Origin of the sequence: Pseudomonas sp. SMV7, from assembly GCF_052041995.1 — a bacterium.
GTDB lineage: Bacteria > Pseudomonadota > Gammaproteobacteria > Pseudomonadales > Pseudomonadaceae > Aquipseudomonas.
On the sequence record NZ_JBKGGT010000014.1, the window covers coordinates 1 to 114,151 of the forward strand.

Annotated in this window: 107 protein-coding genes and 5 tRNA genes (1 of these 112 cut by a window edge); 13 read left to right on the forward strand and 99 right to left on the reverse strand. The window is 63.3% G+C overall.

The features are described 5' to 3' along the window. Positions 1–62: 62 nt before the first annotated feature. Genes ACLEJP_RS17390 through ccmA form a run of 10 tightly spaced genes read right to left on the reverse strand, consistent with a single transcriptional unit; the run spans position 63 to position 7,408 of the window. Positions 63–479 carry a hypothetical protein gene (locus ACLEJP_RS17390; protein ID WP_440808336.1) on the reverse strand — a complete coding sequence of 139 codons (417 nt, stop codon included), beginning with the start codon at positions 477–479 and terminating at the stop codon, positions 63–65. A 12-nt stretch (positions 480–491) separates the two neighbouring features. After that, on the reverse strand, positions 492–1,688 hold the full coding sequence (gene ccmI / locus ACLEJP_RS17395) for a c-type cytochrome biogenesis protein CcmI (protein ID WP_440808339.1): 1,197 nt from the start codon (positions 1,686–1,688) through the stop codon (positions 492–494). Then, entirely contained in the window at positions 1,681–2,157 is a 477-nt protein-coding gene (locus ACLEJP_RS17400; RefSeq protein WP_440808341.1) for a cytochrome c-type biogenesis protein, read from the reverse strand. The genes ccmI and ACLEJP_RS17400 overlap by 8 nt, the downstream gene beginning before the upstream one ends. Next, positions 2,154–2,690 carry a DsbE family thiol:disulfide interchange protein gene (locus tag ACLEJP_RS17405; protein ID WP_440808343.1) on the reverse strand — a complete coding sequence of 179 codons (537 nt, stop codon included), beginning with the start codon at positions 2,688–2,690 and terminating at the stop codon, positions 2,154–2,156. Before ACLEJP_RS17405 ends, ACLEJP_RS17400 begins: the two co-directional genes overlap by 4 nt. Further along, positions 2,687–4,660 carry a heme lyase CcmF/NrfE family subunit gene (locus ACLEJP_RS17410; protein ID WP_440808491.1) on the reverse strand — a complete coding sequence of 658 codons (1,974 nt, stop codon included), beginning with the start codon at positions 4,658–4,660 and terminating at the stop codon, positions 2,687–2,689. The genes ACLEJP_RS17405 and ACLEJP_RS17410 overlap by 4 nt, the downstream gene beginning before the upstream one ends. Before the next feature lie 11 nt (positions 4,661–4,671). Further along, positions 4,672–5,127, reverse strand: coding sequence for a cytochrome c maturation protein CcmE (ccmE, locus tag ACLEJP_RS17415; RefSeq protein ID WP_225778652.1), 456 nt, complete (start codon positions 5,125–5,127; stop codon positions 4,672–4,674). Then, complete coding sequence (ccmD, locus tag ACLEJP_RS17420; protein ID WP_440808345.1) at positions 5,124–5,300, reverse strand: heme exporter protein CcmD; 177 nt, start codon at positions 5,298–5,300, stop codon at positions 5,124–5,126. Before ccmD ends, ccmE begins: the two co-directional genes overlap by 4 nt. Then, positions 5,297–6,064, reverse strand: coding sequence for a heme ABC transporter permease (locus tag ACLEJP_RS17425; RefSeq protein WP_440808347.1), 768 nt, complete (start codon positions 6,062–6,064; stop codon positions 5,297–5,299). The genes ccmD and ACLEJP_RS17425 overlap by 4 nt, the downstream gene beginning before the upstream one ends. Before the next feature lie 46 nt (positions 6,065–6,110). Then, the gene (gene ccmB, locus ACLEJP_RS17430) at positions 6,111–6,788 is read right to left on the reverse strand and encodes a heme exporter protein CcmB (RefSeq protein ID WP_419199167.1); all 678 of its coding nucleotides are present in this window, start codon (positions 6,786–6,788) and stop codon (positions 6,111–6,113) included. Then, on the reverse strand, positions 6,776–7,408 hold the full coding sequence (gene ccmA / locus ACLEJP_RS17435; protein WP_440808350.1) for a cytochrome c biogenesis heme-transporting ATPase CcmA: 633 nt from the start codon (positions 7,406–7,408) through the stop codon (positions 6,776–6,778). The genes ccmB and ccmA overlap by 13 nt, the downstream gene beginning before the upstream one ends. A gap of 132 nt (positions 7,409–7,540) precedes the next feature. Here ccmA and fliK point away from each other — a divergent pair, with 132 nt between their 5' ends. The 3 genes from fliK (at position 7,541) to ACLEJP_RS17450 (ending at position 12,215) form a co-directional block, all read left to right on the forward strand. Continuing rightward, positions 7,541–9,100: a flagellar hook-length control protein FliK gene (gene fliK / locus ACLEJP_RS17440; RefSeq protein WP_440808352.1), complete on the forward strand. Its 1,560-nt coding sequence runs from the start codon at positions 7,541–7,543 to the stop codon at positions 9,098–9,100. Then, the gene (locus ACLEJP_RS17445) at positions 9,097–9,438 is read left to right on the forward strand and encodes an EscU/YscU/HrcU family type III secretion system export apparatus switch protein (protein ID WP_440808355.1); all 342 of its coding nucleotides are present in this window, start codon (positions 9,097–9,099) and stop codon (positions 9,436–9,438) included. The genes fliK and ACLEJP_RS17445 overlap by 4 nt, the downstream gene beginning before the upstream one ends. A 68-nt stretch (positions 9,439–9,506) precedes the next feature. Then, the gene (locus ACLEJP_RS17450; protein ID WP_440808357.1) at positions 9,507–12,215 is read left to right on the forward strand and encodes a dermonecrotic toxin domain-containing protein; all 2,709 of its coding nucleotides are present in this window, start codon (positions 9,507–9,509) and stop codon (positions 12,213–12,215) included. Between the two features lie 37 nt (positions 12,216–12,252). Here ACLEJP_RS17450 and ACLEJP_RS17455 read toward each other — a convergent pair whose 3' ends face one another. From ACLEJP_RS17455 to ACLEJP_RS17765, 63 genes are all read right to left on the reverse strand, one after another. Next, entirely contained in the window at positions 12,253–12,648 is a 396-nt protein-coding gene (locus tag ACLEJP_RS17455; protein WP_440808358.1) for a DUF2802 domain-containing protein, read from the reverse strand. A gap of 1 nt (position 12,649) precedes the next feature. Continuing rightward, the gene (locus ACLEJP_RS17460) at positions 12,650–13,129 is read right to left on the reverse strand and encodes a chemotaxis protein CheW (RefSeq protein ID WP_003254393.1); all 480 of its coding nucleotides are present in this window, start codon (positions 13,127–13,129) and stop codon (positions 12,650–12,652) included. 41 nt (positions 13,130–13,170) lie between these two features. Next, on the reverse strand, positions 13,171–14,061 hold the full coding sequence (locus tag ACLEJP_RS17465; RefSeq protein WP_440808361.1) for a CheW domain-containing protein: 891 nt from the start codon (positions 14,059–14,061) through the stop codon (positions 13,171–13,173). Then, complete coding sequence (locus ACLEJP_RS17470; RefSeq protein ID WP_440808362.1) at positions 14,061–14,849, reverse strand: ParA family protein; 789 nt, start codon at positions 14,847–14,849, stop codon at positions 14,061–14,063. The genes ACLEJP_RS17465 and ACLEJP_RS17470 overlap by 1 nt, the downstream gene beginning before the upstream one ends. 90 nt (positions 14,850–14,939) lie before the next feature. Then, on the reverse strand, positions 14,940–15,797 hold the full coding sequence (gene motD, locus ACLEJP_RS17475) for a flagellar motor protein MotD (protein WP_225778661.1): 858 nt from the start codon (positions 15,795–15,797) through the stop codon (positions 14,940–14,942). Positions 15,798–15,800: 3 nt separating this feature from the next. Further along, entirely contained in the window at positions 15,801–16,541 is a 741-nt protein-coding gene (locus ACLEJP_RS17480; RefSeq protein WP_225778662.1) for a flagellar motor protein, read from the reverse strand. Next, on the reverse strand, positions 16,541–17,653 hold the full coding sequence (locus ACLEJP_RS17485) for a protein-glutamate methylesterase/protein-glutamine glutaminase (protein ID WP_440808364.1): 1,113 nt from the start codon (positions 17,651–17,653) through the stop codon (positions 16,541–16,543). The genes ACLEJP_RS17480 and ACLEJP_RS17485 overlap by 1 nt, the downstream gene beginning before the upstream one ends. A gap of 46 nt (positions 17,654–17,699) precedes the next feature. Then, a complete protein-coding gene (locus ACLEJP_RS17490) occupies positions 17,700–19,943 on the reverse strand; it encodes a chemotaxis protein CheA (RefSeq protein WP_440808365.1) in 2,244 nt (747 codons plus the stop codon). A gap of 12 nt (positions 19,944–19,955) precedes the next feature. After that, positions 19,956–20,744 (reverse strand): protein phosphatase CheZ, encoded by a 789-nt coding sequence (locus ACLEJP_RS17495; protein ID WP_440808368.1) that lies wholly within the window; start codon positions 20,742–20,744, stop codon positions 19,956–19,958. Positions 20,745–20,763: 19 nt separating this feature from the next. Beyond that, positions 20,764–21,138, reverse strand: a complete 375-nt coding sequence (locus tag ACLEJP_RS17500) for a chemotaxis response regulator CheY (protein WP_225778666.1) — start codon at positions 21,136–21,138, stop codon at positions 20,764–20,766. Positions 21,139–21,256: 118 nt separating this feature from the next. Next, complete coding sequence (fliA, locus tag ACLEJP_RS17505) at positions 21,257–21,997, reverse strand: RNA polymerase sigma factor FliA (protein ID WP_225778667.1); 741 nt, start codon at positions 21,995–21,997, stop codon at positions 21,257–21,259. Further along, complete coding sequence (gene fleN, locus ACLEJP_RS17510; RefSeq protein WP_170034241.1) at positions 21,994–22,836, reverse strand: flagellar synthesis regulator FleN; 843 nt, start codon at positions 22,834–22,836, stop codon at positions 21,994–21,996. The genes fliA and fleN overlap by 4 nt, the downstream gene beginning before the upstream one ends. An 84-nt stretch (positions 22,837–22,920) precedes the next feature. Beyond that, entirely contained in the window at positions 22,921–24,231 is a 1,311-nt protein-coding gene (gene flhF, locus ACLEJP_RS17515) for a flagellar biosynthesis protein FlhF (protein WP_440808372.1), read from the reverse strand. A gap of 11 nt (positions 24,232–24,242) precedes the next feature. Further along, entirely contained in the window at positions 24,243–26,372 is a 2,130-nt protein-coding gene (gene flhA, locus ACLEJP_RS17520) for a flagellar biosynthesis protein FlhA (RefSeq protein ID WP_440808373.1), read from the reverse strand. Between the two features lie 159 nt (positions 26,373–26,531). Further along, positions 26,532–27,674, reverse strand: coding sequence for a flagellar biosynthesis protein FlhB (flhB, locus tag ACLEJP_RS17525; RefSeq protein ID WP_289130923.1), 1,143 nt, complete (start codon positions 27,672–27,674; stop codon positions 26,532–26,534). 2 nt (positions 27,675–27,676) lie between these two features. Then, positions 27,677–28,453 carry a flagellar biosynthetic protein FliR gene (gene fliR / locus ACLEJP_RS17530; RefSeq protein WP_289130924.1) on the reverse strand — a complete coding sequence of 259 codons (777 nt, stop codon included), beginning with the start codon at positions 28,451–28,453 and terminating at the stop codon, positions 27,677–27,679. Positions 28,454–28,460: 7 nt separating this feature from the next. Beyond that, positions 28,461–28,730, reverse strand: coding sequence for a flagellar biosynthesis protein FliQ (fliQ, locus tag ACLEJP_RS17535; RefSeq protein ID WP_289130925.1), 270 nt, complete (start codon positions 28,728–28,730; stop codon positions 28,461–28,463). 21 nt (positions 28,731–28,751) lie between these two features. After that, positions 28,752–29,507 carry a flagellar type III secretion system pore protein FliP gene (gene fliP, locus ACLEJP_RS17540; RefSeq protein WP_170031094.1) on the reverse strand — a complete coding sequence of 252 codons (756 nt, stop codon included), beginning with the start codon at positions 29,505–29,507 and terminating at the stop codon, positions 28,752–28,754. Next, positions 29,507–29,953, reverse strand: a complete 447-nt coding sequence (gene fliO, locus ACLEJP_RS17545; protein ID WP_440808376.1) for a flagellar biosynthetic protein FliO — start codon at positions 29,951–29,953, stop codon at positions 29,507–29,509. The genes fliP and fliO overlap by 1 nt, the downstream gene beginning before the upstream one ends. Further along, complete coding sequence (fliN, locus tag ACLEJP_RS17550) at positions 29,954–30,424, reverse strand: flagellar motor switch protein FliN (RefSeq protein WP_289130926.1); 471 nt, start codon at positions 30,422–30,424, stop codon at positions 29,954–29,956. A 47-nt stretch (positions 30,425–30,471) separates the two neighbouring features. Then, a complete protein-coding gene (fliM, locus tag ACLEJP_RS17555) occupies positions 30,472–31,440 on the reverse strand; it encodes a flagellar motor switch protein FliM (protein WP_225778674.1) in 969 nt (322 codons plus the stop codon). A 9-nt stretch (positions 31,441–31,449) separates the two neighbouring features. Next, positions 31,450–31,947: a flagellar basal body-associated protein FliL gene (fliL, locus tag ACLEJP_RS17560; RefSeq protein WP_225778675.1), complete on the reverse strand. Its 498-nt coding sequence runs from the start codon at positions 31,945–31,947 to the stop codon at positions 31,450–31,452. A 288-nt stretch (positions 31,948–32,235) separates the two neighbouring features. Then, positions 32,236–33,540, reverse strand: coding sequence for a flagellar hook-length control protein FliK (locus tag ACLEJP_RS17565; protein ID WP_440808378.1), 1,305 nt, complete (start codon positions 33,538–33,540; stop codon positions 32,236–32,238). A 71-nt stretch (positions 33,541–33,611) separates the two neighbouring features. After that, the gene (locus ACLEJP_RS17570) at positions 33,612–33,959 is read right to left on the reverse strand and encodes an Hpt domain-containing protein (RefSeq protein WP_440808380.1); all 348 of its coding nucleotides are present in this window, start codon (positions 33,957–33,959) and stop codon (positions 33,612–33,614) included. 49 nt (positions 33,960–34,008) lie between these two features. After that, positions 34,009–35,700 (reverse strand): SpoIIE family protein phosphatase, encoded by a 1,692-nt coding sequence (locus ACLEJP_RS17575; RefSeq protein WP_440808381.1) that lies wholly within the window; start codon positions 35,698–35,700, stop codon positions 34,009–34,011. An 8-nt stretch (positions 35,701–35,708) separates the two neighbouring features. Further along, positions 35,709–36,014, reverse strand: coding sequence for an STAS domain-containing protein (locus ACLEJP_RS17580; RefSeq protein ID WP_440808383.1), 306 nt, complete (start codon positions 36,012–36,014; stop codon positions 35,709–35,711). A 107-nt stretch (positions 36,015–36,121) separates the two neighbouring features. After that, positions 36,122–36,574, reverse strand: coding sequence for a flagellar export protein FliJ (gene fliJ, locus ACLEJP_RS17585; RefSeq protein WP_440808385.1), 453 nt, complete (start codon positions 36,572–36,574; stop codon positions 36,122–36,124). Between the two features lie 6 nt (positions 36,575–36,580). Continuing rightward, the gene (fliI, locus tag ACLEJP_RS17590; RefSeq protein ID WP_289130930.1) at positions 36,581–37,936 is read right to left on the reverse strand and encodes a flagellar protein export ATPase FliI; all 1,356 of its coding nucleotides are present in this window, start codon (positions 37,934–37,936) and stop codon (positions 36,581–36,583) included. Beyond that, positions 37,926–38,690 (reverse strand): flagellar assembly protein FliH, encoded by a 765-nt coding sequence (fliH, locus tag ACLEJP_RS17595; protein WP_440808388.1) that lies wholly within the window; start codon positions 38,688–38,690, stop codon positions 37,926–37,928. Before fliH ends, fliI begins: the two co-directional genes overlap by 11 nt. Positions 38,691–38,850: 160 nt before the next feature. Further along, positions 38,851–39,870: a flagellar motor switch protein FliG gene (fliG, locus tag ACLEJP_RS17600; RefSeq protein WP_013973604.1), complete on the reverse strand. Its 1,020-nt coding sequence runs from the start codon at positions 39,868–39,870 to the stop codon at positions 38,851–38,853. Beyond that, positions 39,863–41,641: a flagellar basal-body MS-ring/collar protein FliF gene (gene fliF, locus ACLEJP_RS17605; RefSeq protein WP_440808390.1), complete on the reverse strand. Its 1,779-nt coding sequence runs from the start codon at positions 41,639–41,641 to the stop codon at positions 39,863–39,865. The genes fliG and fliF overlap by 8 nt, the downstream gene beginning before the upstream one ends. A 15-nt stretch (positions 41,642–41,656) precedes the next feature. Continuing rightward, entirely contained in the window at positions 41,657–41,989 is a 333-nt protein-coding gene (gene fliE / locus ACLEJP_RS17610) for a flagellar hook-basal body complex protein FliE (protein ID WP_013973606.1), read from the reverse strand. Between the two features lie 144 nt (positions 41,990–42,133). Continuing rightward, entirely contained in the window at positions 42,134–43,495 is a 1,362-nt protein-coding gene (locus tag ACLEJP_RS17615) for a sigma-54-dependent transcriptional regulator (RefSeq protein WP_440808393.1), read from the reverse strand. Beyond that, the gene (locus ACLEJP_RS17620) at positions 43,495–44,712 is read right to left on the reverse strand and encodes a sensor histidine kinase (RefSeq protein WP_440808395.1); all 1,218 of its coding nucleotides are present in this window, start codon (positions 44,710–44,712) and stop codon (positions 43,495–43,497) included. The genes ACLEJP_RS17615 and ACLEJP_RS17620 overlap by 1 nt, the downstream gene beginning before the upstream one ends. A gap of 129 nt (positions 44,713–44,841) precedes the next feature. Continuing rightward, positions 44,842–46,317 (reverse strand): transcriptional regulator FleQ, encoded by a 1,476-nt coding sequence (fleQ, locus tag ACLEJP_RS17625; protein WP_440808397.1) that lies wholly within the window; start codon positions 46,315–46,317, stop codon positions 44,842–44,844. Between the two features lie 169 nt (positions 46,318–46,486). Then, positions 46,487–46,783, reverse strand: a complete 297-nt coding sequence (gene fliT, locus ACLEJP_RS17630; RefSeq protein WP_440808400.1) for a flagellar protein FliT — start codon at positions 46,781–46,783, stop codon at positions 46,487–46,489. An 11-nt stretch (positions 46,784–46,794) separates the two neighbouring features. Further along, complete coding sequence (fliS, locus tag ACLEJP_RS17635) at positions 46,795–47,190, reverse strand: flagellar export chaperone FliS (RefSeq protein ID WP_440808403.1); 396 nt, start codon at positions 47,188–47,190, stop codon at positions 46,795–46,797. Between the two features lie 134 nt (positions 47,191–47,324). Continuing rightward, on the reverse strand, positions 47,325–48,743 hold the full coding sequence (fliD, locus tag ACLEJP_RS17640; RefSeq protein WP_289130939.1) for a flagellar filament capping protein FliD: 1,419 nt from the start codon (positions 48,741–48,743) through the stop codon (positions 47,325–47,327). A gap of 78 nt (positions 48,744–48,821) precedes the next feature. Continuing rightward, on the reverse strand, positions 48,822–49,190 hold the full coding sequence (locus tag ACLEJP_RS17645; protein ID WP_440808406.1) for a flagellar protein FlaG: 369 nt from the start codon (positions 49,188–49,190) through the stop codon (positions 48,822–48,824). Between the two features lie 66 nt (positions 49,191–49,256). Beyond that, entirely contained in the window at positions 49,257–50,105 is an 849-nt protein-coding gene (locus tag ACLEJP_RS17650; RefSeq protein WP_289130941.1) for a flagellin domain-containing protein, read from the reverse strand. Between the two features lie 246 nt (positions 50,106–50,351). Next, positions 50,352–51,287 carry a ketoacyl-ACP synthase III gene (locus ACLEJP_RS17655; RefSeq protein WP_440808409.1) on the reverse strand — a complete coding sequence of 312 codons (936 nt, stop codon included), beginning with the start codon at positions 51,285–51,287 and terminating at the stop codon, positions 50,352–50,354. Between the two features lie 249 nt (positions 51,288–51,536). Then, positions 51,537–55,082 carry a glycosyltransferase gene (locus tag ACLEJP_RS17660; protein ID WP_440808411.1) on the reverse strand — a complete coding sequence of 1,182 codons (3,546 nt, stop codon included), beginning with the start codon at positions 55,080–55,082 and terminating at the stop codon, positions 51,537–51,539. Between the two features lie 43 nt (positions 55,083–55,125). Next, positions 55,126–56,280, reverse strand: a complete 1,155-nt coding sequence (gene rffA / locus ACLEJP_RS17665; RefSeq protein WP_440808414.1) for a dTDP-4-amino-4,6-dideoxygalactose transaminase — start codon at positions 56,278–56,280, stop codon at positions 55,126–55,128. 23 nt (positions 56,281–56,303) lie between these two features. Continuing rightward, a complete protein-coding gene (locus ACLEJP_RS17670) occupies positions 56,304–57,683 on the reverse strand; it encodes an NAD(P)/FAD-dependent oxidoreductase (protein ID WP_440808416.1) in 1,380 nt (459 codons plus the stop codon). Between the two features lie 12 nt (positions 57,684–57,695). Further along, entirely contained in the window at positions 57,696–58,463 is a 768-nt protein-coding gene (locus ACLEJP_RS17675) for a dTDP-6-deoxy-L-hexose 3-O-methyltransferase (RefSeq protein WP_440808419.1), read from the reverse strand. Positions 58,464–58,499: 36 nt separating this feature from the next. After that, positions 58,500–59,135: a class I SAM-dependent methyltransferase gene (locus ACLEJP_RS17680; protein WP_440808421.1), complete on the reverse strand. Its 636-nt coding sequence runs from the start codon at positions 59,133–59,135 to the stop codon at positions 58,500–58,502. Beyond that, a complete protein-coding gene (locus tag ACLEJP_RS17685) occupies positions 59,132–59,830 on the reverse strand; it encodes a WbqC family protein (protein WP_440808423.1) in 699 nt (232 codons plus the stop codon). Before ACLEJP_RS17685 ends, ACLEJP_RS17680 begins: the two co-directional genes overlap by 4 nt. Positions 59,831–59,938: 108 nt before the next feature. Then, positions 59,939–62,683: a glycosyltransferase gene (locus ACLEJP_RS17690; protein ID WP_440808425.1), complete on the reverse strand. Its 2,745-nt coding sequence runs from the start codon at positions 62,681–62,683 to the stop codon at positions 59,939–59,941. A 53-nt stretch (positions 62,684–62,736) separates the two neighbouring features. Further along, a complete protein-coding gene (locus ACLEJP_RS17695) occupies positions 62,737–66,309 on the reverse strand; it encodes a glycosyltransferase (protein WP_440808428.1) in 3,573 nt (1,190 codons plus the stop codon). 70 nt (positions 66,310–66,379) lie between these two features. Next, positions 66,380–67,963 carry a flagellar hook-associated protein 3 gene (locus ACLEJP_RS17700; protein ID WP_440808429.1) on the reverse strand — a complete coding sequence of 528 codons (1,584 nt, stop codon included), beginning with the start codon at positions 67,961–67,963 and terminating at the stop codon, positions 66,380–66,382. 13 nt (positions 67,964–67,976) lie between these two features. After that, entirely contained in the window at positions 67,977–70,007 is a 2,031-nt protein-coding gene (gene flgK / locus ACLEJP_RS17705; protein WP_440808432.1) for a flagellar hook-associated protein FlgK, read from the reverse strand. Positions 70,008–70,019: 12 nt separating this feature from the next. Further along, entirely contained in the window at positions 70,020–71,174 is a 1,155-nt protein-coding gene (gene flgJ, locus ACLEJP_RS17710; RefSeq protein ID WP_440808433.1) for a flagellar assembly peptidoglycan hydrolase FlgJ, read from the reverse strand. An 11-nt stretch (positions 71,175–71,185) separates the two neighbouring features. Then, positions 71,186–72,295 (reverse strand): flagellar basal body P-ring protein FlgI, encoded by a 1,110-nt coding sequence (locus ACLEJP_RS17715; RefSeq protein WP_015271237.1) that lies wholly within the window; start codon positions 72,293–72,295, stop codon positions 71,186–71,188. Positions 72,296–72,307: 12 nt separating this feature from the next. After that, on the reverse strand, positions 72,308–73,003 hold the full coding sequence (gene flgH / locus ACLEJP_RS17720; RefSeq protein ID WP_289130956.1) for a flagellar basal body L-ring protein FlgH: 696 nt from the start codon (positions 73,001–73,003) through the stop codon (positions 72,308–72,310). A 45-nt stretch (positions 73,004–73,048) separates the two neighbouring features. After that, on the reverse strand, positions 73,049–73,834 hold the full coding sequence (gene flgG, locus ACLEJP_RS17725) for a flagellar basal-body rod protein FlgG (protein ID WP_170031158.1): 786 nt from the start codon (positions 73,832–73,834) through the stop codon (positions 73,049–73,051). A gap of 47 nt (positions 73,835–73,881) precedes the next feature. After that, entirely contained in the window at positions 73,882–74,622 is a 741-nt protein-coding gene (locus ACLEJP_RS17730; protein WP_225778703.1) for a flagellar basal body rod protein FlgF, read from the reverse strand. Positions 74,623–74,826: 204 nt separating this feature from the next. After that, positions 74,827–75,012 (reverse strand): hypothetical protein, encoded by a 186-nt coding sequence (locus ACLEJP_RS17735; RefSeq protein WP_289130957.1) that lies wholly within the window; start codon positions 75,010–75,012, stop codon positions 74,827–74,829. A 72-nt stretch (positions 75,013–75,084) separates the two neighbouring features. Then, positions 75,085–76,440, reverse strand: a complete 1,356-nt coding sequence (gene flgE, locus ACLEJP_RS17740) for a flagellar hook protein FlgE (protein ID WP_440808438.1) — start codon at positions 76,438–76,440, stop codon at positions 75,085–75,087. Positions 76,441–76,471: 31 nt separating this feature from the next. Continuing rightward, positions 76,472–77,176, reverse strand: a complete 705-nt coding sequence (flgD, locus tag ACLEJP_RS17745; protein WP_440808440.1) for a flagellar hook assembly protein FlgD — start codon at positions 77,174–77,176, stop codon at positions 76,472–76,474. 15 nt (positions 77,177–77,191) lie between these two features. Next, positions 77,192–77,635, reverse strand: coding sequence for a flagellar basal body rod protein FlgC (gene flgC / locus ACLEJP_RS17750; protein WP_085623112.1), 444 nt, complete (start codon positions 77,633–77,635; stop codon positions 77,192–77,194). Positions 77,636–77,637: 2 nt separating this feature from the next. Next, the gene (flgB, locus tag ACLEJP_RS17755; protein ID WP_225778706.1) at positions 77,638–78,045 is read right to left on the reverse strand and encodes a flagellar basal body rod protein FlgB; all 408 of its coding nucleotides are present in this window, start codon (positions 78,043–78,045) and stop codon (positions 77,638–77,640) included. A 303-nt stretch (positions 78,046–78,348) separates the two neighbouring features. Then, positions 78,349–79,176 carry a protein-glutamate O-methyltransferase CheR gene (gene cheR, locus ACLEJP_RS17760; RefSeq protein ID WP_289130960.1) on the reverse strand — a complete coding sequence of 276 codons (828 nt, stop codon included), beginning with the start codon at positions 79,174–79,176 and terminating at the stop codon, positions 78,349–78,351. A 51-nt stretch (positions 79,177–79,227) separates the two neighbouring features. Next, positions 79,228–80,157 carry a chemotaxis protein CheV gene (locus ACLEJP_RS17765; RefSeq protein ID WP_013973629.1) on the reverse strand — a complete coding sequence of 310 codons (930 nt, stop codon included), beginning with the start codon at positions 80,155–80,157 and terminating at the stop codon, positions 79,228–79,230. A gap of 77 nt (positions 80,158–80,234) precedes the next feature. Between ACLEJP_RS17765 and flgA the strand changes: the two genes are divergently transcribed. The 4 genes from flgA (at position 80,235) to ACLEJP_RS17785 (ending at position 82,799) form a co-directional block, all read left to right on the forward strand. After that, positions 80,235–80,987: a flagellar basal body P-ring formation chaperone FlgA gene (gene flgA, locus ACLEJP_RS17770; RefSeq protein WP_440808443.1), complete on the forward strand. Its 753-nt coding sequence runs from the start codon at positions 80,235–80,237 to the stop codon at positions 80,985–80,987. A 161-nt stretch (positions 80,988–81,148) separates the two neighbouring features. Next, a complete protein-coding gene (gene flgM / locus ACLEJP_RS17775) occupies positions 81,149–81,457 on the forward strand; it encodes a flagellar biosynthesis anti-sigma factor FlgM (RefSeq protein ID WP_440808445.1) in 309 nt (102 codons plus the stop codon). A gap of 49 nt (positions 81,458–81,506) precedes the next feature. Next, complete coding sequence (locus ACLEJP_RS17780; RefSeq protein ID WP_289130962.1) at positions 81,507–81,974, forward strand: flagella synthesis protein FlgN; 468 nt, start codon at positions 81,507–81,509, stop codon at positions 81,972–81,974. Between the two features lie 81 nt (positions 81,975–82,055). After that, complete coding sequence (locus ACLEJP_RS17785; protein WP_440808447.1) at positions 82,056–82,799, forward strand: flagellar brake protein; 744 nt, start codon at positions 82,056–82,058, stop codon at positions 82,797–82,799. A gap of 169 nt (positions 82,800–82,968) precedes the next feature. Here ACLEJP_RS17785 and ACLEJP_RS17790 read toward each other — a convergent pair whose 3' ends face one another. Together ACLEJP_RS17790 and ACLEJP_RS17795 are read right to left on the reverse strand one after the other, a co-directional pair. Further along, positions 82,969–84,309: an MFS transporter gene (locus tag ACLEJP_RS17790; RefSeq protein WP_440808449.1), complete on the reverse strand. Its 1,341-nt coding sequence runs from the start codon at positions 84,307–84,309 to the stop codon at positions 82,969–82,971. Between the two features lie 128 nt (positions 84,310–84,437). Further along, positions 84,438–85,679: a glutamine synthetase family protein gene (locus tag ACLEJP_RS17795; protein ID WP_440808492.1), complete on the reverse strand. Its 1,242-nt coding sequence runs from the start codon at positions 85,677–85,679 to the stop codon at positions 84,438–84,440. Positions 85,680–86,001: 322 nt separating this feature from the next. Between ACLEJP_RS17795 and ACLEJP_RS17800 the strand changes: the two genes are divergently transcribed. Beyond that, positions 86,002–86,571, forward strand: coding sequence for a hypothetical protein (locus ACLEJP_RS17800; RefSeq protein ID WP_440808450.1), 570 nt, complete (start codon positions 86,002–86,004; stop codon positions 86,569–86,571). A gap of 78 nt (positions 86,572–86,649) precedes the next feature. Here the strand turns inward: ACLEJP_RS17800 and bkdR are convergent, their stop codons facing one another. Continuing rightward, the gene (bkdR, locus tag ACLEJP_RS17805; RefSeq protein ID WP_225778715.1) at positions 86,650–87,135 is read right to left on the reverse strand and encodes a Bkd operon transcriptional regulator BkdR; all 486 of its coding nucleotides are present in this window, start codon (positions 87,133–87,135) and stop codon (positions 86,650–86,652) included. Positions 87,136–87,333: 198 nt separating this feature from the next. Between bkdR and ACLEJP_RS17810 the strand changes: the two genes are divergently transcribed. From ACLEJP_RS17810 to lpdA, 4 genes are read left to right on the forward strand one after another with little or no spacing between them, the layout of a single operon-like run. Beyond that, positions 87,334–88,566, forward strand: coding sequence for a 3-methyl-2-oxobutanoate dehydrogenase (2-methylpropanoyl-transferring) subunit alpha (locus tag ACLEJP_RS17810; RefSeq protein ID WP_440808452.1), 1,233 nt, complete (start codon positions 87,334–87,336; stop codon positions 88,564–88,566). A gap of 1 nt (position 88,567) precedes the next feature. Then, on the forward strand, positions 88,568–89,626 hold the full coding sequence (locus tag ACLEJP_RS17815) for an alpha-ketoacid dehydrogenase subunit beta (RefSeq protein WP_170031188.1): 1,059 nt from the start codon (positions 88,568–88,570) through the stop codon (positions 89,624–89,626). Further along, positions 89,627–90,898: a dihydrolipoamide acetyltransferase family protein gene (locus tag ACLEJP_RS17820; RefSeq protein WP_440808455.1), complete on the forward strand. Its 1,272-nt coding sequence runs from the start codon at positions 89,627–89,629 to the stop codon at positions 90,896–90,898. A gap of 2 nt (positions 90,899–90,900) precedes the next feature. After that, the gene (gene lpdA / locus ACLEJP_RS17825) at positions 90,901–92,280 is read left to right on the forward strand and encodes a dihydrolipoyl dehydrogenase (RefSeq protein WP_440808456.1); all 1,380 of its coding nucleotides are present in this window, start codon (positions 90,901–90,903) and stop codon (positions 92,278–92,280) included. 109 nt (positions 92,281–92,389) lie between these two features. Here the strand turns inward: lpdA and ACLEJP_RS17830 are convergent, their stop codons facing one another. The 3 genes from ACLEJP_RS17830 to phnN form a co-directional block, all read right to left on the reverse strand. Beyond that, a complete protein-coding gene (locus ACLEJP_RS17830; RefSeq protein ID WP_440808459.1) occupies positions 92,390–93,388 on the reverse strand; it encodes a sensor domain-containing diguanylate cyclase in 999 nt (332 codons plus the stop codon). A 216-nt stretch (positions 93,389–93,604) separates the two neighbouring features. After that, a tRNA-Arg gene (locus ACLEJP_RS17835) sits at positions 93,605–93,681 on the reverse strand. 111 nt (positions 93,682–93,792) lie between these two features. Further along, positions 93,793–94,386: a phosphonate metabolism protein/1,5-bisphosphokinase (PRPP-forming) PhnN gene (phnN, locus tag ACLEJP_RS17840; RefSeq protein ID WP_440808461.1), complete on the reverse strand. Its 594-nt coding sequence runs from the start codon at positions 94,384–94,386 to the stop codon at positions 93,793–93,795. A gap of 345 nt (positions 94,387–94,731) precedes the next feature. Between phnN and ACLEJP_RS17845 the strand changes: the two genes are divergently transcribed. Further along, positions 94,732–95,058 (forward strand): Arc family DNA-binding protein, encoded by a 327-nt coding sequence (locus ACLEJP_RS17845; protein ID WP_060480503.1) that lies wholly within the window; start codon positions 94,732–94,734, stop codon positions 95,056–95,058. Between the two features lie 108 nt (positions 95,059–95,166). Here ACLEJP_RS17845 and mgtE read toward each other — a convergent pair whose 3' ends face one another. The 20 genes from mgtE to ACLEJP_RS17945 all read right to left on the reverse strand — a co-directional run. Then, positions 95,167–96,609 (reverse strand): magnesium transporter, encoded by a 1,443-nt coding sequence (gene mgtE, locus ACLEJP_RS17850; RefSeq protein WP_170031207.1) that lies wholly within the window; start codon positions 96,607–96,609, stop codon positions 95,167–95,169. Between the two features lie 424 nt (positions 96,610–97,033). Next, positions 97,034–97,110: transfer RNA gene (locus ACLEJP_RS17855), tRNA-Arg, on the reverse strand. 70 nt (positions 97,111–97,180) lie between these two features. Then, positions 97,181–97,257, reverse strand: a tRNA-Arg gene (locus tag ACLEJP_RS17860). Positions 97,258–97,329: 72 nt separating this feature from the next. Further along, positions 97,330–97,406: transfer RNA gene (locus tag ACLEJP_RS17865), tRNA-Arg, on the reverse strand. Positions 97,407–97,512: 106 nt separating this feature from the next. Then, positions 97,513–97,603: transfer RNA gene (locus ACLEJP_RS17870), tRNA-Ser, on the reverse strand. A 72-nt stretch (positions 97,604–97,675) separates the two neighbouring features. Further along, positions 97,676–97,864 carry a carbon storage regulator CsrA gene (gene csrA, locus ACLEJP_RS17875; RefSeq protein WP_003254503.1) on the reverse strand — a complete coding sequence of 63 codons (189 nt, stop codon included), beginning with the start codon at positions 97,862–97,864 and terminating at the stop codon, positions 97,676–97,678. 166 nt (positions 97,865–98,030) lie between these two features. After that, a complete protein-coding gene (locus ACLEJP_RS17880) occupies positions 98,031–99,266 on the reverse strand; it encodes an aspartate kinase (RefSeq protein ID WP_170031209.1) in 1,236 nt (411 codons plus the stop codon). A gap of 84 nt (positions 99,267–99,350) precedes the next feature. Beyond that, positions 99,351–101,975 (reverse strand): alanine--tRNA ligase, encoded by a 2,625-nt coding sequence (gene alaS / locus ACLEJP_RS17885; RefSeq protein ID WP_440808463.1) that lies wholly within the window; start codon positions 101,973–101,975, stop codon positions 99,351–99,353. Between the two features lie 317 nt (positions 101,976–102,292). Further along, entirely contained in the window at positions 102,293–103,300 is a 1,008-nt protein-coding gene (astE, locus tag ACLEJP_RS17890) for a succinylglutamate desuccinylase (RefSeq protein WP_440808466.1), read from the reverse strand. A 10-nt stretch (positions 103,301–103,310) separates the two neighbouring features. Beyond that, positions 103,311–103,601 (reverse strand): topoisomerase II, encoded by a 291-nt coding sequence (locus ACLEJP_RS17895; RefSeq protein WP_440808469.1) that lies wholly within the window; start codon positions 103,599–103,601, stop codon positions 103,311–103,313. A gap of 14 nt (positions 103,602–103,615) precedes the next feature. Next, positions 103,616–104,965, reverse strand: a complete 1,350-nt coding sequence (gene astB, locus ACLEJP_RS17900) for an N-succinylarginine dihydrolase (protein ID WP_440808470.1) — start codon at positions 104,963–104,965, stop codon at positions 103,616–103,618. Positions 104,966–104,988: 23 nt separating this feature from the next. Next, positions 104,989–106,452 carry a succinylglutamate-semialdehyde dehydrogenase gene (gene astD / locus ACLEJP_RS17905; protein ID WP_289130973.1) on the reverse strand — a complete coding sequence of 488 codons (1,464 nt, stop codon included), beginning with the start codon at positions 106,450–106,452 and terminating at the stop codon, positions 104,989–104,991. After that, entirely contained in the window at positions 106,453–107,481 is a 1,029-nt protein-coding gene (astA, locus tag ACLEJP_RS17910) for an arginine N-succinyltransferase (RefSeq protein ID WP_063912885.1), read from the reverse strand. A gap of 78 nt (positions 107,482–107,559) precedes the next feature. After that, a complete protein-coding gene (aruF, locus tag ACLEJP_RS17915; RefSeq protein WP_225778726.1) occupies positions 107,560–108,579 on the reverse strand; it encodes an arginine/ornithine succinyltransferase subunit alpha in 1,020 nt (339 codons plus the stop codon). Between the two features lie 132 nt (positions 108,580–108,711). Then, entirely contained in the window at positions 108,712–109,932 is a 1,221-nt protein-coding gene (locus tag ACLEJP_RS17920) for an aspartate aminotransferase family protein (RefSeq protein WP_225778727.1), read from the reverse strand. Between the two features lie 309 nt (positions 109,933–110,241). Beyond that, complete coding sequence (gene argR, locus ACLEJP_RS17925) at positions 110,242–111,222, reverse strand: transcriptional regulator ArgR (RefSeq protein ID WP_440808474.1); 981 nt, start codon at positions 111,220–111,222, stop codon at positions 110,242–110,244. 98 nt (positions 111,223–111,320) lie between these two features. After that, positions 111,321–112,085, reverse strand: coding sequence for an ABC transporter ATP-binding protein (locus ACLEJP_RS17930; RefSeq protein WP_225778729.1), 765 nt, complete (start codon positions 112,083–112,085; stop codon positions 111,321–111,323). Between the two features lie 22 nt (positions 112,086–112,107). After that, positions 112,108–112,806 carry an ABC transporter permease gene (locus tag ACLEJP_RS17935; RefSeq protein WP_225778730.1) on the reverse strand — a complete coding sequence of 233 codons (699 nt, stop codon included), beginning with the start codon at positions 112,804–112,806 and terminating at the stop codon, positions 112,108–112,110. Continuing rightward, positions 112,803–113,492 (reverse strand): ABC transporter permease, encoded by a 690-nt coding sequence (locus tag ACLEJP_RS17940; protein ID WP_012273568.1) that lies wholly within the window; start codon positions 113,490–113,492, stop codon positions 112,803–112,805. The genes ACLEJP_RS17935 and ACLEJP_RS17940 overlap by 4 nt, the downstream gene beginning before the upstream one ends. 88 nt (positions 113,493–113,580) lie before the next feature. Next, positions 113,581–114,151 carry the 3' portion of an ABC transporter substrate-binding protein gene (locus ACLEJP_RS17945; protein ID WP_170031228.1) on the reverse strand. 215 nt of this gene lie beyond the right edge of the window, so 571 of the gene's 786 nt are visible here — the last part of the coding sequence; its start codon lies beyond the right edge, outside the window; it ends in the stop codon at positions 113,581–113,583.

Genomic DNA, 114,151 nt, shown 5'->3' on the forward strand with positions numbered 1-114,151 from the left:
CGCGCACTTAGAAGCAAGAGCAAAAAGCAAAAGCAAAAGCAAAAACAACGTTAACGCTGCAACTACTGGGCGAATGCGCGCCCCAAGCCACCCGGTACGCCACTGCTGTCGGTTTCCTGCCAAGGCCCATTCGGGCTCAGCGACCAGCTCCAGCCGTTATCGAACCGGTAGTAGGTACGCTGGCGGTAGAAGGTATTGGGTTGCTTCTCAAGCACGTATACACCCAGTTTCGGGTCCCAGTGGCTCGCCCCACCAGGCGGTGGCGCAAAGCTGGCGGAAGTGCGCGGCATCGGTTTGGGGATGGCCGCCGGCTTGCTCGGCGCCGTGGACGGTTGCCCGCCCGGCGCCGGCTTGATCACCGGGCCCTGCTGCGGCAAGCGCTCGATCGGCGGCTCCGGCTGTTCGTACGGCTCATGCACCGTACACGCAGACAAACCCAGGGCCAGGGTGATCAGGGTCAGGCGGACGGTGCTGTGCATGGCATTGCTCTCTTACGGGTCGGGGCTGTCGATGGTCAGGTGTTGAGTGGCTTGCGTGGCGCTGGGCAGTGGCGCGCCCTGGCCAATCCACTCGCCATGGGTAGGCTGGCCAGCGCGCGAGACACGTGCAACCAGTTGGACTTCGGCAAAGTCGGACAGTTTCATCTGCGGCAGCATCGCGTCAGCATCGGACAATTCCACCTCGATCGGCAACTGCGCCACCGTCACCCGCTTGGCCGCCAACGGCATCGGCGGCCCGTTGCTGGCGCGGGCAAAGATGAACACCGTGTCGTCCGCCCTGACCTTGTCTTTCAGCGCCGCCGCCAGCTCCACCCGCACCTTCAGACGCGCCGCCACCGGCACGGGTTGCGCAGCCTGGCCCGACGAGCCGCCCAGGCGCTCGGCAGCGCGATTGATACCGCCCTGCAGCGCCTCACGCGATGCGTCACCTTCCGGCAACTGGGCCAGCAAACGCTTCCAGTAATCGATGGCCTCCTGGTAGCGCTCGCCCTCGAAAGCGGCGATGCCACGCAGCCCCAGGCTGGTCACTTCGTTGGGGTCGGTTTTCAGTGCCTCGTCAGTCAGCGCTTGCAACTGCGGGTTCCATTGCTTGCCTGCAGCGAAGTATAGCGCCTGGGCCCACTGCCCCAGCAGGTCGGGCTGACGCCCGGCCAGGGCCACGGCGCGCTCGAAGGTGCGCGCAGCATCGGCCGGACGCTGTTCGGCCATGTAGGAACGCCCCAGGTAATACACCGCCTCGGCCGAGTCCGGCTGGGCTTGCACCACCCGTTCCAGGCGGGCCGTCATCTCTTCCATCGACTTGGGCGCCTGGGCGAACTCCTGGGTCAGCTCCACCCTGTCCGCCGCACCAAAATGCAGGTACAGGCCCAGCGCCATCAGTGGTACCAACACCGCCGTCAATACGGGCAGGGCTTTGCCCAGATGGCCCTGGCGCGCAACGTCGGCACCTTCAGTATCCGCCAGCAGCTCGCGCGCAGCTTCGTCGCGGCCCTTGGCCATTTGCGCCTCGTCAAGCACGCCAGCAGCCTGCTGCGCGGCCAGTTCGTCGATACGCTCCTGGTACAGCGCCACGTTCAGGGCGGTGCGGTCTTCTTCCTGCTGCTGGCGCCGGCCACGCAGGATCGGGATCAGCAGGAAACCAAGGGCAGCGAGCAGCAGCAGGCCCGCACTCAGCCAGAATTCAGTCATGGGTCTGTTCTTTTTCCAGCAGTTTGGCGAGACGCTCGCGTTCTTCGTTGGACAGCTCCTGGGTAGCCTGGGTGGCCGAACCACGGCGACGGCGCACGATCACCGCCAGCACCACGAAACCACCGACCAGCAGAATCCCCGGGCCGAACCAGAGCAACCAGGTGCGGCCACTGAGTGCCGGCTTGTAGCGCACGAAGTCGCCATAGCGGTCGACCATGAAGTCGACGATCTGCTGGTTGCTCTTGCCCTCACCAAGCATGCGGTAGATTTCGCGGCGCAGGTCGGCGGCGATCGGTGCGTTGGAGTCGGCGATGTCCTGGTTCTGGCACTTGGGGCAACGTAGCTCCTTGGTCAGTTGCTGATAACGCTCACGCTCGGCGTCATCGCGGAACTGGTAGGTATCGATGGCCGCCTTGGCCACACCGGCGAGGCTGATGCCCAGCACGGCGGCTGCCAACCAGCGCTTCATGGCCTGGCCTCGTCGACCAGCCCCTGGTACAGCGGCGCCAGCTGCTCACGCCAGACAGTGGCGTCGACGATGCCGACGTGCTTGTAACGGATGATGCCCTTGGCGTCGATCAGGAAGGTTTCCGGCGCGCCGTACACGCCCAGGTCCAGGCCCAGGCTGCCCTGTTGGTCACGGATATCCAGCTGGTACGGGTTGTGGAATTCGGCCAGCCACTTCTGCGCCGCAGCGTTGTCGTCCTTGTAGTTGATGCCGTGGATCACCACGCCCTGCTCGGCCAACTGGTTGAGGTACGGGTGCTCGACCTTGCACGACGGGCACCAGGTCGCCCACACGTTGACCAGCGCCGGGCGGCCCTGCAAGTCGGCCTGGGTCAGGGTGCGGTCGCCCTGGGTCGAGGCCAGGGAAAACGCCGGGAACGGCTTGCCGATCATTGCTGACGGCAGCTCGTCGGGCTTGAGGAACAGACCCTTGTAGAGGACAACTGCCATCAGCAGGAACACCACCAATGGCACCACCATGATCCAACGCTTCATGCAGCTGCTCCAGACACGCCCAGGGCTTCACGCACCCGGGTCTTGACCTTGACGCGGTAACGTCGGTCGAGGGCCGCCAGCAACCCGCCCAGGCCGGTCAGCAGACCGCCCAGCCAGATCCAGCGGACATAAGGCTTGATATGCACCCGTACTGCCCAGGCGCCGTTTTCCAGTGGCTCGCCGAGGGCGACGTACAGGTCGCGGGTAAAGCCGGCATCGATGCCGGCTTCGGTCATCATCGACTGCTGCACGGTGTACAGGCGCTTTTCCGGGTGCAGGGTGGTCACTTCACGGCCATCGCGGCTGACCACGATGGTGCCTTTGTCGGAGATGAAGTTCGGCCCTTCGAAGTGCCTGGCGCCTTCGAACAGGAAGTGATAACCGCCCAGCTCGACGCTTTCGCCTGGGGCCATGCGCAGGTCACGTTCGGCGCTGTTGTTGCTCGACAGCACCACGCCCAGTGCGCACACCGCCAGGCCCAGGTGCGCCAGCTGCATGCCCCAGTAGCTGCGCGAGAGGCCCAGCACGCCTATGACCAGGCCTTTGTGGCGGGTCTTGTCGAAGATGTCACGCAACCCGCCGAGCACCACCCAGGCAGCCAGGGCGAAGGCGCTCAGCGCTGGCCAGTCGAAATCATCGACGAGCAAGCCGGCGACCGGCGCCAGTACCGCGCTGCCGATCAGCACCGGGGTCAGCATGCCCGCCAGCCACTTGCCGGGGGTGTCTTTCCAGCGCACCACCACGCCCACGCCCAGCACCACCATCAGCAGCGCCATCAGCGGCAGGAACAAGGCATCGAAATACGGCGGGCCGACCGACAGCTTGGCCCCGGTCAAGGCGTCGAGCACCAACGGATACAAGGTCCCGAGCAGGATCATCGATGCCGCCACGACCAGGATCAGATTGTTGGCCAACAGCAGTGTTTCCCGCGACCACAGGGCAAAGCCGACCTGGCTCTTGACCACCGGCGCACGAACAGCGAACAACGTCAGCGAACCGCCGACCACGAACAGCAGGAAGATCAGGATGAACACACCACGCGCCGGGTCGGCGGCGAACGCATGCACCGAGGTCAGCACGCCGGAGCGGACCAGGAAGGTGCCCAGCAGGCTCAGCGAGAACGCGGCAATTGCCAGCAGCACCGTCCAGCTCTTGAACACCCCGCGTTTTTCCGTCACCGCCAGCGAGTGGATCAGCGCGGTGCCCACCAGCCAGGGCATGAACGAGGCGTTCTCCACCGGGTCCCAGAACCACCAGCCGCCCCAACCGAGTTCGTAATAGGCCCACCACGAGCCCAGGGTGATACCGACACCGAGGAACGCCCAGGCGACGATGGTCCACGGCCGCGACCAGCGCGCCCAGGCGGCGTCCAGGCGCCCGCCGAGCAGTGCGGCGATGGCAAAGGCAAAGGCCACCGAGAAACCGACGTAGCCCATGTACAGCATCGGCGGGTGGACGATCAGGCCGAAGTCCTGCAGCAGCGGGTTGAGGTCGCGACCATCGCTCGGCACCTGCGGCAACAGGCGCTGGAACGGGTTGGAGGTGATGATCAGGAAGCTCAGGAAGCCGACGCTGATCATGCCCATTACCGCCAGCACGCGGGCCAGCATCAGCTGTGGCAGCTGGCGCGAGAAGATCGACACGGCGAAGGTCCAGCCGCCGAGGATCAACGCCCAGAGCAACAAGGAGCCTTCGTGGGCGCCCCACACGGCGCTGAACTTGTAGTACCAAGGCAAGGCGCTGTTGGAGTTGCTGGCCACGTAGGCGACCGAGAAGTTGTCGGTCATGAAGGCGTGGGTCAGGCAGGCGAAGGCAAAGGCCAGGAAGGCGAACTGGCCCCAGGCCGCCGGGCGCGCCAGGCTCATCCACAGGCTGTCGTTACGCCAGGCGCCGAGCAGCGGCAAGGTAGCCTGCACGGCAGCAAAGCAGATCGCCAGGATCATGGCCAGCTGGCCGAGTTCGGGTATCATCAACGCCGCGTTCATGGCCTGGCCTCCGCGCCGCCAGCCGCCTGGCCGCTTTCCTTCAGGGCCTTGGTGACCTCGGGCGGCATGTATTTCTCGTCGTGCTTGGCCAGCACTTCGTCGGCCACCACCACACCGTCGCCATTGAGCTTGCCGAGGGCGACGATGCCCTGCCCTTCACGGAACAGGTCCGGCAGGATGCCGCGGTAGGTGATCGGCACGGACTTGTTGAAGTCGGTGACCACGAAGCGCACGTCGAGCGAATCGGCAGAACGCTGCACCGAGCCCTTCTCGACCATGCCGCCAGCGCGAATGCGCGTATCCAGCGGTGCCTCGCCGTTGGCGATCTGGGTCGGGGTATAGAACAGGTTGATGTTCTGCTGCAATGCGCTCAAGGCAAAGCCGACGGCAACCCCGACGCCGACCAGCAGGCCGACGATGAGCAACAGGCGTTTCTTGCGCTGCGGATTCACTGGTTGTTCTCCCGGCGCAAACGGCGCGCCTCATCTTGCAGGTAGCGACGGCGCGCCAGCATGGGTGCGGCGACATTCAGCGCCAGCACCGCCAGGCAGATGCCATAGGCCGTCCACACGTACAGGCCATGCTGGCCCATGGCGAGAAAGTCACCGAAGGTGGCAAAACTCATGGTGCGGCCCTCCGCCCCAGGCTGTTCAATACTTCCTCCTTGACCCAACTGGCGCGCGCCTCGCGCTTGAGCACTTCAAGGCGCATGCGCAGCAGCAGCACCGCGCCAAAGAAGCAGTAGAAGCCCAGCGCCGTGCACAGCAAAGGCAGCCACATTTCTGCAGGCATCGCCGGCTTTTCCGTGAGGGTGAAGGTGGCGCCCTGGTGCAGGGTGTTCCACCACTCCACTGAATACTTGATGATCGGGATGTTCACCACGCCGACGATCGCCAGCACCGCACAGGCCTTGGCCGCACTGTCACGATTACTGATCGCCTGGCCCAGCGCAATAATGCCGAAGTACAGGAACAACAGGATGAGCATGGACGTGAGGCGGGCATCCCAGACCCACCAGCTGCCCCAGGTGGGCTTGCCCCAGATGGCGCCAGTGACCAGCGCCACGGCGGTCATCCAGGCACCGATGGGCGCAGCGCACTGCAGGGCGACGTCGGCCAGTTTCATCTTCCACACCAGCCCCACCACCCCGGCCACGGCCAGCAGCACGTAGCAGGATTGCGCCAGCATTGCCGCCGGCACGTGGATGTAGATGATGCGGAAGCTGTTGCCCTGCTGGTAGTCCTGGGGGGCGAAGGCCAGGCCCCAGGTGATGCCGACCAGCAGCAGCAGCACGGCAGCGCCGGCAAGCCACGGCAGCATGCGGCCGCTGATGGCATAGAACCATTTCGGGGAGCCCAGCTTGTGGAACCACGTCCAGCTTGTTTTCATCAGGGTACATCCAGGGTATTGGCCGGGCTTGAAAGCCCGGGACTCGTTATTCGCCGACGCTGATCTTCAGGCCGGCCGCTATCGCAAAGGGTGCCAGGGTCACGGCCAGTGCCGTGAGGCTGGCCAGCCAGAGCAGGTGGCCGGTTGCCGGCATATTCTGCAACGCCGCTTGCAACGCACCACTGCCCAGGATCAATACAGGGATATACAACGGCAGAATCAGCAATGCCAGCAGCAAGCCACCGCGCTTCAGCCCTACCGTCAGCGCCGCGCCTACCGCCCCCAGCAGGCTCAGTACCGGCGTGCCCAGCAGCAACGAGCCGAGCAGCACCGGCAGGCAATGGCCTGGCAACCCAAGCATCAGCGCCAGCAGCGGCGCCAACAATACCAGCGCCAGCCCGGAAAAGATCCAGTGCGCCAGCACCTTGGCCAGCACCAGCAACGCCAGCGGATGCGGCGACAGCACCCATTGTTCCAGCGAGCCGTCCTCGAAATCGCTGCGGAACAGGCCGTCCAGCGACAGCAACACCGCGAGCAGTGCTGCCACCCAGACCAGGCCTGGCGACAAGGTTTGCAACAATTGGCTTTCCGGGCCGACCGCCAGCGGGAACAATGCCACCACGATGGCAAAGAACACCAGCGGGTTGGCCAGCTCGGCCGGACGGCGGAACAGCAAGCGCGCTTCGCGGCGCAACAACAGGATGAATACGCTCATGCCGCCCATTGCCCCAGGTTCAGTTCACGGTAACCGGAGGGCTTGCGTGCCAGTGTGTGGTGGGTGGTCAGCACCACCGTACCGCCCTGCTCGCAGTGCGCCGCCAGGTGCGCTTCAAGCTGCGCCACACCTTGCTTGTCCAGGGCAGTGAAGGGTTCGTCGAGGATCCACAGCGGCGGGCTGGCCAGGTACAGCCGGGCCAGCGCCACGCGGCGCTGCTGGCCAGCCGACAGGGTGTGGCAGGGCACGTCTTCGAAACCGCTCAGGCCCAACGCTGCGAGTGCCGCCCAGATGGCGTCGGGGGTGGCCGGCTGATGCAGCGCACCGAGCCAGCTGAGGTTCTCCTCGGCGCTGAGCAGGTCCTTGATGCCCGGCGCATGGCCGATCCACAACAGGATGCTGGCCAGGGCATGGCGCTGCTCGCCGAGCGGCCGCCCGCCCAACAGAATCTGCCCGGCGGTGGGCTGCATCAGCCCGGCCAACAGGCGCAGCAGGCTGGTCTTGCCACTGCCGTTCGGGCCGCTGATCTGCAGCATGTCGCCCGGGTGCAGCTCGAAATCGAGGTGCTCGAACAGCAGGCGCAAGTCGCGCTCGCAGGCCAGGCCCACGGCTTGGAGGTGAAAGGTCACGGATTCGCCTTATCTAGATGCTTCTCAAGTCGCCCCCCTTGCTGCCGTTATACTGGCTATGGCGGGCGACCTGCATTATTGCATGTGCGGCCACGCTGCCAAGAGGGCGGGCCCCACAGGTTGTATACAATCATGACTGAAATCAATAGTCTTGGCGCACAAACCGCGGTCAATGCGCAGGCACTCAAGGCCCAGCTGACCGCTGCGCTGCTCGACCTGGCCCAGCCCCAGCCGGGCCTGCTCAAGCCCGGCGAAACCGCTCAGGCCGAGGTATTGTCGATGCGCCAGAGCGGCACTACCTTCCAGCTGGTGCTGCAGGTGATCCAGGCCAACGGCAGCCAGACCCAGCTCCAGGCTACTACCGGCCAGCCGATTCCGCAGGGTAGCCAGGTCACGGTCAGCCAGCCTGAAAGCAATCGCCTGGCCATCCTCGCGCAGCAGGCCAGCGCCAGCAATATCGCTACCCTGACCCGGCTCGACACCAGCCAGGTGGCCGTCGGTACCCTGCTGCAAGGCAAGGTGCTGACCAACCAGCCACTACCGGCGCAGGCGGGCGAAACAGCCAGCTTCCGCGCCCTGGTCAGCCTGCTCAACAGCGCCCAGGCCGGTGCCATCCTGACCATCGACAGCCCGCGCCCGCTGCCGATCGGCAGCCTGCTCAGCGCCGTGGTCCAGGGTGACCAGTCACTGCGCTTCGTACCGCTGAGCGGTCGCCAGGAACAATTGAACATCGCCCAGCAGCTGCTTACCCAGCAAGGCCGCCAGGCGTCCCTGCCCGGCCTGCTGAACGCCTTGCAACAGATTGCCAACGGCCAGGGCAGCGACAGCGAGCTGCGCAGCACCGCCAATACCCTGCTCGCCAGCCTAGCGGATGCCCGCCAGCTCAGTGACGGCAAAGCGCTTGCCCAGGCCATCGGCAACAGCGGTGCCTTCCTCGAGGCCAAGCTGCTCGGCGGCCTCAGCGCCAGCATCGCCACCGACCTCAAGGCGCAACTGGTGCGGCTGGTAGCCCAGGCATCGGCCAATACCCCGGCCAACCCGGTAATCGCCACAACCACCCTGGCCCAGGCATTGCCGGCCATGGCCCGCAGCGCGTTGGGCATGCTCGACCGGGTCAGCCCGCGAACACCGCCGGGTGCCTTCCCGCTGCCATCGCGCCTGCTCCAGGCCATGGAGAACGAAGACGACCTGCAACAATTGCTGCGCCTGGCCGCTGCTGCCGTCTCGCGGCTGCAGAGCCACGCACTGAGCAGCCTGCAACAATCCGGCACATTGGAAAACGGCAACCTGCAGACGACCTGGCAGACCGAAGTCCCGGTCCGCCACGGCCAGGAGTTCATCCCCCTGCAAGTGAAGCTGCAGCGCGAAGAAACCCCGGAGCAACAGGCCGAACGCCAGCAGCGTGAACAGCCCGACCCGCTGCAGGCACTATGGCGGGTGGACCTGGCCTTCGACCTGGCTCCGCTGGGCCCGCTGCAGGTCCAGGCTCAGCTGGCGCAGGGGCGCCTGTCTGGCCAGTTGTGGGCCGAGCGCGAACAGACCGCGCGGCTGATCGAGAGCCAGCTCGGCGACTTACGCGCCCGCCTGCTGGCACGTGGCCTGGAGGTCGGCGACCTGGAGTGCCAACCGGGCGTCCCGCCGCAGGGCCCGCAGACGCGGATAGAACAACGCTGGGTAGACGAGACCGCATGATCGACAGACAACCACGCCAGGCCATCGCCTTGAGCTACGACGGCGAGCAAGCCCCGACCCTTACCGCCAAGGGTGACGACGACCTGGCCGAAGCCATCCTGGCGCTTGCACGCGAGCATGAGGTGCCGATCTACGAAAACGCCGAACTGGTCAAGCTGCTGGCGCGCCTGGAGCTGGGCGAGCAGGTCCCCGAGGCGCTGTACCTGACCATTGCCGAGATCATCGCTTTCGCCTGGCAGTTACGCGGCAAGGTACCCGCCGGCTTCAACGACGAACCCGGCGCGCCCCGCGACATCACTCCGGTAACCGCCTTGTTGCCCATGGATGTGCGTCGGTAACTATCTACCACCGCCGCCCGCCTCAGCCGTTCAGCCTTGCCGTTCTTTCAACGAGCAAGGCGAACAGCATGCCCACCTCTCGCATCAACACCACCGGCGTGAACTACGTCCGCGAGCATCTCAAGCACATCCCCCGCCCGGACCGCGAAGCCAACCGGGCAATCCGCCAATGGCTCGAACAGCAAGGCCATGACGTCGACCCCGAACAGGTCGATGTCGTGACCCTGCACTACTGCGCCGATGCCAGCGGCGGCAACCTGGCGGCCATTACCCAGTGCCTCAGCTTGCCGCAGGCATTGCTGAGCAACTGGCAAGGAGAATCTGACAACAACCTGTTCGGCGCCCTGCTTCGCGCGCCGTGGGCTGGCAGGTTGCCCGATGGCCCGCTGCGGCTGGTCGAAACCCTGCCTGTGCCTGGCATCAATCACTATGGCGCCGCCTACTCGGTGTTCAATGGCCTGTTCCGCCGCACCGAGCCACAGCGCTATGACGCTTCGACGCACCGGCCGATCGCTGCCGAGGCCTTTCAGCAATTCATCCAGGAACTGGATTTCCATGCGCCGTTCAAGGCGCAGCTCGACCGCTACTGGCGCGAACATTTGCTCGATCACCGTCTGGTCAGCAAGCTCAACTTCATTGCCGCCTGCAACAGGCAGGTCGCCGAAGGCAGCCTCAGCGAAGCGGCCAGGAAGCTGGCATGGCGAGCTGCAGGGCTGATGCCACGCGGCGACAAGGTGCGCCTGAGTACCCTGAGCATCTATGGCTACGCCGCGACCGACATCCTCTATCTGAATGACAGGGCCAGCGATCTGACCCTGCTGTATATCCCCGGCAACAGTTCGCCGCTGCTGGAATTCGCCAGCGAAAACGCCATGAAGGACTGGATCGGGCAACAGTGCAAGGAGCCCGCCAGGCGGTTGGCCCTGAAGCAGCACTTTCGCCTGGCCGACCGCCCGCAAGGCCTGGACTTCAGCGGCCTGGACACGGCACTGGAAGGCCTGGCGGAGTACCCCGACCGCCACCGGCTGCCACCCGAACATGGCTACTTCAACGACGATGGCACCTGGCCGCCACGAACCTACGTCAACTACCGCCCTGGCAAGTACAACCCGAAGATTACCGGCGACCTGTTCCGGGCGTTGGCCGAACGCCAGCGCCAGCGCACTTACGATGATGCCGACTTCCTCATCACCCGCGACAGCCAGGTCAGCAAGGCCCGATGGCTCGGTTACCTGACCACCACGCTCAATCTGCTGGCACCGTTGTGCCTGGTGGTGCCAGGCCTGGCACCGCTGCTGGCCGTAGGTGGCATCGCCCAGCTGGGGCTGGGGCTGGACCAGGCAATCAACGGCAAGTCGCTGGTGGAAAAAGAAGCCGGTGTCGGCAATATCACCTGGGGCCTGTTCAATGCCGTGCCGCTGGCGATCGCCGGTGCCAGCAGGGCCAAGGCCGTGTTTGAATTCAAGACGGACGGATTCGTGCCGCCTGTACGGCTGAACGAACAGATCGGTTACCCATTGAGCCCTGTCTCGCCACCACACGTCCCTGAGCCTGAAGGGGCAAGCTACTTCCATATCCGTGAGCCCATTGCGCCACTGCCGGGAGGCGACCAGGCCATTGCCGACTCGGTTATCCGCACGCCGGCCTATACCGGCGATGTCGATAACCTCGATGCCAGTATCGATACCTATAACGTCCGGGTGGTCTACGACCTGGAGCGCGATGTATTCATTAGCGAACAGGAGCTGAATAACGTCGAGCCGGTCGGCTACATTGCCCAGGCAGGAAGAAAAGACCTGCAGCCTGTGCTCAGCCCTCGCGCAGTCACCAACGCCATGCGCAACCGCAGCCTGCGCGCACTGGGCATTGACCTGACACTGCCAGTAGAGGTCCCGAGCCTGGCTAGCGGAAGCCAGGCGATTCCCAAGCAGGTTGCCTGCCTCTGGGTCGGCGACAAGGTCATCGCTCCAGAACTGCTGGCCAACCTGGGCAGGAATGCGGCCAGGATCAAAAACAGCGAGTACACCCTGCGCCTGTTCCTTTCCAGCGCCGCCCCCGAAAGCTATGCCGAAAACCTGCGCCTGCTGGCTGAGCAAGCCCCGGACCTGCAGGTGCTGCCACTGGAAGAACAAGCCTTTTTCCGGGCGTTTCGCCAAAGCCGGTACTACGCCCAGTACGACGCCGCGCTGGATGGCAACGGGGGCATTGCCAGCAACTGTGCCTCTGCCTCCGACGTTCTACGCTACCCGATGCTGCATCACGAAGGGGGCCTGTACATGGATGTCGACGATACCCTGTTGGACACTGGCGAAACCATCGACCAGGTCGAACTGCGCACTACCCACGACGGCTTGCTGCTGGCACCGCCCATGTCCAACGAGAAGATGGGCATGAACTGCCTGTACAACACCAGCCTGATTGGCAGCCATGCCGGCAATCCGACCCTGAAAGCCATCTCCGAAGAGATGCTTGCACGGTACCAGCTCAACCAGGAGTTCTACGACAGCAGGCCCAGCCTGGCCGATGACCCGGCGAACTTCTACCGGTATGCCAACCGCCTCAGCCACATGACCGGCCCGGCCATGCTCAGTGATGTGGTCGATCGCCACCTGCCCGCGCTGCGCACCCTGCGGCAGATCGTCAATCTGTATGCCATGCCCAGGATAAACGCCTACCGCTTCATCGACGTGCACCAAAGCCAGGCGGCAATGCGCACGCTGCTACCGCTCAACCGCTTCGCCGAGGTGGGTGGCAATCATTCGTGGAGCAGGCCGTAATCGGGGAAAAACCGGACGGCTTGCGTCACCCGGTTCCTCAACCGTTGCGGTGCAGCTTGCTCATCAACTCGGCTTCGGCCTGCGTCAGGCCACAGCTTTCGGTCAGCTCGGCCACGCTGGCGCCCATGCTCACCAGCTTGGCGGCCTGGGTGAAGGTGACATTACCGGGGTCGCGCTGCTCCAGCTGCTGGATCCGGTCCGGCAGCGGGGCAACCGACACGCTCAACGCATGCAGCGCCTCGCCCATGCGCACGGTACCGTTCTGGTAGTCGTCCAGGCGCTTGGCCAGGTCCTTGATGCGTTGGTCACGCAACGCATCACCCACGGCCTGCTGCGCGGCGAGCTCGCGCTGGCGCTTGCTGTAGTTGAGGAAAAACCACAGGCTCACAGCCCAGGCCAGCGCCAGGAAGATGACAGCAACCTCGAGGATCACCTCAGATATTCTCCAGCTCGGACCACTCTTCCTCGGTCATCATCTTGTCCAGTTCCACCAGGATCAGCAGCTCACCGTTCTTGTTGCACACGCCCTGGATGAACTTGGCCGACTCCTCGTTGCCCACGTTCGGCGCGGTCTCGATCTCGGACTGGCGCAGGTACACTACCTCGGCCACGCTGTCGACCAGGATGCCGACCACCTGCTTGTCGGCCTCGATGATGACGATGCGGGTGTTGTCGGTGACTTCGGTCGGCATCAGGCCAAAGCGCTGACGGGTATCGATCACGGTCACCACATTGCCACGCAGGTTGATGATGCCCAGCACGTAGCTTGGCGCACCCGGTACCGGGGCAATCTCGGTGTAGCGCAACACTTCCTGCACCTGCATCACGTTGATGCCGTAGGACTCATTGTCCAGACGGAAGGTAACCCACTGCAGGATCGGATCTTCGGAACCTTGTGCAGACGACTTTTTCATTCCCCTACCCTCAAAATCCGCCACTGGCGGTGTGTTCGGTGTCATTGCTGTTTGGTGTGCAGTTGCTTGACCGCACCGCTGGCGATCAGCTCGGCCAGTGCGGCGACGTCGAGCAGTGCACACATGTGTTCGATGACCGTACCGGCCAGCCACGGGCGCTGGCCACGCTGACTGCGCCACTTGATCTCGGACGGGTCCAGGCGCAGCGAGCGGCTGACCTGGTGCACGGCCAGCCCCCATTCATAACCCTGCACGGAAATCACGTACTGCAGGCCCTGGCGAAAATCATCGCGGTAGCGGTCAGGCATGACCCAGCGCGCCGTGTCCAGCACCTTCAGGTTGCCGGCCTGGCAGGTCAGGATGCCGAGGAACCAGTCAGGCTGGCCGAACAAGGGCGTCAGTTCCTGGCCGGCCAGCGAGTAGATCGAGCCCAGGCATACCAGTGGCACCGCCAGGGTCAGGCCGGCGACGTCGAACAGCAGGCATTCGAATGGCTCGGCAGCCCAGGCCGGGCGACCATCGACGCTGGTCGGCGGCACGGGCGGGCTGGCTGCCGGCAGGTGCACATCCACCAGTGGCATCGCCACCACGGGATGCGCTTCGACCAGTACCGGGATGCTGGCCTCGGCCATGACCTCGTGCTCGACCACCGACACCACCGGGGGCTCCACCGGTATCACGCTGGGCAACACCACTGGCGCAGGCTCGGCGAACGGCCGCTGCGCGGGGCTTGCGGCAGTCGCGACCAACGCTGGCCTGGCCTGCTGCCGGGCATCGCGCGCCTGTTCTTCACGCACCGCTGCGGCGAACTCGTCTGCCGCGGCTGGCGCAGCGAACAACGCTTCGGCCTCGGTGGCGTCCTGCAGCAGGCCGTCAAGGTAGGATTGCAGGGCCATCTGTGGCCGGCTGCTGGTTTGCCGGGTCTCGGTCATCAGGCCACCTGCGCCGCAGTCTTGTAGGTAAGCAGGTGCTTGAGCAGCGCCCGGTAGGCCACCAGGCCGCGACTCTTGCTGTCGAATTGCGAGGGCGTGACGCCCTTGCGGCTGGCATCGCGCAGGCGCGTGTCCACCGGGATATAGCCCGGCCACACATGTTGGCCGTAGCTGTCGCGCAGTTGCTTGAGCGTACCCAGCGAGGCCTGGGTACGGCGGTCGAACAGGGTCGGCACGATCTGGTATGGCAACGCCTGCTTGCGGGAGCGATTGACCATGGCCAGGGTGCCGACCATCCGCTCCAGGCCCTTGACTGCGAGAAACTCGGTTTGCACCGGAATCACCAGCTGCTGGCTGGCGGCCAGGGCGTTGACCATCAGCACGCCGAGCAAGGGCGGGCTGTCGATCAGGGCGAAGTCGAAATCCTGCCACAGCTGCGCCAGACTCTTGGCTATGACCAGGCCGAGGCCGTTCTGCCCTGGCGACTGACGCTCCAGCACGGCCAGCGCGGTGCTCGACGGCAACAGCGAAATGCGCTCGTCACTGGTGGGCAGCAGCAATTGCCCGGGCAAGCCTTCGGGCACCGTGCCCTTGTGCAGGAACAGGTCGTAGCAGCTGTGCTCCAGGGCATCCGGGTTGTGCCCGAAGTAACTGGTCATCGAGCCGTGCGGGTCGAGGTCGACGACGACCACACGCTTGCCGGCCTCGGCCAGCAGGCCGGCCAGGGCGATGGTAGTGGTGGTCTTGCCGACGCCACCTTTTTGATTGGCTACTGCCCAGACTCTCATAGGACAACTTCTATCTCGTTGATTTTGCACGCCGCTGAGGGAGCGGCGGCAATTTCGCGAACCTGTTTACAGTGACAGAGAATTGACGAGTTACTGCCCCGCCACCGTTGCTGGCGTTGCCGGTGCACTTTGTGTGCCAGCCCGGCGCAATGCCGCATCCGGCTTGGCATTGGCGCTACCCGAGCCGGTCAGGCTGCGGCGTACTTCGAGGTTGCGGGAAATCACCAGCACCACCCGGCGGTTGCGCGCGCGGCCTTCAGCCGTGTCGTTGCTGGCCACCGGCTGGTACTCGCCGTAGCCCACCGAAGCCATGCGCGCCGGGTCGACGCCTTCCATCGCCAACAGGCGCACGATGCTCGCCGCCCGCGCCGACGACAGCTCCCAGTTGGTCGGGTACTGCGCGGTGCGGATCGGCAGATTGTCGGTAAAGCCTTCGACGTGCACCGGGTTGGCGAACGGTTTGAGAATGCCGGCCACCTTCTCGATGATGGCGAACGCCTGGTCGCTGGGCATGGCATCGCCGCTGCCGAACAGCAACGAGGAATTGAGCTCGATCTCGATCCACAATTCATTGCCGCGTACGGTCATCTGGTCGCTGCTGATCAGGTCGCCGAAGGCATCGCGCACGTCATCGCTGATGGTCTTCAGCGGGTCGCTGCTGGTCGCCGCCAGGCCCGCTTCGGTCTGTTCGCTGTCCTTGACCAACGGCTCGGCCGGGCGCACGCTCAGCGGCCGCTCGTCGCCGATGGGGATCGGCTTCATGCTGCGCTCGGGGTCGTTGAAGACGCCGAGCAAGGCCTGGGAAATGACCTTGTACTTGCCCTCGTTGATCGAGGAAATCGAGTACATCACCACGAAGAAGGCGAACAGCAAGGTGATGAAGTCGGCGTACGACACCAGCCAGCGTTCGTGGTTTTCGTGTTCCTCGGCATGACGACGGCGACGCATGGGTTACTCCATGAAGCCTTGCAGCTTCAGCTCGATAGAGCGTGGGTTCTCGCCTTCGGCAATCGACAGCAAGCCTTCGAGCAGCATCTCGCGGTAGCGCGACTGGCGCATGACGGTAGCCTTCAGCTTGCTGGCGACCGGCAGCAACACCAGGTTGGCGCTGGCCACGCCGTAGATGGTGGCGACGAAGGCCACGGCAATGCCGTTGCCCAGTTGCGACGGGTCGGCCAGGTTGCCCATCACGTGGATCAGGCCCATCACCGCACCGATGATGCCGATGGTGGGTGCGTAGCCGCCCATGCTCTCGAATACCTTGGCGGCCTGGATATCGCGGCTTTCCTGGGTCAGGAAATCGACTTCGAGGATGCTGCGGATGGCCTCCGGCTCAGCACCGTCCACCAGCAGCTGCAGGCCCTTGCGGGCATACGGGTCGGGTTCGGCATCGGCCACCCCTTCCAGCCCCAGCAGGCCTTCCTTGCGTGCGGTCAGGCTCCAGTTGACCACGCGGTCGATGCCACCGGCCAGGTCGACCCGTGGCGGAAACAGGATCCAGCGCAGGATCTGCAAGGCGCGCTTGAACGACGCCAACGGCGACTGCAGCAAAGCCGCCGCCAGGGTGCCGCCCAGCACGATCAGCGCCGCAGGGCCATTGATCAGCGCGCCGACATGGCCGCCTTCGAGGAAGTTGCCACCGACGATGGCCACAAAAGCGAGGATCAGGCCGATCAGGCTCAGCACGTCCATCAGACGCACGCCTCCACCAGGTGCTTGCCGATTTCGTCCAGGCTGTACACCGCGTCGGCAAGGTTGGCCTTGACGATGGCCATGGGCATGCCATAGATCACGCAGCTGGCTTCATCCTGGGCCCACACCGTGCTGCCGCCCTGTTTGAGCAGGCGGGCGCCTTCACGGCCATCGGCGCCCATGCCGGTGAGCACCACCGACAGTACCTTGTCGCCATACGACTTGGCCGCCGAGCCGAAGGTGATGTCCACGCACGGCTTGTAGTTCAGGCGCTCGTCGCCGGGCAGGATCTTCACCGCGCCACGGCCATCGATCATCATCTGCTTGCCACCCGGCGCCAGCAGCGCCAGGCCAGGGCGCAGCAGGTCGCCGTCCTCGGCTTCCTTGACGCTGATGCGGCACAGCTTGTCCAGGCGTTCGGCAAAGGCCTTGGTGAACGCCGCAGGCATGTGCTGGATCAGCACGATCGGTGCCGGGAAGTTGGCGGGCAGTTGGGTCAGCACACGTTGCAGGGCAACCGGGCCGCCGGTGGAAGTGCCAATGGCCACCAGCTTGTAAGGCTTGCGCTTGGGCGCTGGTGAATGTGCTGTCGCTGCGGCCGGGGCCGTCGCCCGGGCTGGCACGGCAGTGCGCGCCGGGGCCGGGCTGGCGAAGTTGCTGGCAGGCGTCGGCGTGGCCACTGGCGCCGGGCTGGCGTAGCTGCCAAAGCGGCGGTTGCTGCGAGAAATGGTATGCACCTTCTCGCACAGCAGCTGCTTGACCTTGTCGGGGTTGCGCGAGATGTCCTCGAAGTTTTTCGGCAGGTAGTCCACCGCGCCGGCATCCAACGCATCAAGGGTGACCCGGGCGCCTTCATGGGTCAGCGACGAGAACATCAACACCGGCGTCGGACAGCGCTGCATGATGTGCCGCACCGCCGTGATGCCGTCCATCATGGGCATTTCGTAGTCCATGGTGATGACATCGGGCTTGAGCGCCAGCGCCTGGTCGATTGCTTCCCTGCCGTTGGTCGCGGTACCCACCACCTGGATCGTTGGATCCGCCGAGAGGATTTCCGAGACGCGGCGGCGGAAGAAACCGGAATCATCCACCACCAGGACCTTGACTGCCATAAACACTCCGTTAGGCGGCGCAACCCGCCAGGGTGCGCCACCGAAATCAAATACGCCGTGCGGCGTAACGCTTGAGCATGCTCGGGACGTCGAGAATCAACGCGATGCGACCGTCGCCGGTGATGGTGGCCCCGGACATGCCCGGAGTGCCTTGCAGCATCTTGCCCAGCGGCTTGATGACCACTTCTTCCTGGCCAACCAGTTGATCGACGACAAAGCCGATGCGCTGGGTGCCGACCGAGAGGATCACCACATGGCCTTCGTGCTGCTCTTCGTGCACCTGGCCCTGGACCAGCCAGCGCTTGAGGTAGAACAGCGGCAATGCCTTGTCGCGCACGATCACCACTTCCTGGCCGTCGACCACATTGGTGCGCGACAGGTCGAGATGGAAGATCTCGTTGACGTTGACCAGCGGGAAGGCGAACGCCTGGTTGCCCAGCATCACCATCAGCGTGGGCATGATCGCCAAGGTCAGCGGCACCTTGATGACGATCTTCGAGCCCTGGCCCTTGGCCGAGAAGATGTTGATCGAGCCGTTGAGCTGGGAGATCTTGGTCTTCACCACGTCCATGCCGACACCACGGCCAGACACGTCGGAAATCTCCGTCTTGGTCGAGAAGCCCGGGGCGAAGATCAGGTTGTAGCAATCCGATTCGCTGAGGCGCTCGGCGGCGTCCTTGTCCATCAGGCCCTTTTCCACGGCCTTGGCGCGCAGGATGTTGGGGTCCATGCCCTTGCCGTCGTCAGAGATCGACAACAGGATGTGGTCGCCTTCCTGTTCGGCCGACAGCACCACCCGGCCGGTACGCGGCTTGCCAGCGGCCTCGCGCTCCTCGGGCATTTCCACACCGTGGTCGACCGCGTTGCGCACCAGGTGCACCAGCGGGTCGGCCAGGGCTTCGACCAGGTTCTTGTCGAGGTCGGTGTCTTCGCCGACCAGCTCCAGGTTGATCTCTTTCTTCAACTGCCGGGCCAGGTCACGCACCAGGCGTGGGAAGCGGCCGAAGACTTTCTTGATCGGCTGCATGCGGGTTTTCATCACCGCGGTCTGCAGGTCGGCGGTGACCACGTCGAGGTTCGACACGGCCTTGGACATGGCCTCGTCGCCGCTGTTCAGGCCCAGGCGCACCAGGCGGTTACGCACCAGCACCAGTTCACCGACCATGTTCATGATCTCGTCCAGGCGCGCAGTGTCGACCCGCACGGTGGTTTCCGCTTCGCTGGCAGCGTGTTTGTCGGCAGCCGGAGCCGGCGCGCGTGGCGCTGCGGCAGGCTTGCTGGCAGGTGCCGGCGCAGGCGCGGCAGCTGCAGCAGGTTTGGCTACTGGCTGGCTGTCGGCCTTGGGCGCAACCGGCGCCTGCACCTTGGCTGCGACAGGGGCTTCGGCAGCGGCCACTTCGCCGTTGAACTTGCCCTTGCCGTGCAACTGGTCCAGCAGCGCCTCGAACTCGTGCTCGCTGATTTCGTCGCCACCGGCAGCGGGCTCGGCAGCGGCAGGCGCCGATGCCTTGGCCGCAGGCAAGGCATCGGCCTGGAACGTGCCCTTGCCATGCAACTGGTCGAGCAGCGATTCGAATTCGGCGTCGGTAATTTCGTCGCTGGCCGCTTCCGGCGCGCTGGCAACCGCTGGCGCGGCAAGCTCGGCACTGAACTGGCCTTTGCCGTGCAACTGGTCGAGCAGCGATTCGAACTCGGCATCGGTGATTTCGTCACCTTCAGTGCTGCCAGCGCTGACGGTCTCGCCGTGCAGCTGGTCGTCGGCCGCTGCCTGGGCCTTGACCGCATCGAGCGAGTCGAGCAACTGCTCAAACTCGCTGTCGGTGATGTCCGGCTCCCCGGCGGCAACTTCGACAACCGGCTCCGGCGCGGCAGCGGCAGGCGCTTGGGCTTCTTGCGCAGCGCCCGGCTCGGCCAGACGCGACAAAGCCGCCAGCAGCTCGGGGGTGGCCGGGGTCACTTCGCTGCGCTCGCGCACCTGGCCAAACATGCTGTTGACCGTGTCCAGTGCCTCGAGCACCACGTCCATCAGTTCCGCATCGACCCGGCGCTCACCCTTGCGCAGGATATCGAAGACGTTCTCGGCGATATGGCAGCACTCCACCAGCTCGTTCAGCTGGAGGAAGCCGGCGCCCCCTTTTACAGTGTGGAAACCGCGAAAGATCGCATTGAGCAGGTCGGCATCGTCGGGTCGGCTTTCCAGCTCGACCAGTTGCTCGGACAGTTGCTCAAGAATTTCGCCGGCTTCTACCAGGAAATCCTGGAGGATTTCTTCATCGGCGCCGAAGCTCATCAAAGGTGCTCCTTAAAAACCCAGGCTGGACAGCAGATCATCGACATCGTCCTGACCGGACACGACGTCTTCACGCTTATCGGCATGAATCTGCGGACCTTCACCCCGAGTCGGATGTTTTTCTCGATCTTTTTCTGCGCGCAGCTGATCGTGGTCATGCTGGATGCCGGCAAAGCGGTCGACCTGGCTGGCCATCAGCACCAGTTTCAGCAGGTTGCTTTCCACCTCGGTCACCAGCGCGGTGACGCGCTTGATCACCTGGCCGGTCAGGTCCTGATAGTCCTGGGCCAGCAGAATGTCGTTGAGGTGGCCGGCGACCTTGCGGTTACCTTCGGCGCTGTGCGTCAGGAAACTGTCAACGCGTTTCACCAGGTCACGGAACTCCGGCGCAGCGACCTCGCGACGCATGAAGCGTTGCCAGTCGCTGCTCAGGGCGCTGGCCTCGCTGGCCAGGTCGTTGAGCACAGGGGTGCTTTCCTCGACCAGGTCCATGGTGCGGTTGGCCGCGCCCTCGGTCAGCCTGACCACATAGGACAGGCGCTCGGTGGCGTCGGTTATCTGCGACACCTCCTCGGCCTGCGGCATGGTCGGGTCGATCTGGAAACTGACGATGGCGCTGTGCAGCTCGCGGGTCAGCTTGCCGACTTCCTGGTACAGGCCGCGGTCGCGGGTCTGGTTCAGTTCGTGGATCAGCTGTACCGCCTCGCCGAAACGGCCGTGCTCGAGGCTCGCGACCAATTCCTGGGCATGCTTCTTCAGGGTCGATTCGAACTCGCCCAAAGACGTTTGTGATGAATCCATGGCGCCCCCCTGACGTGACTCAGCCGTTGACGCGTTCGAAGATCTTCTCGATCTTTTCTTTGAGAACCTGGGCGGTGAACGGCTTGACCACATAGCCATTGACGCCGGCCTGGGCCGCTTCAATGATCTGGTCGCGCTTGGCCTCGGCGGTCACCATCAGTACCGGCATGGCTTTCAGCTTGTCGCTGGCACGGACTTTACGCAGCAGGTCGATGCCGGACATGCCGGGCATGTTCCAGTCGGTTACCAGGAAGTCGTAATGGCCGTTTTCCAGCATCGGCAGCGCCGTGGTGCCGTCATCGGCTTCTTCGGTGTTGGTGAAGCCCAGATCACGCAACAGGTTCTTGATGATCCGCCGCATCGTCGAAAAATCGTCAACGATGAGGATTTTCATGTCTTTGTTCAAGTAGACCTCCAAGCAGTCTCAAACGCGCCCGGCTGCGAGCGCGCATTCAATCAAATCGGTGCAACATGGAAAACGCACGTGGAAAACGACTGCAACGACACCGGGTTCAACGCGCCCGCCATTCCCCCAGGCGGCTGCGCAGGCGCGCGGCACACTGGCTGTGCAACTGGCTGACCCGCGACTCGCTGACCCCAAGTACCTCACCGATTTCCTTGAGGTTCAGCTCTTCGTCGTAGTACAGCGCCAGCACCAGGCGCTCACGCTCCGGCAGGTTGGCGATGGCCTCGGTCAGGGCAGCCTGGAAGCGCTCGTCCTCCAGGCCACGCGCAGGCTCGACATGGCCACTGGCGCCATCTTCATGCAGCCCTTCGTGCTCGCCGTCCTGCAACAGGTCGTCAAAGCTGAACAGGCGGCTGCCCAAGGTGTCGTTCAAGATCCCGTAGTAATCATCGAGACTCAACTGGAGTTCGGCAGCAACTTCATGATCTTTAGCGTCACGCCCGGTTCTGGCCTCCACGGCACGCATCGCGTCGCTGACCATGCGCGTGTTGCGGTGCACCGAACGCGGTGCCCAGTCACCCTTGCGCACCTCGTCGAGCATGGCCCCGCGAATACGGATGCCGGCGTAGGTCTCGAAGCTGGCGCCCTTGCTGGCGTCGTACTTGTTGGCCACTTCGAGCAGGCCGATCATGCCAGCCTGGATCAGGTCCTCGACCTGCACATTGGCCGGCAAACGCGCCAACAGGTGGTAGGCGATGCGCTTGACCAGCGGGGCGTAGCGTTCGATCAGCTCGTACTGGGCGTCTTTCGATGCTCGGCTGTACATCTTGAAACCACTCGCATTCATAACACGGGTCCCGCGCTGGTGGGCTGTACCAGGCGCTCGACAAAGAATTCCAGGTGACCGCGCGGGTTGGCCGGCAGCGGCCAGCTGTCAACCTTCTGCGCAATCGCCTTGAATGCCAGAGCGCACTTGGAGCGAGGGAAGGCTTCGTAGACGGCGCGCTGCTTCTGCACGGCCTTGCGCACGCATTCGTCATACGGCACGGCGCCCACGTACTGCAGGGCGACATCGAGGAAGCGGTCGGTGACCTTGGTCAGCTTGGCGAACAGGTTGCGCCCTTCCTGCGGGCTCTGCGCCATGTTTGCCAGCACCCGGAAGCGGTTCATGCCGTAGTCGCGGTTGAGCAGCTTGATCAGGGCGTAGGCATCGGTGATGGAGGTGGGTTCGTCGCAGACCACCAGCAGCACTTCCTGGGCGGCGCGGACGAAGCTGACTACCGAGTCACCGATACCGGCAGCGGTGTCGATGACCAGCACGTCGAGGTTGTCGCCAATTTCGCTGAAGGCCTGAATCAACCCGGCATGCTGGGCCGGCGCCAGGTGCACCATGCTCTGCGTGCCCGAGGCTGCCGGCACGATGCGCACGCCGCCAGGGCCCTGCAGCATCACGTCGCGCAGCTCGCAGCGCCCTTCGATGACATCGGCCAGGGTCCGCTTGGGGGTGAGGCCAAGCAGCACGTCGACGTTGGCCAGGCCCAGGTCGGCGTCAAGCAGCATGACCCTGCGGCCAAGCTCGGCCAGCGCCAGGGACAGGTTCACTGAAACGTTAGTCTTGCCGACGCCACCTTTGCCACCGGTCACGGCGATCACCTGTACGGGATGCATGCTACCCATGTCTGTTATATACCTTGTCTCGCTGGGACCCAGGCCACACGTGGGGCAATTCTGCGTACCCCTTGGCATAGCTACCTTGCACACGCTTCATCATCAACCCGCTCGCCGTGGGTTGTGATAGAGATCAGCGAACATTTCGGCCATCGCCTCTTCGCTGGGCTCGTCCTGCTGCTGCACATTGACCGCGCGACTGACCAACTGGTGCCCGCGCGGCAGGTGCAGGTCGTCAGGAATGCGCGGCCCATCGGTCAGGTAGGCCACTGGCAGTTCATGACTGATGGCAAGGCTCAAGACGTCACCAAGGCTTGCCGTTTCATCGAGTTTGGTCAGGATGCAGCCGGCCAGGCCGCAGCGCTTGTAGCTGTGGTAGGCGGCGGTCAGCACCTGCTTCTGGCTGGTGGTGGCCAGGACCAGGTAGTTCTTCGCGGCGATACCGCGCCCGGCCAGGGTTTCCAGTTGCATGCGCAGGGCCGGGTCGCTGGCCTGCAGGCCGGCGGTATCGATCAGCACCACGCGCTTGCGCAGCAGCGGCTCCAGCGCCGCAGCCAGCGACTGGCCCGGGTCAACGTAGGTCACCGGCACGTTGAGGATGCGGCCCAGCGTCTTGAGCTGCTCCTGCGCACCGATGCGGAAGCTGTCCATGCTCACCAAGGCCAGGTTCTGCGCGCCGTACTTGAGCACGTAACGGGCGGCCAGCTTGGCCAGGGTGGTGGTCTTGCCCATGCCGGCCGGGCCGACCATGGCGATCACCCCGCCCTCTTCGATCGGCTCGATCTCGGGGATTTCGATCATGCGCGCCAGGTGTGCCAGCAGCATGCGCCAGGCCTGGCGTGGCTCATCGATACCAGCGGTCAGCTCCAGCAGTTCGCGGGCGATCGGGCCGGACAGGCCGATGCGCTGCAGGCGGCGCCAGACGGTGGCCTGCTGCGGCTTGCTGCCCTGCAGCTGGTTCCAGGCCAACGAGCCGAGCTGCACTTCCAGCAGCTCGCGCAGGCCGGACAACTCGGAGCGCATGGCATCGACCAGGCGCGCATCGACCGGCGCCGCAGCCGGGGCTGCAGCAGCGGGCTCGGGGGCGTCGACGTGCGGTTCGATCAACGGTTCGGCAGCAGTCAGCGACTGCCCGGCGAACAATTGGCGGTTGTTGTCGCTGCTGTCCGGGCGCGGGTCGAGTTCGGCGCGGGCCGTGGCGATGCGCGTATGGGTCTTGCGCAGCTCTTCTTCCAGCTCGGCATTCGGCACACGCGGGGCCAGGGCGGACAGCTTGTAGTCCAGCGCAGCCGTCAGCTCGACACCCCCGGCGATGCGGCGGTTGCCAATGATGGCGGCGTCAGCGCCCAGCTCATCGCGGACCAGCTTCATGGCCTGACGCATATCGGCGGCGAAAAATCGCTTAACTTGCATTATCCACTACCTCAGCCGTTAGGGCCCACGGTGGCAACGATGGTGACTTGCTTGTTGTCCGGTATTTCCTGATACGCCAACACATGCAAATTCGGTACGGCCAGGCGACCGAAACGCGACAGCATGGCGCGGATCGGGCCGGCGACCAGGAGGATGGCCGGCTGGCCCTGCATTTCCTGGCGCTGGGCCGCTTCGATCAACGAACGCTGCAGCTTCTCGGCCATGCTCGGCTCCAGAAGAACACCGTCTTCCTGACCTTGCCCGGCCCTTTGCAGACTATTGAGCAAGATCTGTTCCAACCTTGGCTCCAGGGTAATCACTGGCAGCTCCGACTCAATGCCGACAATGCTTTGCACGATGGCGCGACACAATCCGACGCGCACTGCCGCCACCAGCGCGGCGGTATCTTGACTCTTGCTGGCGTTGTTTGCGATCGCCTCGGCAATACTGCGAATATCGCGCACCGGCACCTGCTCCGACAACAACGCCTGCAGCACCTTGAGCAGGCCCGACAAGGAAATGACACCCGGCACCAGCTCTTCTGCAAGTTTAGGCGATGCCTTGGCCAGCACCTGCAGCAATTGCTGGACCTCTTCGTGGCCGATCAGTTCGTGGCAGTGCTTCTGCAGGATCTGGTTGAGGTGGGTGGCCACCACGGTACTGGCGTCGACCACGGTGTAGCCCAGCGACTGCGCCTGGGCGCGCTGGCCGACGTCGATCCACACCGCTTCCAGGCCAAACGCCGGGTCGCGCGCGGCAATCCCGTTGAGGGTGCCGAACACCTGCCCCGGGTTGATGGCCAGTTCGCGGTCCGGGTAGATCTCCGCCTCGGCCAGGATCACCCCCATCAGGGTCAGGCGATAGGCGCTGGGCTGCAGGTCGAGGTTGTCACGGATGTGCACGGTCGGCATGAGGAAGCCGAGGTCTTGCGAGAGCTTCTTGCGCACCCCCTTGATCCGCGCCAGCAACTGGCCACCCTGGTTGCGGTCGACCAGCGGGATCAGCCGGTAGCCGACCTCCAGGCCGATCATGTCGATGGGCGTGACGTCGTCCCAGCCCAGCTCCTTGGTCTCCAGCGCGCGCTGCGGCGAAGGCAGCAGGTCCTGCTGGCGCTGCGCCTCTCGTTGCGCCTCGAGCTTGGCCTTCTGCTGCTTCTTCCACACCAGGTAGGCGCCGCCGCCGGCCAGCAGGCCAAGGCTGAGGAAGGCGATATGCGGCATGCCCGGCACCAGGCCCATGACGACCATCAGCGCGCCGGACACTGCCAGGGCCTTGGGCGAATCGAACATCTGCCGGTTGATCAGCTTGCCCATGTCTTCGGAACCCGAGGCGCGGGTGACCATGATCGCGGCGGCGGTGGACAACAGCAGCGAAGGCAACTGCGCCACCAAACCGTCACCGATGGTCAGCAAGGCGTACACCTTGCCGGCATCGCCGAAGCTCATGCCGTGCTGCAGCATGCCGATCAGCATGCCGCCGATCAGGTTGATGAACAGGATCAGCAGGCCGGCGATGGCATCACCGCGGACGAACTTGCTGGCACCGTCCATCGAACCGTAGAACTCGGCTTCCTGCGCCACTTCGGCACGGCGGTGCTTGGCCTGGGCCTGGTCGATCAGGCCGGCGTTGAGGTCGGCGTCGATCGCCATCTGCTTGCCGGGCATGGCATCCAGGGTGAACCGCGCGCTCACTTCCGAGATTCGCCCGGCGCCCTTGGTCACCACCACGAAGTTGATGATCATGAGGATGGCGAACACCACGGCACCGACCACGTAGTTACCGCCGATCACCACCTCGCCGAAGGCCTGGATCACCTTGCCGGCAGCGCCGTGGCCTTCCTGGCCATGCAGCATTACCACCCGGGTGGAGGCCACGTTCAGGGCCAGGCGTAACAGCGTGGCCACCAGCAGGATGGTGGGAAACGCGGCGAAATCGAGCGGGCGCAGGGCGTATACGCACACCAGCAGCACCACGATCGACAGGGCGATGTTGAAAGTGAAGAACACGTCGAGCAGGAACGGTGGTATCGGCAACATCATCATTGCCAACATGACCAGCAACAACAGCGGCACACCCAGGTTGCCCCGACCGAGGCCGGCCAGGTTGTGACGGGCGTTGCTGATTAACTGAGTGCGATCCACCGCGAGTCCTCTTGATGCAAAACTTTGACGCCCGGGGGGCGCCTGGGCGTGGCTTTGCAAGAAGCTTTCCAACTTTGTCCGGATTTAGGGAATTAGCGGCAGTGAGACCGAGCGCCGCGCGGGCGGCGCTCGGTCTCACAGGCGCCAAATGCTCACCTGTCAGCTGTCACGCCGCAGGTCCGGTGGAATCGGCAGATCTTCCTTCAACGGCTCTGGCCGCTTACCCTTGCCAGCCCGGTACTGACGAATCTGGAACACATAGGCCAGTACCTGCGCCACCGCCAGGTACAAGCCGGCAGGAATTTCCTGCTCCAGCTCGGTGGAGTAATAGATCGCCCGCGCCAAAGCCGGCGACTCAAGAATCTGAACCTTGTGCTCCACGCCAATTTCGCGAATCTTCAAGGCAATGAAATCGGTACCCTTGGCCAGCAGCAACGGCGCCGCCCCGCCCTTCTCCGGGTCATACTGCAAGGCCACCGCATAGTGCGTCGGGTTGGTGATGATCACGTCGGCCTGCGGCACCGCTGCCATCATCCGCCGCTGCGAAACTTCCCGCTGCAGCTGGCGGATCCGCTGCTTGACCTCGGGCTTGCCTTCGCTGTCCTTGTACTCGTCCTTGACTTCCTGCTTGGTCATCTTCAGCTTGTTGTGCGCCTGCCACAGCTGGTACGGCACGTCCGCCGCAGCAATCAGCAGCAACCCGGCCGCCATCCACAACGCGCTCCAGCCCACCACCTGCAGGCTGTGGATGATCGCCTGCTCCAGCGGCTCGTTGGCAATCGCCAGCAAAGCCTGGCGATCGTTCATCAACACCACCACCGCAATCACCAGGATCACGAAGAACTTGGCCAGCGCCTTGATCAGCTCGGTCAAGGCATTCATCGAGAACATCCGCTTGATCCCCGCCAGCGGGTTCATGCGACTGAACTTGGGTTGCAACAGGCTGCCGGAAAACAGGAAGCCGCTCAGGGCGATAGGCGCCACGAACGAGATCACGAACAGCAGGATCAGCACCGGCTGCGTCGCCCACAGCGCCATCTTGCCCGAGGCCAGCAGCAGGGCGGTCATGGCCCGCTCGTCGACGATGGCGTCGCGGCTCAGGCTGAAGTTCATGCGCATGATCGCCAGCAGCGTTTCCGCCATGTAGCCACCGAATGCCAGCAGGCCACCGGCGCCAGCCAGGGTCACCGCCACCGTGTTCAGTTCCTTGGAGCGCGCTACTTCGCCTTTCTCGCGGGCATCGCGCTTGCGCTTGTCGGTGGGGTCTTCTGTCTTGTCCTGACCGCTCTCGCTTTCCGCCATGTTCAGCGCGCCCTTGCCAGTTCACGCAGCCATTGCAGCGCTTCGCTGGCCAATGCCTGGTAGTGGGACAGGATATCGGCCAGGCCGATCCAGAAAATGCCCATGCCAAGCACCAGGGTCAGCGGGAAACCGATGGAAAAGATGTTCAATTGCGGCGCCGCACGGGTCATCACGCCAAAGGCGATGTTCACCACCAGCAACGCCGCGATCACCGGCAGGATCAACAGCAGCCCGGCGCCGAACACCCACCCCAGGCGCCCGGCCATTTCCCAGAACTGGTTGACCGCCAGCGCGCTGCCCACCGGCAAGGTGGTGAAGCTTTCGGTAAGCACTTCGAACACCACCAGGTGGCCGTTCATCAACAGGAAAAGCACGCTCACCAGCATGGTCATGAACTGGCTGATGACCGCGACGTTGACGCCGTTGGCCGGGTCGACCATCGACGCGAAGGCCATGCCCATCTGCACCGCCACCACCTGGCCGGCGATCACGAACGCCTGGAACAGCAGCTGCAGGGCGAAGCCGAACAGCGTCCCGACGATGATCTGCTCGGCGCACAACAGCAGGCCGCGCAGGCTCAATGGGTCGAACTCGGGCAGCGGCGGCAGCGCCGGAACGATCACCACGGTAATCGCCAGCGCCACATACAGGCGCACCCGCGCCGGCAGCATGCGGGTACCGAGAATGGGCATGGTCATCAGCACTGCAGTCACCCTGAACAACGGCAGGATGAAGGTGGCGACCCAGGTGCCGATCTGCGTGTCGGTCAGCTCCAGCATCGTCGCCTCAACCGATCAGGTGCGGGATGTTGGTGTACAGCCCGGTGATGTACTCCATGAACTTCTGCACCAGCCACGGCCCGGCGATGATCAGCGTGACCAGCATCACCAGCAGGCGCGGCAGAAAGCTCAGGGTCTGTTCGTTGATCTGCGTGGCGGCCTGGAACATCGCCACCACCAGGCCCACCAGCAGGCTCGGCACCACCAGCACGGCCACCATCAGGGTGGTCAGCCACAAGGCATCGCGAAACAGGTCGACAGCTACTTCCGGGGTCATCGGTGGCTCTCCTTGACGGCGTCAGACGCCGCCGAAACTGCTGGCCAGGGTGCCCATGATCAGCGCCCAGCCATCGACCAGGACGAACAGCATGATCTTGAACGGCAACGAAATGATCAGCGGCGACAGCATCATCATGCCCATGGCCATCAGCACACTGGCCACCACCATGTCGATGATCAGGAACGGGATGAAGATCATGAAACCGATCTGGAACGCGGTCTTCAGCTCGGAGGTGACGAACGCCGGCACCAGGATGGTCAGCGGGACCTGGTCCGGGCCGGCAATGTCGGTGCGCTTGGACAAGCGCATGAACAGGTCGAGGTCGCTTTGCCGGGTTTGCGCCAGCATGAAGTCCTTGAGCGGCCCCTGGGCTTTGTCGATGGCCTGCTGGGCGGTCATCTGTTCCTTCAGGTACGGCTGCAGCGCGTCCTGGTTCACCCGGTCGAACACCGGCGCCATGATGAACATGGTGAGGAACAGTGCCATTCCGGTGAGCAGCTGGTTCGACGGCGTCTGCTGCAGGCCAAGGGCCTGGCGCAGGATCGAGAACACGATGATGATGCGGGTAAAGCTGGTCATCAGGATGACGAACGCGGGAATGAAGCTGAGCGCCGTCATGATCAGCAGGATCTGCAGGCTGACCGAATACTCCTGCTGCCCGTCCGCCGTATTGGACAGGGTAATGGCCGGGATCGACAGCGGGTCGGCGGCCAGGGCCAGCGGCGCCGCCAGCAGCAGCGCCAGAATCAACAACAAACGCAGCGCGCCGCTCATCACTTCTTGTCCTTAGGGTCCTTGCCCATCAGCTCCATCAGCCGCTGGGCGAACTCCGGCGTCGCCTGACGGGCGCTTTCCGGTACTGCCACGGGCTCGGCCAGTACATGCAGGGCCTCGATGCTGCCCGGGGTATGGCCGATCAGGATCTGCGCCTTGCCCACCTGCACCAGCAGCAGGCGGTCACGCGGGCCGATGGCCCGGCTGCCGACGATCTCGATCACCTGCCCGCCCTTCACGGCGCTCCCCTGCATGCGTCGCAGCAGCCAGGCCAGGAAGAAAATCAGGCCGACCACCAGCAGCAGGCCGAAGACCATCTGCGCCAGCTGCCCGCCCAGGCTGCCAGGCGCAGCCGCAGGCGTTGCCGTCGGCGTGGCCGCGGCCAGGCCGGCCTGGCTGGCAAGCAGCGTGGCGAACGCCAGGATGGTGCGCATCGTGCCCTTCACTCAGCGCAGCTTCTTGATACGTTCGCTGGGGCTGATCACGTCGGTCAGGCGGATGCCGAACTTCTCGTTGACCACCACCACTTCGCCATGGGCGATCAGCGTGCCGTTGACCAGGACATCGAGCGGCTCACCGGCCAGGCGATCAAGCTCGATGACCGAACCCTGGTTGAGCTGCAGCAGGTTGCGGATATTGATCTCGGTGCTGCCCACTTCCATGGAAATGTTCACCGGGATGTCCAGGATCACGTCCAGGTTCGGGCCTTCCAGGCTGACGTTCTCGCTCGGCTTCGGCGAGCTGGCGAATTCTTCCATCGGCAAGCGGCCCGGCCCGCCAGCGCTGCTACCGGTGTCGCCACCCAGCAGTGCATCGATGTCGGCCTGGCCGGCGGCACCGGTTTCCTCCAGTGCCGCAGCCCATTCATCGGCCAGCGCCTGGTCCTCTGGGGAGGTGATCTCGTTTTCGTTAGCCATGATTTCCTCGACAGGCATTCAATACGTTATGAGCGACCGGCTCGCCGTCAGCGGCGTTCGATCGGGTCGATGATCTGCAGCGCCAGGTTGCCCTTGTGCGAACCCAGGCGCGCCTTGAACGAAGGCACGCCGTTGGCGCGCAACACCAGGTGTTCAGGCAGCTCAACCGGAATCACGTCGCCTGGCTGCATGTGCAGGATGTCGCGCAGCTTCAGCTGGCGCCGGGCGACCGTGGCACTCACCGGCACGGCCACGTCCAGCACGTCCTCGCGCAAGGCCTTGATCCAGCGCTCGTCCTGGTCGTCCAGGTCGGACTGGAAGCCGGCATCGAGCATTTCCCGCACCGGCTCGATCATCGAGTAGGGCATGGTCACGTGCAGGTCGCCGCCACCGCCGTCCAGCTCGATGTGGAAGGTCGATACCACCACCGCCTCGCTGGGGCCGACGATGTTGGCCATGGCCGGGTTGACCTCCGAGTTCATGTACTCGAAGGTGACTGGCATGATCGCCTGCCAGGCTTCCCGCAGGTCGACGAAGCACTGGTCCAGCACCATGCGCACCACGCGCAGCTCGGTAGGGGTGAACTCGCGGCCTTCGATCTTGGCGTGACGGCCGTCGCCGCCAAAGAAGTTGTCCACCAGCTTGAACACCAGCTTGGCGTCGAGGATGAACAGCGCGGTGCCGCGCAGTGGCTTGATCTTGACCAGGTTGAGGCTGGTCGGCACGTACAGCGAATGCACGTATTCGCCAAACTTCATCACCTGCACGCCGCCCACCGCCACGTCGGCGGAGCGACGCAGCAGGTTGAACATGCTGATCCGGGTGTAACGGGCGAAGCGCTCGTTGATCATTTCCAGGGTCGGCATGCGACCCCGCACGATACGGTCCTGACTGGTCAGGTCATAGCTTTTGATGCTGCCAGGCTCGGTGGCACTCTCGGTCTGCACCAGACCGTCGTCGACGCCATGCAACAAGGCATCGATTTCATCCTGGGACAGCAGGTCCTGTACGGCCATTGCGGACTCCTACTGCAATACGAAATTGGTAAACAGCAACTGGTCGACGACCGGCTTGCCGACTTCCTTCTGCGCCACTTCCTGGACCACCGCGGTAGCCTTCTGGCGCAGCATCTCCTGCCCGACCGGGCTGCCGGCCAAGGTATCGAAGCCCTGCCCGGAGAACATCATCACCAGGTTGTTGCGGATCACCGGCATGTGCACCTTGAGGGCGTCGAGGTCGGCCTGGCTGCGCGCCTGCATGGTAATGCTCACCTGCATGTAGCGCTGGCGACCATTCTGGTTGAAGTTGACCACGAAGGCCGGGGCCAGCGGCTCGTAGATCGCCGCAGGCTTGACGTTACCGGCTGTTGCCTCGGCGGCCGGGGCCGGCTCGCTCTTGTGCATGATGAACCAGGTAGCGCCCACCGAAAGGCCGATCGCCAGCAACAGGCCGACGACCGCCAGCAGGATCAGCTTGAGTTTGCCTTTAGTGGCGGGGTCTTTGACTGCTTCGCTTTTCGCCATGCCAATAATCCGTCGTCCATCGGGGGTTCAAGGGAGGATGGCTTGGCTTGAGCAAGTGTTATGCCAGATTTGCGATTGAGGGGTCTTGCGCCTGCGAAATCGAGCGCCGCGCGGGCGGCTCGATCTCCCAGCCCCCGCAAACGCTCAAGCCATGCACCAAGGCTGGCAACCATGGCCTGACAGGTTCGGCACGTTGCAACCCATGCAGGAGCGGATTTATCCGCGATGCGCCGCGGGGGCGGCGCTGGCCCTCAAAAGGCCGCGAAACCCAAGGCATACACCCCGACATCAGGCGTAATAATCGACCGCACTGTCACCGACAACCAGCTGCTGTTCCACAGCGCGGCTGCTGTCGGCCAGCTCGGCACCGCCCTGCTCGGCCTGGCGCGCCGCCACCCCGGACAACTGGCTGCCCTGGGCCTGCGCCTGCTGCTGATGCTGTTGCTGCCCGCGTGACTGGTCGGCCACGTTGACATCCGGCTGGGCCAGCCCCTGCTGGCTGAACAGTTCGCGCAGGCGGTGCACCTGGCTGTCGAGAGCGTCACGCACGCCGGCGTGGCCACTGATGAAGGTGATCTGGGTCGCCTGGTCCGTCGCAACATTGACGCGAATGTCCAGGCGCCCAAGCTCTGCCGGCTCCAGCTGGATATCCGCCGACTTGAGGTTCTGGCTGGACAGGTACATGACCCGGTTGACCAGGCCCTCGGCCCAGGCGTTCTGGTTCATCGGCAGCGGCTGGTGCAACGGGCTGGCATTCGCCGGCACGGCGTTGGCGGTCTTGGCCGTGGCGGCCTGGGTCAGATTGGCCAGACGATTGGCGAAATCGTCGACGCGGGTGTCGCTGCTGGCGCTCTTGGTGTCCTTCAGGCCATCTTCGAGCAAAGCGCCGAAGGCCTTGTCCCCAGGCTCCGCGCTGTCGCCTGCTCCACCACCGGCATTTTCCACCAGGCTCGCCAAGCTATTGACGGCCACAGCCCCCTCTTCCGCCTGGGCTTGCGCCGGGTCCAAGGCATGTGCCGAGGTTGCTCCCTTGGCCTGGGCACTGTGCTCCAGCGCCAGGCGCAAGGTCGGCAGGTTGGCCAGCGGGTCGGCGTCAGGGTCGAAGTCTTCCTCGGCTGCCGGCGCCTCGGGCTGCGCGGCCGGAACCTGCGCCGTGGCAGCCTGCAGCACCGGTGCCACGGTCTCGGCCTGGGCCTGGATCAGTTGTGCGCCAGGCTGGGCGTCGGTGACCTGGCCAGCGACCAGGCTGGCATCACGCAGGTCGGTGTCGGCCCGAGTGTCGGCTTGAGTGTCGCCCCGCGTGTCGACCTGTCCGTCGGCTGGCAATGGTTTGCCGTCATCGGCAACAGCGGACGTGTCGGCAGGATCGGCCTTGCCGCCCTGCACCGGGTCAGGCTTGTCCTTGGGCTTGCCCTGGGCGACCTTGTCGTTCTGCCCGACCGGCTTGTCCCGCCCCTGCCTGGCCATCACCTGGTCGAAGCCGGCGCCCTTGTCCGCCGGCGCCTGCAGCGGCTTGTCGACCTGTGCGGAGGCCGACCGCGCGGGGTTGGCAATGGCGTTGGCTTGCAACAACGGGTTGGGTGCGACAGGCATCGAGCGGTCTCCGCGCCAGGAACAAAAAAGACATCCGCTCGGACAAAGCAAGACTCGCGCCAAGTCGCCTGTCAACCGGTCAAAATACGTTGCTGCTCACCCCGGTAGAAGTGCTGCACCTCGGCGAACTCCTGATCGATGCGGGTGATCAGGTCTTCGATGCCATACAGCGGGCGTCGCCGTGCGCGCTCCTCCAGCTGCTGGCAAAGGCCGGCCAGGGCCACAGCCCCCATGTTGCTGCTGCTGCCCTTGAAGCTGTGCGCGGCCGCACCGAGCTCCTCGGCACTTTTGGCCGCGTGCAACTGGCCCAGGCGCCGTTCGGAGTCTTCGAGAAATGTCTGCACCAGTTGCAGGTAGCCATCTTCCATGACTTCACGCAGGTCGCTGAGTACCTTTTGGTCAATATGCATGTCAGTCACTTGTTCACTCCCTTGATCAAGCCAGATTATGCCCGAGCCAGCCCATGGCTCACCAGACGAACTCCACCTCTGCGCAACGCCCGCCCTCGCTCCAGCGCGCGCTGCTGGCCAGCCGCCGGACCAGGTTCAGGCCACGTCCGCTCAGCCCCTGCTCCATTGCCGGCCGCGCCAGCACCTGCTGCACATCGAACCCTGCACCACTGTCGCGGACCTCGATGATAAGACGCCCACCCTCGCCGTACGGTTCAACCTTGAAGTCGATGCGCACGTAACCGTCGGTCAGCTGCATCAGGCGCCGGGCGCGCTCCCGGTAGTAGGCGGCAAAGCCCTGCACATCGCGCTTGAGCTGCGAGTCCAGGCCCAGCACGCCATGCTCCAGGGCGTTGGAATACAGCTCGCTGAGTACACTGTGCAGGTTGCCGGTACGCGCGCGCAGGCCGTGGATTTCCTGCAATAACTGCACCAGGTAAGGTACCGGGTTGAAGCGTTCGAGGCTCTCGCCGCGCACTTCGAAGCGCAGCGACCAGTGCAGCGGGCTGGAGCGACCACTGTCCGAGTAGATCACCGGCGCCGGCACCCGCTCCTCGGCACTGGACATACGAATGTCGCACAGGCTGATGTCATCGCGCGGGCGCCCGCCGAAGCGCTCCAGGGCCTGCATCACTTCATCGAACAACTGCGCCGGGTCACGGTTGTCGGCCAGCACCTCGCGCAGGCGCTGAACACCGAACAGGCGTTCCTGGTCGTCGGCGGTATCGATCACGCCGTCCGACAGCAGCAGCAGGCGCTCGCCGGGCGCCAGCGGCAGTACCTCGGTACTGTCATCGAAGCGCTCGGCAGCCAGAATGCCCAGTGGCAGGTGTTGCGAGCTCAATACCGACAGCACTTGCCCCTCCACCGACAGGCGATAGCCATCAGGCATGCCGCCGTTCCACACTTCCACCGAACCGCGCTGCGCATTGAGGTCGAGCAACAGCGCGCAACAGAACATGTCCACCGGCAGGATGCGCTTGAGCTTGGCATTCATCTCGCGCAGGATCTGCGCGATACCGTAGCCCTTGGCGGTCATGCCATAGAACACTTCGGCCAGCGGCATCGCCCCTACCGCCGCCGGCAGGCCGTGGCCGGTGAAATCACCGAGCAGCACACGCATGTCGCCGGACGGGGTGAACGCGGCCAGCATCAGGTCGCCATTGAACAGCGCGTAAGGCGATTGCAGGTAGCGGATATTGGGCGCGGCCAGGCAGCCGGAGTGGGCCACCTTGTCGAACACCGCCTTGGCCACCCGCTGTTCATTCAGCAGATGATCATGGTGCCGGGCAATCTGGTCGCGCTGCTCCAGCACGGTGGCCTGCAGGCGGCGCAAGCGGTCCATGGCGCGGATCTTGGCGCCGAGTATCACTGCACTGTAGGGTTTGGCCATGAAGTCATCGCCACCGGCCTCCAGGCAGCGCACCAGGCCCTCCTCCTCGTTCAGCGAGGTCAGGAAAATGATCGGCACCAGCGCCTCGCCGGCCAAGGCCTTGATCTGCCGCGCCGCCTCGAAACCATCCATTACCGGCATCAGCGCATCCAGCAGGACCAGCTGCGGGCGCTGCTCGATGAACAGCGCAACCGCCTGTTCACCGTTTTCCGCAGTGAATACCTGGTGGCCCTGACGGCGGACGATCTGCGCCAGCAGCAGGCGGTCGGCGGCCCCATCCTCGGCGACCAGCACGGTCAACGCCTGTTCGGCCGGCATGTCGGCGCTCAACTGATATCGAAGAGTTTTTCAAAATTGGAGATGGCGAGGATCTTGCGAACATCGGAGCTGGCATTCACCACCCGTATGTCCGGATCGTCACCACCGACATGGTCACGCAGCAACAGCAGCATGCCGAGCGCGGAACTGTCGAGGTAGGTGGTTTCCTTGAGGTCGACGACCACCGAATCGGGCCAGTTGGGCTGACGTTCGTAGGCGTCGCGAAATTCCTGGTGCTTGCCGAAATCGAAGCGCCCCTTGATCTTGATCGTCAGCTTTTTCCCGTCCTGCGAAAAATCAGTCTCGACTGCCATGCTAGCGATTCCTTCGATGATGGCGGATACAGCTCCTTAAAGGTTTAGCAGGCAACGGCGGGTGCTGCAAGCGATGCGGCTTGTGGCTACCGGCTGCCAGCGGATCGTCAAAGCGGATGCTGCCGTGGCAGGCGCTGGGACAGTTCATCGAGCAGGCGCTGCTCGCGCTTGTCTTCCGCGCGCCGGGCTTCTTCCTGGTAGCGCTGCACCAGCTTGCGCAAGCCCTCCACCCGGGCATAGGCCTGCTGCCAGGCGCCACGCGCGTTGTTGAGGTTGTTCTGGTGCCAGGTCAGGCTTTGCCGCTGCTGGGTCATGGCCGTTTCCAGTTGCCCGAGGAAACGCTGGTAGTTGACCAGCCAACTGCCATTGACCCCCTGCCCGCCACGGTTGATCCACTGCAGCTGGTAATCCTCACGGAACCGTTCGAGTTCAGCCAGCTTGGCCTGGGCCGTCGCCACCTGTTGCTGAAAATGCCCGAGGCGCTGGGCCGCCTTGCGCTCGGCCTCCTCGGCCATGTCCACCACTGGCGCCAGGCGCGCGGCACGTCCGGGCAGGGCCATGGCCTATCAGCTCGCCGGGGGCGTGAAGATCGCCCCCAACTGTTCGCGGCTTTGCGCCATGCCCACGTTCTCGTCCAGGCCCTGGCGCAGGAATTCGACCATCTGCGATTGCAGGGCGATAGCCAGGTCGGTTTCCGGGTCGCCGCCGGCGACGTAGGCCCCGACGCTGATCAGGTCGCGGCTTTGCGAGAGGCGTGACCACAACTGCTTGAGTTTCTGCGCCTGGCGCAGATGGTCGGCATCGACCACCTGGGGCATGACCCGGCTGATCGAGGCCTCGATGTCGATGGCCGGGTAATGGCCCTCCTCGGCCAGCCGCCGCGACAGCACGAAGTGGCCGTCGAGCACACCGCGCGCGGAGTCGGCGATCGGGTCCTGCTGGTCGTCACCTTCGGACAGCACGGTGTAGAACGCAGTGATCGAACCCCCGCCCGGCTCGCCGTTACCTGCCCGCTCCACCAGCTTGGGCAGCTTGGCGAACACCGACGGCGGGTAACCCCGGGTGGCCGGCGGCTCGCCAATGGCCAGGGCGATTTCCCGCTGGGCCTGGGCGAAACGGGTCAGCGAGTCCATCAGCAACAGCACGTTCTTGCCCTTGTCGCGGAAGTACTCGGCAATGCGTGTGCAGTACATGGCGGCGCGCAGGCGCATCAGCGGCGCATCGTCGGCCGGCGAAGCGACCACCACCGAACGCTTGAGGCCTTCTTCACCCAGGATATGCTCGATGAATTCCTTCACCTCGCGGCCACGCTCGCCGATCAGGCCGACCACGATGATCTCGGCTTCGGTGAAGCGGGTCATCATGCCCAGCAGCACCGACTTACCCACGCCGGTACCCGCGAACAGGCCCAGGCGCTGGCCACGGCCCACCGTCAGCAGCCCGTTGATACTGCGGATACCCACGTCCAACGGCTTGCTGATCGGGTCGCGGTTGAGCGGGTTGATCACCGGCCCGTCCATCGGCACCCAGTCCTCGGCCTTCATTCCGCCCTTGCCATCCAGCGGCCGGCCGGCGCCGTCGAGTACCCGGCCAAGCATGCTCATGCCCATCGGCAGACGGCCGCTGTCATCCAGCGGTACCACGCGGGCACCGGGGGCGATGCCGACGATGCTGCCCACCGGCATGAGGAACACCTTGGACCCGGCAAAGCCCATGACTTCGGCCTCGACCTGCACCGGGTGGTAGCTGTCGTCGTTGATCACCAGGCAGCGGGTACCGACCGCCGCGCGCAGGCCTTCGGCCTCCAGGGTAAGGCCGACCATGCGCAGCAGGCGGCCTTCCACGACGGGCTGGGCAGGCAGGTCGACAGCCTCGGCATAGCTGCCCAGGCGTTTGCCGAAGCTGGTGCGCTCAAGCTTCATCGGAGCGGGCCAGGTCGACAGCGATATCGGGTGCCGCCGGATGCAGGGAATGGTCATGCAAGCGGTCGAACAGTTGCGCCACGGCTTTCTCGATGCGGGTTTCCATGGTTGCATCGATACGGCTGTGAGCGGTCTCGATGCGACAGCCGCCCGGCAGCAGGGCGCTGTCTTCCAGCAACCGCCAGTTCTCCTCATGGCGCTCGCGCAGCGCCTTGACCAGCTCGAAGTCCTGGGGGTTGAGGTGGATCCGGATGTTGTCCGCGCCCATGGGCAGCAGTTTGAGCGCCTCGCGCAGTACCTGGGTGATGTGGCTGGAATCGCCGCGCAGTTCGCGACCGATGACCTGGCGCGTCATGTGCGCCACCAGGTGGATCACCGATTTCTCGATCTGCGTATCCTGTTCGGCGATCGGCTCCATCAGGTTGGTCATCAGGCGCTCAAGGCTTTCCAGCTTGGCCTTCAGGGCCTCTTCGGCTTCCTGGCGCACCTTCAGCTGGGTGCTGTGGAAGCCCTCGCGCTCGCCGATGGCGAAACCTTCGTTGTAGGCCTCCTGGCGGATGGCCTCGAGTTCTTCCAGGGTCAGCGGCTGGACTTCCTCCAGCGGCACTTCCTCGACTTCTTCCTCGATGACCTCGGGCTCAGGCTCGGGTTCGGGCTCCGGCTGCGGGTCGAAGCTGGGCAGCGCCCACACATCCACGCCCTCGAGGTCGTGGGCGCGGATCAGGTCGCTGGGGTGACGTTCTTTGGTGGGCATGCTGTCATGTTCTCAAACCATGTGCAGCCGACACGGTCCCTGTGGGAGCGGGTTTACCCGCGAAAGCGTCGGCAGCGACAACCTCTATCGCCAGGTCTGACGCCTTCACGGGTAAACCCGCTCCCACAAGGGGCGGCGTCGGTCTCAGATCGCGAATACCTTAGATCATTTCCTCGGCGCCCTTGCCGCCGAGCACGATCTCGCCGGCCTCGGCCATGCGTCGGGCGATGGTGAGGATTTCCTTCTGCGCCGTTTCCACGTCGCTGACCCGCACTGGCCCCTTGGCTTCCAGGTCGTCGCGCAGCAGCTCGGAAGCACGTTTGGACATGTTCTTGAAAATCTTGTCCTTGACCCGCTCGTCGGCGCCCTTGAGCGACACCACCAGCACATCCGACGACACTTCACGCAGCAGCGCCTGGATGCCACGGTCGTCGACGTCGGCCAGGTTGTTGAAGACGAACATCAGGTCCTCGATCTGCTCCGACAGGTCGCTGTCGATTTCGCGGATCGCGTCCATCAGTGCACCTTCGACCGAACTGTCGAGGAAGTTCATGATGTCGGCCGCACGCTTGATGCCACCCAGGGTCGTCCGTGCAGCGTTGGAGTTGCCCGAGAACTGCTTCTCGAGGATCTGGTTCAGCTCCTTCAGCGCCGCCGGTTGCACGGTGTTCAGCGAGGATACGCGCAAGACGATGTCCAGGCGCACCTTGTGGTCGAAGTTGCTCAGCACTTCGCCAGCCTGGTCGGGGTCGAGGTAGGCCACCACGATGGCCTGGATCTGCGGGTGTTCGTAGCGGATCACGTCGGCCACGGCACGCGGCTCCATCCACTTGAGGCTGTCCAGGCCGCTGGTGTTGCCACCGAGCAGGATGCGGTCGACCAGGCCGTTGGCCTTGTCCTCGCCAAGGGCCTGGTTGAGCATCTTGCGAATGTACGCGTCGGAACCGACACCGAGGCTGGTCTGGTCGCCGACGATCTCGACGAACTCGCTCATCACCTGCTCGACCTGGTCGCGGTGCACATTGCCCATCTGCGCCATCGCCACACCGACCCGCTGCACTTCCTTGGGCCCCATGTGGCGCAGCACCTGGGCCGCATCGGTCTCGCCCAGCGAGAGCAGGAGGATCGCCGCTTTGTCGACGCGGCTCAGCTTGGCGGTAACGGCTCGGTTATCACTCATCGGCGTTGATCCACTCTTTCACGACCTGGGCCACACGGCCCGGGTCTTCGGCCACCAGGCCTTTGATTGCGTTGAGCTGTGCCTCGTAGCCCTCGGTCGGGCTAGGCAGCAGAATGCTTGTCGGGCCACCCAGAGTGACGCGGTCGCTGGCCAGTTCGCCATCCAACCCCACCATGCCGCCCAGCTCCATGTCGCTATCCTGGGCAGCCTGCTTGCCGCCCCCGGTGATATTGTTCAGCACCGGCCGCAGTACACCGAACACCAGTACCAGGATGAACACCACGCCCAGCACCTGCTTGACGATGTCCCAGAACCACGGCTGCTGGTAGAAGGCGATGTCGGCGACTTCCTCGCCTCGGTCAGCGGCGAACGGCACGTTGATCACCGTCACGCTGTCGCCACGGCTGGCATCGAAACCGACCGCATCCTGCACCAGGCGGGTGAAGCGCGCCAGGTCCTCGGCACCCCACGGCGCACGGGTGGTGTCGCCAGTGGCCGGGTCGACCTTGACCTGGTCATCCACGACCACGGCCACCGACAGACGGGTCATGCGCCCCTGCTGCTGGCGGGTGTGGCTGATGGAACGGTCCAGCTCGAAGTTCTTGGTGCTCTGCTGACGCTTGTCCGACGGGTACGGCGCCAGCATCGGCTGGCCGGTGGCCGGGTCCATGATCTGCTGGCCGTTGGCGTCTACCAGCGGCTGGCCGGGCTGGATGGCCGCCGCCGGCGTGGCTGCGCCACCGGTGGTCTGCGGTGCCGAGGCCGGGCCTGGCGGCTGGTTGCTCAGCGCACCAGGAACGCCCTGCGGGCCCTGGCTGCTGGCACGTTGTTCGTCGACCGACTGCTCGCTGCGCAAGGCCGGCTGGTCGGGGTTGAACTGCTCGGAAGTGGACTCGACCGCGCTGAAGTCAAGGTCGGCAGACACTTCGGCCTTGTAGCGGTCATTACCCAGCACCGGTTGCAGGATGTTGTGCACGCGCTGGGTGAGCAGGCTTTCCACCCGGCGGCTGTAGTCGAACTGCTTGCCGGCCTGGGTCAGGGCGGTGTCCTGGATCTGCTCGGACAGCAGGTTGCCTTTCTGGTCGACCACGGTGACCTGGGACTTGTCCAGTTCCGGCACGCTGGTCGCGACCAGGTTGACGATGGCCATCACCTGCCCGGCTTCCAGGGCACGGCCCGGGTACAGCTCGACCAGCACCGAGGCGCTGGGCTTGCGCTCGTCACGGACGAACACCGAGCTTTTCGGAATCGCCAGGTGCACGCGTGCGCCCTTGACATTGTTCAGGCTGGACACGGTACGCGCCAGTTCGCCTTCCAGGCTGCGACGATAACGGGTGGCTTCCATGAACTGGCTGGTGCCCAGGCCCTGCTCCTTGTCGAGCAGCTCGAAGCCGACATTGCCATCGCTCGGCGCCACGCCGGCCGCGGCCAGTTTCAGGCGCGCCCGGGAGAGGTCGTCGGCCTTGACCAGCAGAGCGCCGGAATTGGGCTCGACGTTGTAGGGGATGTCGGCAGCAGCCAGGGTATCCATGACCTGCTTGGTGTCCATGCCCGCCAGGCTGCCATACAGCGGGCGGTAATCCGGTTGTTGCGACCACAGCACCACGGCAAAGCCGATCGCCACGCTGGCGGCCAGGCCGACCAACAGGCCGACCTGACGCAGCATGGGCATCTGCGCGATGTTTTCCAGAAACGCCATGCCGAACAGCGGCGGCTTGGCCGCTGGCGGGCCGCTTTTCACGGGGGCGTTGTCGACGACTGCTTCAGCCATGGATTATGTCCGTCCTCAAACCGGCATCTGCATGATGTCCTGGTACGCCTGGACCAGCTTGTTGCGTACCTGGGTCAGGGCCTGCATCGATACGCTGGCCTTTTGCGAAGCGATCATGACGTCAGTCAGGTCGACGCCGCTCTTGCCGATCTCGAAGGCGTTGGCCAGCTGGGTCGAAGCCTGCTGCGTCTCATGCACCTTGCCGATGGCCTGGCCGAGCATGTCGGCAAAGGTACTCTGCCCCGGTGCCAGCTCGGGGGCTGCAGCCACCTTGGGCAGCGACATGGCGTCGGCCTGCATGGCCCGCATGTCCAACATCAGACGATTGAATTCAACACCTTGGCTCATGACCCTTCTCTCTCCTGCGGCCGCATTTTTTTGACGTGATGCGGCGGATAGCCAACCTAAAGCAACAAAGGTGCCAGCCTGCGCTCAGCCCGGTTTTTTACCCGCCCCTGCAGGAGCGGCCTTGTGCGGTTCTGTGAGTTGTTGTCAGCCGAACAGGCTGGCTTCGACGTCGAACCCGGCATCGCGCATCTGCGCCAGCTTGTAGCGCAGGGTGCGTGGGCTTATCCCGAGCCGTTCAGCCGCTTCTTTGCGGCGGCCACGCTCGGCGCGCAGGGTGTCGATGATCATCTGGTACTCGTGGCGGCGCATGTCATCGCCCAAGCCGCCCGCTTCAACGGCGGCTTCAGGGGGTGACTCGCTGCCAGCTGACAATGGAATGGCGCCCGCCAGACAAAAATCCGCCGCCTCGATCACGCCACCCTGTTGCAGGATCAACGCGCGCTGCAGGGCGTTGTCCAGTTCGCGCACGTTGCCCGGCCAGGCATGCGCCTGCAGGCAGGCGCGGGCCTCGGGCGACAGGCGCACCGGCGCATGCTTCATCTTGGCCACATGGCGGGCCAGCAGCCGCTCGGCCAGTTGCAGGATGTCGCCCGGGCGTTCGCGCAGCGGGCGCCAGGCCAGTGGGAACACCGACAGTCGGTAGAACAGGTCTTCGCGGAAGCGCCCGGCCGCCACTTCGCCGGCCAGGTCACGGTTGGTGGTAGCCAGCACGCGGATATCCAGGCTGATCGGTTTGCGCCCGCCTACCCGCTCTACTTCACGCTCCTGCAGCACCCGCAGCAACTTGGCCTGCAGGGCCAGTGGCATTTCCGAAATCTCGTCGAGCAGCAAGGTACCGCCGTCGGCCTGCTCGAACTTGCCGGCCTGGGCGGCGATGGCACCGGTGAAGGCACCCTTCTCATGGCCGAACAAGGTGGCCTCGAGCATGTTGTCGGGGATGGCCGCGCAATTGATTGCCACGAATGGTTGCGCGGCCCGCGGCGACTGCTGGTGGATGTAGCGCGCCAGCACTTCCTTGCCGGTGCCGGACTCACCGGAAATCAGCACGGTCGAGTCGCTGCGCGCCACGCGCGCGGCCAGCTCCAGCAATTGCCGGCTGGCCGGCTCGCAAGCGACCGGGCCCTCTTCGTCGGCAGCCCCCAGTCGCCCGGCAGCGTGGCGCTCGACCAAGCTGAGCAGGGCCTTGGGTTCGAATGGCTTGACCAGGTAATCAGCAGCCCCCTGGCGCATGGCCTCGACAGCGCGCTCCACGGCAGCATGCGCGGTCATCAGCAATACCGGCAAGTGCGGCTGCTGGCGGCGCAACTGGGCCAACAGCTGGTGCCCGTCCATGCCAGGCATGTTGACATCGCTGACCACCAGGCTGAAGGCTTGTTGCTGCACCGCCTCCAGGGCTTCCTCGGCACTGCCTACCGCCTGGTAGGTGAAACCGCCGATTTCCAGGGTATCGCCCAACGCCTGGCGCAATACCCGGTCGTCTTCCACCAGCAGCACCTTGATTGCCATTACGCGCCCTCCGCCAACTGCCCGTCGATCAATGGCAGTTCCACCCGCACGCAGGTACCACGGCCAACCTTCGAGCGCAGGCTGAGCGAGCCCTGATGCGCGCGCACCACGGCCTTGACCACGGCCAGGCCCAGGCCGGTGCCGGTGGGCCTGGTGGTGAGGAAGGGTTCGCCCAGGCGCCCGAGCAGGTCTGCCGCGATGCCACTGCCGGCGTCGCTCACGCACAGGTGCAAGGTACGCTGGCGGCGGAACAGGTGCACTTTCAGCCGCGCCGGGCTGTCGCTGGCCTGCAGGGCATTCTCGATCAGGTTGAGCAAGGCACCGACCAGGGTATCGCGGTTGCAGAGCAACTCACCGAGGTGGCTGTCGCACTGCCAGCGCACGGCGTGCCCCTGTACATGCACCTGGGCTGCCTGCTGCAGCGCCTGGAACAATGCCTTCGGCGTAATCCTGTCACCCAGCGGCAATTCGCCACGGGCAAATACCAGCATGTCGCGCACCTGGTGCTCCAGCTCGTGCAGGCGCTCCTTCAGGGTACCGGCAAACCGCTGGCGGGTTTCCAGACTCAGGTCTTGTTCGGGATCGGCCAGGTGGCTGGCGTAGAGCATGGCCGCCGACAGCGGCGTGCGGATCTGGTGGGCCAGCGAGGCGACCATGCGCCCCAGCGACGACAGCCGTTCATGACGGGCCAGCTGGTCTTGCAGGCGACGGGTTTCAGTCAGGTCGTTGAGCAGCACCAGCTGGCCGGGCTCGGCATCCAGCGAGCGGGTGGCAATGGACAGGCGGCGGCCGTCGCGCAACGAGACTTCGTGGCCGTCGTCCTTGCGTGGGGCAAAGCTGCGGGCAATCACCTGGCGCCACAGCTGGCCGATCAGCGGCTCACCGAGCAGCTCGCAGGCGGCCGGGTTGGCTTCACGCACCAGGCCCTGGCCATCAATCACGATCACCCCGCCTGGCAGCAAGTCGAGCAGGTTCTGCAGGCGGTTGGCCAGGCGCTCCTTTTCGCTCAGCTCGGCAATGCGCTGGGCGCTGACCACCGCCAGTTCACCCTTGAGCTCGCTGACCCGCGCCTCGAGCAGGCTGTAGGACTGGCTCAGCTGGCTGGACACCTGATTGAACAGGGCAAAGGCCTGTTCGACGCCCTGGCGGCTTTCCTGTTCGACCAGGGATTGCCCCTGCGCAAAGGGGGCTCGGGATACGTGGGCGGCCTGGGGCATCGTGCTCTCTCGCGTGGCTGACCGTCATAAAAACGGTATGTTGCCAGCGGTGTAGCAATAGCCGTGCCGAAGCTGTGGCTTTGTGCCGCCTGTACCCGCGAAGAGGCCGGTACAGGCGACCGTCAGGCGTCAGTCCTCCGCCTGCTCCTCGCCACCCTGGCGGCTCATGCCGTACTTGCGCATTTTCTCGACCAGGGTAGTGCGACGAATGCGCAACCGCTCAGCGGCACGCGCGACGATACCGTTGGCGTCGTCCAGGGCCTGCTGGATCAGCCCCTGCTCCAGGCTGCCGAGGTAGTCCTTCAGGTCCAGGCCTTCAGGGGGCAGCATCGCATGGTTGTTGAAGTTCGGCGTATGGCCATTGATGGCGACGCGCTCTTCGAGGTCGCTGCGCAGGCTGTCGACCATCTGCTCGTCTTCGTCATCCACGTAACGGAATTTCTTCGGCAGCTCGGATACGCCGATCACCCCATATGGATGCATGATCGCCATGCGCTCGACCAGGTTGGCCAGCTCACGCACGTTACCCGGCCAGCCATGCCGACACAGCGACATGATCGCGGCAGAGTTGAAACGGATGGAACCACGCTTCTCGTGTTCCATGCGCGAGATCAGCTCGTTCATCAGCAGCGGGATGTCCTCCACCCGCTCACGCAGCGGCGCCATCTCGATGGGGAACACGTTGAGGCGATAGTACAGGTCTTCGCGGAACGTGCCCTCCTCGATCATGGTTTCGAGGTTCTTGTGGGTCGCGGCGATGATGCGCACATCGATGCTCTGGGTCTTGTTGCTACCCACTCGTTCGAATGTACGCTCCTGCAGTACGCGCAACAGCTTGACCTGCATCGGCAACGGCATGTCGCCGATTTCGTCGAGGAACAGGGTACCGCCGTTGGCCAATTCGAAACGCCCGGCACGGCTGGTGATGGCCCCGGTAAAGGCGCCCTTCTCGTGGCCGAACAGTTCGCTTTCCAGCAGCTCGGCCGGGATCGCCCCGCAGTTGACCGGCACGAACGGCGCTTCGCGGCGCTTGGAGTGGTAGTGAAGGTTGCGCGCCACCACTTCCTTGCCGGTGCCGGACTCGCCGAGGATCAGCACGCTGGCATCGGTATCGGCTACCTGCTGCATCATCTGCCGCACATGCTGGATGGCACGGCTGGTGCCGACCAGGCTGCGGAACAGGTTCGGTTCGCGCTGGCGACCGCGTTCGCGCGCCTGGTCGTACATCTCGCGGTAGACCTGGGCACGGTGCAGCGAATCCAGCAACTGGCTGTAGCTTGGCGGCATTTCCAGATTGGAAAGCACCCGGCGGCGAAGGTCTTCCGGCAGCTCTGCAGAAGAAATTTCACCTAAAAGCAGAACGGGAAGGAACTCATCCCACCCTGCCACTGTCTTAACGAGCCCAAGGAGATTGCCCGGAGCATTCACAGCACCGATGAGCACGCACAGCACTTCACGACTCGAAGACAACGGCTCGACCATTTGCTGCCAGTCATGGCTGGAGCAAGCGAGGTTTTCTTCACCCAGGAAGTTAAGCACCACCGCGAGATCGCGGCGGCGTGCGCTGTCGTCATCGATCAGCAGAATCTTGGTTTCACGCCACATGCAATAGCAACTTCCCTAGTCATATCGGCGCCCAGCAGGGGCGTGTTCGACATCATTCCGACTGAATGGTCAGTGTTCGGACGTCTGAAATTCGAAAACAGCCACTAGTAAAGTCAAAAATCACCAGCCAGTCAAATTAATGGCGCATGGCTTTTGGCAACGTCTGTGGTCACGAGAACAGATGGTATACCTTCGCGGCGTTTTTCGCCTGACGGATTTTCGTCATTTCATCGACCAGGGATTGACGCTCACCACTTGCAACTTCAATTAGTTGGCGGTAAACGCTCAATAACTGCTCAAGGCTGGCACTGATGTCGGCCTCGTTGCCCTTTGCCTCGGCCAGCACGTCGCTGATGCGCAGGCGGCACTCCAGGTCCAACTCCCCTACTGCCTCCCAGTCACGGTTGGCCAGTGCCGCCAGCAGCAGCTCCCGGGTTTGCTCGATTCGGGCGATAACTTCGCTCATGTCAATCCTTGTCAGGGCGTCGGCGACTGATCGCCGATTGCGTCCCAACCTTCCTTCACAGTGATCAGCAGGCGCGCCACCTCATCGATGATGGCGGGGTCACCCTTGGCGTTGGCTTCGATCAGCCGACGGCTCATGTAGGTGTACAGGCTGTCCAGGTCGGCCAGGCTGTCGGCGTGGTTTTCCAGGTCCAGGCCTTCGCGCAAGCCGCCGATGATGTCGATGGCCTTGCCAATGAGAATGCCCCGTTGCGCGATGTCATTGCGCGCTATGGCGCCCTTGGCCTGCGCCATGCGGTCAAGGCCACCCTGCATGAGCATCTGCACCAGACGGTGCGGGCTCGCTTCGGATGTCTGCGCCACGCCGTTGACTTTCTGATACTGCCGAAGGGCCAACATCGGGTTCATGGATCTACCTCGTTGCTGCGGAAAAGGTTGCTTGTACCCTGTGTATCGCCGGGAGGTCAAAAAACTTTAGCGGAAAAGCCAAAAGCCCGGGACACCTTGGAGGGCGTCGCCGGGCTTTTGGCAGGTTCAGGCTATCAGGACTTCTTGGCCTGGGCGTTGATGGCCTCGAAGATCGAAGTGATCTGGTCGGCTTGTGCCTTCATCTTGCCCAGCGCAGTGTCGAGCGCCACGTACTGCCTGGTCAGCGACTCGGTCAGCGACTCGGTGCGGCGGTCCAGGGCTGCCTGCTGGGCGGCCAGCTGCGAAGCCGCCTTGTCGAGGTTGGCCTTGCGCGTGGCAAGGCTGCCATCGGTCTTGTTGTACGGGTCGATGGCCTTGTTCATCCGCTCGAAGATACCGTTGGTTCCGGTAAACAGCGTCTGTACTTCGACACCCAGCTTCTTGTCGTTCATCGCCGAGGTGAACTTGGTGCTGTTGAACTCCAGCGTGCCGTCCTTCTGGGTATTGATACCCAGCTGGCTGAGGGTGGTCAGGTTGTCTCCTGCCCCGACCTCGCTCAACACCTTGCGAATGTCGCCCAGCAACGAACGCGTGGTGGGGTCGTTGGTAAGCGGGCCAAGCACCAGCTTGTCATCAGCGTCACGGCTGGTCGAGGTCAGCGAAGTGATCGCCTTCTGCAGCGTGTTGTAGGCATCGACGAAGCTCTGCACCGACTTCTTCAAGCCGTCGTTATCCGCCGCCACCTTCACGGCAGTAGGAGTACCGCTCGTCGCGCCGCTGGGCTTGGCACTGACACCGGTCAGCTCGAGGGTCATGCCGCTGATGGCATTGTCGACGGTATTGGAAGCACTCTTGACCTTGAGGCCATCGATGGTCAGCTCGGCGTCCTGGGCCAGGGCGTTGATATAGCCCGCCCCGGTACCCGACATCTGCGTGGTGCCGTCGATGGTCAGCTCGGCAATGCCGCTCAGGGAGATATCGCTGCCGGCGCCGGTGGTGGTCGAGCTGAGCACCAGGCGCGAACCACCTTCCTCGTTGACGATGTTGGCGCTGATGCCGTTGGCGCTCATTTCCTTGTTTATCTGGTCGCGCACACTTTGCAGGGTCGCACCACTGGCCACGTCCAGGTTGTAGGTCTTGCCGCCCTGGCTGATGGTCAGCTGGCCGGCGCTGATCGCGCTGGTCGCACCGCCGGCAAACTGCTGGCTGGCCACTTTCGAACTGGTGGCCAGCTTGTCGACCACGATGTCATAGCTACCCGCCACGGCGGAGTTGCTCGACTTGACCTTGACCACCGCTTCGTTGGCAGAGGTGGCCGCATAGGCGTTGAACGAGGGCGCGTCCTTGTTGTTGAGCGCCTTCATGGCGTCCTGGAACGCGGTAAGGGCACTGCGCAGCGAGCCGATACCCGAGATCATTGCGCTGTTGTTGCTGGTCTGCCGAGTGATTTGCGACTGCTTGGCAGTGGTATCGGCCTTGACCAGCGCGCTCACGATCTCGGTGATGTTGAGACCGGAGCCCAGGCCTGTACTGGAGGTAATCGGGCTTGCCATGCTGTTGTCCCTCTCGTCAACGTGTCACCCCGCTCCTGCAGGGCAGACATGCATTACTTCATTAGTGTCCGCCGCCGGTCAGGCCTTGGCGTCGAACAGAACACTGTTGGCATCGCTCAAGCTCCGGGCGATCCGCAGGGCCTCTTCAGAGGGCAACTGGCGAATGACCTGACCGCTGTCGGTCGCGATGACCTTGACGACTATCTTGCCGGATTCTTCATCCGTGGAAAATTCCAGGTTGCGCTGCGATGCTTTGAGAAACCTCTCGATTTCCGCAACGGCGCTTTTGACCTTTTCGGCATCCTGCACTTCCTGGACCTCGCGCAGGTGTTTCTTCTCGTCGCCTGCCTTATCGGGCTGCGCTGGCCGGACGACCGGCTTTTCAGCACCCTGCTCGGCCGGACGTGCCGCCGCATGAGACAGGTTCAGCTTGACGCTCATGTCCATGGTCTACCACCTCGCAATGAAAAGGCGGGGAAGTGCCAGGCACTCCCCCGCCAGCAACCAGGCAGATTAGCCCAGCAGCTTCAGTACTGCCGACGGCAGCTGGTTGGCCTGGGCCAGAACCGAGGTGGAAGCTTGCTGCAGAGTCTGCTGCTTGGTCAGCTGGGCAGTTTCAGCAGCGAAGTCGGTGTCCTGTACACGGCCACGGGCAGCTTCGGCGTTCTCGTTGATGTTCTGCAGGTTGTTGATGGTGCTGGTCAGACGGTTCTGAGCGGCACCCAGGTCAGCACGGTTGCTGTTGATGGTCTGCAGAGCGGCATCGATAGCCGAAACAGCGGCGCTGAAGTTGGCTTCGGCGGTGGTGGTGTCCGAACCCTGGATGTTGATGGCGCTGGTAACGCCCAGGTCGGAAGCGGTGAACTTGGCGCTCAGGTCGATGGTGATCTGGTTGGCCGAACCGGTGTTGGAGCCTACCTGGAAGGTCATGACCGAAGCCGAACCGTCCAGCAGGTTCTTGCCGTTCAGCTGGGTGCTGTTGGCGATACGGGTCAGTTCCGAAGCCATCGACTGGAACTCTTTGTCCAGTGCGACGCGGTCGTTGGTGCTGTTCGAGTCGTTTCGCGACTGAACGGCCAGTTCACGCATACGCTGCAGGATGTTGGTCTGCTCTTGCATCGCGCCTTCAGCGGTCTGGGCGATGGAGATACCGTCGTTGGCGTTTTTGATCGCCATGGTCTGACCACGGATCTGCGAGGTCATGCGGGTAGCGATCTGCAGGCCGGCGGCGTCGTCTTTGGCGCTGTTGATTTTCAGGCCGGAGGACAGACGGGTCATCGAAGTGCTCAGAGCATCGGAAGCACGGTTCAGGTTTTTCTGAACGCCCAGAGAGGTGGTGTTGGTGTTAACAGTCAAAGCCATGACGAATTCCTCGTTGGATTGGGTACTACGGCTTCCGGCCTTGGCAATTCGCCGGGTGTGGCACAGAGAACCTTCGTAATGGTTATCGTCGTCAGGGCGGGTTGCTTTAGGGCGATTTCTCACTTTTTTTACTGGCATCCTGCCACCCCAATGAAATCAAGGGTTTGACGCCAGAAATCCATCATTGAAAACGAAAGAAGCGCGACCCGGGGACGGGCCGCGCTTCCTTGTGACCACAGCGCTCGGTCAGCCGTTGCGCTCGATGATCGCCGAGCCCCACGACAGGCCTACACCGAAGCCGCTGAGCGCCACGCGCTTGTGCTGCGAGTTGAGCACGTGCTTTTCCAGCAGCAGCGGGATGCTCGAGGACACGGTGTTGCCGGTCTCGACCATGTCCTTGACGAATTTCTCGCGATGCTCGCCCTCATCGAAGCGCTGAGCCACTGCATCGACGATCGCCGCGCTGCCCTGATGCAGGCAGTACAGGTCGATGTCCTCGGCGCGCAACTGGCTGGCCTCGAGCAATTGCTGCAGGTGCGCTGGCACTTTGACCAAGGCGAAGTTGTAGACCTGACGGCCATTCATGAAGAATTTGCCGTCCGTCGTGCGCAGGTGCTCGGCACCCGCGCCATCGCTGCCGAACAGCGACTTGCCGAGTTGCCAGGCTGCATCCTCGCCCATCCAGGTCGCGGTGGCCGCATCACCGAACAACATGGTGGTGTTGCGATCCTCGGGGTCGACGATCTTCGAATATGGGTCGGCGGTAATCAGCAGGCCATTCTTCAAGCCCGCCGCCTCCATGAAGCCCTTCATCGCATACAGGCCATAGACGTAGCCGGAGCAGCCCAGGGAAATATCGAACGCCGCGACCTGGGTGGTCAGCCCCAGCTTGTGCTGGACGATCGCAGCCGTATGCGGCAGGCCTTCGGCATCGCCGTTCTGGGTGACCACGATCACCACCTCGATGGCCGCCGGGTCAAGCGAGGGATTGGCAGCGAACAACGTCCGGGCCGCCTCGACGCACAGGTCGGAGGTTTCCTGGGTCGCATCCTTGCGCGGCAGGAAGGTCGAACCGATCTTGCCGAAGATGAAATCCTTATCCTTGTCGAATTTTGCGCCCTGAGCGTAATTGTCGACGCCTTCGACAGGTACGTAACTGGCGATGCTTTTGATGCCAATCATTGTGGCTTCCCGATAGATATGGCGAAAAATCGCGGGCTTTCGCGCCGGGGTCAGGTACCTCGGGTAAAGATACGACGTGACTGCCCGCAGACTCGATAGCTTAGAGATGCACGTTTCGACTGCCAAGTCACGGTTATCTATACGATCAGCCAATCGCGCGACATGATCAATGTCTTCCCATGCCGCCTTGTCGGCCCGAGCTTGGCCAGGCCCCTGCTTTGCACGGGCTCCTGGCCTTGCCTCTAGCACTCAGGCCAGCCAGGCCCGCCGCCAGGTTTCCAGGCGCTCGCCTTCAAGCAACCAGTGCGAGCGCACGGTTTGCTGCAAGGCGTCCCCTAGCGCAGCCGACGCATCCCGGTCCTCCAGGTGCAAACGGATAGCCCGCAACCAGTCACTCGCCTGGTTTTCCACTCTCGACAAAGGCAGGGTGTCCGCGCCGGCAAAACCAGCAACCCGGCTACAAATGACCGGGTGTGCACAGGCAGCGTGCTGCAGCACTCGGAGGTCGCCAGAGCAGGCGTTGCCCAGGGTGTCGGCCATGGGTACCAGCGCCAAGTCCAGGTTCAAAGCCGCAAGGCTGCTGCCCAGACGCTCGGCGGAAGCCTGGGGATGGTTTTCGCGGACGAAAGGCCGCAATGCCTGTGGGCAGTCGCCCAGGACCACCCAATCGACCTCGTGGGCCAGTGCTGGTACCACCTCGGCCAGCAGTTCGACATCCTTGTTGGCGACCCAACCCAGACGCGGCCTCTCCGCCACACGACGCAACCCTTGCAGCTGCCCCCAGGAGACAGGCAGCGCATTTTCAAGCAAACGGACATCATCATGCTGACCTTGCAGCAGCTCTGCCAACGCAGGCGCAGCGACAACCACACGGTCCGCCTGCATCAGGCCATAGCTCAGGCGCTGCAGCAACTCATCGGCGCCCACGCCTGCGGCGAAGCCCATTTCCGGGATATAGCCATCCAGGTCGTACACCTTGAATGCCTGGGAGAACGCACGCAGGCGGCGCAAAGTCAGCAATCCTGCGTCCGCCAGCGGCCGCTGCAACACTATGCTCGAAGGTGCGTAGCGTTGAATATCCACCAGGGTGAGCACCCCGGTGGTCACCGAACCATCGATCGAGCCAGCGTTGCGCAACGCCATGAGCGGCTGGATCACACGCGTGCACCCGGCCGCCTGTTGGTCGGCGGCAAACGCCAGCACCGTCGGCACGATGCCTTGCAAGGGGCGCCAACACAGGCCGTTGTCCTGCCGCACATGGCTGTGGCCGGTGAGCAGCGAGAGGTTGGCGTTGTAAGAGGGATCACTGACCAATTGTGGCAACCAGCGAGCATACAGCGCCTCTTCCTGTTCTGCGCTAACCGCAGCCGCAGGTGTCGCCTCCAGCTGCAGCCTGGCATGCGGTGTCCAGACATTCAGGTAACCGGCTTGCTGCAGGCGCAAGCACAGGTCCACTTCAGTCCAGGGCGCCAGCAACGGGTCGACGGTGAAGCCACCGAGTTCGAGGAAATCTGCCCGTCGGACCATCAGGCAGCAATCGCCCACGGCCGCACCATTGCGCTCGGTTACCAGCGCCGCCAATTCACCTTCCTCGCCAAGCACTCGCCCAGCAAAGGCCGGGCCCACGCTCCCCCCTTGGCCAAGGACCAGGCCCGCCTGCTGAACCACACCGTCGACGCTCGACAGCATACCGCCCACAGCGCCCACCTCAGGGCGCTGCGCATGCTTGAGCAAGGCCGACAGCCATTCGCCATCGCTGACGATCACAGCCGCATTCAGCCAGACCAGAAATTCGCCCTGGGCTTCCTGCGCAGCAGCGTTGCACATGGCGGCCCGTGTCTGCCCTGGCATGAAACGCAACACCTGGATACGCCCGCGGCCCACCTCGCTCAGCATCTCCAACCACTGCAGCAGCAGCGGATCATCATTGCCGGGCTCGATCAGCAACACTTCGTGTTCGACGATCGTGATGTTTTCCAGCAACTGCTCGACGCAACGCTGCAACTGCGCAAGATCACCGTCGATATAAATCAGGACAGTTACCGGGGTTGGCCGCGAATGCCCATAGTCGATCTCATACCGGTTCGGTGCCTGCACCATCGGTAGGACCTGCGCATTGGGGTAGCCGCGTTCCAGCAAATGCGCGCGGATCACGGCGCGCTCTTCGGGGCAAGTCATCACTTCAGGTCGGTTGGCGATCAACAACGGCTCGCTGATGTGCCCCACCACCCCCAAGCCGTGGTCGGCAATCAGTCGCAACTGGTAAGCCAGCTCGAATGCGCGCCCGGCGGCCGGGTCGAAGCCACCCTGCTGCAAGAGCATGCGAGTGTCATACAACCAATGCCGCGACAACGCGGCCGGGTGCCCCAGTAGCAAATCCAGGTTGAGATCGGGACGCAGGCGGCCTTCGACCGCACCATCGGCACCCCGAACCGCCTCGTCGGCAAAAACCGCCAGGCAGGTAGCTGGCGCCTGTGCCAAGTCGAGGGCCGTAACCAACAGGCCACTGGCTGTGAACTCTTCACCCGCATCGACCACCATGCACCAATCGCACGGGCTGCTTGCAAGTACGCCATTGATGGCGGCCAGCGGCGCCTGGGCGTCAGCCGGCAACCACTGCACATTCGGCCGACGCGGCTCCTGCGCCCCCAGCACGCATACCTGGATGCGCTGGTACAACACATCGTCCAGGCTGCCGAGGGTGCGCGCCAAGGCGTCAGGATCATCACGGTCCAGCACCAGCACGGCGATTGACGGCGCAGCGGGTCCCACCAGGCGCTCCTGCATCAACTGCAACTGCTGCGGCAGCGGGTAACGCTGGCGCAGCCAACCGAGCATGCCGTTGCTGTTGCCGGCCGCCTCACGCCGGGCGGCGAATTGAGTCTTGGCGATGAATCCCTCCAGCTGCGGCCAGAAAGGCGCCGTTCTCTGGACATAACGTTGCAAGGCACCGTCGAGCCCGGCCCTGGCACGCCCGAGCGCATCTGGCTGATCGAGCATCGCGAAACCATGGCTGCCGATGAAGCTGTCTTCAAGAAATTGCTGATCAATTCCATGTCCCGGAATGAAGATAACCGGACAGCCGCACAGCACGGCGATCACACAAGTCATCGACCATTCATGGGTATAGAGCACTTCGGCCTTGCGCAGCAGCACGGCCAATTCAGGTAGCGTCAAGGCGTTGGCCATGCTGAGCAGGCGAATGTCTGCGGGCAACTGCGAATAGTCGATCTGCTCCAGGGGATGGCGGTTCTGGTAGAGATACTTACCATCACGCAAGGTGCCCGGTGGCGGTGCACTGAAAAGCTCGACATCGATAGTCGGCAGGCACAACAAATCGCCATCCGGATAGCCATGCCGCGCAGCGATCAGGGCGCCGGAATAGAACAACAGGTCACTACCCGCTGCCTGCATGCTCTTGCCGGTCAGGAAACCCTCGAAATTCAATAGAAAACGCGCCACCACGTCGCAGCCAAGCGGATTACCTACCACTACTTCCGGATAGACAGCGATGGGGATCTTGCCTTGCTCCTGATGACGCTTCTGTGTCAGTGGATCCAGCAACGGCGTCTTGAGGTTCGGGTTGACCGCCTGGCCACCGCAGATGTAGGCCTCGCGCCCGTTGAGATTGAGCATGTGGCAAAGGTAATGCAGTGAAGCGACGCCCGAGGAGGTTTCCCGATAGTCCGGAGCCAGGATGTAATACGGATGCTCCGGCTTGGCATACATCAACCGCAGGCGCATCAGCGCCGCCTGGTCGAGCAAGTGGGCGTCACCCCCGGCAGAATAGGACATCGCTTGGAAACTCCAGAATCAGAAATACAGGGGCAAGCCCGCCTCAGGCGATGCGGGACTCGGCAAAGAATTGAGTGATTGCGGCACATACCTGGGCAACCTGCCGAGCGGTCATGTCCGAATAAAGCGGCAAGCGCACCAGGCGCTGGGCTACATCACAGGTCACCGACATTTCACCGACGCTACGCGAATAGCGCAGACCGGCGGGCGAATCGTGCAGCGGAACATAGTGGAACACTGCATGGATATCACGCTCGCGCAGGAAGCGGATCAGTTCGCTGCGCTCGTGGTTGCTGCGCATCAGCAGGTAGAAGATGTGCGCGTTGGCAGGCCGCCCTCCTGGTGTGCGCGGCAGCAGAAAACAACCATCGGCCTCCAGTGCCTGCAACTGGTTGTAGTAGGCCTCGTACAACCCACGTCGATGAGCGTTGATGCTTTCTCCCTGCTCCAGCTGGGCATAGAGGAAAGCGGCAGTCAGCTCGCTGGGAAGAAAAGAAGAACCGACATCGACCCAGGTGTACTTGCTGACTTCGCCTCGGGCGAATGCCTTGCGGTTGGTACCCTTCTGCCAGATTATCTCTGCGCGCTCGATCAAATTCGGGTCGTTGATCAGTAACGCTCCGCCCTCACCACTGATGACGTTCTTGGTCTCATGAAAACTCAGGCAACCGAGGTGGCCGATGGTGCCAAGCGCCCGCGTCTTTTCCCGGGCTAGAATAGCCTGAGCGGCATCTTCGATGAGCATCAGGCCATGCCGGTTGCAGATACGCAGCAGCGCATCCATGTCACATGGCTGCCCGGCATAATGCACAGCTACGACCGCCTTGGTTTTCTCGGTGATCGCGGCTTCAACCAGGCGCTCATCAAGGTTGAGGCTGTCGGGACGAATATCCACGAACACCGGCACCGCACCGCGCAACACGAAGGCATTGGCGGTGGATACGAAAGTGAACGAAGGCATGATGACTTCATCCCCTGGCCCGACATCAGCCAGAATCGCCGCCATTTCCAGCGCCGCCGTGCAAGAATGGGCAAGCAGCGCCTTCGGGCAACCCAGATTGTCTTCCAGCCATTGCTGGCATGCCTGGGTAAACTGGCCGTCGCCTGCTATACCGCCATTCATCACCGCTTGGGCGATATAGAACAGCTCCTTGCCGACGACAAAAGGTTTGTTGAAGGGAATAACCTGTTTGCTCACGTTCGTCTTCTCCGGCAAGTGCCTCAGGTGAAATCGCCAAGTGACAGGTAGCCACCGATCAGCGCATCGAGAAACTCCACCGACACCGCCTGCTCCAGGCCGTTTCGAGTAAAGAAATCGTGGGCGCGCTGGTAGTAGTAGCGTTCCATGGCCTGGTCAGCATCGGTATGACCCGCGTCATAGCCATGCTGGGAGAGCGCCGAACATTTAACTGCTGCATATTTGCGGCAGCACTCTTCGACCGATTGGTCGAGCACTGCGCGCCGCCGTGGCCGGGTGTACTCGAAATATGCGCCTGCCTGCGACGAGAGCCGCCAGTCCTGTAGCAGCGCCGCAAGGTTGTCAGCCAACCAGGGCGCGAAGTGGTAGCCATCCCGGCGCGTGCCGGTAGCGATGAAAGTATTGTCGTTGAGCTGGCCAATCACCGGATAACCGTCGAGGCTCACCGGGCGATAGCCGAAGTTGTACCGCACAAAGCCGCTGGCACGGTGCATCTGGTTGACCTGGTTGATCGCACCATTGATCAAGGCGGCCACCGATTCCGCGCGTGGTACCTGTTCGTCAACCGTGGTGATCAGGTTGGTCGCGCCGACCACGAAGAGATCGTTCTGGTAAGGTGCATGGTAGATACCACAGGCGCCGCCACGGTTGGGTGTACGCAGCACATAACGCCCCTGGATCCCCTGGTTCTTCAACACCACGGTTGCGCCGACGCCGTTGATCACCCGAATGCAGTCGTCCTCGCCCCATAGCCGGGTGGCCATGCTGCCATTGGCCAGGACCAATCGCTCTGCCGAGAGCACCCGGCCGTCGGTAAGGCGCGCCGCGCAGGTCCGCCCACCAACCTTGTCCAGCGACTCCACCACCCCCTCGACAAAGCGCACACCGCGCCGTGATAGTGTCGCTTGCAAAGCCTGGATGACCCCATCCGGGTTGACCACACCCTCCCGGGGCAGGAATAACGCATTGCGGCTGCGATAGCCCGAAGCCGGTGCGTACGCTGGCTCGATCGTCGGCTCGACCCGCTCGTATGGTTCGGCGAAGGCTTCCAGGTAGCCGGCAATGGCATCGAACGCCTGGTCTTCAAACTGGTTGGAGGCGTTGTTGTTGACCAGTACAGTACCCAGCCGATAATACTCGGCGGGTATCTCGAATTCTTCGACGAACGCGCCCCACAACCGCGCCGAAGCCTGGCTCAGCTCGAACTTGAGGCGATCACGCGGTTTGTCGAGCGCTCCCGGCTCCAGCTCGGCGAACGAGTTGAGCATGGCAGCTGCTGCCATCGAGGCGCTGTGGGGCCGCGCCATGGGGCCTACTACCGTAATGCGCTCGGCCGGAACCGAACGGGAAAGGCCCGCAGCGATCGCCAGGCCAACCATGCCGTTACCAATGATCAGGAACATCGCAAGTCCCCCTTACAGCAACTTGACGATGCACAGGGACGGGTAAGTCTGCGAGCGCTTGATCTCGTGACGTACTTTGCCCAACACTTCGGCGACATAGGCGTAACCCTCGCCCGGCAGGAAATCACGCTGCAACTGGAAGAACACCAACTGCGACCCAGGCAAGCAGCGCGGCAGTATCTGTTCCAGGGCAAAGCGAGTCGGCCCCTCCAAGTTCATGTCGAAGAACGCCAGCGCCACCAGCAGATTGCGATTTTCTTCGATGAAACGTGGCAGGGTATCCTTGATATCGCCCTCGACCACCTGATGTCCGCTGGACACCTGTGGAAGCGCATTGATGCTTTCATGCACGGCCAGCAGATGACGCAGGTAATCGGCGTAACCATTGCCGGTGTCGTAGCAACCGTCCTGGAAGTGCTCGTTGGTTACCTTGCTGTCGCTGGCATGCGACTTGTAGCCGGCGAACGTATCGAACGCCGCCACCCGGCGCTGCTTGTTGAAGGGCTCGAAGATGGCGCGCAGGTTCTCGCAGAGCACCGCGTTCTGGCCACGCCAGGTACCGAAGTCCAGCACCGAGCCAGGCAGCGAAACAATCTCGCGATACAGGTCGGAAATTGCCAGCATGCGTGCCAGGGAAGCCGAGCGGATGAACAGGCCGAGATTACGCTCCTTTTCGGCGTCATCGAGCGGCGCATTGGCAAAAGATTGCCAGAGCTGTTCACGCGCCTCGAGCTGGCTGTCGCTGGACTGGGTAACGGAAGTTGAGCCTTTCTTGAGCATGGATATCTCCAGGAAACAGGGAAGTCGGACGCTAAGTCACGAGGCCTTGCGCACGAGCAGGGTGAATTCGTACAAGCCATAGTCATGCAAGAGTGCCACCTGCCTGGAGTAGGTTCTTTTGCACAGATCAAAGTAGTAGCAGGGGTCACCGTAATACAGGTAGTCGCGCATGAATGGCGTGTCGGAGTAGCTGGTCAGGCAGTTGAATGCAAAGCCTTTGACCGAACACGCGTCCATGCTGCGAAGCACCTCGGCAATGTAGCCTTCCCAGGCTTCACGCGGGGTTTGTTGCGACACGTTGAAGATGCCGCTGGCCACCGCGTAATCCGCCGTGCGGGTGGGCTGCTCGGCAACTTCGAAACGGACGGATTGATGTGCATCGTGCTTGGCGCGAGCCGATGCGATCATTTCCGGCGACAAGTCATAACCGTGATAGTCCACCACAGCACCGCGCTCGTACAGCCAGTCAAGCAATGCCCCGTAGCCACAGCCAACGTCGACAAGGCTGAAACCCTGCTGCCACTCCTGTTGCGGGACCAGCTTCAGCAGCTGTTCGAATCGCAGGTGTTGGGAAGTGCTACCGTTCCAGTCAACCCCTTCCGGAGTGGCGCCATGCTCGCGTATGCGCGAGGAATAATATTGCTCAACTTCTCGCAGAATGGTCGTGCTCATGGTCGCCGCTCCAGGAAGGCAGGCGCGTCGGCGCCGGTGTTGAACAACAGGTCGATGACACTCAGCGCGTGCTGGAACTCGCCGAAAAGTTGCGGGTACTCGGGATAGCCGTCATAACTCATGTACGACAACCCCAGGCCGACAGCGGCAAACGCCGCCTCGTCCAGGTAACAACTGGCCGCCGGCCCCGACAGGTAATGGGTTCCGCCAACGGCTTGGCACAGCTGAATCAGACGCTCGTTCTTGCCGGTTGCCTGCCCCAGTTCCTCAGCGCGGTACAGCGGCGTGTGGATATCCAGCAGCGGGCACAGACCAGCAATGAACAGGTGGTTGATACGCGACAGATTCGTAAGCATTGCAGCCTGCTCGAACAGGGTCCTGATCGGCCCTTCCATTTGCTGGAAACAGGCCGCGCGACGATAGTTCATCTCGATGGTGCGCCAGTGCGCCGCCGCCCAGCCGGGCTCGCTGACCTCCACTTCATTGATCAACTGCGCGTAACGCCCCTTGTTCTTCACCGGGATGGTCAGCCAGTGCTCGCCTTGCGCCGTCTTGATTTTATTGCGGTTACGCCAGTCTCGGCGCGTGTACTGGACATCATCGAACAGAATGAACGCATCGACGCTTCCGATCAGGTCGAAATACCCTTTCCAAGGGATATAGTTGGACTGCAGCACAGCCACTTTCTTTTGCATTCACGACCTCGTCCACACCACGAGAAACCAAGCGCCAAGCCTGTCAATTAATTGCCACCCAGCAAAAAAAACCGGGCATATGCCCGGCTTTTGCAATTCCCGCGCCAGCTACTTGAACGGCTTGAGCCAACTCGCCTCGGCGCAAACCGACTGGCCGTCAACGGCCACCTCGCGGGTGAACGCGCCAGGCCATTTTGCCAGCAATACCTGCGCCGTTGCGGTGTCCGGAACCACTGCGCCGTCGACCGCCAGTTGCGCCTGCGGTACCCACACCACCAGGCTGCCAGCAGCGGCAACTGCAAGGCACAAGTCGATATCGGCTGCCGCCACCGCTTGCAAACCGCCACACTGCTCGAACACCTGGGTCCGCACCATCAGACAATTACCTGACACCGCCGGGCATCCACGCACGGCGCCAAGCCAGTAATCCGAACTGCCCGCGCCGCCCTGCAAACCAACCCAGGGTGCATGCACGCTCGGCCCGGCCAGCAAGTCGTAACCGGCATGTGCGATGGTGCCATCGCTGTCGACCAGGCGCGCGCCGACCACCCCAACCTCCGGTCGCTGCGCCTGGTTGAGCAGAGATTCCAGCCAGGCCGGAGTAATCACTTGGCATCGTTCCCCCAGCAACACCAGATAGTCGCCCCGTGCTTGCCGTGCTGCCTGGTTGAGCAGGTTTTCTGCCGCCTCGGCGACCACCAGGCGTACGCGCGAGGCGAACGGCTGAAGAGCCTCCGCCACCCGCGCATGCTGCTCATGAGTACAAGCGAGTAGGACCTCAAAGCGAGGATAACGCGTGCGCTGGAAAAGGCAGGTGAGACTGCGCTCAAGCGCAGACCGATCGCCCTCATGGGCTATCAGCACGCTGACTAACGGCGTTGAGCTGTGGCGAAAATCGATGGCCAGCCCATCAGCACCCCGATCAATTACCTGCCCACGGTAACCCAGTCGCTTCAGATGGCGGTCAAGAATCTCCAGCGCTTCGGAGGACATCGGCTCCGGAGCTTGCTGTCCGATCACCAAATACTCATCCATGTGCGCCAGGCCACCGACACCACGCTCCTCTACCAAACGCAGCAACAGATCATATTCCAACGCATGTCCGAGACGGCTGTCGAAGCCACCGAGATCAAGCACGAGCTGGCGGCGCAGTAGCCAGTGACGCGACATCAGGCCTGGCTGGCTACGCAGCACGTCAAGGTCACTGCCAGGGCGCCTGATACCCACCAGGCGCCCCTCCCCATCACGCTGTACCTCATCGGCACAGATCGCATCGCAGGCTGGCGACTCAGCCAGTTCCAACTGCAAGCGCAGCAGCCCACCGCCAGCAAGCACGTCCCCCGCGTGCAGCAGCATCAGCCATTCACTTGGCAACTGGCGCGCCGCCTGGTTCAGGTGGGACACCCAGTTGCCTGGTTCCACCTGGATGAAATGTAGGGTGTCCCGTGCAGTAGTGATGGCCGGAGGTTTCCCAGCCTTGAGGACCACCAGCTTGAAATTCCGCAGGCCCGTTGCCAGCAGGCTATCGAACGTGGCCTGCAAGGCAAGGTCGTCATCTTGCAGATCGACGACCATGAAGCCGATCTGCGGCCCCGGGCGCTTGGCCAACTGGGCAAGCACCCGCTGACGTACAGCTGACGTCGGCGTTGCATCAGCCAAGTCCTGCAAAAGCTGACCAGAGCCGGTGGTCGCCAGCCATCCTGGTACGTCCTGGCCGGGCACGCCGTCGAGGCGCTCGAGCCAAGCTCCCAACTCGCGGAGCTTCTCTGCATGCTCTTCGCCCGTTAATGTCGCCAGCAAGCGTTGGCAGACGTCCCGGCTGAACAACCCCAATGCCAAGGCCTGCCAATAACGCTGCTGCAGGCTCTCGGTAGTGTCGTTGGGGTGCACTTCAAGCAATTCACGCTGACGCACCCAGGTGCCCTCCAGCGCATGACGGTGCTCGCGCCCGGTCGGCCAGGCATGGCAGAGGAACTCGAGCTGGGTGAGACGCTGAAACAGGCCATTCTGGTAGTACGGCATTTCCACATACTGCCGCGGCTCGAACTGCCGATCCGGGTCCGCGATCACGCTGGTCCAGCATGAAGTGAACAACAGCGGCGGCTCACCCGCATCATAGCTGCCACGCACCAGACGATTGAGTACCATAAAGCCAGAATCGCCTGTGAATACGCTCTCGCGTTCGGCGTCCCACGCGCGTAGCCGGCGTACGGTTCGCACCAGCTCCTCTTCCCTGGCTACCGCCGACACACTGCGCGGCGCTAGCTCACAGATAACGTCGGTCTGGTCCAACGGGATGATTTGCCCTTCCGCCAGCAGAGCCAACGACAGCGCCACGCGCCAACTGGAGAAATCCAGATCCTCTGGCAAGCTGGCAAGCACTGCACGCAAGCCCTCGACCCTGACCACGGCACGCCAGGCCGGTTGGTTGGCCAAGGCGTGCACACTCATGCGTGCCAACGCGCCCTCTTCTTCCAACTCCGGGAATGGGTGACCGACCTTGTAATAGGCCACTTGGCTATTGCCCGGGACGTATCCCAAGGCGTAGCCCTGGGCGCCAAGCGCCAGCGGATTGGCATTCAGGCAGGCAGCCGCGCTGTCCAGTGCCGGGGCCTGTACGAAGTCGGCATCTAGGGCGAGGTTGACCAACGGCGTGGCAACCTGCTGTAGCACCTGCTCCAGGCGCGCGCTGCACACCGTACCGGGGCTGTGTGTCTCAAGCGCATCCACGGCCAGGCAAGCAGTGCCCGCTCGGCGGTAGTAGTGCAATGCCCGCTCACGATGAGCCGCTTGGTCATGACCAAGCAACACTACCGTGACGTCACTGCGCGATCCGTTTGCGATATCTGCCATAAAGCACCTTAGAAGGGAGAGTTGGGCGCCCGCTCGCAACGAACGCGAAAATATCAGTCTGCCAGCCAGGCATTCGACCACTGCTGCAGATGCTGTGGCATCAACACATAGTCCCGTAGTACTGCCTCACGCAGGGCATCACCCTGGCGATAGCTAGCCTCAGGGTCGGCCAGGTGCATGCGAATCGCATCCAGCCACTGTTCGGTGGTGTTGTCACGCACCCGGGTACATGGCAGATAGCCGCCGTAGGCCTTGGTATCTGTGCAGATCACCGGGAAACCGCATGCACCGTACTCGAGCAAACGAAGGTTACTCTTGCAGTCGTTGAACAGGTTCTGCTCCAGCGGTGCCAAGGCCAAGTCGAGGTTGAGACTGGCCAGCTTCTGCGGGTACAGCGCCAGGGGCACGCCGGCATGGAATTCCTTGATGTAGGGGCGTAGCACATCTGGGCACATGCCAAAGAACACCCAGTCGACCTGGTCGGCCAGTGTCTTGATCACATCCAGCAGCAGCTCCAGGTCGCCGCGATGACTGGTACCACCAGCCCAGCCCACCCGCGGACGTGCACTGCTTTGCCGCTCACTGCTCAGCCCGGCCCACAGCGGGGCGGCAAGCATGTTGGGCACCACCCGGATGTCATGGTGCATATCCGACAACGCATCGGCCAGCGGCTGGGTAGAGACCACCAGTCGATCGCACAGCGCGATGCCGCGCGTCACCCGATCACGCATGTCCGCCGGGATGTTGCGGGCATGGGCATTCTTTTTTGGCACATCGATAATGTAGTCGTCGATCTCGAAGATGCGCCGGGCATTGGACAGACGCTTGAAGCGCGTGATTTCCTCGATGGAACTGGATGTGTAGCGGCACTGCAAGATCATCACGTCGGGCTTCTCACGCTCGATCTCGATCATCTCCGGCGTACTGAAATCAAGCCGGCCCTGGATCCAGCCGGCGCGCTCCAGTTCGGTAAACGGCTGTGCCACCCGGTAGTGTCCGACCGCGGATGTATTGATCGGCAACGCCAGCACCGACGGCAGCACACGGCTGATGAACGGGTCCCAGCCACGGCGTTGTCCGGCGTCGAGATTGAAGCTGGCCATTTTCAGGCTCAGGTTACGGTTGTAGGCCGGGTCACGGGCAACCTTGGGCAACCAGCGTTCATGGAAGATGTCTTTGTCCAGCAGCTTGCGCTGGCTGTCCACCGCTACATCGCGGGTCGAAGCGAAGCGGCCGAGCACCGCTTGGGGTGTCCACACCGCCAGGTAGCCTTGTTCGCGGATGCGCAGGCAGAGGTCGGCGTCCTGCAGCCCCCCCTTCAGGCCCTGCACATCGAAACCACCCAGCGTCGCGAACAGGTCGCGGCGCACCAGCAGGCAGTCGAGGCTCAGCGCACTCCAGTTCTGCACGGCTTTGAGCCGCAGCATGTAGCCACCGCTGTCAGCCGGCATGCCGACGAACGGGCTGCTGACGCCACCATGCAGCCCCAGCACCAGCCCGGCGCCAAAGACTTCGCCGGTGTGGGTACACAGCTTGGGCGCCACCACGCCGACCTCCGGGCGCTGGGCGTGGGCCATCATCTCCCCCAGCCATGGCCGGTCGAAGGCGATGCAGGCACTGTCGAGCATCAGCAAGTACTCGCCACGGGCAGCCTCGCTGGCCTGGTTCAGCTGCAGCACCTGGCTGCCGCTGGCGACCTCGACGACACGCAACTGATCGCTGCCAAGCCCCTGCATGGCCTCCAGCCACTGGCGCAGGTCGGCCGGTGTATCCGGCGAGGCAATCAGCAGCACCTCGAAGTGGCCATACTGGGTGTGTTCGAACAGCGACTCGACACAACGCATTGCCGTGCCAAGGTGGTCACCGAGCGCCAGCAGGATCGAAACCCTGGCTGGCGTCGGGTGCTGGTACGCCACCCGGCACAAGGGCACGCCTTCGGCACCGACCACCTCGGCATCGACACCCAGCCGCTGCAGGTGGGCGCGCACCACGCGTGGCGCCTGCTGCACGCAGCGCGGGTCGTGCAGCCACTGGCCATAGTCCCATTGGCAGTGCACCAGCAGTTCGTCGATGTGCTCGATTGCCTGCAAGCCCTGGCTTTCGGCCAGGCGCCAGAGCAGGTCGTGGGGCGCGAGCAGGCCGAAGTCCGGGTCGAAGCCACCGACCTGGCGCAGCGCTGCACAGTTGAAGGCCAGGACCCGCCCGACATAGGGCAGGCTGCGCATCAGGTCGAGGTTGAAGTCTGGCTTGAAGATCGGCGTTGTCGGGCGCAGGCTGTCGTGGCTGCCTTCGTCGACATAGATACAGGCCCGTTCGCGCAGCGCCATGCGCTCACCCATGATCGCCAGGGCATGCGGCACCAGGCGGTCGCCAGCGCGCAGCAGCAAGACCCAGTCGGCATCATCGGCCCGCGCCAGGCGCGCCTGTACCTGGGCCAGGCCATTACCCTGCACGAGCATGCGTTCGACCCCGACCGAGTCAGCCAGCTCCAGCGCCGCAGGCGCCAGCAGCCAGCAGCGGGCCGCGCCATAGGACTGCGCGGCCAGGCTGTCGAGGGTCGCGCGCAAGGCCTGCTCTTCCCCCGCTTCGGCCCAGATCACCGGGACGATGCGCGGCTGCCAGCCCCATTGCTCGATGCGCTTGGGCAGCGCCCGCTGCTGGGCCTCGGACAAGCTGCGGCATTCCAGCCATTGGGCATACACCTCTTCGAAAGACAGGCAATCGGTGCCCACCTGCTGCCCCTGGCGCGCCTGCTGCGCGCTATACAGCCGGTTCAGCTCGTATTCTTCCCATTGCGCCTCGGCCTCCCCCTGGTAACGCTCCAGCGGCAGGTAGCGTACCCAGCCACTGGCCGGCGCAGCCTCGCTCGCCCGTGCCGCCAGCATCGCCTTGAGCCAGTCGGTCTCGATGGGGAACGCCATGGTCATGCCGGCCTGGTAACTCAGGCGCGCAGGGTGCAGGCGCTCCATGCTGAGAAAACGTGACAGGTGGCCGAGGTTGCCACGACGCATGAGGCAGATGTACAGCGCCATGTCCAGGCGCGCGACGAAGCCGCTGCCGTCCTGCACCAGCGCTGGCAGGAACTCGGCCACCAGGTCGCGGCGCAGCAGCGCGTGGCTCAGCCCGCCGAACAGGTTGGGCGCGTTGGTCTCCAGCGCTTCGAGCAGGTCACTGCCCTTGACCACCGCGTCCTCCGGGCACATCACCGCGTTGAGCATGCGCGGCGGCAACAAGGCGTCGTCTGCCGCGCACAGCATGCGCTGGCAGATGGTCATGCTGACATCGGCATGCTGCGCCATGAGCCTGGCCTGCAAGCCGACGCATTCGGGGAACAGCCGGTCATCATCACAGAGAAACTTGAGCAACGGCCCCCGGGCATGCTCCAGGCACACCATCAGGTTACGGGCGAACCCCAGGGTCTGCGGGTTGCGCACGTAGCGCACCGGCTTGCCGGTTTCGCTCATCACCGCATCGACGATTGCCGCGATCTCCGGGCCGCGGCTGTCGTCGCAGACCAGCACCTCGAGCATCGGGTAATCCTGCTCCAACGCACTGAGCAGGGTGGCGCGGAAGAACTCGGGGTTGAAGGCCGGGATGGCAATGCTGACGAGGGGCTGTTGGCTCACGGTAATGACCTTGAAGAACGGCGTGGCCAGCACCGTCTGGGCTGGCCCGCAGATGACGCCAGGAGAGGTATCAGATGTAATTGACCAAGGACAGCCCGGCGACCTTGGCATAGGCCTGCAACGAAGCCTGCAGCATGTTGGTCTGCATCTGCAGGCGCAGCATCACCTCGGCCGGGTCGCTTTCGCGAATCGAGCTCTGGGTCTTGGCATTTTCGGTATTCAGCGCTTCGTTGGTCTCGGACTGCACGTCCAGTGCCTGGCCACGGCCACCAATGGCGCTGACCGAGGCCGACACCTGGTTGGTGGCACTGGCAATGTTGCCGATGGCCGCATCCAGGGATGCCCGGAACTGCTGCCGGGCCACCGGGTCGCCATCCACCGGGCTGTTCAGCGCGGCGCGCAGCTTGCCGATCGTATCCAGCACATTCTGGGTCTGATGGGTGTCGACCTTGATCGCGAACGAATCACCGGCGTTCGGGGCGCCCGACAACTCGAAGCTGACACCTGCCGCTGTCGCAGTGGTACCGCCTGCCCCGCCGAGGACACCGGAGGCCACCGGCCGGCTATCGGCAGTCACGGGTGCCGCATACAGCTCGAAGCTGTTGGTGCCAGTGAACTTGAGCACCGCACCACCGGAAGGAAATGCTGCATCGTAGGCAGCCTGATCGGTGATGGTCGCGCCGGTAACCTGCTCGGAAGAGCTGTTACCCGGGCTGCGGGTCCCGGACACTTCATCTGCGCGGGAGCTCAGGGTAAAGGTGTGCCCGGCGATGACCGCGTCTTCGTTGCCCTTGTCGCCAGCCTGGAAACTGATGTCCAGGCGCAGGTCGACGCCACGGAAACTGATGGTGGTGTTGTCGCCGTTGGGGTCGAACTTGCCGCCCTGGCTGGCTTCGAGCGTGACGTCATTGTTGTTGGCGTCAGTGATCTTGTATTCAGTGCTGCTGATGAACTCGATGGTGTACGGCTCGCCGCCACGGAACCGGTCGTTGTAGGTCGCGCTGCCCGATACCTGGCCGTTGGACAGGCTGACCCGGCCATCATCGGTGGCGGGTGCAGTCAGCGCGGTCTGGCTGCGGCTGGTATTGAGCGCCTGCTCGAAGGCGTCGTAGCCGGTCTCGTTGGCCGCCAGGGTGAGCATGTCGCCAACCTGCAGGCTCAGCTTGCCCTGGTCGCCCTGGTAGCTGTAGGTGCCATCTGCGTTGCGCACGTAGGGCGGCGTATCGCCCTTGGAGCCGGAGAAGATGTACTTGCCATTTTCGTCCCTGCTGTTCATCAGGGTGAACAGCTGGTCTTCGAGCGAGGCGAGTTCGTCGGCATTGGCCTTGCGATCGGCGTCGGTCATCGAACCGTTGCCGGAGCTTACCGCCAGCTCGTTGACCCGCTGCAGGATGGTGCCGATCGAGTTCAGCGTGCTTTCGGCAGTGCCCAGCGCGTTGCGCACGCTGGTGATGTTGCCCGAGTACTGCTTCAGCAGGTTCTGCTGCTGCTCCAGCTGCAGCAGGCGAGCCGCGCCAACCGGGTCGTCCTTGGCCGAACGCACGCGGATGCCATCGGAGGCTTCCTGCTGGGTCTTCACCGTGTTGGCGAAGTTGCGCTGATAGTTGGCCTGGTTGGTGTTGTAGAACTGCGAAGTGGAGATGCGTACGCTCACGATCTACGGCTCCTTAAAGACTGTTGATCAGGGTGGCGAAGGTTTCCTGGGCCGCCTTGATGATCTGCGACGACGCGGTGTAGTACTGCTGGAACTTGATCAGGTTGCCGGTCTCTTCGTCGACCGACACCCCCGACAGGCCGTTGCGGCTGTCCAGCGCAGACGTATGCAAGGCCGAGGTGGCATCGCTGTCCATCTGCGCCTGGCCGGCCTTGCCGCCGACGTTGGAAACCAGCTTGGCGTAGGCATCGGTGAAGCTGATGCCCTTGCCGTTGGCGCCGACCTCGACCGTGGACCGGGTCTGCAGGTCGAGTACCGACTGGCCATTGCGGTTGTCCGCCGAGCCTGCGCCGGTCAGCGCCACGGTGTAGCTGTCACCGTTTTTCGGGGCGCCGGAAACACTCATCTCGAAGTTGAAGCTGGCGCCCAGCGAATTGCCGTTGCCATCGACCATCGGCACCGACAGCTGCAGCTTGTTCTCCTGGCCCGGCAGAATGGTGCCGCTGCCGATCTCGGTGCCCTTGGCGTCGTACATCTTGTAGGCCTGGGGCGAGGTGGTGTCGTCACCGAATACCAGCTTGACCGGGGTGGAGTACTTCAGGCCGGCCTGCAGCTGCGAACGCTGAGCGGCATCGTAGATGTCCAGCTCGGAGGTCAGCGTCGGCTGGGTGATCACGCCAGTGCCCTTGTTACCCGCCCCGCTGGTAGCGGTCAGCGGCGCGGCCAGGGCCAGGCGCTTGGGGTCGGTGAGCACGGTGTCGATGCCGGCCGCAGCGTTGCGGGTCGGGGTGATCTTGAAGCTGTCGCCGGCACTCAGGCCGCCACCGTTGAGCGACAGGGTGAAGCCGTCGATGACCGGCGGCGGCGTGTCGCCGAGGTCGAAGCTGCCCATGTCGGTGCCTTCCGGCAGCTTGCGCACGCTGTAGCCGGTGGCGCTGGTGAAGGTCACCTGGTAATCGCTGGTGGACAGTTTGCCGGTGTCCTTGATGGTCACGTCAAGGTTGCCGGAGCCGGCACTGTTGCCGGCCTTGGCAATACTGCGCTGGCTGATGGCCGCGGCGCTGTTGATGTCGCCGAACAGGGTGGCGCCGAAGTTACCGTTCTTGTCGATACCCTGGGCCAGCTGGCTGTTGATTGCATCCGCCACCACCAGGGCCACGCGGCCCAGCTCGTTGACGGCAGGATCGAGGGTTTCCTTGCGGTAGCGGATCAGGCCACCCAGCTCGCCACCGCTGGTGGTGCCGGTGATGTCCATCTTGGTCGAGCCACGGTTGAGGATCAGGCTCATCCGGGTCGGGTCGGTCGCGCTTGGTTCCACGCCCAGGGTCTGGGTGGTCTTGCCGAGGACCAGGGCCTGGCCATTTTTCAGGTAGACGTCGTAGTTGCCGTCGCGCTCCACCACATCGGCACCGATCAGTTTGCTCAGCTCGCGCACCGCGCCATCGCGCTGGTCGAGCAGGTCGTTGGGCTGGCCGGAGATGGACGTGACGCGAGAAATCTGGTCGTTGAGGTCTGCGATGCTCTTGGTCAGGTTGTTCACCTGATCGGCGAGCGACGCCATGTTGGCGTTGATGTCGCTGTTCTGCTGGTTGAACTGCGCCGACAGGGTGTTGAAACGCTTGGCCAGCGACTGCGCGCTGGTCAGCAGCAGTTGCCGCGAGGCGTCCTCGGTGGGCTTGGCCGCGGCATCCTGCAGGGCACCGAAGAAGCTTTGCAGCGCAGCGGTGATGCCGGTATCGCTGCTGGACAGGGCGGTATCCAGCGGCGTGATCTGGTTCAGGTACGTGGAGGCATCGCTGCTCAATGAAGTGGTGCTGCGCAGCTGGTTTTCCAGAAACGCGTTGTACACCCGGCGCACATCGGCCAGCGTGGTGCCGCTACCGATGAAGACCTGGCCGACTTGCTGCCCGCCCTTGGTCTTCTGCACGTTCTGCTGGCGTGAGTAGCTTTCGACATCGGCGTTGGCAATGTTGTTACCGAGGGTGTACATCCCCGATTGCGCGGCGCCAAGCCCCGACATACCAATGTTGATCAGACTCGCCATGGTTCCATGCCCTTAAAGTTTCGTTGCAGTACCGAGCATTGCGTAGTGCTCGTACGACTTCATCTGTTTTGCGATCTGCGAGATCTTGCTGGCGTAGTTCGGGTCGGTGGCGTACCCGGCCTTCTGCAGTTCGCGCGCGAATTGTTCTGGGTTATCGGCAGATTTCACCGCATCTTGATAGCGGGCATTGTTCTGCAACAGGCTGACCAGGTCGTGGAAGCTGTCCTGGTACGAGTCGTAGGAACGGAACGCCGCCGTCTCCTTGACGAACTGGCCATCGCGGAACTCGCTGGTGATCGCCCGCGCCGAGTCGCCTTCCCAGTTGCCGCTGGCCTTGATGCCGAACAGGTTGTGGCTGCTGCTGCCATCGCTGTTGCGCATGACCGATTTGCCCCAGCCGGTTTCCAGCGCCGCCTGCGCCACCAGGTAGCGCGGGTCGATACCAATGCGCTTGGCCGCCTGTTCGGCCATCGGCAGCATGGTGGTGATGAATTCGTCGCTGTCGGCGAAGGCCTTTTTCGGTGCCAGCGGGGGCTGCGCCACCGCACGCCCGAGAATGCGCAGGCCGTTGTCCGGCACGGCAAAGGCCTCGGCCACCTGCTGGCCGTCACGCGCCGGCACGGCAGCGTTGTTGGTGGTGGCGGCCGACGGCACGATGCCGGCCAGCAGGCGATCGGTGAGCCTGCTCGGCAGCGCCAGACGCCGCGAATTGAGCGCGGCCACGTCGTTGCGGCTGGCGCTCGCCTGGCTGGCATGCACCGGCTCGGCCACCTTGCTGCCCCACAGCGCCGGGGCGCTGCCCTCGATGCGCGGGAACGGGCTGGTGTTGGCCGGCGCGCTCTTGTTCTTGGACAGCTGGCGCACCAGCACGTCCTGCAGGCCGATACCGCCGCCTTCGCGGGACATGCTCACCGCCAGCTGCTGGTCGTACATGTCACGGTACTGCTTCACCGTCTCGGTGTTCATCGGGTTGTCGTCGGCCAGCACGTCGCTGGCCTTGCGCGAGGCCTTGAGCATTTCGCTGATGAACAGCGACTCGAATTCCTGGGCCACCTTACGCACGTTGGCGTCGCTGTCGCGGTCGCCGTGCTTGAGCGAACTCAGGCGGTTGAGGTCGGTGTAGGCACCACTGTCGGCGCTGCCGGAAACCAGGCTTTTACTGTTCATCCGCGCCGTCCTCAGATCACGATCAGGTCGGCCTGCAAGGCGCCGGCCTGTTTCAGGGCTTCGAGGATCGCCATCAGGTCGCTGGGTGCAGCCCCCACCTGGTTGACCGCACGGACGATTTCATCCAGCGTGGTGCCCGGGCCGAACTTGAACATCGGCTTGGCTTCCTGCTCGGCATTGACCCGCGAGCGCGGTACCACGGCGGTCTGGCCATTGGAGAACGGCCCCGGCTGGCTGACGATCGGGTCTTCGGTGATGGTCACGGTCAGGCTGCCATGGGTCACCGCCGCCGGCGACACCTTGACGTTCTGGCCGATGACGATGGTACCGGTACGCGAGTTGATGATGACCTTGGCCACGGCCTGGCCCGGGTCGATCTCGAGGTTTTCCAGAATCGACAGGTAATCCACACGCTGGCTCGGGTCCATCGGCGCGGTGACCCGTACCGAACCACCGTCCACGGCCTGGGCCACGCCAGGGCCGAGCAGGTCGTTGACCTTGTCGACGATGCGCTTGGCAGTGGTGAAGTCGGGGCGGTTGAGGTTCAGGGTCAGGCTGTTGCCCTGGTTGAAGCCGCTCGGCACCGCCCGTTCGACCGTGGCACCGCCCGGGATGCGCCCGGCCGACGGAACGTTGACGGTGATCTTGGAACCGTCACGGCCTTCGGCATCGAAGCCACCCACCACCAGGTTGCCCTGGGCCACGGCATAGACGTTACCGTCGATACCCTTGAGTGGCGTCATCAGCAGGCTGCCGCCGCGCAGGCTCTTGGAGTTACCGATGGAAGACACGGTAATGTCCACCACCTGGCCCGGCTTGGCGAACGCTGGCAGGTCGGCATGCACCGACACCGCCGCGACGTTCTTCAACTGCACGTTGCCGGAGCCGGCCGGTACCTTGATGCCGAACTGCGACAGCATATTGTTGAAGGTTTGCAGGGTGAACGGTGTCTGGGTGGTCTGGTCACCCGTGCCGTTGAGCCCGACCACCAGGCCATAACCGATCAACTGGTTGGAACGCACGCCAGAAATGCTGGCGATGTCCTTCAGCCGCTCGGCTTGGGCACCGAACGCGCAGGACAGGAGCAGGGTCGCGGCAATCAGCTGCCTTACGTTGAACATGTTCATCCGTACTCAGAAGGGCCAAAGCGGGCTCATGAAGAAGCGATCCAGCCAACCGGGCTGGCTGGCATCGGCGAACGAGCCGGTGCCCGAATAGGTGATGCGCGCATCGGCCACGCGGGTGGACGGTACGGTGTTGTCGGTAGCGATGTCGTCCGCCCGGATCAGGCCGGCGATACGCACCAGCTCCTCGCCGGTGTTCAGGGTCATCCACTTCTCGCCGCGCACGGCGACGATGCCGTTGGGCAGCACCTCGGCCACGGTCACGGTGATGGAGCCGGTCAGGGTGTTGCCCTGGGTGGCCTTGCTGTCGCCCTTGGTGGTGCGCTCGCCGTTATAGCCGGCTTCCAGCGACAGGTCTCCGCCGCCAAACGGGTTATTGGTGTTCGGCGTGCTGCCGAACAACGAGGTAAGGCCGATGTTGGCGTTGCTGTTCTTCTGGATCTGCGACCCTGCGTTCTTGCTCGCCGACGTGCGCTCGTTGAGGGTGATGGTGATGATGTCACCCACGCGGAACGCCTTGCGGTCGGTGTACAGGCTCTGCTCGAAACCGGCCTGGTAGATCGAACCGTTGTTGGCTGCAGCCGGCAGCGGGGTGCGCGGCAGGACCGGCGCATAATACGGGTCGTTCGGCTTGGGCGTCGGCGCGACGCAACCTGCCAGCACGACCGCCCCCCCCAGGGCGAACACAGACAACAAACGCTTCATGACACTTACCTCACGGTGTAACGGGAGTGGAACCTGCACTAGGGCTTAGAGCTGCTGGGTAACGAACGACAGCATCTGGTCGGCGGTGGAGATGACCTTGGAGTTCATCTCGTAGGCACGCTGGGTGGTGATCATGTTCACCAGTTCTTCCACGGTGCTGACGTTGGAGTTCTCCAGGGTCTGTTGCAGCGTGGTACCGAAACCGTTCAGGCCCGGGGTGCCGACTTGCGGCGCGCCGCTGGCCGCGGTCTCCAGGAACAGGTTGTCGCCAATTGCCTGCAGGCCGGCCGGGTTGATGAAGTCGGCGGTCTGGATATTGCCGATCACCTGCGCTGCCGGGTTGCCGGCGGTGGTGATCGACACGGTGCCGTCCTGGCCGACGGTGAAGGTCTGGGCGTCATTCGGCACCACGATCGCAGGCTCCAGGGCAAAACCCTGGGCGGTGACGATCTGGCCATCGGAGTTCAGGTGGAAGGTACCGTCACGGGTGTACGAAACCGTGCCATCGGGCTGCAACACCTGGAAGAAGCCACGGCCGTTGACCGCCATGTCCAGCGGGTTTTCCGTGGTCTGCAGGCTGCCGGTCTGGAAGTTCTTCTGCGTGCCGACAATGCGCACACCGGTACCGACCTGCAGGCCGGAAGGCAGTTCGCTGTCCTGGGTGGACTGCGCACCTGGCTGGCGCTTGATCTGGTACAGCAAGTCCTGGAACTCTGCGCGATCACGCTTGAAGCCGGTGGTCGAGACGTTGGCCAGGTTGTTGGAGATGACCGTCAGGTTGGTGTCCTGGGCGGACAGGCCGGTTTTAGCGACCCAAAGAGCCGGAAGCATGTAAGTTCTCCTCGTGCGCCTGTTTTACGGCACCCGTTCAAATGTGATTAGCCGATTTGCAAAACACGCGCCATGGCTTCGTCGCCTTCCTTGGCCGCGTTCATCATCTTGACGTGCAGTTCGAATTGACGGGACAGCGCCAGCACCGAAGTCATTTCTTCCACGGCGTTGACGTTGCTGCCCTCCAGGAAGCCTGACACCACCCGCACGTTGACGTCGGCGGCGGCGGGCTGGCCGTCCCGGGTATGGATCAGCCCGTCCAGGCCTTTGGTCAGGCCTTTGCTGTCCGGGTTGACCAGCTTGATACGGTCGACCTCGGCCATCACCCGCGGGTCTTCACCCATGGAGCGGATGCTGATGGTGCCGTCGGCGCCGACTTCAACCTTCTGCTCTGGCGGGATGGCGATGGGGCCGCCATTGCCGATCACCGGCATGCCGTTGCCGGCACGCAGCACGCCCAGGGCGTCGATGTTCAGGCTGCCGGTACGCACATAGGCTTCGCTGCCATCGGGCGCCTGCACGGCAATGAAACCTTTGCCGGTCACCGTCACGTCCAGGTCGCGCCCGGTTTCGATCATCGGGCCTTCGCTGAAGTCGGTGGCCGGGCGCTCGGTCATGGCAAAGGCCCGCGCCGGAAAGCTGTCGCCGAACACCGGCATCGAGCGCGCCTGCTCCAGGTCACGCTGAAAACCGTTGGTGGAAATGTTCGCCAGGTTGTTGGCGTGGGCCTTCTGCGCCAGCGCGTTCTGGCTGGCGCCGGTCATGGCCACGTAAAGCATCTTGTCCACAGTCATCCTCCGCTGCACTGGCGATCGTTTGCCGCTCGCCGCTGCTGTGCAGGCTCTAAAGCAAGTTCCGAACCAACTTTTCAGAATCATGAAAAAGCCCGTGAATACGGGCTTTCAAGGGTGCCGCCAGGGTATTGAACGCCGGTTATCCGGCGCTTGCTTGCCGGTGACGGCAAACTTGTACCGGGCTCTTCGCGGGCGCCTTCAAGGCTCGCGGCAAGCGCCATTGGTGAAGGGCCCGGCAAACTTCTTCCAGCCCTCCCCCGGCGGCCATTGCGAACAGACCAGGCGCCCATCCACCTGGCTCTCCCAGCGCCACCACGGCGCGGTGCCGGCCTGGGCCTGGTACAGGCACGCTGCAGCAACCAGTGCGACAAGCAGTTTTTTCATGACGCCCCCTGCAAAAACAACGAACCCCTTCACGACAAAGGGGTTCGTCCTGACACGCTCAACCAGCAACCATCAGGCCATCTGGATGACGGTCTGCATGATGGTGCTTTCGGTGGAGATGGTCTTGGCGTTCGCCTGGTAATTGCTCTGCGCCTTGATCAGCTCGACCAGTTCCTGGGTCAGGTTGACGTTGGAGGCTTCCAGCGAGTTGGACTCGACGCTGCCCAGGGTACCGGTCTTCGGCGCATCGATGCCCGGAATGCCGGAGGTGTAGGTTTCGGTCCAGCGGGTACCGCCGATCTGCTGCAGGCCCTGCTCGTTGGCGAAGCTGGCCAGCGCGACCTGGCCGATGGCACGCGACTGCTGGTTGCTGAAGCTGGCGAACAGTACGCCGGTCGAGTCGATGCTCAGGCTCGACAGGATGCCGGTCGCATAACCATCCTGGGACTGCGACATGCGCGCGGTCTCGGTGTTGTACGAGGTGGTGCTGTTCATCGACAGGCGCATGCCGTCGGCATTGCCCGCCGCGCCATTGGCGATCCAGTTACCCGCCGAATCTTCCACCGCTGGCACCCAACCGGTCATGGTGAAGGTGTTGTTGGTCACGGTGAACGACGAGCCCGCCGGGTGGCCGGTGTTGTCGGCCGTCATGCCCTTGACCGAGCCATCGCTGTTGAAGCTGATGGTGCCGGTCAGCGGTGCTGTGGAGGACGGGTCGAACGGGTTACGGCCGTCAACCAGGGTGTACATGGTCCACTCATTGGTGCCGGTCTTGCGATAGAACTGCTCCATGGTGTGCTCGTTGCCCTGGCTGTCGTACACCTTGGTCGGGAAGGACTTGGTGTAGGTCTTCTGGTCAGCAGGGTCGAACGGCAGGTTCGGCACCATCGCACCAGTACCATCGTCGACTTCCAGCGGGATGTCAGCGGCCGAAGAGTTCAGGTTGATGCCCTGGTCGATCAGGGAAGTGGCCTTGGGCTGCAGTGCCGAGGTGTCGATCTGCAGATCGCTCAGCACGCCCTTCTGGATCTTGCCGGTCGAGTCAGCGGCATAACCCTGCAGGCGCAGGCCGTCCGAGGTCACCACGAAGTTGTCCTTGCTGGCCTGGAAGGCACCGGCACGGGTATAGACGCGCGAGCCGTTATCGGACAGCACGAAGAAGCCCTGCCCCTGGATACCCATGTCCAGCACATTGCCGGTGTTGTTGACGTCACCCTGGGTGAACTGCTGGGAAACGGCCGCCAGACGCACACCGTTACCGACCTGGTTCTTGCCCACGCCCAGGCGGTTGGCACCGGCATAGACATCGGCGAACTCGGCGCGCGACGACTTGAAACCGGTGGTGTTGACGTTGGCGATGTTGTTGCCGGTGACATCCAGTTGCTTGTTTGCTGCGTACAGACCGCTAAGGCCGATATTGAAAGACATGAATTCGCTCCTTTTGCCGCACTAATGGGCCTTAGATACCGATGGTTTGCACGTCGGAGAGGGACACTTTGCCAACGCCAGCGAGGTTGAGCACCATTTCGCCGGCGGAACTGAAGCTGACGCTGGTCACCTTGGCCGGCAACAGCGTGTTCATCTGCACGGCCTTGCCATCCACCGTGGTGCTGGCGGTGAAGGTGTAGGTGCCCGGGTCGACTTTCGCGCCGCTATTGTTGGTACCGTCCCAGATGAAGTCGGCGTAACCGGCCTTCTGCTCACCCAGTTCGATGGTCTTGACGGTGTTGCCGTCCTTGTCCTTGATGGTGATCTTCGCTTCGCCGATGGCTTGCGGTACCACGAACTGCGCGTTGAAGCTTTGGGTGGTATCGACGATAGCCTTGTCGTTCTGCACCACCACCGAGCGACCGACCAGCGACGACGCCTGCAGTGCCTGGGACGAGGCCATGGCACTGGTAATGGCACTGACCGATTCGTTCAGCGAGGTGATGCCCTCGAGGCTGCTGAACTGCGCCAACTGAGCAACGAATTCACCGTTGTCCTGCGGGTCCAGCGGGTTCTGGTGCTGCATCTGGGTCACCAGCAACTGCAGGAAGGCATCCTTGCCGAGCGAGTCGGTGCCGGTCTTGGATGCGGTGTCCACGGTCTTCTTGGTGTTGGTACCCACACCCGACGCCGCAAGCACTTCGTTGAGATTCACGCCGGTAGTATCGATTGCCATGGTCTGGTTTCCTTATCACTGACCCAGGGTCAGGACTTTCTGCATCATGCTCTTGGCCGTGTTCATCAGCTCGGCGTTGGTCTGGAATGCCCGGCTGGCGGAAATCATGTCGGCCATTTCCTCGACCACGTTGACGTTCGGGTAGTAGACATAGCCATCCTTGTTCGCCGCCGGGTGGTTCGGCTCGTAGCGGGCTTCGAGGTTGCTCTGGTCCTCGACGATGCCTTTTACCTGCACGCCTTGCCCGGCTTCGCCCTGGTCTTCGAACAGCGACTGGCTGCTGCCGGCCTGGGCATCCTGGAAGGTAGTGGCGAACACCGGGTGGCGAGCGCGGTAGGTCTGGTCGATGCTCGAGGACACGGTCTCGGCGTTGGCAATGTTCGAAGCAACGGTGTTCAGGCGCGTGTTCTGCGCACTCATGCCGCTACCGGCAATGTTGAAGACACTGGAAAGGGACATGGTCATTCTCCCCGCAGGGCCGATACCAGCCCTTTGAATTTACTGTTGAGCAAGGTGAAGCTGGCCTGGAAGCCGACCGCGTTTTCGGTGTAGTTCGATTGCTCGATCTGCGCGTCCACGGTGTTCTGGTCGATCGACGGCTGCAGCGGCGTGCGGTACTTCAGGGTATCGTCGGCCATGGCCAGGCCTTCGGCCTCGATGTGCCGGCTGTTGGTGCGGTCGAGGCTGAAACGGCCGCTCTGCTGCTTGTCGCTTTCGGCGGCGAGCACCGAAGCGAAGTCCATGTCACGCGCCTTGTAGTTGGGCGTGTCGGCGTTGGCGATGTTGTTGGCCAGCACTTCGGCGCGCTGGGCGCGGAAGCCCAGGGCCTTTTCATGGATGCCAAGCGCCTTGTCGAAACTGATGCTCATGTCGGGGAAACCTTCGAAGGTTGACCGGAATATCGTTGGCCAAGCTATAGCAAGGGCTGTGCCAACCAACTGAAAGCCTGCAAATACGGGCTTCCAGGGAGCGGTGCTGTCAGAGTGATGCCAGAAAAGCGGCAAAGGCCTTCCGCCCGGAGCGGCGAAAGCGGCAATTGCCAGGCGGCAAAAGCGGCAAAACAAAAAATTGACGTCAGCTTTTCCTGTTCCGGCTTTTCGCAGGCGCGCCCGCGAAGCGGCCAGAGCAGACAAACGAAAAGGCCGGCAACTTTCGCTGCCGGCCTTCTGTGCTTACTTGGCCTGGTAGATGATCCCCGGGCTGCACTGCACCATCTGGTAATGGTCCGGCAGTCCGTTCAGCGCCTCGGAAGCGCCAAGGAACAGGTAGCCACCCGGTTTCAGGGTGCCATGGATGCGCATCAGGATGTCCTTCTTCACCTGCGCCGAGAAGTAGATCAGCACGTTACGGCAGAACACCACGTCGAACTTGCCCAGGCTGGCATAGCTGTCGAGCAGGTTGAACGAGCGGAACTCGACACGGCTGCGAATCGCCGGCTTGACCGCCCAGCGCCCCGGCCCCTTGGTGTCGAAGTAACGCTGCAGGCGCTCCTGGGACAAGCCGCGGGCAATCGCCAGGCTGTCGTACTCGCCAGTCTTGCAGTTGGTCAGCATGCTGCCGGACAAGTCGGTGGCGACGATCTGCGCGCCCATCTTCAACTGCCCCAGGTTGCTGCGCTCGAACTCGTCGATGGCCATCGAGATGGAATACGGCTCCTGCCCCGACGAACAGGCCGCCGACCACATGCGCAGGCGCTGCCCGGGGTTGTTGCGGATGAACTCCGGAATCACCTTGTTCTTCAGTACTTCGAACGGGTAGGTGTCGCGAAACCACAGGGTCTCGTTGGTGGTCATGGCATCGACCACCTGCTCGCGCAAGCCACCTCGCGGCTGGGCCTGGATGCGCTGTACCAGCTCGCCCAGGTTCTTGATGCCCTGTTGTTCCATCAGCTTGTTGAGACGGCTGGAAACCAGGTACTGCTTGTTATCCCCCAGCAGGATGCCACAGGCTTTCTCCAGGAAGACCCGGAACTGTTCGAAATCCAAATTACCCGTAGACACTTCTGCCGCCTCTTTTCAATCACTGGTGCCGGGGGCTTGCCCCCGGCGCTTTCAATGTGCCGCCTTGATCCGGTCGACCACCCGCTGGGCCAGGTCGTCCGGCTTGAACTTGGCCAGGAAGTCATCCGCCCCGACCTTCTTCACCATTGCCTGGTTGAACACCCCGGAAAGCGAAGTATGCAGGCAGATATGCAATTTTTGCATGCGTGGGTCACTGCGGATCTCCGCGGTCAGCGTGTAGCCATCCATTTCCGGCATTTCAATGTCGGAGATCATCATCAGGAACTCTTCTTCCGGCTTCTTGCCCTCGTCCACCAGCTGACGCAGGTAGTTCAGGGCCTGGCGACCGTCATTGAGCGCCACCACCTCGACCCCTACTGTCTGCAGGCAGCGGCTGACCTGCTTGCGCGCCACCGACGAATCGTCGACGGTGAGCACCCGCAGCAGCACGGCCTTGTCCTGCACCTCGGCATCGATCACCCCCGCCGACACCGACTCGGACGATGGCGCCACCTCGGCCAGCACCTTCTCCACGTCGATGATCTCGACCATGCGGTTGTCTACCCGGGTGACTGCGGTCAGGTAGTGATCGCGGCCGGTACCCTTGGGTGGCGGATGGATTTCTTCCCAGTTCATGTTGACGATACGTTCCACCGAATGCACCAGGAAGCCTTGGGTCTTGGTGTTGTACTCGGTAATGATCACGAAGCTGTTGCGCGTGTCTTCCTGCAGCGGCCGCAGCCCGGTGGCCATCGACAGGTCGAGGATCGGGATGGTCGCCCCGCGAATATTGGCAACGCCGCGCACCACCGGGTGCGCCTTGGGCAGCAAGGTCAGTGCAGGGCATTGCAGCACTTCCCTGACCTTGAACACGTTGATGCCGTATAGCTGTTCGCCATTGAGGCGGAACAGCAGCAATTCCAGGCGGTTCTGCCCGACCAGCTGCGTGCGCTGGTTGACCGAATCCATAACACCTGCCATGCCAGTCTCCTCTACCTTTGAGCCTTTCGGTGCCACTCACCTAGCAAGTCGGCACGGGCTTTGCTTTTTTGAGCGTCATGTACACGAAAACGACATTTTCCCGACGATTGACGCGCCTGCTGACTGGCTCGCTGGCCGTGCTGTGCCTGCTGACGCCTGGCGTTCGCACGGTAGCGGACGCGTTTACCTTGCCTGAACAGCTTATCGGTGTCACCCAAGGGTTTCTTGAATTCAGCGTCGAAGATTACCTGGCCACCACCCAGACCGCCGGCCGCTACGAAATCCAGGTCAACCCGCTGGACCCACGCCTGCGCATGCCGCTGTGCAGCCAGCAGCTGGACGCCTCGCTGGAAAGCCCGGCACAACCGTTGGGCCGGGTTACGGTGAAGGTGCGTTGCGACAGCGCAGCGCCGTGGACCGTGTTCGTGCCGGCCACCGTGCGGCTGTTCCGCGAAGTCGTGGTGGCGACCCGCCCGTTGAAGCGCGACAACGTGGTGAGCGAAGGCGACGTGGCCCTGCGCGAGCGCGATGTCGGCACCCTGGGGCAAGGCTTCCTGACCGAACTGGACCAAGCGGTCGGCATGAAGATGCTGCGCCCCACGGTGATCGACCAGGTGCTCACCCCGCAGCACCTGGAACAGGCCGAGGTGGTGCGCAAGGGCGACCACGTGGTGATCATCGCCCGCAGCGGCAGCCTGAGCGTACGCATGCCCGGCGAAGCGCTGGGCAAGGGCGGCCTGAGCGAGCAGATCCGGGTGCGTAACCTCAATTCCAAACGGGTGGTCAAGGCCAGGGTCACCGGCCCGGGCCAGGTCGAGGTGAGCATGTAGCCAGCCGACATTGCGCTGGCGGTGAGGAACCGCTGCTCCTAAACTGTGTCAGAAAACGGGTTCGCAAGCTTGCCGACAGGCGGCTACGCATTTGTGCCTAAAGTTTCTTTCGGGTTGGCCGAAAACAAGGCAAGCGTCCAAATACCCAGAGGTTTCTGATCATGGTCATCGACTTCAGTCGTGTAAATAATTCTCCGTCCGTCACGGGCGGCGTGCGCAGCAACAGCGCATCCGGCAGCGCCGAAAAACCGGCAGCCAGCCAGGAAGCAACCACCAGCGCCAGCGGAGAAGCGGTACACCTCAGCCAGGAGGCACAGCAGTTGCAGAAGATCAGCGACAAGCTGCGCGACGAGCCGGTGGTCAACAGCGCCCGTGTGGCCCAGTTGAAACAGGCGATCGCCGACGGCAGCTACCAGGTCGATGCCGGCCGGGTCGCCAGCAAACTGCTCGATTTCGAAGCCCAGCGCTGACCGTTCGGCGCGCTGACTTCACGGACGCCCAAACAGCCAAGAGTTAGCCATGCACGACACCACCTTGCTGCAACTGATCGAAGACGACATCGCACCGATGCAGGAATTGCTCGACCTCTTGCAGAAGGAGGCCGTTGCTCTGCATGGGCGTGACATGGCGCTGCTGGAAACCATCCTGGCCCGCAAGCAGTCCTTGATCGTGCTGCTGGAGCAGCAAGGCACGCGGCGCAACAACCTGCTCACCAGCCTGGGCCTGAGCGCCAATCGCGCCGGGGTGGAGGCGGTGGCAGCACAATCACCGAACGGTGAACTGCTGCTGCAGCAACTCGACGTCATCAGCCAGTTGATGCAAGCCTGCCAGCAGCTCAACGAGACCAACGGGCGGATCATCCAGGTGCAGCAAAACGTCACCAACAACCAGATCCGCATCCTCATGGGTGGCGACTCGCCGTCGCTCTACGACAGCCGCGGCAGCACGTCGCCGCTGGTCAAGCCACGGGCGCTCAGCCAGGTTTGATTTTTTCTATCAAGGCACGGAACATACTGGCAAAATGCCGTTAATTGCGTGTGTCGCTTTTGCCTGGAGAATCATAAAGCCGTGTTCAATGAATCCGATGCCCCGCAGCCGCCAAAGGTACTGAACACCCCTTTGGAGATTGCGGCCAACTTGCGGCAGCTGCAGGAAAGCCACGACCCTCTGATCATCACCTTCCATGACCGCAGCCAGCGCTTCCAGAGCTATGTGGTGCATGTAGACCGTGAGAGCAATACCCTGGCGCTGGACGAAATGATCCCCCGCGACGGCGAGAAGTACATCGAGAACGGCGAGCACTTCCGCGTCGAAGGTTTTCACGATGGCGTGCGCATTGCCTGGGAGTGCAACCACGCGCTGCGGATCAGCGAGGTCGATGGCCACCGCTGCTACCGGGGCGCCATGCCCCTGGAAATGACCTATCACCAACGCCGCAATGCTTTCCGCGCAGCGCTGAAACTGTCGCAGCTGGTCGACATCATCCTCGATGGCGCCCACCTCAAGGGCAATGGCGCCCTGCGCGGCAAGCTGCTGGATATTTCTGCCACCGGCTGCAAACTGCGCTTCGACGGCAATGTCGAGGATCGCCTGCAACTGGGCCAGGTGTACGAGCGCTTCAAGGCAGGCAACCCACTGGGCCTGGTCGATACCATGGTCGAGCTGCGCCACCTGCATTATGAAGAGCGGATCAATACCACCTTCGCCGGCGTACGCTTCCATAACCTCAACGGCCAGGCGCAGCGCAAGATCGAAAGCTTCGTGTACCAGTTGCAGCGAGAAGCGCGGCGGTTCGACAAGGACGACTATTGATCGTCGGCTGCAAGACAACAACGCCACCTTTCGAGGTGGCGTTTTCATTTGTGTTCTTACAGTGCCGGCCTCTTCGCGGGCGCGCCCGCTCCCACCGGGAAGGCGCAGCCCTCAGGCTTGATGCGGTCCTTGTGGGAGCGGGCATGCCCGCGAAGAGGCCGGCACAGGCTTACACCGACTTGCTGACCTCTTGCGGCTCAGCCGCCGGTTGCCCGGTCCCCCTCTCTTCCGCCTCGGTATCCTCCGCCGCCACCGGTGCCTGCATCACGTCCTGCACGGTCTGCTCATCCACCCGCGGGTCGAGTGCCGCCGACAACGGCGAACCGGCCGCCGGCATCGCCACGTGGCCCAACGGCGCGTCCTGCACCTGGTGCAGCCCGGTCACCGCTTTTGGCCGGATGCGCCATACCAGTACCAGCGCGAAGAACACGAAGAAGGCGTACAGCATCTGCGCCCCCAGCACCTTCATCAGTACACCCGCTGCCAACGGGCCGATGCACGCGCCCACGCCATAGGTCACCAGCAGCATCGCGGTCAGCGACACCCGTCGCTCGCTCTCCACATGGTCGTTGGAGAACGCCACCGCCAGCGGATACAGGCAGAACTGCAGCAACGAAATCAGGAAGCCCACGCCAAACAACAACTCCAGCGGTACGCTGGGCAGTATCGCCAGCGGCGCCGAAGCCAGCGCCAGGCCCACTGCCACGCTACGGATCAGTACCGCCCGGTCGTAACGGTCCGACAGCCAGCCCAGCGGCCACTGCACCAGCAGGCCGGCGAAAATGCAGCTACCCATGAACAGGCCGATCTGCTCGGTGCTCAGCCCCTGGCTCGAAGCATACAAAGGCGCCAGGCCATAGAACGAACCGACGATCAGGCCCGAGCCCAGCACCGTGCTGAGCGACTGCGGCACCCGCTTGAGGAAGAACTTCGGCTCCATCGGTGCCGGGCGCAAGGGCGCCGGGTGGATACGCCGGGTCATTGCCACCGGCACCAGGCACAGGGCAAAACACATGGCCACCAGCATCAGCAGTTCGGGGCCCAGTTGCGGGTGCACCACCAGAATCAGCTGGCCGAGCACCAGGCCCAGGTAGGAGGCAATCATGTAGCCGCTGAACACCGCGCCGCGGTGCTTCACATCGGCCTGCTCGTTCAGCCAGCTCTCGATGACCATGTACTGGCACATCATGCCCAGGCCGACGATCATCCGCAGGCCGACCCAGGCCGGCAACCAGTTGGTAAGGCCATGGCCGAGCACCGCGGCACCGACGATACCGGCGCAGGTGGCATAGGCTCGGATGTGCCCGACCCGGCCAATCAGGCGGTGGCCGACCTTGCCGCCGACCGCCAGGCCAAAGTAGTTGGCCGCCATCAACGCACCTACCCACAAACTGTCGACATGGTCAGCCGCCAGGCGCAAGGCCAGGTAGGTACTGAGCAGGCCCGAGCCGATCAACATCATCAGCGCGGCGAAATACAACGACTGAAACGGCTTCCATATATTTCGCATACGTCCCGTGAAGCTCCCTGGTCAGGTGACGGTTGGGTGCTAGAAGCATAAGGGCAAAAACTGCCTGGCGCAGGCCCCTACAGCGATTTTGCCGCTACGGGGCGTGTCCAGTGTCGGTTGTGTCGCGATCAGGCCTGTGCCGCCAGCACCCGGCGCTCCCACGGCGTAATCTCGTCGAGGAAATCGGTCAGCTCCAGCGTCTTGCTGGCGACGTAGCCTTCGATGAACTCGCTGCCGAACAGTTCCCGCGCCAACGCGCTGCGCTTGAGCCGCTCCAGCGCGGCATGCAGGGTGCACGGCAGGGCCAGATGCTCCGGCACGACGAACTCCCCGTGGACCGCCGGCGTAGCCTGCAGGCGCTGCTGGATGCCATGCAGCCCGGCGGCCAGGCTGGCGGCGATGGCCAGGTAGGGGTTGGCATCGGCACCGGGCAGGCGGTTTTCCACCCGCCGCGCTGCCGGTGCGCTGGCCGGAATGCGCAGGCCTGCGGCACGGTTGTCTTCGGACCAGCAGGCATTGTTCGGCGAAGCGTAGGGGTGACACAGGCGCTGGTAGGAATTGACGTTGGGCGCGAACAGCGCGGTGAAGTCGGCCATGCACGCCTGCAGGCCACCGATGAAGTGCTGGAAGCTCGCGCTCGGCAGGCCTTGCTCATCGCTGAACACGTTACGCCCGCTGGCCACTTCCACCAGGCTCTGGTGAATATGCATGGAACTGCCCGGCGTGCGCGCCAGCGGCTTGGCCATGCACACCACGGTCAGGCCGTGCTTGAGCGCCACCTCCTTAAGCAGGTGCTTGAACAGCAGGGTCTGGTCGGCCAGCAGCAGCGGGTCGCCGTGCAGCAGGTTGATCTCGAACTGGCTGACGCCCATTTCGTGCATGAAGGTGTCACGCGGCAGGCCCAGCGCGACCATGCACTGCTCTACCTCCTTGAAGAACGGGCGCAGGCCGTTGTTGGAACTGACACTGAATGCCGAATGGCCAAGTTCGCGGCGACCATCGCTGCCGATCGGTGGCTGGAACGGCTGCTGCGGATCCGGGTTGCGGGCAAAGACGAAGAATTCGAGCTCGGTCGCCACCACTGGCGCCAGGCCCAGCGCTGCGTAACGGGCAAGCACGGCCTTGAGCTGGCCGCGAGTGGACAATGGCGAAGGCCGACCGTCCAGTTCGTTGGCATCGCAAATGGCCAGGGCGCAGCCATCGTCGCGCCACGGCAGGCGGTGGACCTGGCTGGGGTCGGCCACCAGCACCAGGTCGCCATCGTCACTGCCATAGTACCTGGCCGGCGGGTAGCCACCCATGATGCATTGCAACAGTACCCCCCGGGCCATCTGCAGGCGACGGCCTTCGAGAAAGCCCGCGGCGGTCATCACCTTGCCGCGCGGAACGCCATTGAGGTCGGGGATGACGCATTCGATCTGCTCGATGCCTTGAAGGCGTTCGGCAGCCGAGTGGGGGGCGGCGGTACTCATGACGCTTGTCCTTGTTGTAACAGGCTGGCACCAACATAGGCTGCGGGTGTTTAAAATATCAAGCACATTGCTTGTCGCGCCGGCGTCGGACCACCGCCGCACAGGCAGGTGCCCAGCCGGGGCTGGCGTAAACAACCCGGCCTTCAGCAAGCGCTTCCAGACGCTTTTCCAGCGTTCGCTGGTTTAGGGTGACAGCTCATTCCTTCGAGCTGGAGCTTCCATGATTCACGCCAATTTCACTGCCGAACTGCATTGCCGCCATGGCCAGGTGGTCATCGCAGACACGTCGTTTTCCGCCCACCCCTTCACCAGTGCCGACGAGGACGGTTGGTTGAGCACCGAGGCTGCGCGTACCCTTGATGGGCGAAACGAGTTCAAACCGGTGCGTTTCCATTTTGCGTTCATCAAGCATGACGCAAATCGTACGCTCTATTACATCAGCAGCGCCGAACACTGGGATTACACCGGCGCGCGACTCGAACGCAACAGCGATGGGTGGCTGGGACTCTATGGAACCCATGTGCTCGGAAGGGTCACCGACAGCGTGAACCCGGTGAACCTGTTCAGTGCCGCGCAGTACTGGAAGATCGAAACGCTGTCGCCTTGGGATGGCGAGCTGCAGAGCGCCGAAAGCACTGCTTTCTACCTGCGCGACCAATACGGACACCGGGTAGCGCACACCCGGCCAACGGCTGATACCTTCGCCCTCAGCTATGGCCACTTCCTCAACGCCAGCGAGCTGCCGGGCGAGGTGCTGGAGTTCCGGCTGCGCGACATTCAGCTGGGCTGACACGCGCACCGCCCCTGGGCCTGATGGTTGCTGGCGGCATCGCATTCGCTGCCGCTCAGCTAATATCAATGCCTCCTGCTACTCGCGCAGCGTCAGACCATTGGCGGGCAATGGCAAAGCTGTCTTGTAGCGAACCTGTTTCAAGGCAAAGCTGGAGCGGATGTTCGCCACCCCCGGCAACCGCGTCAGATAATCAAGAAACCGCTCCAGCGCCTGGATGCTGGGCAACAGCACGCGCAGCAGGTAGTCCGGGTCACCGGTCATCAGGTAGCACTCCATCACCTCGGGCCGTTCGGCAATTTCTTCCTCGAAGCGGTGCAACGCTTGCTCTACCTGTTTTTCCAGGCTGACATGGATGAACACGTTCACGTCCAGCCCCAACGCTTCGGGTGACAGCAAGGTCACCTGCTGGCGGATCACCCCCAGTTCCTCCATGGCTCGTACCCGGTTGAAACAGGGGGTGGGCGACAGGTTCACCGAGCGTGCCAGTTCGGCGTTGGTAATGCGGGCGTTTTCCTGCAGGCTGTTGAGAATGCCGATATCGGTACGATCGAGTTTGCGCATGAGACAAAATCACCGGTTTTTTGTGTTTATGCGGAATGTTTATCTCCCCTGCCTGGCAAAGGCAACCAACATGAGAGAAAAATTCTCCTGCCGGACCACTAAGATGTAGAGGACGCTGACTTACCAGTCACAAGCCGGTACTCAGCGGCGGCCGCTTCAGAGCTCACAAAAACAAATACCCGAGCGAGCGTAAAAAGCATGAACGAGTACGCCCCCCTGCGTTTGCATGTGCCCGAGCCTACCGGCCGGCCAGGCTGCCAGACCGATTTCTCCTACCTGCGCCTTAACGATGCAGGTCAAGTCCGTAAACCGCCTGTCGATGTCGACGCTGCCGACACCGCCGACCTGTCCTATAGCCTGATCCGCGTGCTTGATGAGCAAGGCAACGCGCAAGGCCCGTGGGCTGAAGACATCGACCCGCAGATCCTCCGTCAGGGCATGCGCGCCATGCTCAAGACGCGGATCTTCGACAGCCGCATGGTGGTTGCCCAGCGCCAGAAGAAAATGTCCTTCTACATGCAGAGCCTGGGTGAAGAAGCCATCGGCAGTGCCCAGGCGCTGGCGCTGAACCGCACCGACATGTGCTTCCCCACCTACCGCCAGCAAAGCATCCTGATGGCCCGCGACGTGTCGCTGGTCGAGATGATCTGCCAGCTGCTGTCCAACGAGCGCGACCCGCTCAAGGGCCGCCAGCTGCCGATCATGTATTCGGTGCGCGAGGCTGGGTTCTTCACGATCAGCGGCAACCTGGCGACCCAGTTCGTGCAAGCGGTCGGCTGGGCCATGGCCTCGGCGATCAAGGGCGATACCAAGATCGCGTCGGCGTGGATCGGCGACGGCGCCACCGCCGAGTCGGACTTCCACACCGCCCTGACCTTCGCTCACGTCTACCGCGCCCCGGTGATCCTCAACGTGGTCAACAACCAGTGGGCGATCTCCACCTTCCAGGCCATTGCCGGTGGCGAGTCGACCACCTTTGCCGGCCGTGGCGTAGGCTGTGGCATCGCCTCGCTGCGGGTTGACGGCAACGACTTCGTCGCTGTCTACGCCGCTTCGCGCTGGGCCGCCGAACGTGCCCGCCGTGGCCTCGGGCCGAGCCTGATCGAGTGGGTCACCTACCGCGCCGGCCCGCACTCGACCTCGGACGATCCGTCCAAGTACCGCCCTGCCGATGACTGGAGCCACTTCCCGCTGGGTGACCCGATCGCCCGCCTGAAGCAGCACCTGATCAAGATCGGCCACTGGTCCGAGGAAGAGCACCAGGCCACCACTGCCGAACTCGAAGCCGCGGTCATCGCCGCGCAGAAAGAAGCCGAGCAGTACGGCACCCTGGCCAACGGTCACATCCCCAGTGCCGCCTCGATGTTCGAGGACGTGTACAAGGAAATGCCCGACCACCTGCGCCGTCAGCGCCAGGAACTGGGGGTTTGAGATGAACGACCATAACAACAGCATCAAACCGGAAACCGCCATGGCCACCACTACCATGACCATGATCCAGGCCCTGCGCTCGGCCATGGATGTCATGCTCGAGCGCGACGACAATGTGGTGATCTACGGCCAGGACGTCGGTTACTTCGGCGGGGTGTTCCGCTGCACCGAAGGCCTGCAGAACAAGTACGGCAAGTCCCGCGTGTTCGACGCGCCGATCTCCGAAAGCGGCATCGTCGGCACCGCCGTGGGCATGGGTGCCTACGGCCTGCGCCCGGTGGTGGAAATCCAGTTCGCCGACTATTTCTACCCGGCCTCCGACCAGATCGTTTCGGAAATGGCGCGCCTGCGTTACCGTTCGGCCGGCGAGTTCATCGCCCCGCTGACCCTGCGCATGCCCTGCGGTGGCGGTATCTATGGCGGCCAGACCCACAGCCAGAGCCCTGAAGCGATGTTCACCCAGGTGTGCGGCCTGCGCACCGTGATGCCGTCCAACCCCTATGACGCCAAAGGCCTGCTGATCGCCTCGATCGAATGCGACGATCCGGTGATCTTCCTCGAGCCCAAGCGCCTGTACAACGGCCCCTTCGACGGCCACCACGACCGCCCTGTCACCCCTTGGTCGAAACACCCGCAAAGCGCCGTGCCCGATGGTTACTACAGCGTGCCGCTGGACAAGGCCGCCATTACCCGCCCCGGCAACGACGTGACCGTGCTGACCTATGGCACCACGGTGTACGTGGCCCAGGTGGCCGCCGAAGAAACCGGCGTCGATGCCGAAGTGATCGACCTGCGCAGCCTGTGGCCGCTGGACCTCGATACCATCGTCGAGTCGGTGAAGAAGACCGGCCGCTGCGTGGTGGTACACGAGGCCACCCGCACCTGTGGCTTCGGTGCCGAACTGGTGTCGCTGGTGCAGGAACACTGCTTCCACCACCTGGAGGCGCCGATCGAGCGCGTCACCGGTTGGGACACCCCCTACCCTCACGCGCAGGAATGGGCTTACTTCCCAGGGCCATCGCGGGTAGGTGCGGCATTGAAAAAGGTCATGGAGGTCTGAATGGGCACGCACGTCATCAAGATGCCGGACATTGGCGAAGGCATCGCGCAGGTCGAGTTGGTGGAATGGTTCGTCAAAGTCGGTGACATGATCACCGAGGACCAGGTGGTGGCCGACGTCATGACCGACAAGGCCACGGTGGAAATTCCCTCGCCGGTCAGCGGCAAGGTGCTGGCCCTGGGCGGCCAGCCGGGTGAAGTGATGGCGGTCGGCAGCGAGCTGATCCGCATCGAGGTGGAAGGCAGCGGCAACCATGTGGATGTGCCACAGGCAAAACCGCTCGAAGCCCCCGCCGCCCCGGTGTGCAGCAAACCGGAACCGCAGCAGGAAACCAGGCCGGCAGCGTACCAGGCGCCCACCCATCACGAGGCAGCCCCGATCGTGCCGCGCCAGCCAGGCGACAAGCCGCTGGCCTCGCCGGCAGTGCGCAAGCGGGCCCTGGATGCCGGTATCGAACTGCGTTATGTGCATGGCAGCGGCCCGGCCGGGCGCATCCTGCACGAAGACCTCGATGCCTTCATGAGCAAGCCGCAGAGCGCTGCCGGGCAAGCGCCGAATGGCTATGCCAAGCGCACCGACAGCGAACAGGTGCCGGTGATCGGCCTGCGTCGCAAGATCGCCCAGCGCATGCAGGACGCCAAGCGCCGCGTTGCGCACTTCAGCTATGTGGAAGAAATCGACGTCACCGCGCTGGAAGCCCTGCGCCAGCAACTCAACAGCAAGCATGGCGACAGCCGTGGCAAGCTGACCCTGCTGCCGTTCCTGGTGCGCGCGCTGGTCGTGGCGCTGCGCGACTTCCCGCAGATCAACGCCACCTATGACGACGAAGCCCAGGTCATCACCCGCCATGGCGCGGTGCATGTGGGCATTGCCACCCAGGGCGACAACGGCCTCATGGTACCGGTGCTGCGCCATGCCGAAGCGGGCAGCCTGTGGGCCAATGCCAGCGAGATTTCGCGCCTGGCCAACGCTGCGCGCAACAACAAGGCCAGCCGCGAGGAACTGTCCGGTTCGACCATCACCCTGACCAGCCTGGGGGCCCTCGGCGGCATCGTCAGCACGCCGGTGGTGAACACCCCGGAAGTGGCGATTGTCGGCGTCAACCGCATGGTCGAGCGGCCGGTGGTGATCGACGGCCAGATCGTCGTGCGCAAGATGATGAACCTGTCCAGCTCGTTCGACCACCGCGTGGTCGACGGCATGGACGCCGCGCTGTTCATCCAGGCCGTGCGCGGCCTGCTCGAACAACCCGCCTGCCTGTTCGTGGAGTGAGCATGCAACAGACTATCCAGACTACCCTGTTGATCATCGGCGGCGGCCCTGGCGGCTACGTGGCTGCCATCCGCGCCGGGCAACTGGGCATCCCCACCGTGCTGGTGGAAGGCCAGGCGCTGGGCGGTACCTGCCTGAACATCGGCTGCATCCCGTCCAAGGCGTTGATTCATGTAGCCGAACAGTTTCACCAGACCTCACGCTTCGCCGGGCCTTCGGAACTGGGCATCAGTGTCGCATCGCCACGCCTGGACATCGGCCAGAGCGTGGCCTGGAAGGACGGCATCGTCGACCGCCTGACCACGGGTGTGGCCGCTCTGCTGAAGAAGCACGGCGTCAAGGTGATCCATGGCTGGGCGAAGGTCCTCGACGGCAAGCAGGTGGAGGTCGATGGCCAGCGTATCCAGTGCGAGCACCTGCTGCTGGCCACCGGCTCCAGCAGCGTCGAACTGCCGATGCTGCCGCTGGGCGGGCCGATCATTTCCTCGACCGAGGCCCTGGCGCCAAAAACCCTGCCGCAGCACCTGGTGGTGGTAGGCGGTGGCTATATCGGCCTGGAACTGGGCATTGCCTACCGCAAGCTGGGCGCCCGGGTCAGCGTGGTGGAAGCGCGCGAGCGCATCCTGCCGACCTACGACAGCGAGCTGACTGCGCCGGTTGCCGAGTCGCTGAAGAAGCTGGGCATCGCGTTGCACCTGGGCCATAGCGTCGAAGGCTACCAAGGCGGCTGCCTGCTGGCCCGGGATGGCCAGGGCGGGCAACTGCGCCTGGAGGCCGACCAGGTGCTGGTGGCCGTTGGTCGCCGACCGCGCACCCAAGGTTTCAACTTGGAATGCCTGGACCTGAGGATGAACGGCGCAGCCATCGCCATCGACGAGCGCTGCCAGACCAGCATGCGCAATGTCTGGGCCATCGGCGACGTGGCGGGCGAACCGATGCTGGCGCACCGGGCCATGGCCCAGGGCGAGATGGTCGCCGAGATCATTGCCGGCAAGACTCGCCGCTTCGAGCCCAGCGCGATAGCCGCAGTGTGCTTCACCGACCCGGAAGTGGTAGTGGTCGGCAAGACCCCGGAACAGGCCAGTCAGCAAGGGCTGGACTGCATCGTCGCGCAGTTCCCGTTCGCCGCCAACGGCCGGGCCATGAGCCTGGAAGCGAAAAGCGGCTTCGTGCGCGTGGTCGCGCGGCGTGACAACCACCTGATCCTCGGTTGGCAGGCCGTTGGCGTGGCGGTATCCGAGCTGTCGACGGCGTTTGCCCAGTCGCTGGAGATGGGCGCCTGCCTGGAGGATGTGGCCGGTACCATCCATGCCCACCCGACGCTGGGCGAAGCGGTACAGGAAGCGGCATTGCGCGCCCTGGGGCACGCCCTGCACATCTGACACTGAAACGGCCGAGGCCGACTTGGCCCGCTGCGCCCGAAGCGCCGCGGGCCCTTTTTCATCCTGGCGTCAATCCTTGACCCGGCGCGCTCGGTGCAGGAGGGCCTGCCTACTCGGCTATGGCGTTCTTGCCAGCATCCTTGGCCCGGTACAACGCCTGGTCGGCACGCGCCAGCAGGGCATGCTGGTCTTCTCCCGACTGCCACTGCACCACGCCATAGCTCATGGTCAGCCGGCACTCACCCACCGGTTCCACCGCCGCCATCACCTGGCGCAATCGCGCCGCCAGTTCCAGCGCTTCATCCAGTGAGGTCTGCGGCAGCACCAGGACGAATTCGTCACCCCCCAGGCGCGCCAGCAGGTCCGGCTCACGCAGGCAGGTGCGCAGGTTGTCGGCCACCCGCACCAGTGCCGCATCGCCCTGGGCATGGCCGTAGCGGTCATTGATCGGCTTGAAGTCGTCCAGGTCCATGGCAATCAGCGCCAACGGCTGGCGGAAACGCTGCGCGCGCTCGCATTCCCGGTGCAAGGCCTTCTCCAGCCGATAACGGTTGGCAATGCGCGTCAACGCATCGCGCTCTGCCAACTCACGGTTTTCCTCCAACTGGCGCTGCAACTGCTCGTTCACCCAGGACAGCTCGCGGGTGCGTTCGGCCACCAGGCTTTCCAGCGACAGGTTCTTCTGCTCCAGCTGCGCCACCAGGCGCTTGCCGGCATCGATGTTGCGGTGGGCACCAAGCATGCGCGCCACCGAGCCGTCTTCGTTACGGGCAATGATGTAGCCACTGTCTTCGACCCACAGGTAGCTGCCGTCGTGACAGCGGCAGCGGTATTCAACCAGATAACGCTCGTTGCGCTGGTTGAGGTATGCCTCGAAATGCGCCATGACCCGAGGGTAGTCTTCCGGGTGAATCACGCTTTCCCAGGTGAACACCGAATTGGCCAGCGAATGGCTGGGGTAGCCGAGCATGGCGTACCAGCCCGGGTTGCGATAGACGTAGCCGGTGTTGGCATTCCAGTCCCAGATACCGTCGCTGATCAGATCGAACAAGGTATGCAGTTGCTGCTCACTGAAGCCGGCAGGTACCGGCGCGGTTTGCTGACTCATGGCCCTCTCCCTGATGCCCAGCAACTGCGCTCCGATCAAGGGGCTGCCGACAAGGTGGTAAATGCCGCAGGCGGCAAGATCATTTCCTGACGGGCAAGCATATGCCCAGCGTGCCGCCATCGGAATAGCGGCCAGGCTCATTTTCTTCGATATGACAACCGGTATGCCACCTCAGCCGAAGTGCGGCCTGGAGACAGGAAAAGGGGAAAGGTGAAATGGCGTCCCAGGCAGGAATTGAACCTGCAACCTTCCCCTTAGGAGGGGGATGCTCTATCCAATTGAGCTACTGAGACGCAAGCGCCGACAGCGAGCGCTGCACAGCGGGACGGCCAGCATGTTAACCAGCATGCTGGCGTTTGTCATGCCTCAACCAGGCTTTTTCGCGTAATCCTTTTCTGCCAATGCTACACCTGCGCCAGCACACCTTCATCACGCAGCAACGCGAACAGGCTTTCGACCGCTGTCTCCAGGGTCGTGGAGTTGTCCAGCACATGCACAGTCGGGTCGGCCATCGCCTGCAAGCGCTCGTTACGGGCCAGGCGCTGCTCGATTTCGTCCGCGGTTTCCCGGCCACGTGCGTGCAAGCGTTGGCGCAGTACCTCGGGCTTGACCTGGACCCGCACCGCCAGAAGATTGGGGTAGCGCTTGCGCGCTTCGGCCAGATAAGCCCGCGAGCCATTCACCAGTACTGCCCTGCCCTCCGCCAGCCAGTGGTCTACCTGCCGGGGAATACCGTAATCCAGGCCATTGGCGCGCCAGTGCATGGCAAACGCAGCGTGCGCACGCAGCGCCTCGAACTGTTCGGCCGTGACGCCATGGGCAGCTTCGCCCTTGGCTTCGGCCGAGCGGGTAATCACGCGGCGGGCAATTTCCACCCCGGCGGCTGCAAGTCGCTCACGTGAAGCGTCGATCAGGGAATCTTTCCCTGAGCCCGACGGTCCTACCAGGTATATCAACCGGCCTGTCCCTGATCGGCGATCGCTTGCGTCATGTTGCATAGCCACTATGCTCTATGGAAGGAAACCGGCGCATTTTAGGGCTTTTCTCGGACTTTTGCTGCGTTTTACCAGTTTTTGACGGCAAAAGGCTGACAGTTTCCTCAGCCGGCGCATGTAAAACTTTTCAAACCAGTGCTCATTTCTGATAATTGGTACTGGCACAAAGCCTTTATCCAGATCACTATTTGTCACAGAATTGACGCCAAGGAAACGGCGACCATGAAGCAAGATGAACATCCATTTTTCACTGGCGGTTGAACATTTTGTCGTCGCCACGGTCGTACTACCACCCCGTGCGGCCAATTTGAGAACCGCTTCCCCTGAACCAAAATCCGGTCAATTTATATGCGCCCAATGAAACAGGCTATTTATTCGAGCCGCACTGCTGACAAGTTCGTCGTCCGCCTGCCAGACGGGATGCGTGAGCGCATTGCCGAGGTAGCGCGCAACCATCACCGCAGCATGAACTCCGAGATCATCGCGCGCCTGGAGCAGAGCCTTATCCAGGAAGGTGCGTTGGGCGACGAGCTGAGCATGCGCATGGACAGCCCTGAACTGTCCCTGCATGAGCGCGAGCTGCTGCAACGCTTCCGCCAGCTGTCCCACCGCCAGCAGAACGCACTGGTCGCCCTCATCGCTCACGATGTGGAAATGGCCGCCGACGCCTCCTGAGGCGTTCAGCGAACATGAAGAAGCCAGCGCAAGCTGGCTTTTTTTATGCGCGGATGGTCCTGCAACAGACGCGGTCCTACAGGGACTGCGTCAGCGCAAGAGGCCGGGTTACAGCAGGAACAACGTGGCCAGGCCGAGGAAGATAAAGAACCCGCCACTGTCGGTAACCGCAGTGATCATCACACTGGAGCCCATTGCCGGGTCGCGGCCCAGGCGTGTCAAGGTCATCGGAATCAGCACCCCCATCAAGGCCGCCAGCAGCAGGTTCAGGGTCATTGCCGCAGTCATCACCAGGCCCAGTGACCAGCTGCCATACAGCCAGAACGCCACTACCCCGATCACCCCACCCCAGATCAGGCCGTTGAGCAGCGATACCGCCAGCTCCTTGCGCATCAGCCGGCTGGTGTTGCCTGGCGATACCTGGTCCAGCGCCATGGCACGCACGATCATGGTGATGGTCTGGTTGCCGGAGTTGCCACCGATACCCGCTACAATCGGCATCAGGGCGGCCAGGGCTACCAGCTTCTCGATCGAGCCTTCGAACAGGCCAATCACCCGCGAAGCGACAAAAGCGGTAATCAGGTTGATGGCCAGCCAGGCCCAACGGTTGCGCAGCGAACGCCAGACCGAGGCGAAGATGTCCTCCTCTTCGCGCAAACCGGCCATGTTCAGCACTTCGCTTTCGCTTTCCTCACGAATCAGGTCGACCATCTCATCGATGGTCAGACGGCCGATCAGGCGCTCGTTCTTGTCCACCACCGGCGCAGACACCAGGTCATAACGTTCGAAGGCTTGCGCAGCATCATAGGCATCTTCCTCGGGGTGGAAGGACACCGGGTCGGTCGCCATGACCTCCGCCACCTTCTTCTCCGGGTCGTTGACCAGCAGCCGCTTGATCGGCAACACGCCCTTGAGAATACCGTCATAGTCGACCACGAACAGTTTGTCGGTGTGGTTCGGCAGTTCTTTCAGGCGGCGCAGGTAGCGCAACACCACTTCCAGGCTGACGTCTTCGCGGATGGTGACCATCTCGAAGTCCATCAACGCACCGACCTGTTCCTCGTCGTAGCTCAACGCCGAACGCACGCGCTCGCGCTGCTGGGCATCGAGGGTTTCCATCAGCTCGTGGATAACGTCACGCGGCAGCTCAGGCGCCAGGTCGGCGAGCTCGTCGGCGTCCATTTCCTTGGCGGCGGCGAGCAGCTCGTGATCGTCCATGTCGGCAATCAGCGATTGCCGCACAGCGTCGGAAACTTCCAGGAGGATGTCGCCGTCGCGATCCGAGCGCACCAGCTGCCAGACCGTCAGGCGGTCTTCCAGGGGCAAGGCTTCGAGGATATAGGCGATGTCGGCGGGGTGCAGGTCATCGAGCTTGCGCTGCAGCTCGACAAGGTTCTGACGGTGAACGAGGTTTTCCACCAGGTCGTGGTGGGCACCTTCCTGACGGTGTGTCAGGTCTTCGACCACGCGCTGGCGTTGCAGCAGTTCGACCACCTGGGCCAGGCGGTCCTGCAGGCTTTCCTGCGCTTTTTTTACTTCTACTTCAGTCATAGGCGAACTCCACTCCCAGCAGCGGAGCACGCCGGGAGAATCAATCGGTCAGATCTTTCTGTACGAATCTTGTTAGCGAGTAACTACTGGGTAAGTCCATGGTGGTTTTCCACAAGCCCCGGCGGGGCTGACGGGCGCAATCATACACTGCTAAAGCTGTCAGATCGCTGAAAATTTTGGCCAGAACAATCGTTTGCGTGATAAAGCTGGGACAACGCTCGAAGCTATCAGTGCGACGGCGGATCTGGCGGTTAAAGCACATGTGCTTGCCTGGATGTGTATGCCTGACGGGTTGGTCTCGGGCCCTGCCCGACCGCAAAGCCAAACGCCACATCTACAGGAGAGCTTAGATCGACATCACCAACAATTCATTGGCGAGGAAAACAAAAAGCCCGCTCAACTGAGCGGGCTTCTTGATGGGGTATGGCGGACTCAGGAGGATTCGAACCTCCGACCGCTCGGTTCGTAGCCGAGTACTCTATCCAGCTGAGCTATGAGTCCGTGGTGGTATTTTTAGACCAGGTTACCACTGGTGGTTGAAGTCGCCTTGCAAGCAGAGCCACTTCAAAAGTGGCGGACTCAGGAGGATTCGAACCTCCGACCGCTCGGTTCGTAGCCGAGTACTCTATCCAGCTGAGCTATGAGTCCGTGGTTGGTATTTTTAGACCAGGTTACCACTGGTGGTTTGAAGTAGCCTTGCAAACAAAGCCACTTCAAAAGTGGCGGACTCAGGAGGATTCGAACCTCCGACCGCTCGGTTCGTAGCCGAGTACTCTATCCAGCTGAGCTATGAGTCCGTGTCTTGCCGCGCATTATAGGTCGCTGAAACATTTTTGCAAGAACTTTTTCGTTTAAAATCAACTACTTAGCGTTCTTGCTGGTTACAGCGCCCTAAGCGAATAATGGCGGTGAAGGGGGGATTCGAACCCCCGATACCCTTATGAGGTATACTCCCTTAGCAGGGGAGCGCCTTCGGCCACTCGGCCACCTCACCGCAACACGAGGCGAATATTAAACACAGCCTTCCTCGTTTGCAACCCTTTTTTTGAAAAAAACTTCAAAAAAATTAAAGGCTTGGCTCCTCGTCCTTCTCCTTCTTGATCCGCAGGTAGATTTCCTCGCGGTGAACGGCCACTTCTTTCGGGGCGCTGACGCCAATACGCACCTGGTTGCCTTTGACACCGAGCACCGTCACGGTGATCTCGCCGTCTCCAATGATCAGGCTCTCGGCGCACCGACGAGTCAGAATCAACATAGCTTTCTCCTTACGCGAAACATACAGGGGTAACAGTCTTGGGTATCGCGGCCGGTCGTGGACGACGACTCGGGCCTCGGTTGCCTGCCACGCAGGCCAGGACAGGGCCTGCGTGGCAAGCAGAAACGCGAAGGGCGCGGCAAGCCGCGCCCTTCCAGGCAGCGTTTTACTCGCTCTGTCGTGCCGGAGCGTCGAGCTCGAACGCGGTGTGCAGCGCGCGTACGGCCAGCTCCAGGTACTTCTCTTCGATCACGACCGAAACCTTGATCTCGGAGGTAGAGATCATCTGGATGTTGATGCCCTCCTTGGCCAGGGCTTCGAACATGCGGCTGGCCACACCGGCGTGCGAACGCATGCCGACGCCAACGATCGAGACCTTGGCGATCTTGGTGTCGCCGATCACTTCACGGGCGCCGATTTCGCGCGCGGTGTTTTCCAGCACGCTCTGCGCCTTCTCGTACTCGTTGCGGTGCACGGTGAAGGTGAAGTCGGTGGTGTTATCGTGGGCAACGTTCTGCACGATCATGTCGACCTCGATGTTCGAGGCGCTGATCGGGCCGAGGATCTTGAAAGCCACGCCCGGGGTGTCCGGCACGCCGCGAATGGTCAGCTTGGCTTCATCACGGTTGAAGGCGATACCGGAAATGATCGGCTGTTCCATGGATTCCTCTTCATCAATGGTAATGAGGGTACCCGGACCCTCCTTGAAGCTGTGCAGCACGCGCAGCGGAACGTTGTACTTGCCGGCGAACTCCACCGAGCGGATCTGCAGCACCTTGGAACCGAGGCTGGCCATTTCCAGCATCTCTTCGAAGGTGATCTTCTCCAGGCGCCGGGCCTGTGGCACGACGCGCGGGTCGGTGGTGTAGACGCCGTCGACGTCGGTGTAGATCTGGCACTCGTCGGCCTTCAGCGCTGCCGCCAGGGCCACGCCGGTGGTGTCGGAGCCGCCACGGCCCAGGGTGGTGATGTTGCCGTGCTCGTCGACGCCCTGGAAGCCCGCTACCACGACCACGCGGCCTTGCTTGAGGTCGGCACGGATCTTCTGGTCGTCGATCTGCAGGATGCGCGCCTTGTTGTGCGCACTGTCGGTGAGGATGCGCACCTGGTTGCCGGTGTAGGACACCGCTGGCACACCGCGCTTGATCAGGGCCATGGCGAGCAGGGCAATGGTGACCTGCTCGCCGGTCGACACGATCACGTCCAGCTCGCGTGGAACCGGCTGATCGCTGATCTGCTTGGCCAGGTCGATCAGGCGATTGGTTTCACCGCTCATGGCCGACAACACAACCACCAGGTCGTCGCCCGCCTCACGGTGTTTCTTGACCTTATCGGCTACCTGCTCGATCCGCTCGATGGAACCGACAGAGGTGCCGCCAAATTTCTGTACGATCAACGCCATTTCAATGGTGCCTCAGCCCATACAGGGCCCCAAAAAACAATCCAACATGGGTCGGCCAGTGACTAGACCACTGGCCGACCCATCTCAAAGTCCCTGCTCTGCGAATGGCACGGCCAGCGCCAGGGCCTGGTCCAGTGCAGCGACGTCGACGCCGCCACCCTGGGCCATGTCCGGACGGCCACCGCCCTTGCCACCCACCGCCGCAGCGGCTTGTTTCATCAGATCGCCAGCCTTGAGTTGGCTGGAGAGGTCCTTGGTCACACCGGCCACCAGCACGACCTTGCCCTCATGCTCGCTGCCCAGCAGGATCACTGCGTGGCCGAGCTTGTTCTTCAGTTGATCGACCAGCGCCAGCAAGGCCTTGCCGTCCTGCCCGTCCAGGCGGGCGGCGAGCACCTTGGCGCCCTTGACCTCAACGGCCGCGTTGGAGAGATCATCCCCGGCGGCGCTGGCGGCCTTGGCCTGCAGCTGCTCCAGCTGCTTCTCCAGCTGGCGGTTGCGCTCGAGCACAGCCGACAGCTTGTCGATCAGGTTGTCACGGTTGCCTTTCACCAGTTGCGCGGCTTCCTTGACCTGCTCTTCGGCAGCGTTCAGGTAGGCCAGCGCCGCAGCGCCGGTGACCGCTTCGATACGGCGCACGCCAGAGGCCACACCGCCTTCGCTGATGATCTTGAACAGGCTGATGTCACCGGTGCGCTTGGCGTGAATACCGCCGCACAGCTCCACCGAGAAATCGCCGCCCATGCTCAGCACACGCACGGTGTCGCCGTACTTCTCGCCGAACAGCGCCATGGCCCCCTTGGCCTTGGCGGTTTCGATGTCGGTCAGTTCGGTTTCCACCGCAGTGTTCTTGCGCACTTCGCGGTTGACGATGTCTTCCAAGGCCTTGATCTGCTCCGGTTTCACCGCCTCGAAGTGGCTGAAGTCGAAACGCAGGCGCTGGCTGTCGACCAGCGAGCCCTTCTGCTGTACGTGCTCGCCCAGCACCTGGCGCAGCGCTTCGTGCAGCAGGTGGGTGGCCGAGTGGTTCAGCGAGGTGGCGTGCTGCACCTCGGCATCGACCTTGGCCTCGACCGACGAACCGATCAGCAGCGCACCGCTGGCGACCACGCCGTGGTGCAGGAAGGCACCGCCAGTCTTGGTGGTGTCGCGCACGTCGAAACGTGCAGCGCCAGCCTGCAGGTAGCCGGTGTCGCCCACCTGGCCGCCGGACTCGGCGTAGAACGGCGTGCGGTCGAGCACGACCACGCCCTGCTCGCCTTCACCCAGCTGGTCGACGGCCTGGCCGTCCTTGTACAGGGCGATGACCTTGCCCTGGCCTTCGGTAGCCTCGTAGCCGAGGAATTCGGTGGCGCTGTCGACCTTGACCAGGCTGTTGTAGTCCATGCCGAAGGCGCTGGCCGAGCGGGCACGCTCACGCTGGGCGTCCATTTCGCGCTCGAAGCCGGCTTCGTCGATGGTCAGTTCGCGCTCGCGGGCGATGTCGGCAGTCAGGTCCATCGGGAAGCCATAGGTGTCGTACAGCTTGAACACCACGTCACCCGGTACCACGTCGCCCTTCAACTGCGCCAGGTCCTGCTCGAGGATGCGCAGGCCCTGCTCCAGGGTCTTGGCGAACTGCTCTTCTTCGGCCTTGAGCACGCGCTCGATATGCGCCTGCTGGCTGTTCAGCTCCGGGAAGGCTTCGCCCATTTCGGCGACCAGCGCGGCGACGATCTGGTAGAAGAAGCTGCCCTTGGCACCCAGCTTGTTGCCGTGGCGGCAGGCGCGGCGAATGATGCGGCGCAGCACGTAGCCACGGCCTTCGTTGGACGGCAGCACGCCGTCGGCGATCAGGAAGCCGCACGAACGGATGTGGTCGGCCACCACTTTCAGCGAAGCCTGGCCGTCATTGCTGCAGCCGATGGCCTTGGCCGCGGCAGCCAGCAGGTTCTGGAACAGGTCGATCTCGTAGTTCGAATGCACGTGCTGCAGTACCGCGCTGACACGCTCCAGGCCCATGCCGGTGTCCACCGACGGCGCTGGCAGCGGGTGCAGCACGCCATCGGCGGTGCGGTTGAACTGCATGAAGACGTTGTTCCAGATCTCGATGTAGCGGTCGCCGTCTTCTTCCGGCGAGCCGGGTGGGCCACCCCAGATATCCGGGCCGTGGTCGTAGAAGATCTCGGTGCACGGGCCGCACGGGCCGGTGTCGCCCATGGTCCAGAAGTTGTCGGAGGCGTACGGGGCGCCTTTGTTGTCGCCGATACGCACCATGCGCTCGGCTGGCACGCCGACTTCCTTGGTCCAGATGTCGTAGGCTTCGTCGTCAGTGGCGTAGACCGTTACCCAGAGCTTTTCCTTGGGCAGATTCAGCCACTTTTCCGAGGTCAGGAAGGTCCAGGCGAAGGTGATGGCGTCGCGCTTGAAATAGTCGCCGAAGCTGAAGTTGCCCAGCATTTCGAAGAAGGTGTGGTGACGCGCGGTGTAACCGACGTTTTCCAGGTCGTTGTGCTTGCCACCGGCGCGCACGCACTTCTGGCTGCTTACAGCACGGGTGTAGGCACGCTTCTCCGCACCGAGGAAGCAGTCCTTGAACTGGTTCATGCCGGCATTGGTGAACAGCAGGGTCGGGTCGTTGTTCGGGATCAGCGAACTGGAGGCGACTCGGGTATGTCCCTGCTCTTCGAAGAAGCGAAGGAAGGCTTCACGGATTTCTGCGCTTTTCATAGGTTCTTCCACGGAAACGGCAGCCCTGTTGGGCAAACGCGTCGACGAAACGACGGCAAAGGGCCGCATTATATCGGTCCTGCGGTCTCGATGCAGTGTGTTTATACGATAGAAACCATCGTTTGGACGGTTTTTCGGGCTATGCAAACGAAAACGACATGGCCGGATGCTAAAGCCTGCCTTTCGCCACTGGCAAGCCAATTACCGCTCAGGGGGAGGGAAAATGGAACAGGCGGTGAATTAAAAGCGTTTCATGGGCAAACCGGGGACGATTTCAGCCTGTCCCGGCGTCAACGCCGGGACAGGCTGACAGCCAATCACCCCAACCGCTGCCCTGAATCGGGCACGATCAGGATGCCGGCGCGCAAGCCGTTCCTGACCTTGGGGTTGGGGAAGATGATGCGCGCCCCCTCCTCTTCCACCACCCAGCGGGTCTCCGCCAGGTCCTCGGCCAGCAGGTAGCCCTTGCTCAGCTCGGAGAAGTTCTCGATGTCCGCCGGCAGATGCAGGTGGAAGCTGTCACTGTGCTTGATGATCTCGCGGGAAACACTGAACAGCTGCAAGCCATCCAGCGAGCCTTCATCTTCCGGCTCGGCGTCTTCGATGATCTGGATCAGGCGCTGTTCCAGCCTGTCGAGGTTGACCAGCTCGTTCTGGCCGAACGGGCGGGCCTTGCCCAACTCCAGGGTAAAGGCTTCGGCCTCCAGTTGCTCATAGGTGAAGGCACTGAAGGTAATCGATGACTTGCTCTGCAGCAGCACGGCTTGCATGCCCGCTGCGGCCAGGCGGGCCAGCTCGCGACGGGAATGCTTGCGCCCCTCTTTATAGGGGTACAAGGCGAACTGCTCGATCTTCGAACCGCGAATGGCGGTATGCAGGTCGTAATGCAGACGCTGGCGCCCCGGCTTGCTGAAAAACACCCGGGCGAACTGTTCCAGCTCGGCCGCACGCAAGGCCTCGAAGCCACTGGACAGCTCGTGGCGGCCGTTGAACAGGCGGTTGATGTCCTGCTCGATGAAGCGCTCCCCCTTGCGGATGGCCGCCGGGTTGCCGAACAGGAACAGCACCCGCGCCCGGGGTATGATCTTGCCGTTGGCCACGCCATGCAACAGGCGTTCGAGCAACTCGATCGGCGCCGTTTCGTTACCGTGGATACCCGCGGACAACAGCAAGTCGAGCCCGCAATCGTCGCTTTCGGCCGGGCGCACTTCCAGCGCGCCCTCCCCTAGCCAGCGCAAACGCACGCCCTTGGGGGTCACTTGGGTCTTCTCGGCCGGTTCGTGATCGGTGAGGGTCAGCTCAAGCAATTTGCCAAGGGCGAGCATAGGGACTTCCTTAGTGGTGGTGGCCGCAGTCGGGGCCATGGACGTGATCTTCGTCTTCGCCAAGCTCCGCCGGCTCCATTTCCAGTTGCAGGCTGACCAGGTTGGTGGCCATCGGCCGCAGCAACAGGTTGGCATACTCGGTGTCGTCTTCCTCGACATCCACGCCGATCAGCAGCTGGCCACGGCCATCCTGCTGAATCCACACTTCCTTGCCTTGCCAGACCACGGCAAAGCGGGTGCAGGAGGTCTCCAGCTGGGTGCCGTCTTCATCTTCGAGGATCAGGCGCAGGGCGTCGGTCATTGCAAAGTCTCTCTTCAAGGTTGGCGTTGGAACGGATACACCGAGCCCAACTTCAGGATCTGGGTCAGTTCGTCCAGTGCCGTACGGCATTCCAGCAACAGCTGCGGGTCGGCCAGGTCCGCTTCGCCAAGGCGATCACGGTAATGCTTGTCGACCCACTGCACCAGGGTGTCGTACAGCGGGGCGGTCATGATAACGCCTTGGTTGACCGCTGCCAGTTCCGATTCCTTCAACGCCACACGCAAACGCAGGCAAGCCGGGCCGCCACCGTTCTGCATGCTCTGCTTGAGGTCGAACACCTTGACCTCCTTCACCGGGCCGCCGTGGCTGGTCAGCTGGCCCAGGTAGGCCCAGACCCGCTCGTTGTTGCGGCACTCTTCCGGCACCACCAGCAGCATGGAACCGTCCTCGCGGCTGAGCAGCTGGCTGTTGAACAGGTAGGAACGCACCGCGTCCTCTACCGTAACCGCTGCCCGCGGCACGCAGATGGCCTGGAAGTTGCCACCCTTGCTGGCCAGTTTAGCTCGCAGTTGGCCAAGTACCGTGTCGGTGTCGAGGAAAGCGTCCTCGTGGTAGAACAGCACCTCGCCGTTACCCACCGAAATCACGTCGTTGTGGAACACGCCCTGGTCGATCACCGCCGGGTTCTGTTGAGCGTAGACCACGCCCCCCTCGCTCAGGCCATGCAGCCTGGCCACCGCCTGCGAGGCCTCCAGGGTTTGCCGGGCCGGGTATTTCTGCGGCGCCGGGTAGCGGCTGTCGAAAGCACTGCGGCCATAGACGAAGAACTCCACGCCAGCCTCGCCGTAGCTACGGCAGAAACGCGTGTGGTTGGCCGCGCCTTCGTCGCCGAACTGGGCCACGGCAGGCAGCGCCGCATGGTGGGCAAAATACTGTTCATCGCTGAACATGGCCCCCAGCACGCGGCTGGTGGTCGGGTGTTCGATGCTGCGGTGGTACTTGCAGTTGAGGTTGGCAGCGGTGAAATGCACGCGACCATCGGCCGTGTCGGCACTGGGGCTGACCGTGGCGGCGTTGGCTACCCACATGCTCGAGGCCGAACAGCTGGCCACCAGCAAGGGCATGGCTTCCCTGGCAGCGCGCTGGATCACTTCGGCATCGCTGCCGCTGAAGCCCAGGCGGCGCAGCGCCGCCACATCCGGGCGCTCCTGCGGCGCCAGCACGCCCTGCTTGAAGCCCATGTCGGCCAGCGCTTTCATCTTCGCCAGGCCCTGGCGCGCGGCTTCGCGCGGGTTGGACCCCTGCTGGCTGTTGCTCTGCGAAGCCACGTTACCGTAGGACAGGCCGCCGTAATTGTGGGTAGGCCCGACCAGGCCATCAAAATTCACTTCATAGGATTTCATCGGCTAGGCTCCGAGACCTGTTGTTATAGGGTGACGCCCGGCGTGAGGGTCGCCGGCAAGGCAAGGCTGGCGGTCTCCAGCGAGGCCACGGGGTAAGCGCAGTAATCAGCGGCGTAATAGGCGCTGGCGCGATGGTTGCCACTGGCGCCGACACCACCGAACGGCGCGCTGCTGGCGGCGCCGGTCAGCTGTTTGTTCCAGTTGACGATGCCGGCGCGGCTGCGCAGCCAGAAGTACTGGTAGCGGGCGCGGGAGTCGGACAGCAGCCCGGCAGCCAGGCCGTACTGGGTGTTGTTGGCTTCTTCGATGGCGGCATCGAAGTCGGCGTAGCGAATCACCTGCAGCAGCGGGCCGAAGAATTCTTCGTCCGGCCGCTCGCTGACAGCACTGACGTCGAGGATACCCGGGGTCAGCAGCGCGGCATCGGCCTGCGGCTGGGTCATTTCCAGCAGCTGCACGGCGCCCTTGGCGACCAGCTCGGCCTGGGCCGCCAGCAACGCCCGCGCTGCCTGCAGCGAAATGACCGAGCCCATGAACGGCGCTGGCTGCTGGTCGAACGCACCCACCGTGATGGTCTTGCACACCTCGACCAGGCGCGCGATCAACCTGTCCCCCCAGGCGCCCTGCGGCACCAGCAGGCGGCGGGCGCAGGTGCAGCGCTGGCCGGCAGAAATGAATGCCGACTGGATGATGGTGTACACCGCTGCGTCAAGGTCCTTGACCTCGTCTACCAGCAGCGGGTTGTTGCCACCCATTTCCAGGGCCAGGATCTTGTCCGGGCGGCCGGCGAACTGCTGGTGCAGCAGGTTGCCGGTACGGCTGGAGCCGGTGAAGAACAGGCCGTCGATACCCGGGTTGGCGGCCAGCGCCACGCCGGTTTCACGCGCGCCCTGCACCAGGTTCAGCACACCCGCCGGCAGGCCGGCGGCGATCCAGCAGTTGACCGTCAGCTCGGCGACCTTGGGGGTCAGCTCGCTAGGCTTGAACACCACGCAGTTACCCGCCAGCAGTGCTGGCACGATATGGCCGTTGGGCAGGTGGCCGGGGAAGTTGTATGGGCCGAACACCGCCACCACACCGTGGGGCTTGTGCCGCAGCACTGCCGTGGCATCGGCCAGCGGGCCACTCTTCTCACCGGTGCGCTCGCGGTAGCTCTGTACCGAGATCGCCACCTTGTTGACCATGCTGGTGACTTCGGTGGCCGACTCCCACAGGGGCTTGCCGGTTTCCTCGCCGATGCACTGGGCCAGCGCTTCGGCATGCGTCCTGAGCTGCTCGGCAAATTTTTCCAGCACGTCGATACGCGCTTCCAGGCTCAGTTGCGCCCAGGCCGGGAAGGCCTGGCGGGCGGCCTGCACGGCGGCATCCACCTGGCTGGCGTCAGCGCCCTGGCCTTGCCAGATGACGGACTGCGTGACCGGGTTGAGCGATTGCAGGGTTTCGCCCTGGCCGGCCTGCCAGTTGCCGGCGATGTAATGCGTGGTCATTTATTTGGCCTCCCGGCTTGCCGACAGCGGCACCGCGCGCACATTGTCGCCGGCACCCATGCGCAGGCGCTTGGCGGTCAAGGGGTCGACCACCAGGGTACCGGCGGCCAGCCGCGCAGGTGCGGCCGTGATGCGGCAGTCGTCGCGCTTGCGGTTGTGAATGATGTAAGGGGTGGCGTCATCGCCCGGCGTGCCCACGGCCAGCACCAGGGTCTGGCTTTCGCGCACGGCGCGGATCTTGTCGGTATCGCATTCGATAGCAGGGCCGGCGTCGAAAATGTCGACATAGCCCTGGTAGTTGAAACCTTCCTGCTTGAGCATCGCCAGCGCCGGCTCGGTGTCCTTGTGCACGCGGCCGATCACGTTGCGTGCCGCCTCGGACAGGAAGCAGGTGTACAGCGGGAACTTCGGCATCAGCTCGGCGATGAACGACTTGTTGCCCACGCCGGTGAGGTAGTCGGCCTGGCTGAACTCCATCTTGAAGAAGTGCCGGCCCAGGCTTTCCCAGAACGGCGACCGGCCCTGCTCGTCGGACATGCCGCGCATTTCGGCGATGATCTTCTTGCCGAACAGCTCGGGGAATTCGGCCATGAACAGCATGCGCGCCCGCGACAGCAGGCGGCCATTGAGCCCTGAGCGGTAGTCGCTGCGCAGGAACAGCGAGCACAGCTCGGAATTGCCGGTCAGGTCGTTGGCCAGGAACAAAGTGGGGATTTCGCGGTAGATCTTCAGCTCCTGCGAGGCGCTGACGGTCAACCCGACCCGGTAGTTGTACCAGGGCTCGCGCAGGCCGACGGCACCGGCAATGGCACTGATGCCCACCACCAGGCCTTCGTCGTTTTCCAGCACGAACAGGTAGTCGGTGTCGGCGCGCTCGGCTTCACCACGGAAGCTTTTTTCCGCCCAGCCAACGCGATGCCCCAGGCGCTCTTCGTTGGCCGGCAGCGTGGTCAGCCCGGTGGTTCCGGTGCTGCGTGCCAATTCGATCAACGCAGGCAAATCGCTGCTGCGTACAGGACGAACGATCATGCTATCTCCTTGTGCGACGGCGGCGGCCGGCGCGAAACTCTGCTAACGCATCAATCCGCAAACGTCTGTTGCCAGACCTCAGACCGCAACCAGACGCACGCTGGCCCCCTCGCCCACCCCCAGCGCATCGGCGGCTGCCAGGCTCAGGCTGACCGGCTTGCCGGGCACCCAGTCCAGGTCCAGCAGCACCGCGCGGTAGTCCTGCAGCAGGCCGTTGCACACCAGGTACGGGCGCCCGCCCTTGACCGGGGCGTCCTCGAGCTTCACCGGCACCACGCGGCTCTGGGCGATCGAACGGATGCCCGAAGTACGCGCATGCAGGGTCGGGCCGCCATCGAAGATGTCGATGTAGTGCTCGGTTTCGAAGCCTTCGCGCATGAGGATGTCGAAGGTGATCTGTGCCCGCGGATGCACCTGGCCCATCGCTTCCTGCGCCAGGTCAGGCAGCAGCGGCACGTAGATCGGGTAGTGCGGCATCAGCTCGGCGAGGAAGGTACGGCTCTTCAGGCCGCACAGGCGCTCGGCGTCGGCGTAGTTGAGGTCGAAGAAATTGCGACCGATGGCATCCCAGAACGGCGATTCACCCTGCTCGTCGCTGTAGCCGACGATCTCGGTCACCACCGAATCGGCGAAACGCTCAGGGTGCGACGCCATGAACAACAGGCGACCACGCGAATTGAGCTCGGCCCAACCACTGTTCACCAGCTCCGGCAGGACATAGAAGCTGGTCAGCAGGCTGTTGCCGGTCAGGTCATGGCACAACGACAGCACGTGGATCTTGTTGTGGATCTTCAGCTCGCGCGAAGCGTGCACGAAGGTTTCGTTACGAAAGCTGTAGAACGGCTCGGAGTAGCCGGCCGAAGCGACGATCGCCGAGCAGCCTGCCAGCTTGCCGGTTTCGCTGTCTTCAAGGACGAAGAAGTAGCTTTCTTCACCGTTGAAGCTGACCTCGGCGGCGAAGGAAGTCTCGGAAGCGGCGATCTTGTCGCCCAGGCGAGCAGTGTCGTCCGGCAGCGAGGTGACACCAATGGGGCTGTCTGCAGCCATGCGCTGCACTTCGTTCAGATCAGCCATTTGCGCGGGGCGCATCACCAGCATGGTGTCACTCCTTTGGAATACGGGCCGCTCATGGCGGCACGAAAAAACGGCAGGTGCACCGGCACCTGCACGGGAATCGGGTACCGCCGGCCCGGCTCAGTCATCGTTGCCGGCGATAGGACCTCAGGCTGCTCAGCCCTGGGTCAGGGTGGCCACGGCGCGCTCGAAGCGATCCAGGCCTTCATCGATGTCGGCGTCTTCAACCACCAGGCTTGGGGCAAAGCGGACCACATCCGGGCCAGCCTGCAGCACCATTACGCCTTCCTTCTCGGCGGCGTTGAGCACGTCCTTGGCCTTGCCTTTCCAGGCATCAGCCAGCACACAGCCCAGCAGCAGGCCAACGCCACGCACCTGGGTGAACAGCTGGTACTTCTGGCCGATCTGTTCCAGGCGCACCTTGAAGCGCTCGTGCTTGGCCTTGATGCCAGCCAGGGTTGCCGGGGTGTTGACCACGTCCAGCACCGCGCAGGCCACCGCGCAACCCAGCGGGTTGCCGCCGTAGGTGGTGCCGTGGGTGCCGACGGCCAGGTGCTTGGCCAGCTCGGTGGTGGTCAGCATGGCGCCGATCGGGAAGCCACCGCCCAGGCTCTTGGCGCTGGTCAGAATGTCCGGGGTCACACCGTAGTGCTGGTAGGCATACAGCGAACCGGTACGGCCCACGCCAGTCTGCACTTCGTCGAAGATCAGCAGGGCGTTGTGCTCGTCGCACAGTTTGCGTGCGCCTTCCAGGTAGGCCTTGTCGGCCGGCACCACGCCGCTCTCGCCCTGGATCGGCTCGATCACCACGGCGCAGGTCTTGTCGGAGATCTGTGCCTTCAGTGCTTCCAGGTCGTTGTAGGGCACATGGCTGATACCGGTGATCTTCGGGCCGAAGCCGTCGGAATACTTCGGCTGGCCGCCGACGCTGACGGTAAACAGGGTACGGCCGTGGAAGCTGTTCACGGTGGCAATGATTTCGTGCTTTTCCGGGCCGAAGCGGTCATGGGCAACGCGCCGGGCCAGTTTGAAGGCGGCCTCGTTGGATTCGGCGCCGGAGTTGCAGAAGAATGCACGGTCGGCAAAGGTGGCATCCACCAGCTTGTGGGCCAGGCGCAGGGCCGGCTCGTTGGTGAATACGTTGGATACGTGCCAGAGGGTGTTGGCCTGCTCGGTCAGGGCCTTGACCAGTGCCGGGTGGCAGTGGCCCAGGGCGTTGACCGCGATGCCACCGGCAAAGTCGATCAGCTCGCGACCCGACTGATCCCAGACACGGGAACCCTCGCCTCGCACAGGAATGAAGGCCGCCGGGGAATAGTTGGGGACCATGACCTGGTCGAAATCGGCACGTTGCACCGGGGCTTGCTCAACGGACATCTGAGTCTCCTGATGAGGAACGCTGGCCTGGAAGTGGCGAGCGATGGGGGGATTGTAAGGACTGATCCGCGCCTGTCCTTGCGGCCAAGCGACAACTTGTTACAGCGCAAAACCCTGTTTGCACAAGGTTTTCGGCAATGCGACAAACACTGTCGCAATCGCGCAGTGTACGGCAGAGAGGGGGCTGGGTGAACGGGTGTTCACAGGCGATTCGGGGCGGCAGCGGGCGCAAGGCGTTGTGGTTGTGCCGTGGCGGAAATCGAGCGCCACCATCACCCCCAAGGCATGCACCCCGCCCCCACCGAAACCTCAGCCCTTCTCAGCCGGCGCCGAACTCAACTCGAACGGGCTGCTGTTACGCCGCTGGTTTCGGTCTTCGCGCGGGGTTGCCCCGAAGAAATTGCGATACGCACTGGAAAAATGCGGCCCGGAAGAAAAACCGCAGGACAGGCCGATCTGAATGATCGACTTGCTGGTCTGCATCAGCATCTGCCGCGCCTTGTTCAGCCGCAGCTCCAGGTAATACTGGCTCGGTACACGATTGAGGTACTGCTTGAAGATGCGCTCCAGCTGCCGCCGCGACACGCACACATGCTGGGCAATTTCGTCAGTGGTCAGCGGCTCTTCGATATTCGCTTCCATCAGCAGCACCGCCTGGGTCAGCTTGGGGTGGCTGGAGCCCAGGCGATTCTGCAACGGAATGCGCTGGCGCTCTCCACCCTCGCGGATACGCTCGACCACCAGTTCCTCCGACACCGCCCCGGCCAGCTCCGCACCGTGATCACGGGCCAGCACCGCCAACAGCAGGTCGGTCACCGCCATGCCCCCACACGCGGTCAGGCGATCACGGTCCCAGTCGAACAGGTGGCTGGTGGCGATGACCTTGGGGAAGCGCTCGGCAAAATCATCCTGCCAACGCCAATGCACCGCCGCCCGGTAACCATCGAGCAGGCCCAGCATCGCCAGGGGATAGACCCCGGCCGACAGGCCGCCGATCATGCAGCCGCTGCGCGCCAGTTGCTTGAGCGCCGTCACCAAGGGGCCTGCCATCGCCGCCGGAGGCTCGTCAGCCACCAGGAACAGCTTCTGGCAACCGTCAAGACGGCCGTTCCACGGCTCGCCCGGCAGGCGCCAACTGCCTTCCTGCGCCGGTTCCGCCTGCAGGAACAGCAGCTCGTAGACCACTTCCGGGTGCACCCGCTGCGCCACCTGCAACACCTCCTCGGCCAGCGCCAGGGTCAAGGGCCTGGTATTGGGCCAGATGAGAAAACCGATTCGCTGGGTGGTCATAGGGTGCGGTCCGAAACCTGAGGTCGTTCGAGTCTGTGCGCCGGGTCAGGCTGCGCTCGCCGCGCAGCATGCCCTATTATGGTGCAAAAGTGCAGCTTTTACTTCAGGCTGCCGGAGAGGAACTGCTTGAGCCGCTCCGACTGCGGATTGGCCAGCACCTGGCGCGGGCAGCCGGTTTCCTCGACCAGACCCTTGTGCAGGAACACCAGCTGGTTCGATACCTCGCGGGCGAAGCCCATTTCATGGGTTACCACCACCATGGTCCGGCCTTCCTGGGCCAGCGCCTGCATGACCTTGAGCACATCGCCGACCAGCTCCGGGTCGAGTGCCGACGTCGGCTCATCGAACAGCATCACTTCCGGCTCCATCGCCAGCGCCCGGGCAATGGCCACACGCTGCTGCTCGCCGCCGGACATGTGCCCGGGGAAGGCGTCCTTGCGGTGCGCGACACCGACCTTGGCCAGGTAGTGCTCGGCCTTTTCCAGGGCTTCCTTGCGGTTTACCCCCAGCACGTGCACCGGCGCTTCGATGATGTTCTCCAGCGCGGTCATGTGCGACCACAGGTTGAAATGCTGGAACACCATCGACAGGCGCGAGCGCATGCGCTGCAACTGACGCGGGTCGGCGGCCTTGAGCGCACCGTCCTTGCCCGGTACCAGCTTGAGTTCTTCGCTGTTGAGCAGGATCTTGCCGGCGTGCGGCTGCTCGAGCAGGTTGATGCAGCGCAGGAAGGTCGACTTGCCCGAACCGCTGGAGCCGATGATGCTGATGACATCGCCTGCCTTGGCCGACAGGGACACGCCCTTGAGCACTTCATGGCTGCCGTAGCGCTTGTGCAGGTCTTGGACTTCGAGTTTGTACATGCTGTCGATTCTCACAAAGCGGTCAGTGCTTGCGCGGCGCCAGGTAGCCGAGCCAGCGGCGTTCGGCCATCTTGAACAGGCGCACCAGGATGAAGGTCAGGCACAGATAGAACACGCCCGCCGTGATATAGGCCTCGAAAGGCAGGTAGTACTGGGCATTGACCGTGCGCGCAGCACCGGTGATGTCGATCAGGGTAACGATCGACGCCAGGCTGGTGGTCTGCAGCATCATGATCACTTCGTTGCTGTACTGCGGCAGCGCCCGGCGCAGGGCCGACGGCAGCAGGATGCGCCGGTACATCTTCATGCGCGACATGCCCATGGCCTTGGCCGCCTCGATCTCGCCATGCGGCGTGGCCTTGAGGCTGCCGGCGATGATTTCGGCAGTGTAGGCGCTGGTGTTGATGCCGAACGCCAGGCAGGCACAGAAGGTGGCGCTGGACAACAGCGGCCACAGGACGCTTTCGCGCACCACCTCGAACTGCGCCAGGCCGTAGTAGATCAGGAACAGCTGCACCAGCATCGGCGTGCCGCGGATCACATAGGTGTAGAGCCAGGCAACCAGGTTGACTGCCGGCTGCCGGGACACCCGCATCAGGCCCAGCGGAATGGCCGCCAGCAGGCCGAAGAACAGCGAAATGGCCAGCAGCTTGAGCGTGGTCAGCAGGCCGCCGAAGTACATCGGCAGCGCCTCCCAGACGACGTTGTAGTCGAAGATCATAGTTCAGCCACCTTGACGCCCACCGAATAGCGGCGCTCTAGATACTTCAGGGCCAGCAGCGAGACACTGGTCAGCACCAGGTACAGGGCCGCCACCGCGAGGAAGAAGGTGAAAGGCTCGCGGGTGGCATCGGCCGCCTGCTTGGCCTTGAACATCATGTCCTGCAGGCCGACCACCGAGATCAGCGCGGTGGCCTTGGTCAGCACCAGCCAGTTGTTGGTGAAACCTGGAATAGCCAGGCGAATCATCTGAGGCACCTGGATGCGGAAGAACACCTGGCGATTGCTCATGCCATAGGCCACGCCCGCTTCGGCCTGCCCTTTGGGAATACCGAGGAACGCGCCACGGAAGGTTTCCGACAGGTACGCACCGAAGATGAAGCCCAGGGTACCGATACCCGCGATCAGCGGATTCAGGTCGATGTAGTCTTCATAGCCGAGCAGCGGCGCCACCCGGTTGATGATGTCCTGCCCGCCGTAGAAGATCAGCAGGATCAGGACCAGGTCCGGAATGCCACGGATCACCGTGGAGTAGAGATCGCCCAGCCAGGCCAGCCAGCGCACCGGCGACAAGCGCAGCGCCACACCGATCAGGCCGAGCACGATGGCCAGGGCCATCGACGACAGGGCGAGCTGCAGCGTCAGCCACGCCCCGTCGAGGATGACTGCCCCGTAGCCTTTCAACATGATGAGGTCCTCGACCTAGAGAATGAAAAATGGTGCAAACCTCAGAGTTTCTGCTGTTTGCACCATTGCACAGGTGAAACCCGACGTCTTAGTTCGAGTCTGGACCGTAGATATCGAAGTTGAAGTACTTCTTCTCGATTTCTTTGTACTTGCCATTGGCGCGGATGGCGTCGATCGCCGCGTTGATGCGGTCAGCGTTGGCCTTGTCACCCTTGCGTACGGCGATGCCGACGCCGTCACCGAAATACTTCACGTCGGTGAACGATGGGCCGACGAAGGCGAAGCCCTTGCCGGCGTCGGTCTTCAGGAAACCGTCTTCCAGCAGGGTGGCGTCAGCCACGGTACCGTCCAGGCGGCCGGCAGCCACGTCCAGGTAGATTTCGTTCTGGGTACCGTAAGGAACCACGGTGGCACCTTTGGGAGCCAGCACTTCCTTGGCGAAGCGGTCGTGGATCGAACCGCGCTGCACGCCGATCTTCTTGCCCTTGAGTTCATCCAGGCTGTCGCTGACGGTGGTGCCTTCCTTCATGACCAGGCGCGCCGGGGTCAGGTAGTAGCGCTTGGTGAAGTCGACCGACTTCTTGCGGTCTTCGGTGATCGACATGGACGACAGGATGGCGTCGATCTTGCGCACTTTCAGCGCCGGGATCAGGCCGTCG

Bases quoted from the DNA above. Each gene is read 5' to 3' on its own strand.
- astB (WP_440808470.1), bottom strand. From the start codon at position 104,965: ATGAAATCCTATGAAGTGAATTTTGATGGCCTGGTCGGGCCTACCCAC.
- ACLEJP_RS17765 (WP_013973629.1), bottom strand. From the start codon at position 80,157: ATGGCAGGTGTTATGGATTCGGTCAACCAGCGCACGCAGCTGGTCGGG.
- ACLEJP_RS17650 (WP_289130941.1), bottom strand. From the start codon at position 50,105: ATGGCTTTGACTGTTAACACCAACACCACCTCTCTGGGCGTTCAGAAA.
- fliD (WP_289130939.1), bottom strand. From the start codon at position 48,743: ATGGCAAGCCCGATTACCTCCAGTACAGGCCTGGGCTCCGGTCTCAAC.
- bkdR (WP_225778715.1), bottom strand. From the start codon at position 87,135: ATGCGCAAACTCGATCGTACCGATATCGGCATTCTCAACAGCCTGCAG.
- ACLEJP_RS17845 (WP_060480503.1), top strand. From the start codon at position 94,732: ATGCGCCCAATGAAACAGGCTATTTATTCGAGCCGCACTGCTGACAAG.
- ACLEJP_RS17690 (WP_440808425.1), bottom strand. From the start codon at position 62,683: ATGGCAGATATCGCAAACGGATCGCGCAGTGACGTCACGGTAGTGTTG.
- ACLEJP_RS17565 (WP_440808378.1), bottom strand. From the start codon at position 33,540: ATGCCTGTCGCACCCAACCCGTTGTTGCAAGCCAACGCCATTGCCAAC.
- ACLEJP_RS17880 (WP_170031209.1), bottom strand. From the start codon at position 99,266: ATGGCGTTGATCGTACAGAAATTTGGCGGCACCTCTGTCGGTTCCATC.
- ACLEJP_RS17615 (WP_440808393.1), bottom strand. From the start codon at position 43,495: ATGGCAATCAAGGTGCTGCTGGTGGAAGACGACCGGGTATTGCGCCAG.
- fliS (WP_440808403.1), bottom strand. From the start codon at position 47,190: ATGAACCCGATGTTGGCCCTTCGGCAGTATCAGAAAGTCAACGGCGTG.
- ACLEJP_RS17485 (WP_440808364.1), bottom strand. From the start codon at position 17,653: ATGGCAGTCAAGGTCCTGGTGGTGGATGATTCCGGTTTCTTCCGCCGC.
- ACLEJP_RS17495 (WP_440808368.1), bottom strand. From the start codon at position 20,744: ATGGATTCATCACAAACGTCTTTGGGCGAGTTCGAATCGACCCTGAAG.
- astA (WP_063912885.1), bottom strand. From the start codon at position 107,481: ATGATCGTTCGTCCTGTACGCAGCAGCGATTTGCCTGCGTTGATCGAA.
- ACLEJP_RS17490 (WP_440808365.1), bottom strand. From the start codon at position 19,943: ATGAGCTTCGGCGCCGATGAAGAAATCCTCCAGGATTTCCTGGTAGAA.
- fliN (WP_289130926.1), bottom strand. From the start codon at position 30,424: ATGGCTAACGAAAACGAGATCACCTCCCCAGAGGACCAGGCGCTGGCC.
- fliR (WP_289130924.1), bottom strand. From the start codon at position 28,453: ATGCTGGAGCTGACCGACACGCAGATCGGCACCTGGGTCGCCACCTTC.
- ACLEJP_RS17480 (WP_225778662.1), bottom strand. From the start codon at position 16,541: ATGGACGTGCTGAGCCTGATCGGCCTGATCCTCGCTTTTGTGGCCATC.
- ACLEJP_RS17795 (WP_440808492.1), bottom strand. From the start codon at position 85,679: ATGACCGCCGCGGGCTTTCTCGAAGGCCGTCGCCTGCAGATGGCCCGG.
- ACLEJP_RS17780 (WP_289130962.1), top strand. From the start codon at position 81,507: ATGCACGACACCACCTTGCTGCAACTGATCGAAGACGACATCGCACCG.
- ACLEJP_RS17405 (WP_440808343.1), bottom strand. From the start codon at position 2,690: ATGAAGCGTTGGATCATGGTGGTGCCATTGGTGGTGTTCCTGCTGATG.
- ACLEJP_RS17445 (WP_440808355.1), top strand. From the start codon at position 9,097: ATGATCGACAGACAACCACGCCAGGCCATCGCCTTGAGCTACGACGGC.
- fliF (WP_440808390.1), bottom strand. From the start codon at position 41,641: ATGGCTGAAGCAGTCGTCGACAACGCCCCCGTGAAAAGCGGCCCGCCA.
- ACLEJP_RS17460 (WP_003254393.1), bottom strand. From the start codon at position 13,129: ATGAAAAAGTCGTCTGCACAAGGTTCCGAAGATCCGATCCTGCAGTGG.
- fliM (WP_225778674.1), bottom strand. From the start codon at position 31,440: ATGGCCGTACAGGACCTGCTGTCCCAGGATGAAATCGATGCCTTGTTG.
- ACLEJP_RS17675 (WP_440808419.1), bottom strand. From the start codon at position 58,463: ATGCTCAAGAAAGGCTCAACTTCCGTTACCCAGTCCAGCGACAGCCAG.
- flgJ (WP_440808433.1), bottom strand. From the start codon at position 71,174: ATGAACAGTAAAAGCCTGGTTTCCGGCAGCGCCGACAGTGGTGCCTAC.
- lpdA (WP_440808456.1), top strand. From the start codon at position 90,901: ATGCAACAGACTATCCAGACTACCCTGTTGATCATCGGCGGCGGCCCT.
- ACLEJP_RS17685 (WP_440808423.1), bottom strand. From the start codon at position 59,830: ATGCAAAAGAAAGTGGCTGTGCTGCAGTCCAACTATATCCCTTGGAAA.
- ACLEJP_RS17815 (WP_170031188.1), top strand. From the start codon at position 88,568: ATGAACGACCATAACAACAGCATCAAACCGGAAACCGCCATGGCCACC.
- ACLEJP_RS17920 (WP_225778727.1), bottom strand. From the start codon at position 109,932: ATGTCCGTTGAGCAAGCCCCGGTGCAACGTGCCGATTTCGACCAGGTC.
- fliJ (WP_440808385.1), bottom strand. From the start codon at position 36,574: ATGGCCCTGCCCGGACGTGCCGCGCGCCTGGCGCCAGTGGTGGACATG.
- ACLEJP_RS17575 (WP_440808381.1), bottom strand. From the start codon at position 35,700: ATGCCGGCCGAACAGGCGTTGACCGTGCTGGTCGCCGAGGATGGGGCC.
- fliP (WP_170031094.1), bottom strand. From the start codon at position 29,507: ATGAGCGGCGCGCTGCGTTTGTTGTTGATTCTGGCGCTGCTGCTGGCG.
- ACLEJP_RS17930 (WP_225778729.1), bottom strand. From the start codon at position 112,085: ATGTACAAACTCGAAGTCCAAGACCTGCACAAGCGCTACGGCAGCCAT.
- flhB (WP_289130923.1), bottom strand. From the start codon at position 27,674: ATGGCGGAAAGCGAGAGCGGTCAGGACAAGACAGAAGACCCCACCGAC.
- ACLEJP_RS17830 (WP_440808459.1), bottom strand. From the start codon at position 93,388: ATGAGTCAGCAAACCGCGCCGGTACCTGCCGGCTTCAGTGAGCAGCAA.
- flgC (WP_085623112.1), bottom strand. From the start codon at position 77,635: ATGTCCCTTTCCAGTGTCTTCAACATTGCCGGTAGCGGCATGAGTGCG.
- motD (WP_225778661.1), bottom strand. From the start codon at position 15,797: ATGCGTCGCCGTCGTCATGCCGAGGAACACGAAAACCACGAACGCTGG.
- ACLEJP_RS17820 (WP_440808455.1), top strand. From the start codon at position 89,627: ATGGGCACGCACGTCATCAAGATGCCGGACATTGGCGAAGGCATCGCG.
- flgD (WP_440808440.1), bottom strand. From the start codon at position 77,176: ATGGCAATCGATACTACCGGCGTGAATCTCAACGAAGTGCTTGCGGCG.
- fliA (WP_225778667.1), bottom strand. From the start codon at position 21,997: ATGAATGCGAGTGGTTTCAAGATGTACAGCCGAGCATCGAAAGACGCC.
- flgM (WP_440808445.1), top strand. From the start codon at position 81,149: ATGGTCATCGACTTCAGTCGTGTAAATAATTCTCCGTCCGTCACGGGC.
- astD (WP_289130973.1), bottom strand. From the start codon at position 106,452: ATGACCACGCATTACATCGCCGGCAACTGGCAGGCCGGCCAGGGCGAA.
- ACLEJP_RS17670 (WP_440808416.1), bottom strand. From the start codon at position 57,683: ATGTTCCTGATCATTGGTAACGGCATGGTTGGCCTGGCGATCGCTGCG.
- flgH (WP_289130956.1), bottom strand. From the start codon at position 73,003: ATGAAGCGTTTGTTGTCTGTGTTCGCCCTGGGGGGGGCGGTCGTGCTG.
- aruF (WP_225778726.1), bottom strand. From the start codon at position 108,579: ATGCTGGTGATGCGCCCCGCGCAAATGGCTGATCTGAACGAAGTGCAG.
- ACLEJP_RS17465 (WP_440808361.1), bottom strand. From the start codon at position 14,061: ATGACCGAGACCCGGCAAACCAGCAGCCGGCCACAGATGGCCCTGCAA.
- ACLEJP_RS17470 (WP_440808362.1), bottom strand. From the start codon at position 14,849: ATGAGAGTCTGGGCAGTAGCCAATCAAAAAGGTGGCGTCGGCAAGACC.
- argR (WP_440808474.1), bottom strand. From the start codon at position 111,222: ATGACCACCCAGCGAATCGGTTTTCTCATCTGGCCCAATACCAGGCCC.
- ACLEJP_RS17580 (WP_440808383.1), bottom strand. From the start codon at position 36,014: ATGGCAGTCGAGACTGATTTTTCGCAGGACGGGAAAAAGCTGACGATC.
- fliH (WP_440808388.1), bottom strand. From the start codon at position 38,690: ATGCCCACCAAAGAACGTCACCCCAGCGACCTGATCCGCGCCCACGAC.
- ccmI (WP_440808339.1), bottom strand. From the start codon at position 1,688: ATGACTGAATTCTGGCTGAGTGCGGGCCTGCTGCTGCTCGCTGCCCTT.
- flgG (WP_170031158.1), bottom strand. From the start codon at position 73,834: ATGCTTCCGGCTCTTTGGGTCGCTAAAACCGGCCTGTCCGCCCAGGAC.
- ACLEJP_RS17410 (WP_440808491.1), bottom strand. From the start codon at position 4,660: ATGATACCCGAACTCGGCCAGCTGGCCATGATCCTGGCGATCTGCTTT.
- fliK (WP_440808352.1), top strand. From the start codon at position 7,541: ATGACTGAAATCAATAGTCTTGGCGCACAAACCGCGGTCAATGCGCAG.
- flgK (WP_440808432.1), bottom strand. From the start codon at position 70,007: ATGGCGAGTCTGATCAACATTGGTATGTCGGGGCTTGGCGCCGCGCAA.
- ccmB (WP_419199167.1), bottom strand. From the start codon at position 6,788: ATGGGCGGCATGAGCGTATTCATCCTGTTGTTGCGCCGCGAAGCGCGC.
- ACLEJP_RS17715 (WP_015271237.1), bottom strand. From the start codon at position 72,295: ATGTTCAACGTAAGGCAGCTGATTGCCGCGACCCTGCTCCTGTCCTGC.
- fliE (WP_013973606.1), bottom strand. From the start codon at position 41,989: ATGAGCCAAGGTGTTGAATTCAATCGTCTGATGTTGGACATGCGGGCC.
- ACLEJP_RS17390 (WP_440808336.1), bottom strand. From the start codon at position 479: ATGCACAGCACCGTCCGCCTGACCCTGATCACCCTGGCCCTGGGTTTG.
- ACLEJP_RS17425 (WP_440808347.1), bottom strand. From the start codon at position 6,064: ATGAAAACAAGCTGGACGTGGTTCCACAAGCTGGGCTCCCCGAAATGG.
- csrA (WP_003254503.1), bottom strand. From the start codon at position 97,864: ATGTTGATTCTGACTCGTCGGTGCGCCGAGAGCCTGATCATTGGAGAC.
- ACLEJP_RS17645 (WP_440808406.1), bottom strand. From the start codon at position 49,190: ATGGACATGAGCGTCAAGCTGAACCTGTCTCATGCGGCGGCACGTCCG.
- ACLEJP_RS17620 (WP_440808395.1), bottom strand. From the start codon at position 44,712: ATGCCCCAGGCCGCCCACGTATCCCGAGCCCCCTTTGCGCAGGGGCAA.
- ccmD (WP_440808345.1), bottom strand. From the start codon at position 5,300: ATGAGTTTTGCCACCTTCGGTGACTTTCTCGCCATGGGCCAGCATGGC.
- flgB (WP_225778706.1), bottom strand. From the start codon at position 78,045: ATGAGCATCAGTTTCGACAAGGCGCTTGGCATCCATGAAAAGGCCCTG.
- fliT (WP_440808400.1), bottom strand. From the start codon at position 46,783: ATGAGCGAAGTTATCGCCCGAATCGAGCAAACCCGGGAGCTGCTGCTG.
- ACLEJP_RS17450 (WP_440808357.1), top strand. From the start codon at position 9,507: ATGCCCACCTCTCGCATCAACACCACCGGCGTGAACTACGTCCGCGAG.
- astE (WP_440808466.1), bottom strand. From the start codon at position 103,300: ATGCTCGCCCTTGGCAAATTGCTTGAGCTGACCCTCACCGATCACGAA.
- fliL (WP_225778675.1), bottom strand. From the start codon at position 31,947: ATGGCGAAAAGCGAAGCAGTCAAAGACCCCGCCACTAAAGGCAAACTC.
- fliQ (WP_289130925.1), bottom strand. From the start codon at position 28,730: ATGACCCCGGAAGTAGCTGTCGACCTGTTTCGCGATGCCTTGTGGCTG.
- ACLEJP_RS17500 (WP_225778666.1), bottom strand. From the start codon at position 21,138: ATGAAAATCCTCATCGTTGACGATTTTTCGACGATGCGGCGGATCATC.
- mgtE (WP_170031207.1), bottom strand. From the start codon at position 96,609: ATGACTGAAGTAGAAGTAAAAAAAGCGCAGGAAAGCCTGCAGGACCGC.
- fliG (WP_013973604.1), bottom strand. From the start codon at position 39,870: ATGAGTGATAACCGAGCCGTTACCGCCAAGCTGAGCCGCGTCGACAAA.
- ACLEJP_RS17810 (WP_440808452.1), top strand. From the start codon at position 87,334: ATGAACGAGTACGCCCCCCTGCGTTTGCATGTGCCCGAGCCTACCGGC.
- ACLEJP_RS17400 (WP_440808341.1), bottom strand. From the start codon at position 2,157: ATGAAGCGCTGGTTGGCAGCCGCCGTGCTGGGCATCAGCCTCGCCGGT.
- ACLEJP_RS17680 (WP_440808421.1), bottom strand. From the start codon at position 59,135: ATGAGCACGACCATTCTGCGAGAAGTTGAGCAATATTATTCCTCGCGC.
- ACLEJP_RS17895 (WP_440808469.1), bottom strand. From the start codon at position 103,601: ATGACCGACGCCCTGCGCCTGATCCTCGAAGATGAAGACGGCACCCAG.
- flhF (WP_440808372.1), bottom strand. From the start codon at position 24,231: ATGCAAGTTAAGCGATTTTTCGCCGCCGATATGCGTCAGGCCATGAAG.
- fliI (WP_289130930.1), bottom strand. From the start codon at position 37,936: ATGAAGCTTGAGCGCACCAGCTTCGGCAAACGCCTGGGCAGCTATGCC.
- flgA (WP_440808443.1), top strand. From the start codon at position 80,235: ATGTACACGAAAACGACATTTTCCCGACGATTGACGCGCCTGCTGACT.
- alaS (WP_440808463.1), bottom strand. From the start codon at position 101,975: ATGAAAAGCGCAGAAATCCGTGAAGCCTTCCTTCGCTTCTTCGAAGAG.
- fleQ (WP_440808397.1), bottom strand. From the start codon at position 46,317: ATGTGGCGTGAAACCAAGATTCTGCTGATCGATGACGACAGCGCACGC.
- ACLEJP_RS17800 (WP_440808450.1), top strand. From the start codon at position 86,002: ATGATTCACGCCAATTTCACTGCCGAACTGCATTGCCGCCATGGCCAG.
- ACLEJP_RS17790 (WP_440808449.1), bottom strand. From the start codon at position 84,309: ATGCGAAATATATGGAAGCCGTTTCAGTCGTTGTATTTCGCCGCGCTG.
- ACLEJP_RS17935 (WP_225778730.1), bottom strand. From the start codon at position 112,806: ATGATCTTCGACTACAACGTCGTCTGGGAGGCGCTGCCGATGTACTTC.
- flgE (WP_440808438.1), bottom strand. From the start codon at position 76,440: ATGTCTTTCAATATCGGCCTTAGCGGTCTGTACGCAGCAAACAAGCAA.
- ACLEJP_RS17660 (WP_440808411.1), bottom strand. From the start codon at position 55,082: ATGTCCTATTCTGCCGGGGGTGACGCCCACTTGCTCGACCAGGCGGCG.
- ACLEJP_RS17735 (WP_289130957.1), bottom strand. From the start codon at position 75,012: ATGAAAAAACTGCTTGTCGCACTGGTTGCTGCAGCGTGCCTGTACCAG.
- phnN (WP_440808461.1), bottom strand. From the start codon at position 94,386: ATGCAACATGACGCAAGCGATCGCCGATCAGGGACAGGCCGGTTGATA.
- ACLEJP_RS17655 (WP_440808409.1), bottom strand. From the start codon at position 51,287: ATGATTGGCATCAAAAGCATCGCCAGTTACGTACCTGTCGAAGGCGTC.
- ACLEJP_RS17940 (WP_012273568.1), bottom strand. From the start codon at position 113,492: ATGTTGAAAGGCTACGGGGCAGTCATCCTCGACGGGGCGTGGCTGACG.